The organism is Idiomarina aquatica, from assembly GCF_003987185.1.
GTDB lineage: Bacteria > Pseudomonadota > Gammaproteobacteria > Enterobacterales > Alteromonadaceae > Idiomarina > Idiomarina aquatica.
Map to the genome: position 1 here is coordinate 173,015 of NZ_PIPS01000004.1, position 115,343 is coordinate 288,357.

At 50.5% G+C, this 115,343-nt stretch carries 101 protein-coding genes and 1 pseudogene (2 of these 102 running past the window's edge); 46 read left to right on the top strand and 56 right to left on the bottom strand.

The window, feature by feature from the left end; genetic code table 11:
* On the top strand, nucleotides 1-634 hold the 3' portion of the coding sequence (pyrE, locus tag CWE23_RS11890) for an orotate phosphoribosyltransferase (protein WP_105307487.1). 8 nt of this gene lie to the left of the window's left edge; the window shows 634 of its 642 coding nt (coding positions 9-642); its start codon lies beyond the left edge, outside the window; its stop codon occupies nucleotides 632-634.
* A 200-nt stretch (nucleotides 635-834) separates the two neighbouring features.
* Here pyrE and CWE23_RS11895 read toward each other — a convergent pair whose 3' ends face one another.
* Nucleotides 835-2,514, bottom strand: coding sequence for a cyanophycinase (locus tag CWE23_RS11895; protein ID WP_105307488.1), 1,680 nt, complete (start codon nucleotides 2,512-2,514; stop codon nucleotides 835-837).
* A gap of 409 nt (nucleotides 2,515-2,923) precedes the next feature.
* On the opposite strand from CWE23_RS11895, the gene CWE23_RS11900 reads away from it, so the two are divergent.
* The 4 genes from CWE23_RS11900 to CWE23_RS11915 are packed head-to-tail and all read left to right on the top strand — an operon-like array spanning nucleotide 2,924 to nucleotide 9,560.
* Entirely contained in the window at nucleotides 2,924-5,521 is a 2,598-nt protein-coding gene (locus CWE23_RS11900; RefSeq protein ID WP_126820366.1) for a TonB-dependent receptor plug domain-containing protein, read from the top strand.
* 11 nt (nucleotides 5,522-5,532) lie between these two features.
* Nucleotides 5,533-6,978 (top strand): putative basic amino acid antiporter YfcC, encoded by a 1,446-nt coding sequence (yfcC, locus tag CWE23_RS11905; RefSeq protein ID WP_126820367.1) that lies wholly within the window; start codon nucleotides 5,533-5,535, stop codon nucleotides 6,976-6,978.
* Between the two features lie 3 nt (nucleotides 6,979-6,981).
* Nucleotides 6,982-8,154 carry a beta-aspartyl-peptidase gene (gene iadA / locus CWE23_RS11910; protein WP_126820368.1) on the top strand — a complete coding sequence of 391 codons (1,173 nt, stop codon included), beginning with the start codon at nucleotides 6,982-6,984 and terminating at the stop codon, nucleotides 8,152-8,154.
* A gap of 50 nt (nucleotides 8,155-8,204) precedes the next feature.
* Nucleotides 8,205-9,560 carry a substrate-binding periplasmic protein gene (locus CWE23_RS11915; protein ID WP_126820369.1) on the top strand — a complete coding sequence of 452 codons (1,356 nt, stop codon included), beginning with the start codon at nucleotides 8,205-8,207 and terminating at the stop codon, nucleotides 9,558-9,560.
* Here CWE23_RS11915 and trmL read toward each other — a convergent pair.
* Nucleotides 9,492-9,956 carry a tRNA (uridine(34)/cytosine(34)/5-carboxymethylaminomethyluridine(34)-2'-O)-methyltransferase TrmL gene (trmL, locus tag CWE23_RS11920; RefSeq protein WP_105307493.1) on the bottom strand — a complete coding sequence of 155 codons (465 nt, stop codon included), beginning with the start codon at nucleotides 9,954-9,956 and terminating at the stop codon, nucleotides 9,492-9,494. The genes CWE23_RS11915 and trmL overlap by 69 nt on opposite strands.
* Before the next feature lie 78 nt (nucleotides 9,957-10,034).
* Between trmL and fieF the strand changes: the two genes are divergently transcribed.
* Complete coding sequence (gene fieF / locus CWE23_RS11925) at nucleotides 10,035-10,949, top strand: cation efflux pump FieF (protein ID WP_126820370.1); 915 nt, start codon at nucleotides 10,035-10,037, stop codon at nucleotides 10,947-10,949.
* Here fieF and CWE23_RS11930 read toward each other — a convergent pair.
* From CWE23_RS11930 to glnA, 6 genes are all read right to left on the bottom strand, one after another.
* Nucleotides 10,939-11,913: an alpha/beta fold hydrolase gene (locus CWE23_RS11930; protein ID WP_241970634.1), complete on the bottom strand. Its 975-nt coding sequence runs from the start codon at nucleotides 11,911-11,913 to the stop codon at nucleotides 10,939-10,941. The genes fieF and CWE23_RS11930 overlap by 11 nt on opposite strands.
* 28 nt (nucleotides 11,914-11,941) lie before the next feature.
* Nucleotides 11,942-13,297, bottom strand: a complete 1,356-nt coding sequence (locus CWE23_RS11935; protein ID WP_126820372.1) for a sensor histidine kinase — start codon at nucleotides 13,295-13,297, stop codon at nucleotides 11,942-11,944.
* Nucleotides 13,294-13,971 carry a response regulator transcription factor gene (locus CWE23_RS11940; RefSeq protein ID WP_105307497.1) on the bottom strand — a complete coding sequence of 226 codons (678 nt, stop codon included), beginning with the start codon at nucleotides 13,969-13,971 and terminating at the stop codon, nucleotides 13,294-13,296. The genes CWE23_RS11935 and CWE23_RS11940 overlap by 4 nt, the downstream gene beginning before the upstream one ends.
* A gap of 79 nt (nucleotides 13,972-14,050) precedes the next feature.
* Nucleotides 14,051-15,463, bottom strand: a complete 1,413-nt coding sequence (gene ntrC / locus CWE23_RS11945; protein WP_126820373.1) for a nitrogen regulation protein NR(I) — start codon at nucleotides 15,461-15,463, stop codon at nucleotides 14,051-14,053.
* Nucleotides 15,447-16,529: a nitrogen regulation protein NR(II) gene (glnL, locus tag CWE23_RS11950; protein ID WP_126820374.1), complete on the bottom strand. Its 1,083-nt coding sequence runs from the start codon at nucleotides 16,527-16,529 to the stop codon at nucleotides 15,447-15,449. Before glnL ends, ntrC begins: the two co-directional genes overlap by 17 nt.
* Before the next feature lie 82 nt (nucleotides 16,530-16,611).
* Nucleotides 16,612-18,021, bottom strand: a complete 1,410-nt coding sequence (gene glnA, locus CWE23_RS11955; RefSeq protein WP_105307500.1) for a glutamate--ammonia ligase — start codon at nucleotides 18,019-18,021, stop codon at nucleotides 16,612-16,614.
* Nucleotides 18,022-18,402: 381 nt separating this feature from the next.
* Between glnA and typA the strand changes: the two genes are divergently transcribed.
* On the top strand, nucleotides 18,403-20,241 hold the full coding sequence (gene typA / locus CWE23_RS11960) for a translational GTPase TypA (RefSeq protein ID WP_105307501.1): 1,839 nt from the start codon (nucleotides 18,403-18,405) through the stop codon (nucleotides 20,239-20,241).
* A gap of 51 nt (nucleotides 20,242-20,292) precedes the next feature.
* Here the strand turns inward: typA and trhA are convergent, their stop codons facing one another.
* Both trhA and CWE23_RS11970 read right to left on the bottom strand, forming a co-directional pair.
* Nucleotides 20,293-20,958 (bottom strand): PAQR family membrane homeostasis protein TrhA, encoded by a 666-nt coding sequence (trhA, locus tag CWE23_RS11965; protein ID WP_105307502.1) that lies wholly within the window; start codon nucleotides 20,956-20,958, stop codon nucleotides 20,293-20,295.
* Nucleotides 20,955-21,236 carry a DUF3081 domain-containing protein gene (locus CWE23_RS11970; RefSeq protein ID WP_105307503.1) on the bottom strand — a complete coding sequence of 94 codons (282 nt, stop codon included), beginning with the start codon at nucleotides 21,234-21,236 and terminating at the stop codon, nucleotides 20,955-20,957. The genes trhA and CWE23_RS11970 overlap by 4 nt, the downstream gene beginning before the upstream one ends.
* A gap of 195 nt (nucleotides 21,237-21,431) precedes the next feature.
* Here CWE23_RS11970 and CWE23_RS11975 point away from each other — a divergent pair, with 195 nt between their 5' ends.
* Complete coding sequence (locus CWE23_RS11975; RefSeq protein WP_105307504.1) at nucleotides 21,432-22,055, top strand: TetR family transcriptional regulator; 624 nt, start codon at nucleotides 21,432-21,434, stop codon at nucleotides 22,053-22,055.
* Between the two features lie 2 nt (nucleotides 22,056-22,057).
* On the opposite strand, the gene CWE23_RS11980 is transcribed toward CWE23_RS11975, so the two are convergent.
* From CWE23_RS11980 to CWE23_RS12000, 5 genes are read right to left on the bottom strand one after another with little or no spacing between them, the layout of a single operon-like run.
* Nucleotides 22,058-22,570, bottom strand: coding sequence for an NADPH-dependent FMN reductase (locus CWE23_RS11980; RefSeq protein WP_126820375.1), 513 nt, complete (start codon nucleotides 22,568-22,570; stop codon nucleotides 22,058-22,060).
* Nucleotides 22,571-22,617: 47 nt separating this feature from the next.
* The gene (locus CWE23_RS11985; RefSeq protein WP_105307505.1) at nucleotides 22,618-23,259 is read right to left on the bottom strand and encodes a DUF2959 domain-containing protein; all 642 of its coding nucleotides are present in this window, start codon (nucleotides 23,257-23,259) and stop codon (nucleotides 22,618-22,620) included.
* A complete protein-coding gene (locus CWE23_RS11990; protein WP_105307506.1) occupies nucleotides 23,256-23,498 on the bottom strand; it encodes a YqaE/Pmp3 family membrane protein in 243 nt (80 codons plus the stop codon). Before CWE23_RS11990 ends, CWE23_RS11985 begins: the two co-directional genes overlap by 4 nt.
* 18 nt (nucleotides 23,499-23,516) lie before the next feature.
* A complete protein-coding gene (locus CWE23_RS11995; RefSeq protein ID WP_126820376.1) occupies nucleotides 23,517-24,515 on the bottom strand; it encodes a carbohydrate porin in 999 nt (332 codons plus the stop codon).
* On the bottom strand, nucleotides 24,493-25,209 hold the full coding sequence (locus CWE23_RS12000) for an SDR family NAD(P)-dependent oxidoreductase (protein WP_105307508.1): 717 nt from the start codon (nucleotides 25,207-25,209) through the stop codon (nucleotides 24,493-24,495). Before CWE23_RS12000 ends, CWE23_RS11995 begins: the two co-directional genes overlap by 23 nt.
* 85 nt (nucleotides 25,210-25,294) lie before the next feature.
* Between CWE23_RS12000 and CWE23_RS12005 the strand changes: the two genes are divergently transcribed.
* The 3 genes from CWE23_RS12005 to CWE23_RS12015 all read left to right on the top strand — a co-directional run bounded on the left by CWE23_RS12005 (nucleotide 25,295) and on the right by CWE23_RS12015 (nucleotide 27,559).
* Entirely contained in the window at nucleotides 25,295-26,149 is an 855-nt protein-coding gene (locus CWE23_RS12005; protein ID WP_105307509.1) for a virulence factor BrkB family protein, read from the top strand.
* 64 nt (nucleotides 26,150-26,213) lie between these two features.
* The gene (gene dtd, locus CWE23_RS12010) at nucleotides 26,214-26,654 is read left to right on the top strand and encodes a D-aminoacyl-tRNA deacylase (protein WP_126820377.1); all 441 of its coding nucleotides are present in this window, start codon (nucleotides 26,214-26,216) and stop codon (nucleotides 26,652-26,654) included.
* Entirely contained in the window at nucleotides 26,654-27,559 is a 906-nt protein-coding gene (locus tag CWE23_RS12015) for a bifunctional GNAT family N-acetyltransferase/hotdog fold thioesterase (RefSeq protein ID WP_105307511.1), read from the top strand. Before dtd ends, CWE23_RS12015 begins: the two co-directional genes overlap by 1 nt.
* A gap of 9 nt (nucleotides 27,560-27,568) precedes the next feature.
* Here the strand turns inward: CWE23_RS12015 and hutH are convergent, their stop codons facing one another.
* Genes hutH through hutC form a run of 3 tightly spaced genes read right to left on the bottom strand, consistent with a single transcriptional unit; the run spans nucleotide 27,569 to nucleotide 31,498 of the window.
* The gene (gene hutH / locus CWE23_RS12020; RefSeq protein ID WP_126820378.1) at nucleotides 27,569-29,098 is read right to left on the bottom strand and encodes a histidine ammonia-lyase; all 1,530 of its coding nucleotides are present in this window, start codon (nucleotides 29,096-29,098) and stop codon (nucleotides 27,569-27,571) included.
* Between the two features lie 9 nt (nucleotides 29,099-29,107).
* Nucleotides 29,108-30,784 (bottom strand): urocanate hydratase, encoded by a 1,677-nt coding sequence (gene hutU, locus CWE23_RS12025; RefSeq protein ID WP_126820379.1) that lies wholly within the window; start codon nucleotides 30,782-30,784, stop codon nucleotides 29,108-29,110.
* 9 nt (nucleotides 30,785-30,793) lie between these two features.
* Nucleotides 30,794-31,498 (bottom strand): histidine utilization repressor, encoded by a 705-nt coding sequence (gene hutC, locus CWE23_RS12030; protein ID WP_126820380.1) that lies wholly within the window; start codon nucleotides 31,496-31,498, stop codon nucleotides 30,794-30,796.
* 115 nt (nucleotides 31,499-31,613) lie between these two features.
* On the opposite strand from hutC, the gene hutI reads away from it, so the two are divergent.
* Nucleotides 31,614-32,834: an imidazolonepropionase gene (gene hutI, locus CWE23_RS12035; RefSeq protein ID WP_126820381.1), complete on the top strand. Its 1,221-nt coding sequence runs from the start codon at nucleotides 31,614-31,616 to the stop codon at nucleotides 32,832-32,834.
* On the opposite strand, the gene CWE23_RS12040 is transcribed toward hutI, so the two are convergent.
* Nucleotides 32,797-33,843: a formimidoylglutamase gene (locus CWE23_RS12040; RefSeq protein ID WP_105307516.1), complete on the bottom strand. Its 1,047-nt coding sequence runs from the start codon at nucleotides 33,841-33,843 to the stop codon at nucleotides 32,797-32,799. The two genes, hutI and CWE23_RS12040, sit on opposite strands and share 38 nt — an antisense overlap.
* On the bottom strand, nucleotides 33,843-34,328 hold the full coding sequence (rraA, locus tag CWE23_RS12045) for a ribonuclease E activity regulator RraA (RefSeq protein ID WP_105307517.1): 486 nt from the start codon (nucleotides 34,326-34,328) through the stop codon (nucleotides 33,843-33,845). The genes CWE23_RS12040 and rraA overlap by 1 nt, the downstream gene beginning before the upstream one ends.
* Nucleotides 34,329-34,510: 182 nt before the next feature.
* Here rraA and CWE23_RS12050 point away from each other — a divergent pair, with 182 nt between their 5' ends.
* A complete protein-coding gene (locus CWE23_RS12050; RefSeq protein WP_126820382.1) occupies nucleotides 34,511-36,583 on the top strand; it encodes a putative bifunctional diguanylate cyclase/phosphodiesterase in 2,073 nt (690 codons plus the stop codon).
* Here the strand turns inward: CWE23_RS12050 and hslU are convergent.
* The 5 genes from hslU to priA form a co-directional block, all read right to left on the bottom strand.
* Nucleotides 36,580-37,929 (bottom strand): ATP-dependent protease ATPase subunit HslU, encoded by a 1,350-nt coding sequence (gene hslU / locus CWE23_RS12055; protein WP_105307519.1) that lies wholly within the window; start codon nucleotides 37,927-37,929, stop codon nucleotides 36,580-36,582. The genes CWE23_RS12050 and hslU overlap by 4 nt on opposite strands.
* A gap of 19 nt (nucleotides 37,930-37,948) precedes the next feature.
* A complete protein-coding gene (gene hslV / locus CWE23_RS12060; RefSeq protein WP_105307520.1) occupies nucleotides 37,949-38,494 on the bottom strand; it encodes an ATP-dependent protease subunit HslV in 546 nt (181 codons plus the stop codon).
* Nucleotides 38,495-38,583: 89 nt separating this feature from the next.
* Entirely contained in the window at nucleotides 38,584-39,147 is a 564-nt protein-coding gene (locus tag CWE23_RS12065) for an SPOR domain-containing protein (RefSeq protein ID WP_105307521.1), read from the bottom strand.
* A gap of 3 nt (nucleotides 39,148-39,150) precedes the next feature.
* Nucleotides 39,151-40,893, bottom strand: coding sequence for an arginine--tRNA ligase (gene argS, locus CWE23_RS12070; protein ID WP_126820383.1), 1,743 nt, complete (start codon nucleotides 40,891-40,893; stop codon nucleotides 39,151-39,153).
* A gap of 71 nt (nucleotides 40,894-40,964) precedes the next feature.
* Complete coding sequence (gene priA / locus CWE23_RS12075) at nucleotides 40,965-43,163, bottom strand: primosomal protein N' (protein WP_126820384.1); 2,199 nt, start codon at nucleotides 43,161-43,163, stop codon at nucleotides 40,965-40,967.
* Between the two features lie 169 nt (nucleotides 43,164-43,332).
* Between priA and rpmE the strand changes: the two genes are divergently transcribed.
* Nucleotides 43,333-43,545 carry a 50S ribosomal protein L31 gene (gene rpmE / locus CWE23_RS12080; RefSeq protein ID WP_105307524.1) on the top strand — a complete coding sequence of 71 codons (213 nt, stop codon included), beginning with the start codon at nucleotides 43,333-43,335 and terminating at the stop codon, nucleotides 43,543-43,545.
* 276 nt (nucleotides 43,546-43,821) lie between these two features.
* Nucleotides 43,822-45,072 carry a malic enzyme-like NAD(P)-binding protein gene (locus tag CWE23_RS12085; RefSeq protein WP_105307525.1) on the top strand — a complete coding sequence of 417 codons (1,251 nt, stop codon included), beginning with the start codon at nucleotides 43,822-43,824 and terminating at the stop codon, nucleotides 45,070-45,072.
* Here CWE23_RS12085 and metJ read toward each other — a convergent pair.
* Nucleotides 45,063-45,389 (bottom strand): met regulon transcriptional regulator MetJ, encoded by a 327-nt coding sequence (metJ, locus tag CWE23_RS12090; protein WP_105307526.1) that lies wholly within the window; start codon nucleotides 45,387-45,389, stop codon nucleotides 45,063-45,065. The genes CWE23_RS12085 and metJ overlap by 10 nt on opposite strands.
* 173 nt (nucleotides 45,390-45,562) lie before the next feature.
* On the opposite strand from metJ, the gene CWE23_RS12095 reads away from it, so the two are divergent.
* Nucleotides 45,563-48,004: a bifunctional aspartate kinase/homoserine dehydrogenase II gene (locus tag CWE23_RS12095; RefSeq protein ID WP_126820385.1), complete on the top strand. Its 2,442-nt coding sequence runs from the start codon at nucleotides 45,563-45,565 to the stop codon at nucleotides 48,002-48,004.
* Here CWE23_RS12095 and CWE23_RS12100 read toward each other — a convergent pair.
* Nucleotides 48,001-50,472: a penicillin-binding protein 1A gene (locus CWE23_RS12100; RefSeq protein ID WP_126820386.1), complete on the bottom strand. Its 2,472-nt coding sequence runs from the start codon at nucleotides 50,470-50,472 to the stop codon at nucleotides 48,001-48,003. The two genes, CWE23_RS12095 and CWE23_RS12100, sit on opposite strands and share 4 nt — an antisense overlap.
* Before the next feature lie 131 nt (nucleotides 50,473-50,603).
* Between CWE23_RS12100 and CWE23_RS12105 the strand changes: the two genes are divergently transcribed.
* The 12 genes and pseudogenes from CWE23_RS12105 (at nucleotide 50,604) to CWE23_RS12160 (ending at nucleotide 60,961) form a co-directional block, all read left to right on the top strand.
* Nucleotides 50,604-51,389, top strand: a complete 786-nt coding sequence (locus tag CWE23_RS12105; RefSeq protein WP_126820387.1) for a hypothetical protein — start codon at nucleotides 50,604-50,606, stop codon at nucleotides 51,387-51,389.
* Nucleotides 51,377-51,886 (top strand): hypothetical protein, encoded by a 510-nt coding sequence (locus CWE23_RS12110; RefSeq protein WP_126820388.1) that lies wholly within the window; start codon nucleotides 51,377-51,379, stop codon nucleotides 51,884-51,886. The genes CWE23_RS12105 and CWE23_RS12110 overlap by 13 nt, the downstream gene beginning before the upstream one ends.
* A complete protein-coding gene (locus CWE23_RS12115; RefSeq protein ID WP_126820389.1) occupies nucleotides 51,883-52,698 on the top strand; it encodes a hypothetical protein in 816 nt (271 codons plus the stop codon). The genes CWE23_RS12110 and CWE23_RS12115 overlap by 4 nt, the downstream gene beginning before the upstream one ends.
* Nucleotides 52,698-53,987 carry a type IV pilus secretin PilQ gene (gene pilQ, locus CWE23_RS12120; RefSeq protein WP_126820390.1) on the top strand — a complete coding sequence of 430 codons (1,290 nt, stop codon included), beginning with the start codon at nucleotides 52,698-52,700 and terminating at the stop codon, nucleotides 53,985-53,987. Before CWE23_RS12115 ends, pilQ begins: the two co-directional genes overlap by 1 nt.
* A 120-nt stretch (nucleotides 53,988-54,107) precedes the next feature.
* Complete coding sequence (aroK, locus tag CWE23_RS12125; protein ID WP_105307533.1) at nucleotides 54,108-54,638, top strand: shikimate kinase AroK; 531 nt, start codon at nucleotides 54,108-54,110, stop codon at nucleotides 54,636-54,638.
* Between the two features lie 21 nt (nucleotides 54,639-54,659).
* Nucleotides 54,660-55,730: a 3-dehydroquinate synthase gene (aroB, locus tag CWE23_RS12130; protein WP_105307534.1), complete on the top strand. Its 1,071-nt coding sequence runs from the start codon at nucleotides 54,660-54,662 to the stop codon at nucleotides 55,728-55,730.
* A 25-nt stretch (nucleotides 55,731-55,755) separates the two neighbouring features.
* Nucleotides 55,756-57,222, top strand: coding sequence for an SPOR domain-containing protein (locus CWE23_RS12135; protein ID WP_126820391.1), 1,467 nt, complete (start codon nucleotides 55,756-55,758; stop codon nucleotides 57,220-57,222).
* A 57-nt stretch (nucleotides 57,223-57,279) separates the two neighbouring features.
* Nucleotides 57,280-58,158, top strand: coding sequence for a Dam family site-specific DNA-(adenine-N6)-methyltransferase (locus CWE23_RS12140; protein ID WP_126820392.1), 879 nt, complete (start codon nucleotides 57,280-57,282; stop codon nucleotides 58,156-58,158).
* Nucleotides 58,155-58,595: a GNAT family N-acetyltransferase gene (locus CWE23_RS12145; RefSeq protein WP_126820393.1), complete on the top strand. Its 441-nt coding sequence runs from the start codon at nucleotides 58,155-58,157 to the stop codon at nucleotides 58,593-58,595. The genes CWE23_RS12140 and CWE23_RS12145 overlap by 4 nt, the downstream gene beginning before the upstream one ends.
* A pseudogene (locus tag CWE23_RS12150) lies at nucleotides 58,574-59,266 on the top strand (class I SAM-dependent methyltransferase); the annotation flags it as partial. The gene CWE23_RS12145 and the pseudogene CWE23_RS12150, both read left to right, overlap by 22 nt.
* Complete coding sequence (locus tag CWE23_RS12155; protein ID WP_126820395.1) at nucleotides 59,263-59,745, top strand: peroxiredoxin; 483 nt, start codon at nucleotides 59,263-59,265, stop codon at nucleotides 59,743-59,745. The pseudogene CWE23_RS12150 and the gene CWE23_RS12155, both read left to right, overlap by 4 nt.
* Nucleotides 59,746-59,764: 19 nt before the next feature.
* Complete coding sequence (locus CWE23_RS12160) at nucleotides 59,765-60,961, top strand: BaiN/RdsA family NAD(P)/FAD-dependent oxidoreductase (protein ID WP_126820396.1); 1,197 nt, start codon at nucleotides 59,765-59,767, stop codon at nucleotides 60,959-60,961.
* A 3-nt stretch (nucleotides 60,962-60,964) separates the two neighbouring features.
* Here CWE23_RS12160 and CWE23_RS12165 read toward each other — a convergent pair whose 3' ends face one another.
* Nucleotides 60,965-63,682: an EAL domain-containing protein gene (locus CWE23_RS12165; protein ID WP_126820397.1), complete on the bottom strand. Its 2,718-nt coding sequence runs from the start codon at nucleotides 63,680-63,682 to the stop codon at nucleotides 60,965-60,967.
* A 188-nt stretch (nucleotides 63,683-63,870) separates the two neighbouring features.
* On the opposite strand from CWE23_RS12165, the gene CWE23_RS12170 reads away from it, so the two are divergent.
* Nucleotides 63,871-64,908 (top strand): phospholipase A, encoded by a 1,038-nt coding sequence (locus CWE23_RS12170; protein WP_105307542.1) that lies wholly within the window; start codon nucleotides 63,871-63,873, stop codon nucleotides 64,906-64,908.
* Between the two features lies 1 nt (nucleotide 64,909).
* Here the strand turns inward: CWE23_RS12170 and CWE23_RS12175 are convergent, their stop codons facing one another.
* A complete protein-coding gene (locus CWE23_RS12175) occupies nucleotides 64,910-65,461 on the bottom strand; it encodes a DUF1415 domain-containing protein (RefSeq protein ID WP_126820398.1) in 552 nt (183 codons plus the stop codon).
* Between the two features lie 15 nt (nucleotides 65,462-65,476).
* On the opposite strand from CWE23_RS12175, the gene CWE23_RS12180 reads away from it, so the two are divergent.
* Complete coding sequence (locus CWE23_RS12180) at nucleotides 65,477-65,935, top strand: methyltransferase family protein (RefSeq protein ID WP_126820399.1); 459 nt, start codon at nucleotides 65,477-65,479, stop codon at nucleotides 65,933-65,935.
* A 2-nt stretch (nucleotides 65,936-65,937) separates the two neighbouring features.
* On the opposite strand, the gene yjjG is transcribed toward CWE23_RS12180, so the two are convergent.
* Genes yjjG through CWE23_RS12205 form a run of 5 tightly spaced genes read right to left on the bottom strand, consistent with a single transcriptional unit; the run spans nucleotide 65,938 to nucleotide 68,971 of the window.
* Nucleotides 65,938-66,621: a pyrimidine 5'-nucleotidase gene (gene yjjG / locus CWE23_RS12185; protein WP_105307545.1), complete on the bottom strand. Its 684-nt coding sequence runs from the start codon at nucleotides 66,619-66,621 to the stop codon at nucleotides 65,938-65,940.
* Nucleotides 66,622-66,635: 14 nt separating this feature from the next.
* Nucleotides 66,636-67,076 carry a nucleoside deaminase gene (locus CWE23_RS12190; RefSeq protein ID WP_105307546.1) on the bottom strand — a complete coding sequence of 147 codons (441 nt, stop codon included), beginning with the start codon at nucleotides 67,074-67,076 and terminating at the stop codon, nucleotides 66,636-66,638.
* A complete protein-coding gene (locus CWE23_RS12195; protein WP_126820400.1) occupies nucleotides 67,069-67,587 on the bottom strand; it encodes a DUF2937 family protein in 519 nt (172 codons plus the stop codon). Before CWE23_RS12195 ends, CWE23_RS12190 begins: the two co-directional genes overlap by 8 nt.
* A gap of 6 nt (nucleotides 67,588-67,593) precedes the next feature.
* Complete coding sequence (locus tag CWE23_RS12200) at nucleotides 67,594-68,172, bottom strand: uracil-DNA glycosylase family protein (RefSeq protein ID WP_105307833.1); 579 nt, start codon at nucleotides 68,170-68,172, stop codon at nucleotides 67,594-67,596.
* A gap of 16 nt (nucleotides 68,173-68,188) precedes the next feature.
* Nucleotides 68,189-68,971: a ferredoxin--NADP reductase gene (locus CWE23_RS12205; RefSeq protein ID WP_105307548.1), complete on the bottom strand. Its 783-nt coding sequence runs from the start codon at nucleotides 68,969-68,971 to the stop codon at nucleotides 68,189-68,191.
* Nucleotides 68,972-69,080: 109 nt separating this feature from the next.
* On the opposite strand from CWE23_RS12205, the gene CWE23_RS12210 reads away from it, so the two are divergent.
* Together CWE23_RS12210 and CWE23_RS12215 are read left to right on the top strand one after the other, a co-directional pair.
* Nucleotides 69,081-70,136: a PepSY-associated TM helix domain-containing protein gene (locus tag CWE23_RS12210; protein ID WP_126820401.1), complete on the top strand. Its 1,056-nt coding sequence runs from the start codon at nucleotides 69,081-69,083 to the stop codon at nucleotides 70,134-70,136.
* A 2-nt stretch (nucleotides 70,137-70,138) separates the two neighbouring features.
* On the top strand, nucleotides 70,139-70,969 hold the full coding sequence (locus CWE23_RS12215; protein WP_126820402.1) for a DUF4198 domain-containing protein: 831 nt from the start codon (nucleotides 70,139-70,141) through the stop codon (nucleotides 70,967-70,969).
* A gap of 12 nt (nucleotides 70,970-70,981) precedes the next feature.
* Here CWE23_RS12215 and CWE23_RS12220 read toward each other — a convergent pair whose 3' ends face one another.
* Nucleotides 70,982-71,980, bottom strand: coding sequence for a Vgb family protein (locus CWE23_RS12220; protein WP_126820403.1), 999 nt, complete (start codon nucleotides 71,978-71,980; stop codon nucleotides 70,982-70,984).
* 112 nt (nucleotides 71,981-72,092) lie between these two features.
* Between CWE23_RS12220 and CWE23_RS12225 the strand changes: the two genes are divergently transcribed.
* A complete protein-coding gene (locus CWE23_RS12225; protein ID WP_105307552.1) occupies nucleotides 72,093-73,868 on the top strand; it encodes an SLC13 family permease in 1,776 nt (591 codons plus the stop codon).
* Here the strand turns inward: CWE23_RS12225 and CWE23_RS12230 are convergent.
* From CWE23_RS12230 to CWE23_RS12260, 7 genes are all read right to left on the bottom strand, one after another.
* Entirely contained in the window at nucleotides 73,862-74,998 is a 1,137-nt protein-coding gene (locus CWE23_RS12230; RefSeq protein ID WP_126820404.1) for a GNAT family N-acetyltransferase, read from the bottom strand. The two genes, CWE23_RS12225 and CWE23_RS12230, sit on opposite strands and share 7 nt — an antisense overlap.
* A 12-nt stretch (nucleotides 74,999-75,010) precedes the next feature.
* The gene (locus CWE23_RS12235; RefSeq protein WP_126820405.1) at nucleotides 75,011-75,841 is read right to left on the bottom strand and encodes a putative RNA methyltransferase; all 831 of its coding nucleotides are present in this window, start codon (nucleotides 75,839-75,841) and stop codon (nucleotides 75,011-75,013) included.
* Between the two features lie 127 nt (nucleotides 75,842-75,968).
* On the bottom strand, nucleotides 75,969-76,178 hold the full coding sequence (locus tag CWE23_RS12240) for a cold-shock protein (protein ID WP_105307555.1): 210 nt from the start codon (nucleotides 76,176-76,178) through the stop codon (nucleotides 75,969-75,971).
* 232 nt (nucleotides 76,179-76,410) lie between these two features.
* Nucleotides 76,411-77,310: a citrulline utilization hydrolase CtlX gene (ctlX, locus tag CWE23_RS12245; protein ID WP_241970635.1), complete on the bottom strand. Its 900-nt coding sequence runs from the start codon at nucleotides 77,308-77,310 to the stop codon at nucleotides 76,411-76,413.
* Between the two features lie 98 nt (nucleotides 77,311-77,408).
* The gene (locus CWE23_RS12250) at nucleotides 77,409-77,882 is read right to left on the bottom strand and encodes a nucleoside deaminase (protein ID WP_105307556.1); all 474 of its coding nucleotides are present in this window, start codon (nucleotides 77,880-77,882) and stop codon (nucleotides 77,409-77,411) included.
* 15 nt (nucleotides 77,883-77,897) lie between these two features.
* Entirely contained in the window at nucleotides 77,898-78,605 is a 708-nt protein-coding gene (locus tag CWE23_RS12255) for a ZIP family metal transporter (RefSeq protein ID WP_126820406.1), read from the bottom strand.
* A gap of 5 nt (nucleotides 78,606-78,610) precedes the next feature.
* Nucleotides 78,611-79,882 (bottom strand): anti-phage deoxyguanosine triphosphatase, encoded by a 1,272-nt coding sequence (locus tag CWE23_RS12260; RefSeq protein WP_241970636.1) that lies wholly within the window; start codon nucleotides 79,880-79,882, stop codon nucleotides 78,611-78,613.
* 175 nt (nucleotides 79,883-80,057) lie between these two features.
* Between CWE23_RS12260 and CWE23_RS13910 the strand changes: the two genes are divergently transcribed.
* Nucleotides 80,058-80,471, top strand: a complete 414-nt coding sequence (locus CWE23_RS13910; protein WP_241970637.1) for a hypothetical protein — start codon at nucleotides 80,058-80,060, stop codon at nucleotides 80,469-80,471.
* Between the two features lie 34 nt (nucleotides 80,472-80,505).
* Nucleotides 80,506-80,697, top strand: a complete 192-nt coding sequence (locus CWE23_RS13915) for a hypothetical protein (protein WP_241970638.1) — start codon at nucleotides 80,506-80,508, stop codon at nucleotides 80,695-80,697.
* A gap of 26 nt (nucleotides 80,698-80,723) precedes the next feature.
* Here CWE23_RS13915 and CWE23_RS12270 read toward each other — a convergent pair whose 3' ends face one another.
* The 6 genes from CWE23_RS12270 to CWE23_RS12295 all read right to left on the bottom strand — a co-directional run bounded on the left by CWE23_RS12270 (nucleotide 80,724) and on the right by CWE23_RS12295 (nucleotide 95,041).
* Entirely contained in the window at nucleotides 80,724-81,860 is a 1,137-nt protein-coding gene (locus CWE23_RS12270; protein WP_126820407.1) for an alpha/beta hydrolase, read from the bottom strand.
* An 86-nt stretch (nucleotides 81,861-81,946) separates the two neighbouring features.
* The gene (locus tag CWE23_RS12275) at nucleotides 81,947-85,105 is read right to left on the bottom strand and encodes a DUF3427 domain-containing protein (RefSeq protein ID WP_126820408.1); all 3,159 of its coding nucleotides are present in this window, start codon (nucleotides 85,103-85,105) and stop codon (nucleotides 81,947-81,949) included.
* Nucleotides 85,098-87,002 carry an exodeoxyribonuclease V subunit alpha gene (recD, locus tag CWE23_RS12280; protein WP_126820409.1) on the bottom strand — a complete coding sequence of 635 codons (1,905 nt, stop codon included), beginning with the start codon at nucleotides 87,000-87,002 and terminating at the stop codon, nucleotides 85,098-85,100. The genes CWE23_RS12275 and recD overlap by 8 nt, the downstream gene beginning before the upstream one ends.
* Nucleotides 86,995-90,666 (bottom strand): exodeoxyribonuclease V subunit beta, encoded by a 3,672-nt coding sequence (gene recB / locus CWE23_RS12285; RefSeq protein ID WP_126820410.1) that lies wholly within the window; start codon nucleotides 90,664-90,666, stop codon nucleotides 86,995-86,997. The genes recD and recB overlap by 8 nt, the downstream gene beginning before the upstream one ends.
* Nucleotides 90,666-94,118, bottom strand: a complete 3,453-nt coding sequence (gene recC, locus CWE23_RS12290) for an exodeoxyribonuclease V subunit gamma (RefSeq protein WP_126820411.1) — start codon at nucleotides 94,116-94,118, stop codon at nucleotides 90,666-90,668. The genes recB and recC overlap by 1 nt, the downstream gene beginning before the upstream one ends.
* 71 nt (nucleotides 94,119-94,189) lie before the next feature.
* A complete protein-coding gene (locus CWE23_RS12295; RefSeq protein WP_241970639.1) occupies nucleotides 94,190-95,041 on the bottom strand; it encodes a glycosyltransferase in 852 nt (283 codons plus the stop codon).
* A gap of 147 nt (nucleotides 95,042-95,188) precedes the next feature.
* On the opposite strand from CWE23_RS12295, the gene CWE23_RS12300 reads away from it, so the two are divergent.
* Nucleotides 95,189-96,055 carry a hypothetical protein gene (locus CWE23_RS12300; protein WP_126820413.1) on the top strand — a complete coding sequence of 289 codons (867 nt, stop codon included), beginning with the start codon at nucleotides 95,189-95,191 and terminating at the stop codon, nucleotides 96,053-96,055.
* Between the two features lie 73 nt (nucleotides 96,056-96,128).
* Entirely contained in the window at nucleotides 96,129-97,235 is a 1,107-nt protein-coding gene (locus CWE23_RS12305) for a sensor domain-containing diguanylate cyclase (RefSeq protein ID WP_126820414.1), read from the top strand.
* Here CWE23_RS12305 and CWE23_RS12310 read toward each other — a convergent pair.
* A complete protein-coding gene (locus tag CWE23_RS12310) occupies nucleotides 97,232-97,981 on the bottom strand; it encodes a hypothetical protein (protein ID WP_126820415.1) in 750 nt (249 codons plus the stop codon). The genes CWE23_RS12305 and CWE23_RS12310 overlap by 4 nt on opposite strands.
* A 126-nt stretch (nucleotides 97,982-98,107) precedes the next feature.
* Here CWE23_RS12310 and CWE23_RS12315 point away from each other — a divergent pair, with 126 nt between their 5' ends.
* Nucleotides 98,108-99,274 carry a sensor histidine kinase gene (locus CWE23_RS12315; RefSeq protein WP_126820416.1) on the top strand — a complete coding sequence of 389 codons (1,167 nt, stop codon included), beginning with the start codon at nucleotides 98,108-98,110 and terminating at the stop codon, nucleotides 99,272-99,274.
* A complete protein-coding gene (locus CWE23_RS12320; protein ID WP_105307568.1) occupies nucleotides 99,267-99,908 on the top strand; it encodes a response regulator transcription factor in 642 nt (213 codons plus the stop codon). The genes CWE23_RS12315 and CWE23_RS12320 overlap by 8 nt, the downstream gene beginning before the upstream one ends.
* Here CWE23_RS12320 and CWE23_RS12325 read toward each other — a convergent pair.
* On the bottom strand, nucleotides 99,894-101,750 hold the full coding sequence (locus tag CWE23_RS12325; protein ID WP_126820417.1) for a DUF885 domain-containing protein: 1,857 nt from the start codon (nucleotides 101,748-101,750) through the stop codon (nucleotides 99,894-99,896). The two genes, CWE23_RS12320 and CWE23_RS12325, sit on opposite strands and share 15 nt — an antisense overlap.
* A 113-nt stretch (nucleotides 101,751-101,863) precedes the next feature.
* On the opposite strand from CWE23_RS12325, the gene CWE23_RS13920 reads away from it, so the two are divergent.
* Together CWE23_RS13920 and CWE23_RS12335 are read left to right on the top strand one after the other, a co-directional pair.
* On the top strand, nucleotides 101,864-102,115 hold the full coding sequence (locus CWE23_RS13920; RefSeq protein ID WP_105307570.1) for a hypothetical protein: 252 nt from the start codon (nucleotides 101,864-101,866) through the stop codon (nucleotides 102,113-102,115).
* Nucleotides 102,116-102,124: 9 nt separating this feature from the next.
* A complete protein-coding gene (locus tag CWE23_RS12335; RefSeq protein WP_126820418.1) occupies nucleotides 102,125-103,231 on the top strand; it encodes a threonine aldolase family protein in 1,107 nt (368 codons plus the stop codon).
* On the opposite strand, the gene CWE23_RS12340 is transcribed toward CWE23_RS12335, so the two are convergent.
* Complete coding sequence (locus tag CWE23_RS12340) at nucleotides 103,225-103,629, bottom strand: DUF6746 family protein (protein WP_105307572.1); 405 nt, start codon at nucleotides 103,627-103,629, stop codon at nucleotides 103,225-103,227. The genes CWE23_RS12335 and CWE23_RS12340 overlap by 7 nt on opposite strands.
* Nucleotides 103,630-103,759: 130 nt before the next feature.
* Between CWE23_RS12340 and CWE23_RS12345 the strand changes: the two genes are divergently transcribed.
* Together CWE23_RS12345 and CWE23_RS12350 are read left to right on the top strand one after the other, a co-directional pair.
* Nucleotides 103,760-104,836 carry a transporter substrate-binding domain-containing protein gene (locus CWE23_RS12345; RefSeq protein WP_126820419.1) on the top strand — a complete coding sequence of 359 codons (1,077 nt, stop codon included), beginning with the start codon at nucleotides 103,760-103,762 and terminating at the stop codon, nucleotides 104,834-104,836.
* 5 nt (nucleotides 104,837-104,841) lie between these two features.
* The gene (locus tag CWE23_RS12350) at nucleotides 104,842-106,674 is read left to right on the top strand and encodes an ABC transporter ATP-binding protein (RefSeq protein WP_105307574.1); all 1,833 of its coding nucleotides are present in this window, start codon (nucleotides 104,842-104,844) and stop codon (nucleotides 106,672-106,674) included.
* 4 nt (nucleotides 106,675-106,678) lie between these two features.
* Here the strand turns inward: CWE23_RS12350 and CWE23_RS12355 are convergent, their stop codons facing one another.
* Both CWE23_RS12355 and CWE23_RS12360 read right to left on the bottom strand, forming a co-directional pair.
* Nucleotides 106,679-107,491 (bottom strand): mechanosensitive ion channel family protein, encoded by an 813-nt coding sequence (locus CWE23_RS12355; RefSeq protein WP_105307575.1) that lies wholly within the window; start codon nucleotides 107,489-107,491, stop codon nucleotides 106,679-106,681.
* Nucleotides 107,492-107,499: 8 nt separating this feature from the next.
* Nucleotides 107,500-108,531, bottom strand: a complete 1,032-nt coding sequence (locus tag CWE23_RS12360) for a hypothetical protein (protein WP_126820420.1) — start codon at nucleotides 108,529-108,531, stop codon at nucleotides 107,500-107,502.
* A 205-nt stretch (nucleotides 108,532-108,736) separates the two neighbouring features.
* On the opposite strand from CWE23_RS12360, the gene CWE23_RS12365 reads away from it, so the two are divergent.
* Nucleotides 108,737-109,204 (top strand): Hsp20 family protein, encoded by a 468-nt coding sequence (locus tag CWE23_RS12365; protein ID WP_126820421.1) that lies wholly within the window; start codon nucleotides 108,737-108,739, stop codon nucleotides 109,202-109,204.
* 72 nt (nucleotides 109,205-109,276) lie between these two features.
* Here the strand turns inward: CWE23_RS12365 and CWE23_RS12370 are convergent, their stop codons facing one another.
* The 3 genes from CWE23_RS12370 to recQ are packed head-to-tail and all read right to left on the bottom strand — an operon-like array spanning nucleotide 109,277 to nucleotide 114,247.
* Nucleotides 109,277-112,120: an EAL domain-containing protein gene (locus CWE23_RS12370; RefSeq protein WP_126820422.1), complete on the bottom strand. Its 2,844-nt coding sequence runs from the start codon at nucleotides 112,118-112,120 to the stop codon at nucleotides 109,277-109,279.
* Nucleotides 112,120-112,386 (bottom strand): DUF3630 family protein, encoded by a 267-nt coding sequence (locus tag CWE23_RS12375; RefSeq protein WP_126820423.1) that lies wholly within the window; start codon nucleotides 112,384-112,386, stop codon nucleotides 112,120-112,122. The genes CWE23_RS12370 and CWE23_RS12375 overlap by 1 nt, the downstream gene beginning before the upstream one ends.
* Nucleotides 112,379-114,247 (bottom strand): DNA helicase RecQ, encoded by a 1,869-nt coding sequence (recQ, locus tag CWE23_RS12380; protein WP_105307580.1) that lies wholly within the window; start codon nucleotides 114,245-114,247, stop codon nucleotides 112,379-112,381. The genes CWE23_RS12375 and recQ overlap by 8 nt, the downstream gene beginning before the upstream one ends.
* An 84-nt stretch (nucleotides 114,248-114,331) precedes the next feature.
* On the opposite strand from recQ, the gene CWE23_RS12385 reads away from it, so the two are divergent.
* Together CWE23_RS12385 and rarD are read left to right on the top strand one after the other, a co-directional pair.
* Nucleotides 114,332-114,787: a thioesterase family protein gene (locus tag CWE23_RS12385; RefSeq protein WP_198678843.1), complete on the top strand. Its 456-nt coding sequence runs from the start codon at nucleotides 114,332-114,334 to the stop codon at nucleotides 114,785-114,787.
* A gap of 4 nt (nucleotides 114,788-114,791) precedes the next feature.
* A protein-coding gene (gene rarD / locus CWE23_RS12390; protein WP_105307582.1) for an EamA family transporter RarD crosses the window boundary here: on the top strand, nucleotides 114,792-115,343 show its 5' portion. Its footprint extends 369 nt past the window's final position; the window shows 552 of its 921 coding nt (coding positions 1-552); its start codon is at nucleotides 114,792-114,794; its stop codon lies beyond the right edge, outside the window.

Below are 115,343 nucleotides of genomic sequence, written 5' to 3' on the forward strand. Positions count from 1 at the left end.
CTATCAAAAACAGTTTATTGAGTTTGCCATCGAGCGAGGCGTGCTAAAATTTGGTGAGTTCACGTTAAAATCAGGTCGCACCAGCCCGTACTTTTTTAATGCGGGTTTATTTAACAAAGGTTCGGACCTTGCCAAGCTGGGACGCTTCTACGCGGCCGCACTGATGGATGCAAATGTCGACTTTGATGTGCTCTTTGGCCCAGCCTACAAGGGCATTCCCATTGCTACGGCAACCGCTGTAGCATTATACGACCATCATCAGAAGGACACGCCGTACTGTTTTAACCGTAAAGAAAAGAAAGACCACGGCGAAGGCGGTAACCTGGTCGGCGCTGAACTGACCGGCAAGGTCATGCTGGTGGACGACGTCATTACCGCCGGCACGGCCATTCGTGAATCCATGGAAATTGTCGAAGCCAATGGCGCCAGCCTGGCCGGTGTGCTGATTGCACTGGATCGTCAGGAAAAGGGCAAAGGCGAATTGTCCGCCATTCAGGAAGTGGAACGCGACTTTGGTGCGACCATTATCTCTATCGTTGGCCTTAATGACATCATCGAATTCTTGAAAGACGATCCGGAGTTCAACGAGCACTTACCAAAAGTACAAGCCTACCGCGAGCAATACGGCGTGTAGGTTGCGCCTTTGGCGCAACACAAAAGCGGACGGGGGAGGATTGCTGGGCATCTTAACCCCTTTTTCAAAAGACGCCCGCAAGTACGTCCCTGTAGGGCTTGACTGGCGCCATCCCTGGCGCCAGACACTTTTGAAAAAGGGGGTTTTCGATGCCTTAACGCAATCCACCCCCGCCCACTTTTCAGCGCGATTAACGCAGGTTATAGCTGCTCTTCTGGTTGGTAAGCAATACCAATTTTGCCGTTAATGATTTGACATTCACCACCTGCGCTGGCCGTACGGCTGCTGTCATCGATGCGTGCAACCAGACGGTAGTCGTTATTTAATAACGTCATTTCTTTACGATCGCCACACAATACTCGCATCGAATCGATTAAGCCGCGATCACTCAAGAAGTTGGTGGTTGGCTCGGTTTTAACGATGTTGCTGCCTTTCGAAAACTCTGCCGTTTGCAGGCCAAACGGGTTCATCATACCGGACGCTCCAGCGACCAAATAATGAAACGTTGCCGCGACGGCGTTTGCTGCACCTTGCGCATGTTCGACGAAGAACACCCCACGTTCACCGATGATATCGAAATCGCCTTTTTCCAGATTTACCAGCATGGCGGTATTCTCATCAATACCGATGGATAGTGGCGTGGTGCTGTCAGCAGCTAATCGAATTAAACGGCCCTGCCGGCCACGCTCTGAGAAGTGTGTATCCAGGCTGGCAAAATGAAACAGTGCCAGGCCACCAAACGGGTGATAAGTCAGCGTATCAGGGCCGGTATTAGCCGGGCAGGTGTTATCCAGGTCACAGCCGAACGGCGGTGGATTGGTGGCGACGCTGCCATCTTTAATTGCCGATGCTGTGGTACCGTTGGAAATCATTGGTTTTGCGGTTAACACCGCAGTACCTGCGCTGGTTCCGCCGACCACCAGCTTCTTCTGCTGGACTCTGGCGACGATCATACGCAGTAGATCTGATGGGCTGTTATCGTCCTTGACGAACGTATTACGTGTCAGGTTCTGGTCACCGCCATTAAAAAATATCGCGTCGGCATTGGCGAGCATTTCATACTCTGCTTCCGCGGACTTACAAAATTCTACCTGTTGCTGGTAATCGTCACGATGGACCCGATCCCGATCGTACGCACCGAGCACTTCTTCCTGAACCTCGTTGAGTTCGTCACAACGGCCTTCTGCGCGCGCTTCAACCACCGCTGAATCCAACGGCAACCAGCGTGCATCGGCGCCAAGCTGGGTAAATAAGCTGTGATAGAAATCGATGGCTTCATATGGGTCACGAGAGGCTGAGGTTGAAAAGTAAACGACCGGCTGCTTACCTTCTGCGACATTTTGAGCGGCAATGTCCATGAAGCGGCGGTACAGTGATGCAGCCTCTTGGTTCAATGATTCGTCGACATTGACCACTTCCGGGAAGTCACTCGACATCGGTACTTCCAGCAGATCAATGATCTTCGCATACTCGGCGTCAGACAGCAGGTTGTACGTTGGCAGTGTCGCCCGGCGGGTAAACTCGCGTTCGAAAACACGCTCGGAGATGATGTCTTCATTCACCCGTTCGTGAATCAACTCCAAGGCATCGACGACTTTCTTCCGGGTTTCCTCACGGTAAGCGCTCCAGACTCGGTCAGAGGTGGCCTCAAGACGAAATTTCTCGGATAGATTCAAATAACGGTCAGTGCGCATTTTTTCGCTATCAATCCAGTCAACCTCATCACAGTTGTTGGAATTAAAGCTTGAGCACAACGTCAGTGCACCACCTGCCATGAATAAATGGCGATAGTTGTCGTCATTTTCCTGAGCTACCGCGCTCGACATTCCGGCTGCCGTTAATGCAGCGAACGCAAGACTTTGAGTAACGCGCTTGAACATAAATTCAGACCTCTGTTGATACATCACCGCATACGTAGAGCGACACTACTATGCTATTTAGTAAAATTGACAGCCTTTCACGCTAATGCTATCCCTATAAAACAGTCAATGCTGACTGCGATAATAAGAACATTATAACGACTATGCTGAAAAAAGCTTATCAACTATCCAGCTATCACTACGATAGCTTCTACTTGTCAGAATGGTTTGACGAATAGGCCACGGTAACCGCCCGGTTACTGCGGCGAGCGTGTGTCGAATCACCTCTTCCGCTTTGGCTATCTAGCCAACTCATCGTTATTCATGAGCCGCCGTCTGTCCGATTTGTGACAGGACTCGTGACATAAAATTCCCTGCCGTTGAGCAGGTTTCTCTAAAAATAATTAAAAAACCACAAAGGAGATTTATTATGTCCAAGTGGAGTCTGATCGTACCCGTAGCGGGTCTGTGCCTATCCCCGATCGCGGCTGCTATGCAGCAAGCGCAGGACGCACAACAAACCGAACAACAACAAGACGTTGAAACTATCCAGGTCACCGGTTCACGCCTAAAAGGGGTGGACATGGAAGGTGCTAATCCAGTTCAAGTATTTAGCCAGGAAGATATTGTCGATCGTGGTCACCTTACCATCGGTTCGTTTCTGCGCGATTTACCTCAGGCGGCAACAGCCGGCACGTTTACCACCAACGGCAACGTCGGTGGTGCTGATGGTGCGCCGGCGGGTTCAGCCGGGGTTAGTTTACGAGGTTTAGGAAGCAGTTCGACATTGGTGCTGGTTAACGGTCGCCGTGTTAACGTCAGCTCGTTTGCCAATGGCTCCGATTCGTTTGTCAATGTGAACAACATCCCTATGGCGGCGATTGAACGGGTGGATGTACTCACCGACGGCGCGTCCAGTGTCTACGGTTCTGATGCCATCGCGGGTGTCATTAACTTTATTCTACGCGATGACTACGAAGGCCACGAACTCTCGCTGATGTACGGTGATGACACCGCCAGTTCCGATGCCAGCCGTGTCAATGCCACTTATGTCGGTGGTTTCTCCACCAAGAATTCAAACACCACGGTCATTCTTGATGTGGTCAAACAAAATGCTCTATTTAACTCAGACCGCCCCATCGATGTTACTTATGAGTCAAATACCTTTGTTGAAATCGACGGCACCGAATACGCCGAACCGTACTGCAACGACGGTACCGCGGTAGCCGGCGAGCGTTGTGATTATGACTACGTCATACAGCGTGCGATCCAACCGGATTATGACAACATGGGGGCTACGCTCAGTCACATTTATCGTATCGACGACACCACTGAGTTTTTTGCTGAAGCGATGTACCAACAGAATGAAGGGCACGCCTACGATTCGGGTGCGGCCTTTTCGGTTACCGTTCCTGCTGACTCACCGATGATTCCCGATTGGGCTAAGCAAATCGATCAGCAGGACGGCAGCGAAGACCCTATCTATGTTGATTCCCGTTTTCCGGATCGCCGAACACAGAGTTACACCGATGAATCAATCCGGGTATTGGCCGGCCTGCGTGGTGAATTCGATTACTGGCAATGGGAAACCGCGTTAGCCTACGGCAAGACCGAAAATGAAATTCTGCATACCGGTGGCTTTTATTCAGTAGCCGCGGTCGATGCGGCAACGGCGGCTGGCGAGTTTAATCCATTCAACTTGGGGCGTGACAACAGCGAGGCTGTGCTGGCATCGCTACGCACATTAGCGCCGCGTCGTGGTGAATCGGAGCTTACCTCTTTTGATTTTAACCTCAGTGGCGATCTGTTCCAATTACCCGCCGGCTACGTTAAATCCGTCTTTGGGGGCGAATATCGTACCGAAGAAATTTGGGATAATCCCGCTGATATTGCCGCCAACAACGGTGTGTTTGCGTTAGGTGCGAGTCAGGCCGCTGCCGATCGTGACCAGTATGCTGTTTACGGTGAGTTTCATGTGCCGTTAACCGATACCATTGATACCATTTGGGCGTTGCGCTATGACCATTATTCCGACTTTGGCGGCGACACCAATCCAAAAGTATCGATTCGCTGGCGTGCAACCGATGATCTTGTCCTGCGTGCTTCGGCAAGTACGGGTTTCCGCGCGCCATCGCTTAACCAGTTGGGTGCCGGAACGTCATTATCCGCGGCCTATGTTGACTGTGAAGCAGGTTCTCCGTATGCCAGCTTATGTGGTGACAATGGCGCAGCGTTGGGCGAATTAGAGCTGGATCAGGAAACCATCGGTAACCCTAATCTCAAAGCCGAAAACTCAACCGCCTATAATACCGGTGTGTCATGGAACATTACTGAAAACTGGCAAGTTACCGCCGATTACTGGCGTTACGACCATGAAGATATTGTCGATATCGATGCCAATACAACGTTGGACGCCTGTGTTGCCGGTAACGCGCCTGTGGTCAACACCATTGCTGAATTAAACGGTGAGTTTGGCTGTGTGGTCGATGGTGACGGTGATATTTTTTATATGCGCACCGGCTACTTTAATGTTGGTGAGCAAACCACCGATGGCCTCGACATCAACACCAATTACGATCTCGACACAGACGCTTATGGCCAATTCAAATTGTTTGCAACGGCCACAAAGACCTTCAGTTATGAGCGTAAGGCCACCGAGGATGCCGAACCCGAAGACTTGCTCGGTCGTTTGAGCGGGGCTGCCGAAATTGCCCGTCCTGATTTTGTTGCCGACTTCGGTGTGCAGTGGTATCAAGGCGCAATTGATGCCAGCCTGATCGGCCATTATGTCAGCAGTATGGGCGACGGTGACTTCCAGTGGGGCGGCAACACTGAGGTCGATTCCTGGCTAACCTGGAATGCCAGCTTTGGTTATCAAATTATGGACAACCACAAACTGTTGTTAACGGTCAGTAACCTGTTGGACGAGGAGCCTCCTTATGCCTCATCGCCAACCAATGGCTATGCGTCGTCAATTCATGACTGGATGGGACGTGAAGTCGGTTTACGTTACACCGTTAACTTCTAACGGCAAACGCGATGACAAATCATAACCAAAAGATGGCCATGCCCGATGCGTTGGTCATCTTATTCTTCGTTTCATTGTTCGCAGCACTAACCGCCTGGTTAGTGCCTGCGGGCGCTTTTACGGTACAAACCGTTGAGCAAGACAGTGCCAATGGCACAACCTCAAGAACCGTTATCGAACCCGGAAGTTTTCAATACGCCGACGAAGCATCCAGTGCACCACCGCTATTTGCCGAAGGTGGTGACATGGGCCTGGCTAATGTTGCCTTCGAAGGGTTGGTGTCCGGCACCAAATGGGGTTCTGCCATTGGCGTTATTGCCTTCATTCTTATCGTTGGTGGCTCCTTCGGTATCATTTTAAAAACACAGGCCATTGAGAATGGCGTATTGCGTCTGATTCAAAAAACGCAGGCCTTTGACCGCGCGTTTTTAGTCGCCATGTTTCTCTTATTTTCACTGGGTGGCGCCATTTTTGGTATGGGAGAAGAAGCCATCGCATTTTGTCTGGTGCTGTATCCGGTGATGCGGTCGTTGGGCTATAACGCCGCCACGACGGTACTCATCACCTATGTTGCCACACAAATTGGCTTTGCTACGTCATGGATGAACCCGTTCAGCGTCGCCATCGCTCAGGGCATCGCCGAAGTACCGCTGTTGTCCGGTGCTGCATACCGCGGTTTATTGTGGTTCTGCTTTACCTTGCTGGGATTGGTTTTTACGCTGCGGTACAGCGAACGAACCAAGTCACAGGCGGCGAGAGGCCAGGCGGAAACCATCAACGCACGCTTTAGCGCCACCGACGGCAGTATTTTATTGGTGTTCTTGGTTGGCTTAATTTGGGTTATCTGGGGCGTAACCACCCGTGCCTATTACATTCCCGAAATTGCCGCACAATTCTTTGTTATTGGGATTATTGCCGGTCTCGTAGCCATAGTCGGTAAACGCTTGACAGCCAATGGTGTCGCTGACGCGTTTAATCAGGGCGCTAAAGACTTGTTGCCGGCGGCTCTAATCGTAGGCTTTGCCAAAGGGCTGGTTCTGCTGCTTGGCGGCGACGACCCGGCTACGCCATCAACACTAAATACCATTTTGCACCATACCAGTAACGCCATCGGTGATTTTTCAGCCGCCAGCAGTGCGGTGTTGATGTTGGTCTTCCAGTCGGTATTTAATTTCTTTATTGCATCCGGTTCGGGTCAGGCGGCACTTACCATGCCGCTGATGGCACCGTTATCGGACCTCGTCGGTGTCAGTCGTCAAATCGCCGTACTGGCCTTTCAACTTGGTGATGGGCTGACTAATATTGTGATTCCAACGTCTGCTTCATTAATTGGCTGTCTCGGCGCCGTCAAATTAGGCTGGGGTGACTGGCTGAAAGTGATTTGGCGCTTCCAGCTTTTGCTCATGTTAATGTCTGTCGCCGCCATCGTTATCGCTGTACTGATAGGATTTAAGTAGTTTATGTTAACACTGATTAAAAACGCCCGTGTTTTTTCACCCGCCGATCAGGGCCTAAACGATGTTTTGATGGCCAACGGTAGTATTGCCGCTATCGCACCTGAGCTGACCTTAACCGGTTCCGGCGTTGACGTCGAAACGATAGATGCAGAAGCACGCTGGCTGGTGCCGGGCTTTGTTGACCCGCTCGCTCACTTTAACGGTGGCGGTGGCGAGGGTGGTTTTCACACTCGCACGCCGGTTATGCCAATTACCGACGCCATTGAGGCAGGTATCGCAACCATGGTATCCGGGCTTGGCACCGACGCGTCGACCCGCACCTTAGAAGATATGCTGGCGAACGCCCATGGTTTGTCCAACCTGGGCTTAACCACCTATTGCTATACCGGCAGCTACCAGTATCCTGTCGTGACCGTGACCGGCAGCATTCGCAATGACCTTATCCTGATCGATAAGATGATAGGCATTGGTGAACTGGCGATCGCTGACAAGCGCGGCTCACAGCTTACTGCTGCCGAACTCGCCCGGGTCGCCAGTGAAGCAAAAGTTGGTGGTTTGCTGAGCGGGAAAGCCGGCGTTACCTTTTTGCATGTCGGCGACGAACAAAGCCAACTCTCTCTTATCGAGCAGGTAACGCAGGACTTCGACGTTGACGTTAATCAGTTCTATCCAACTCACATTAATCGCCACACCGGGCTTGTGCAGCAGGGAGCTCACCTTGCCAAGCAAGGTATGATGCTCGACCTTACCTGCTCGACGACACCCGAGCTTGTCGCTGAAGGGGAGATCCCGGCCGCTAAATGCGTCGCGAAACTGCTTGATCTTGGTGTCGCTGTCTCACAGATCAGCATCAGTACCGACGCCAATGCCAGCCTGCCGGACTTTGACGCCCATGGACAATTACGAGGGTTAAAGGTTGGTCGCGCCGTCAGTCTGCTAGAAACCGTACAGGAATGTCTGCGTGACGGCATTCCACCGGCAACGGTTTTTGCTGTGGCGGCCAGCAATGCGGCTAAGCGGCTTAAGTTAGACCACAAGGGAACCATTGAAATCGGTGCTGATGCCGACCTCAACTTGCTGTGCCCGGACAGCTTCACACTCACCGATGTCTGGTACCGGGGTCGTAGGATGATGAATAATGGCGAAATTTTGCAACGTGGATATTTTCAGCCGTAAACTGGTATACTGACTCGGTCTTATTCTGTCATCCAAAGACCCGTTGTTGTATGAAATTTATTGTTTTACTTGCATTGTTGAGCACCCTGCTATCGGTGTTCTCTGCCGGAGCTCAACAATCACTGACTTTTCGCGAGCCTACTCCCGGGCCGATGGTGAATTATGTCACTGCGGTACTGGAAGAGGCATACGCCGATTTAGGGGTAGAGCTTAACTATCAGCCTCTGCCTCGTTTGCGTGCGGAACAACTCGCAGAAAGCGGTGAAATTGCGGGTGAACTTGGCCGCCTGGCCAACTTAGAAGAACAACTGCCGTCGTTAAACCGGGTACCCTTTCGCTTGTACGAATTTTCCATTGTGCTTGTGGCGAAGCGCAGCGAGTGTGGCCTGTGCACAATAAAAGCGATTGATAGCGTCGCCCACGTAAGCGGTATGCGAGCTGCCGAAAAAGTACTGGAGGATGCCGACTTTGACCGGCCGGTATTTCAACAAACGAAATTCGAGCAGGTCGCGAAACTGCTCAATTCAGGGCGCATCGATGCCGCGTTAATCGCCGATTTTCAATTACGCAACCTAACCTTGGAAAATCCCGGCGACTATGTGATTTACCGTTTACGAGATGAAGCCGGGTACCATTACCTGCATGACAGCTATAAACACTTGATTGAGCCGCTCTATCAGCGCCTCAGCGCAATGAAAGCATCTGGTCGATTGGCGGCGTTGAAAAAACAGTATCAATTGGAGCTACCTGATCAACTGCGCCCGATCGATATGCCAACGCAATTCGTCGCCGCCAGTTCCATTCAGCCGGGCCTGACCAATGCCGACGGCAGCGGCAGTTTATGGGAATTGATAAGCCAACTGCTGGCCAATGCCGTAGACGAGCTTGAAACCTCAGCCAGTAATTGGCCTCGCGCACGCAATTTGTTAGTGGAGCAACGCGCGCACCTGCTGGTTGGTGTACAGAAGCATCAGTTCGAGGCTGATTTCATCTATTCTGAGCTGCCCATCGCCATGGACGACGCTTTATACCTGTTCACAACGGATGACACGGTCGAGCAAGAACTGCTCAGCGGCAACCAGGACCATACCGTTTGTTATTCGGGCAGTGACGTACAGCGCACATTTTTGCCCAAGCACGTGTCCTATTATAAAGCCAATGCGCCATTGGACTGCTTTGCTATGCTGGACTTAAATCGTGTCGATGGTGTTATCGACTATAAACACAACTTGCCTGACTGGACTGAAAAGCCATATCGGCGCGAGCGTCTGAGAGATCCCGTACCGCTGTACCTGGCATTTAATAACAATGAAATCGGGCAATTGCTAAAGGCGCACTTAGATCGCGCCCTCAAATCCCAACTGCCGCCAGGCCTCGTAGGCGAAAATCGCAACACAATTCGATAAGTTCAGGCTACGGCTGTTACCCGCCATAGGTAAGCGTAACCATTGTTGTTGATCAAAGGTCTGCAACACCTCCATCGGTAACCCGCGTGTTTCCGGTCCAAACAATAACACGTCGCCGGCTTGGTACTGCACGTCGGTGTAACGTGTCGAACCACGTGTTGTGCAAGCAAAGATGCGGCCATGTTCAACGTTTTCTAAAAACGCCGACCAATTCTTATGAATACTGACATTGGCCAGATCTCGATAATCGAGGCCGGCTCGACGTACTTTTTTTTCATCGAGTTCAAACCCCAGCGGCTCAATCAAATGCAGTTTCATATTGGTATTAGCTGCCAGCCGAATGGCGTTACCGGTATTCGGCGGAATTTCGGGTTCAAATAGGACTAAATGCAACATGATAATTTTATTAACAGCCTAAAGAGCGCTAGAATATCAAAATAACGCCCGCCGTACTCGCAACTTTTTGGCTGTAACGTGAAACCAGAAAAAAACTATCAAAACCAGTATTCTTTTTGGGTCAAGCTGGCCAGTACCGCGTCGGTTCTGGTTGCTTTTACGCTTATCGTCATGAAGCTACTGGCGTGGTTACAAACCGAGTCGGCCAGCATGCTGGCATCCATGACCGACTCGATTCTTGACAGTGGTGCATCCGTTTTCAGTTTTTTTGCCATTCGCTATGCCCTCCAGCCTGCGGATGAAGAGCATCGCTTTGGTCACGGCAAGGCCGAATCGTTGGCGGCACTGGCGCAGAGCGCGTTCATCTCCGGTTCAAGCATGCTGTTGATTTTTCACAGTGTCGAACAGCTCATTCAGGGTCCGCAATTGCCATCGATTGATCTCGGTATTTGGGTATCCGTTGTCGCGATTGCGTTGACGTTAGCGCTTATTACCATCCAACGAATGGCAATAAAGCACACCGATTCACAGGCGGTTAAAGCGGATCACCTGCACTATCAGTCGGATATCCTGCTTAATGTCGCGGTGATTGTCGCGCTGTTGCTGAGCGGGTGGGGACTACTCTGGGCGGACAGCGTATTCGCTATCGGTATCGCCATCTATTTAATCATCGGCGCAATCCGCATTGGCTCGGAGGCTTTCAACTCACTGATGGACAGGGAATTGCCAGAGTCCACACAGCGTCAGATCGTCGACATCGTCACTGCCGTCGACGGGGTACTTGGCATTCACGGATTACGAACACGCGAGGCGGGTCCAACCCGTTTTATTCAGTTACATATTGAACTCGACAACCGCCTGTCCCTGCTTAAAGCCCATGCCATTTCTGATGTGGTCGAGGCAGAACTGATGAAGCACTTCCCTTATGCCGATATTATCGTGCATATGGATCCGGAGATTGTTGCCCAGGTCGAAGGCTCTACTAACCCGTAATGGTGAGTAACTTGTCGACCACGGGCTGACGGTAGGCATCCGCTTCCATCAACAGCTCATGCCGAGCGCCCGTAATGACGATTTTTTCCACCCGCGCATTCTGCTCGGCAAAACGATTTTGCCCTGCGGCTGAAACAACGGTATCGGCCCCCGCCTGAAACAAGGTAACCGCGCAGCCGGTATCCATCGCACTCGCGGTCGTTTGCTCACAAGCCATCAAAGCCTGATGCAACCAGTTAAAGGTTGGTCCGCCAAGTTGTACCGTGGGCTGTTGTTCATACACTTCACGAAAAACGCGATAGCGATTACGGCTATGGGTCAAATCATTTTTTTCGAAACTGAGCGGGGCATAATCGCCCATACCAAAAAAGTACCAGGGTCTGTTAGGCATCAACGTGCTGTTCAACCAACTTCCCGCTGCCGCGATGGCTTTAGCAACCGCAACCGGAACCCCTGCGGTGTTGATGGAAAACATCGGCGAACTCAAAATCAGTTCATCAAATTGACCGGGATGGTCCTTTAAATAGAGGGTCGCAATGGCGCCGCCCATAGAGTGCGCCAATAGCCAGCGTTTTTGACTGCGCGGGAATACCGCGCTGAGCTGCGCTTCAAACTCTCCAAAGTCGTCAACGAAGTCGCGGAACCGGTGCACATGTCCCTGCTGTGGGTTAGCGCTCAAGCGCTGCGATTCGCCTTGTCCGCGGTGGTCGAGAACCGCGCAGGAAATGCCCGCCTGAGCCAGCTCCCAAACCAGTTCCTGATATTTCACGGTCGCTTCAATACGGCCTGGACTGATAACAATCAGCGGCGCCTGCTCACTGACTTTATAAAAACACCAGTGTAACTCGGTGTTATCAAAGCTGTTCAATGAGCGGTGCTCGACCCGCTGCCAGAAAGGCTTTACGGTATCCCGATAAAACGTTAGCCAGTCAGAATTGCCGTCATTTGGGCGGTTAATGATCACAAGTTGTCTCAGGTTTGTTACGAAAGCATCAATAGTGCGGCAATAGTAACACAACCTCAAGACCGCCTTCATCGCGATTGAAGGCAGACAATTCGCCGCCTAACACGGTCGCCGCTCGTTGACTCAGGGCAAGACCCAGGCCGACACCGGATTTGTGGGTACGGGAGGGATCCCCTCGATAAAAGGGCTCAAACAGTTTTTCTAACAACTCCGGAGCAACTCCCTGACCGTGATCCCGAATAGCAATACGATGCTGGTTACCGACGCTTCGATAGTCCAGCTCAACCGGACCTTCTGTATAGTGCAACGCATTGCGCACCAGGTTCTCCAGAATCATGCGTAATAACTCAGGATCGGTTTGCAATATCGGCCAGTCGCCATCGTGCTGTTGCAGCCGCTGACCCAGCTCCGCGTTGGCATAATGAATGTCATCAACCAGCTGCGTAACCAACTCGCCGACATGAACGTCCTCACGGTTTAAATTCACCAGACCATTTTCCAGCTTAGACAAGGACAGAATGCGCTCGATGATGGAGTTGAGGCGCTCAGTGTCCCGCCGCAATTGCTGCATGTGCCGATCATCAGCCGCGGCATCGGTTAAATCCAGCGCCACTTGCATGCGCGCCATGGGCGAGCGCAGCTCATGGGATACATCGCTCAGTAATCGCCGTTGAGCATCGCGGGAAGTGGCCAGATCTTTGGCTGTTTGTGCGAGCGAGCGTGCTAACTCACCAATCTCATCACGTCGCTGAGGTAGCTTCGCTAAATGGGGTTCCGCACTGCCCTCGGCAATTTCACGAGTCGCCGCACTCAGCCGCCGAATCGGTCGAATGAGCCAAATACCCAGTAAAATCGCTATCACTAAACTGCCGCTCAGAATGGTCCAGGCGCGGGCGCGGGTGAGTTCACGTTCGGCTTTGGCTTGATCTTGCCACTCTTGGGCTTGTAGCGGTCTGGTTATCAATACCTTATTACCACCCAACTCAAACGGCCCAATTAACAGCCGGTCATCCAGCGGCATTTGCATGGTTTTGTCGTAGTTCAAAAAGCGTAACAGGGTTTGGCTGTAACGCTCCCCTAAAAAGTCATCCAGCATCAGTTTTTGCTGGCCACTCTCCAACACTCTGGCTGCCACACGATAATCCCCGGCCAGTAGCCGTCCTGGCTGCAAGCTTAAAAAGGTCGCGGGGTCTTCTAATAAGGGTTGCAGTGTGCGGCGAATGGGTTCCGCTACGGGTTTAGGCTCCGGCGCTGCACGATTCCAGACAGCAAGAAAATAACCGCTACTGGCGGTAAAAAAGAGGAGCGCCCAAAATAACAGTAAAAGCCGCCAAGTGAGCGAGTGATACCAGCGGCTTTTCGGCCGTTTACGGGCTTCATTCATACTTGTGTCGTAAGGCGGTAACCGCGACCACGTACCGTTTGAATGCGCTCAGGTTTGCTTGGTAATTTCTTACGAATATTACTGATGTGCACATCAAGGCTACGGTCAAAAGGTCCCATTTTTCTTCCCAGTGCAGCGACTGACAGCTGATCTTTGCTGACCATTTGCCCTGCTTGTTGCATTAAGCAACGTAAAATATCAAATTCTGTGGGGGTAATCACCAACGACTGACCATCACAGCTGACTTCAGCTTTTGCCGGGTCCAGTTCAAAGCCACCGGCAACCAGCTTTTCAGCCTGCATCGTGGTGTTTGCGGTACGGCGCAATAACGCCCGCACACGAGCGATCAATTCCCGCGGATTGAACGGTTTAGGTAAATAATCATCGGCCCCCAACTCCAGCCCCATGACTCGATCGTCGTCATCGCCACGAGCTGTCAGCATCAGTACAGCCGTATCGCGGTGCTGCTGACGCAGGCGTTGTAACAATTGCATACCATCGATGCCCGGCAACATCACATCCAATAGAATCAACTCATAATCGCCATTTAACGCAGCATCAAGACCCTTTACGCCATCATCGACGACACTGAGCTCGACTGATTCGCGTTTGAATAGCTCCGTCAGCATCGCTGACATTTCGTGATCGTCATCAATCAGTAGTACAGAGTGCATGGTTAGCCTTTTGGTTTAGAAAACATCGCTCTTATCTTCTACAAAGCTCGGCGTTAGAGCGATGCCTTTTACAAAAGATTTACGTTAATAATAGCTTCATTTTGCGGGTTAGGGTATTTCGTCCCCAGCCCAGCCAGCGCGCCGCCTTTTGCTTATGTCCATCAAATTTTTGCAAGGCAAAAACCAACGCTTGACGCTCCAGCTCTTCGCTCATTTGATTTAACACATCGTGCTGGGTTGTCCGACGTTTGAGCTCCCTTTCAATACTGTCTGACCAACCATCTGAAGTGTTGACCACCGATTCGGGCTGGGGTTCCGAAACCACCTTAGCCGGCACCAAAATATCTTCCGGTAGCTCACTGCGTTGCACCGTCTGCCCCGGAGCCATGACCGTTAACCAGCGACAAACGTTTTCCAGTTGCCTGACGTTGCCCGGCCATTGGTAATCCATCAACGCCTGCATCGCATCCGCACTCAACACCTTAGCGCTGATATCGAGCTCCTGTGCCACGCTTTTTAAAAAATACTGAGTCAGTTGACGAATGTCGTCACCACGTTCTCTTAGCGCCGGTAATTTCAGTTGAATCACATTTAAGCGATGATAAAGATCTTCACGAAATTCGCCCCGTTGCACCGCCAACTTTAAGTCTTTATGCGTGGCCGCGATAACCCTCACGTCGACACTGACTGGCTGGTGCGCACCAACCGGATAGAACTGTCCTTCAGCCAACACCCTGAGCAGTCGGGTTTGCACGGTCAACGGCATATCACCGATTTCATCCAAAAATAAGGTGCCATGGTTGGCTTGCTCAAAACGCCCGGCGCGACGCTTATCCGCTCCGGTAAAAGCCCCTTTTTCATGCCCAAACAGCTCCGATTCAATCAATTCGTTTGGAATCGCCGCCATGTTCAGTGCGACAAAGGGTTGCTTTGCCCGCGGGCTGTGCTGATGCAGCGCTCTGGCCACTAGCTCTTTGCCCGTTCCGGTTTCGCCGGTAATGAGTACACTGACACTGGATTTCGATAACCGCCCGATAACCCGGAACACATCCTGCATCACTGCCGAATCACCAATCAGTTGGGTCTCGGCAGTGGTTCCCGTATCGGCAATCGGCGTTGCGCGGGCATGTTGCAGTGCCTTCCGCGCCATCGCTAAAGCTTCATCAAGATCGAACGGTTTGGCCAAATACTCAAAAGCCCCACCTTGAAAAACGCTGACCGCGGTGTCTAAATCGGAGTGAGCCGTCATAATGACGATAGGTAGCTCAGGTAACTGTTTTTGCAAGCGACGCAATACCTCCAGCCCATCATCTCCGGGCATACGGATGTCGCTTAACAACACATCCGGTTGCTCCGTTTCCAGTGCCTGATACAACTCGCCCGCCTGTTCAAAGCAACGTACCTGAAACTCTGTTTCAGCAAAGGTTCGCTCCAATACCCAACGGATTGAAGCGTCATCATCCAACACCCAAAGCTTAGCGGTTTGTGCCATCGCCATGCTCCTCTAATTCTCGATAGGGCAAATAGATTTGAAACCGTGTCGCGCCGGCGTTGGATTCAAACTCGATTTTACCGCCATGCTGGTGCACTAGACTGTGTGCCAGCGACAATCCCAGACCGGTGCCGCCGGTACGACCGCTCACCATCGGGTAAAAAATTTGTGCTTGCAGTGACTCGGGGATACCGGGGCCATTGTCACTGATAGTAACCACCGCGCATTGCCGGTAACGCTGACCAAATAGGGTTAACTGATGCTCCACGCGGGTTTTTAAATGAATCTCGCCGTCACCATTCATCGCCTGCGCGGCGTTTTGGGCAATGTTCAGAAATACCTGCTCGAGGGAATCCGAGATGCCACGCAACATCGGCAGCGAAGGGTCATAGTCACGCCGTAACTTAAGTGTCTCGTCGTATTCGTAGGACAGTGTTTGCGCAACACGCTCAAGCAGCTCATGCAAATTGACCGGCTGAGGTTGTTCCAGTCGCGCCGGCCCTAACAATCGGTCAATGAGGCTCCGCAAGCGATCCGATTGGGCAATAATTAAATCGGTGTATTCGATAAGATCCGGTGCCGTCAGTTGTCTTGCCAACAGCTGTGCAGCGCCACGCAGCCCACCAAGGGGGTTTTTTATTTCATGCGCCATGCCACGCAACAGACTCTGAGTTGCAAAAAGTTGCTGACGTTGCGAATTTTCCCGTAAAATTTGCCGTTGCAGGTCAACTTGCCGCAGCTCTAACAGCAACTGAAGCTGCTCCGCCCCCGTCAATGCGATACATTGCACACTGACTTCTACCGTTACTTTCTGACCGGAGTGCAGCACGAATTCTGCTTCCGAGTTGACCACCGTTTGCTGATCAGTCAGGCAATCGTCGAGCTGTTCCATCGCTAATGTTGTCGACACATAACTACTGGCAAATGGTTCATTCACCAGCCGTCGGGCACTGTGATCAAGCAAAGACTCAGCCGCCGCATTGACGTACTGAATGTTCAATGAGTCATCCAACACGACCACCGCGGTCATTAGCGCATCCAGGATCTCGTGACTCTGTGGCGACATAAGCTGTCCTCAACTCAGTACTGCACCAAAATAGTGCATATTGATCGCTAAAAAAGGGAGGGCGAACCCTCCCCCAACGCCTTTAGCAGCTGTAGTACATATCGAATTCAACCGGGTGGGTTGTCTTCTTAAGTGTTTCAACTTCGTTGTACTTCAGGCCAATATAAGCATCGATCATGTCATCATCCATGACACCGCCTTGTTTCAGGAAGTCACGGTCTTTATCCAGCGCTTCCAGTGCCATTTCCAACGAGTGACAAACGGTAGGAATATCACGTGCTTCTTCCGGCGGTAAGTTGTACAAGTCTTTGTCCATCGCATCGCCCGGGTGGATCTTGTTACGAATACCATCAAGGCCGGCCATTAACAGAGCGGTAAAGCATAGGTATGGGTTGGCACTTGGATCCGGGAAACGGACTTCAATGCGGCGTGCTTTTGCACTTGAAACCAATGGAATACGAATCGACGCAGAGCGGTTACGCGCTGAGTAGGCCAGCATCACCGGTGCTTCAAAACCCGGAACCAAACGCTTGTACGAGTTCGTCGATGGGTTTGAGAACGCATTGATGGCACGGGCGTGCTTGATGATACCACCGATGTAATACAACGCGGTTTCACTCAGACCGGCATACTGGTCACCGGCAAACAGGTTTTCACCGTCTTTTTGCAACGACATATGAACGTGCATGCCTGAACCGTTATCACCGACTAACGGCTTCGGCATAAAGGTCGCTGTCATGCCGTATGAGTGCGCGACGTTGTGCACAACGTACTTGTAAACCTGCAATTCGTCGGCTTTCTTGGTCAGTGAATTATACTGCGTCGCTACTTCATTTTGACCAGCGGTTGCCACTTCGTGGTGGTGTGCTTCAACCACCAGACCCATGTCTTCCATGACCAGACTCATGGTGCCACGGATATCGTGTGCCGAATCAACCGGAGGAACCGGGAAGTAACCGCCTTTGACGCCTGGACGGTGTGCCAGGTTACCTTCCGAATATTCACGGCCTGAGTTCCACTTCGCTTCTTCAGCATCAATTTTGTAGAACGAACCACTCATGTCGGTGTGGAAACGTACATCATTAAACAAGAAGAACTCAGGTTCCGGACCGAAGAACGCATTGTCAGCAAAGCCTGATGCTTGCAAGAACTCTTCCGCGCGTTTTGCGATGGAGCGTGGGTCGCGGCTGTAACCCTGCATGGTTTCTGGTTCAAGGATGTCGCAACGTACATTCAGCGTCATTTCATCAGTGAACGGATCAAGTACCATAGAGTCGGCGTCTGGCATCAACACCATGTCAGACTCATTAATGCCTTTCCAGCCGGCAATTGATGAACCATCGAACATCTTGCCTTCTTCGAAGAAATCATCGTCGATTTGCGACACCGGAATCGTTACGTGCTGTTCTTTACCTTTGGTATCGGTAAAACGCAGGTCGACGAACTTGACGTCATGCTCTTTTATGGCGTCGAAAATCTTGCTTGCTGACATGTTTTCCTCCAGCGGAATCAATGAATAAAAACAGAATAACTGTAGTTTGTATCTATACGTTTGACAGTATTGATCACTTTTGGCGTGATGTCTGTCATGATCTTTTCTAGCTTTTCCAGTTAGAGCAAGTTGCGTACCAAAAATTCATTTTCTTTAATATCAAACACTTACTATTAACCGGAATACCGCAACCGACTTTAATTGCACCATTATGAAACATAATAAACCAATTTGGTGCAAACCAGCTAATTTCTATTATGAATCTTTTGCGTAAAAAACGAACAAGGCCTTTTTAATTGCCAAGCAAACAGGTAGAATACGGCGCTCTTTTTTATCAACCCTCTGTCGGAGGGTTTACTCCGACAAACACAGGCTTTCTTAATGACAACTCAGGCATTTGATATCAATAAACTTCGCAACATTGCGATTATTGCGCACGTTGACCACGGTAAAACAACACTGGTCGACAAACTACTTCAACAATCAGGCACGTTAGAAAGTCGTGGTGAGCTCGAAGAGCGCATCATGGACTCCAACGACCTGGAAAAAGAACGCGGCATTACCATCCTGGCAAAAAACACCGCGATCAACTGGCAGGACTACCGAATTAACATTCTGGACACGCCAGGACACGCGGACTTCGGTGGTGAAGTAGAACGTGTATTATCAATGGCTGACTCTGTCCTTCTGTTGGTCGACGCGGTCGATGGTCCTATGCCGCAAACCCGCTTTGTAACGCAAAAAGCGTTCGAGCACGGCTTGAATCCGATTGTTGTTATCAACAAAATTGACCGTCCGGGCGCTCGTCCTGACTGGGTTATGGATCAGGTTTTCGATTTGTTTGACAACCTCGGCGCTACCGATGAGCAGTTGGACTTCCCGGTTGTTTACGCATCAGCATTAAACGGTTGGGCGACGCGGGAAGAAGAAACCGTCGGCACCGACATGACGCCGCTGTTCGAAACCATTGTTAACCAAGTGAGCCACCCTGACGCTGACCCAGACGGTGATTTGCAAATGCAGATCTCTCAGCTTGACTACTCAAGCTACGTTGGTGTTATTGGCATCGGTCGTGTGACACGCGGCAGCGTTAAAGTTAACCAGCAAGTCACCATTGTTGGTGCCGATGGTGAGAAACGTAACGGTAAAATCGGTCAGGTATTTAGCTACCTTGGCCTGGATCGTTTTGAAACCACATCGGCTCACGCGGGTGACATCTGCGCCATTACCGGTTTGGGTGAATTAAAAATCTCCGATACCGTTTGTGCGTTAGGTAAACCAGAAGCATTGAAGCCGCTGACCGTTGACGAGCCAACAGTGACCATGACCTTCCAGGTCAACACCTCACCGTTTGCCGGCAAAGAAGGTAAATTTGTGACCTCTCGTCAGATCCTTGAGCGTCTGCAGCAGGAGCTGGTCCACAACGTTGCGTTGCGCGTTGAAGAAACGGATAACCCGGATAAATTCCGCGTTTCTGGCCGTGGCGAATTGCACTTGGGTGTTTTGATCGAAAACATGCGTCGTGAAGGCTTTGAGCTGGCGGTATCGCGTCCGGAAGTTATCATCAAGCACGAAGATGGCCAAAAGATGGAACCGTACGAGTCACTGACCGTCGACATCGAAGAACAGCACCAAGGTGCGGTGATGGAAAAACTTGGCTTGCGTAAAGCCGAGATGACCAACATGACTCCGGACGGTAAAGGTCGTGTACGTATCGACTTTGAAGTACCAAGCCGCGGCTTGATCGGCTTCCAGACCGAGTTCATGACACTGACTTCAGGCACCGGTTTGATGTACCACACGTTTGATCATTATGGTCCGCACAAAGGTGGCACTATCGGCCAACGTGTAAACGGTGTTCTTATCTCGAACGCTCAGGGTAAAGCGTTGACCTACGCCTTGTTCAACCTGCAGGAGCGCGGCAAGCTGTTCGCTTCTCACGGTGACGAAGTGTATGAAGGCCAAATCATCGGTATTCATAACCGTTCGAACGATTTAACCGTTAACTGTTTGAAAGGTAAACAGCTGACGAACGTTCGTGCTTCAGGAACGGATGACGCTCAGGTATTGAGCCCACCCATTCGTTACACGCTGGAGCAGGCCCTGGAATTCATCAACGACGATGAATTGGTTGAAGTGACACCAGCTTCTATCCGTATCCGTAAGCGTGCATTAACTGAAAATGAACGTAAGCGTCTGAGCCGAGAGCCAAAGAGCTAAGCCTCTGAACGACCATAATTGATTGATTGCCCGCCTCGTGCGGGCAATTTTTTATCCGCTCAGTGTCAGCAGGTCCGGCTGCGGTAATACGTAGTAAAAAATTGAGAAAAAGTGCAGCACACTGCCACCCAGCACAAACAAATGCCAGATGGCATGATGATAAGGTAGCGACTTCCAAACGTAGAAAACCACACCGAAGGTATAAGCCAATCCTCCCGCAAGCAGTAACAGCAGTCCCGCAGGAGCAACATTATCCAGCATCGGTTTGATGGCGACCAGTGCCATCCAGCCAAGACCAAGGTATAGCGTCAACGAGAGCCACTTAGGCGCCGTCTTAACAAACAACTCTATGGCCACCCCAATCAGGGCGATGCTCCAAATAACCGCCAGCAGGCTCCAGCCCCAGGCTCCGCGCAAATTAATCAGTAGGAACGGCGTATAGGTTCCGGCAATCAATAAGAAAATGGCTGCGTGATCCAGTTGTTGAAAATACCCTTTCAACTTCGGCCACGGGAACGCATGGTATAACGTCGAGGCCGTGTACAAAATGATCAGGCTGACACCGTAAATGCTAGCTGCAACGATATGCCAGGTATCACCATAGGCCCCTGCCCAGGTCAACATGACCACCAATGCAGCAATGCTGAGCACCGCACCTACTCCGTGCGTCAGGGCGTGTGCGACTTCCTCCCAGGCGGTATAACGTTTTTTACTCATCCTCGCTCCAGGCCGGGGGTTTCATAACCCTCTGAAATATTTTTCAAGGCGCGAATAAACTTGTCCAATTGGTCGCCTTTTTCATAATCCAGATGATACTTATTATGGAATTCTAGCCGTAATTTAACGCCATGCCCTTCCAAAAACACCGTGTAGCCATCGTGATCCGTAAAAGCAGTAATGCCGTCAAGAACATGTTTACCTTGCTTGGCCTCTCCGTGTTCGTGAATTTTCTCGTACGCATCGAGAATGAGTCGAAAATCAATTTCGTTTTTCATAAACACCTCCAGTGATTTAGACAACTGCTGTTATCATTACGTATTATCGGCACAGCTAGACTATCACGACAAGGCTTTTTGCTACTAATTTAACCACTTGCATCAATAGACAGCTTACGTGCGCTGGTGCATGATTAATCAATTTGCGGTATACTTAAGCATAGTCAATGCAAAGAAGCTGAGAAGGGCGCTACTGTGGTTAGACGTACGAAAGAAGATGCCATGGAGACGCGGGCGAAACTGCTGGATGCAGCCGAGTATCTGTTTGGTAAAAACGGGGTTTCCCGTACTTCTATGGCGCAAGTTGCGGAACAGGCGGGGGTCACCCGCGGTGCGATTTATCATCATTTCAGTAATAAACAGGATCTGATTGAGTCGCTGATGGATCGTGTCCGGTTACCGATCGATGAAATGCGCGAGCAAATCGCCGAGCTGGATAACTACGATGCACTGGAAGAAGTGCGCCAGCGCACCATTGAATTTCTTACCCGTATAAAAACCAATGACCGTGTCCAGGCGCTGGCCAGTATCCTGCTGCACAAATGCGAATACATCGACGAAGTGAATCCCATTAAGTTGCGCCATGTCAGCGGCAGAAACGAGTGCATTGGTGACTTCGAACAGTTGTTCCACAAAGCACAGCGCGATGGCCAGTTAAAAAACGGTATTGATTCACGTATGGCCGTTATTGGGCTTTTTTCAATGGTGGATGGATTAATTTATAACTGGCTACTGGACAGTGATTATTTTGATCTGGTCGATTACGGTGAGAAGGCCATCACCATTTACCTTGATGGCCTTAATCAATCAAGCAACTGATATTAGTCGCCCTGCAGCAAAAAGTTTTTCAGAAAGGTTTCATCCATTTGCGCAATGCTGGCATCGCTGGCTTTCGGGCATAATGCAAAATTCGGGGCTGTCCAGGCCTGCACATTGCCGAGAATATCGCGCAAATGCATGAGTCCGCGGATACCGCCTAAACCTCCCGGCGATGCCGCCCCCAGTAGCACCTTTTTATTTTGCCACGGTTGGTTTTCCAGCCGTGATACCCAGTCAATGGCGTTTTTTACCAGCGGCGATACCGAAGAGTTGTACTCTGGGCTGATTAACACCACTTTTGACGCTGCGTGAATGTCTTTCGCCAACGCCTGCATGGATGCAGGTACCCCCTCTGCGTCTTCAAAATCACCGTGATAAATCGGCGCATCCAACGCATCAGCGTCTAACAGCTTATAACGGATACCAAATTTGTCAGCCACTTCGGCAATTCGATGTTTTAACTTGCCATTCAATGAGGCTTTGCGGCGACTTCCGCCAAGTACTAAAATCGACATGAACATTTCCTTATTGATGAGTCATCGTTCTACTTACTACGTAACAATCAACCGCCTGAGTTCATTGCCTCAATAAACTTGTCCGATTCCGCTATGGCAAGTTCCATCTCGTCAATCAAGTCACGAATATCGACCTGCAGATTATCAAATTCTCCGCGAATCGCAGTAATCGCCCGCGCGTTCAGATTATGTTTCAGATACAGCACATTATCCTGGAGTTTCGCCAGTACTGGATCCATCTTACTTGCGGCTCGCTCCATGGAGCGAATCAAGTCGGCATAACGGCGCTCAGTCTCTCGCAATTGGCGTTCGCTTTGACGACGCATTGAATCGTTAGAATACTGTTCGAGCTCGTCACTCCATTCGTCAAACAGATCCTGAGCAACGTCATCCACTTCAGCGATACGTTCTCGAACTCGTTCTGCTGCTGCTTTACTCGACTCGTAATCATCGCTCAACGCATTATACTGCTGCTCCAGTTCTCCACCGTCGATTTTGAGCATTGCATCAAGCCGTTCCAGCGCTGATCGAAATTCTTCCTGCGCTTCACCTTGCGAATCTTTCGCGTCATCAACGCGATCAACCAAAATGTCACGTTTTTCGATGCCGAATTTCTCCATCGTCGAGTAGTATGCCGTTTGACATCCTGTCAACAGCATCACTCCGAACAACAGCGTCAGCCATTTCATTTTCGGTCTCCCCGTACCGCACGGACTAACCGTTCATCACGTTTATCCTGACGATAACCGTGCACAACAATGATGGCGTGGATAATGGCCAATATGTAAACCAGGCCAAACGCGCCAAAGGTGACAATAGCCAGGATAACGCCAACGGCAGCCAGGATCAGGTTAAAAATAAACTGAAAAATTTTACCGGTGAACAGCACCGCCAGTGGTGGTAGTAATACAGCCAGGATATAAAGCATAATGCGCTCCTTAATTGGTTACCAAGTTAGAACCATTCGCATGGTGACTGCAACATCATCATCGGGATAGTCTGAACCAGTAACGACAACGTCATGGTCTGAGGTTATCCACTGCACATCAGGTTGCAGCGCAATACTATCTGTGACCTGCCAGCGGGCATATAATTCCCATACTTGCTCGGTAACATCGCGTTGCGTTTTTGCTGCGGTTGTTGCAAGCCCAAACGACAGGTCGTTTGTTGTGCTGTTAACTACAATACCCATACCAAGGTGGCGTTGGAAGTCTGCATAACGATTATTATCACCCCACTGCAGAAAACCGTGCCAATCCCAGGCTTCCATGCGCACCAGTCGTGTTTCCCCCACACCATACCAATGGCCATCGGATAGGCCGGCAACGATACGACTCCCGGCATTAGGCTGCCATTCGAATTCGGCATTGAGGTGTTGTTGGTCACCAAAGCTTAACTCTCGGGTCAAATAAGCCGCCTTGATGCTCGCGTTTGCCGACAGCTTCGAATCAATCACCAACCCTGTCGCTGCTTCGGGATACGAAATAAAATGCGTCAGTGTTGGGCTGTACCCCATCGATGAGTTCAAAAAATTTCCGGCAACATTAACTCCGGCAAATTCACTGTTTTCATCAAAGGCTCCGACCAGCACGCGAGTGTCGTCATTGCGGTAAGTCAAATTGAACGCCGTTAGCGCCAGCGGATCCGAACTCTCAATATTGGAAAAGCCTTGTCGATCTCCGATAACCGCCGACGGATGATTGGTTGTCGCTAAAAACGCGCCACCGTTTAAAGTTAGGCGCTCGTTTAGTGTGTGACTGAGGTCAAATTGATACAATCCGTTCCAGTCGAACGCGTCATCGTCATCGGTATTAAGGTAGTGCCCATCAACGGTCAGCGAGTGGCTGAGGTCGATATCGTCTGCAACCGCGTTGGACATCGCCAGTCCATGCAAGCCGATTAATAAGGTAAGTTGGCGATGCTTAGTAAGGTAATTTTTTTCCATCCCAGTGAAACAGTCCTCCTGACATACTTGGCTCTAAGCCATTAATAACATCCACAATTCGCTTTGCAGATAATTGGGGCTCATAGAGTTTATCCTCAGCAACACGCTTTTGAAATGGTTTTGATAACTTCGTGTCTGTTGTGCCCGGATGCACAGCCGCTAACACCAATTTTTTGTGGCTTCGTTTAAGTTCGATGGCCGCCGTTTTCAATAACATGTTGAGTGCTGCTTTCGAGGCACGGTAACTGTACCAGCCGCCGAGGTAGTTCTCTTCGATGCTGCCCACCTTGGCAGACAGTTGTACAAAAAACGCGTTTGTTTTTTTATCGAACAACGGCTGGCAATGTTTGAGTACCAACATCGGAATGACCGCATTCACATGGAACAGTTTTTCCAGGTTGCTACTGTGCAACTCACTCAATTGTTTTTCCGGGAAGGTTTCGTCATCATGCAGCATCCCGATGGTTGAAACGACCCCTTCGAGGGTGGCGCCACTGTTCTTAAAATCCTCGGCCCAACGCGACAGGGTTTCGTCGTCATAACAACCCAACTGGGTGTAACGCACACCCGGCAGGCGATTATCGAGTGGTTGCCGGCTCACTGCGACAATCTGTTGCTGCGGGTACACTTCCTGTAAACGTTGCGTCAACGCCTGACCTAAACCTCCTGCCGCACCAAACACCACCATTGCCATAATAAGAAAACTCCAACATGATAAGATAACAACCATTACGGAGTGGACATGATTTTAGCTCAGCCTCAGACACTAAGGATTGACGATGAACTGGCATGACTCGTTGCACCACAGCGCGCGTTTTTTTAAGTACTTCGGTAAGCGCTGCGCAGCCGATAAAATCAATGTGACCGCCGGCCATCTGACCTACGTTAGTCTGCTATCACTGGTACCGCTGATCGTGGTGATGTTCACGATATTCTCAGCCTTTCCGGTTTTTGAGGAACTGCAACGTAATATCGAAGACGCATTGATTGCCAATTTATTACCCACCTCCGGCGAACAGTTGAAGGAATACATTAACGAGTTCGTGGCAAACGCCTCGAAAATGACCGCGGTGGGTATCGCCTTTTTATTCGTCGTCGCTGTTATGCTGATTTCCGCCATAGATAGCACGCTCAATACGATTTGGCGCGATACCAGTAAACGCCGGCTGATGGTTTCATTAGCCATCTACTGGATGATCCTGACGCTTGGTCCGGTGCTGATTGGTTCGGGACTTGCCGCAACCTCTTACCTGATTTCCTTAACTCAGTTTGCCGAGGAGTATGTTTCCGGTGTTCGGAGTTTTGCGCTTTGGTTTGTTCCGGTGATTACCAGTTTCTTCGCGTTCGTATTGTTGTATCAGCTGGTACCCAATCGTCCTGTGAGATTTCGCTATGCCGCATTTGGCGCACTTATCGCCGCCGTGCTGTTCGAGCTGAGTAAACAAGTATTCTCGTTGTACATCACGCACTTTCCCACCTATCAGGCGATCTACGGGGCACTCGCTACGGTTCCTATTCTCTTAGTCTGGATATATTTATCCTGGAATATTGTCCTAGTAGGTGCCGAGCTTACGGTCAGCCTTGAGGAATATCAGTTCCTGAATCGCCGCAAAGGAAAACCTGACAGCGATTGATCTGTCCGTCAGTTTATACAACTATAGATAGCTTGCGATGATAAGACGGTAAAATCACAACATTATGATTGGCTTAATACAGCGTGTTACCCATGCACAAGTCGACGTTGATCGGCAAACCATTGGCCGTATTGACGGCGGCTTATTGATCTTACTGGGCGTCGAGCATCACGACGATGAGGCCAAAGCCCACAAACTTGCGGAGCGCATTGCGAACTACCGTGTGTTTGCCGATGACGACGGCAAAATGAACAACAGCTTGCTCGATCAGCAACTGTCCGCCTTAGTGGTGTCACAATTCACGCTTGCGGCGGATACCCGCAAGGGCAGACGACCGTCCTTTTCGTCAGCGGCGACCCCGACTCAGGCGGAAGCGTTGTATGAGGAGTTCTGCCAGGCACTTGCCAAGCACGGTGTACCGGTAGAAACCGGGAAATTCGCGGCGGATATGCAAGTTTCGTTGGTTAACGATGGTCCCGTAACCTTTCAGTTGAGGGTGGATTAATGTACAAAGTGATTACACCGACCACGCCGGAAGAGCTGGATAAATACTACGATTTGCGCTGGCGTGTACTGCGCGAACCGTTCCAACGCCCCAAAGGATCCGAACAAGACGAATACGATCAGGTCGGCCAACACCGTATGGTCATCAACCAAGCGGGTGACGCCGTTGCCGTAGGGCGGGTGCACTTTAACAGTGCGGAAGAAGCACAAATCCGCTTCATGGCGGTTGCGCCGGAGTATCGCGGCGAAGGCCATGGTGTCGCAATTATTTACGCGCTGGAATTGGCGGCTCGCAACGACGGTGCCAAACATGTGGTGATAAACTCTCGCGATAATACCATTGGTTTTTATAAAAAATGTGGCTATCAGGTGGCCGAAGAAGCCGATACGGTAAATAATCCGATGGCCGAACATCAGTTACGGAAATCATTTAGTGAACAAAACCGTATCATCTATCGGCCAGAATGGTGTGCTGAACTCCAGCAAACATGGCAAAACGACATACCCATATCCGACGCCATGGGGATAAGGATCCATCAGTATACCGGCCGTATGTTCGAAACCCGGGCAACCCTATCCCGTAATATTAATGTCCATGGCACCATGTTCGCAGGCAGTATTTATTCCCTTGGCACACTGACCTGCTGGGGATTATTGCACTTGCAGTTACTGGAACGAGAGCTCGACGGCGCTGTGGTACTGGGCGATGGTAATATCCACTATCATAAGCCGGTTACTCAAGAGCCTCGTGCCATTGCCAGACTGAGTGATGTCACCGGCGATTTTTCGGCATTAAAAGAGGGCAAGAACGCCCGCTTAACCATGAAGTCGCAAATCCTCGATGATGACCGGCCAGTCGCGGAGTTTACCGGCCGGTTTGTGGTACTGGCTAAGCGCGAGCACTAAGCTCGCGTGTTAATCCAAGGGCGTAAAGTCGGCTAGCGTCATACCGAGCGCGCCGTCTTTAATTAAGCCACTGGCGGCTTTGATATCCGGTGCAAAATAACGGTCTTGGTCGTAATACGCCACTCGCTCGCGCAAACACTGATAAGCGGCCTCGATTTTCGCAGAGGCCTTAAGCGGGCGACGGAAATCCAATCCCTGTGCTGCTTCCAGCCACTCGATAGCAACAATATCAGCGATATTGTCAGCGATATCACTTAACCGGCGTGCCGCAAACGTTGCCATGGACACATGGTCTTCCTGGTTGGCGGACGTCGGAATACTGTCCACCGAAGCCGGGTGGGCTAAGCTTTTGTTTTCTGACGCAAGCGCCGCCGCGGTAACCTGAGCCATCATGAAACCCGAGTTAACGCCACCGTCGTTAACCAGGAAGGCCGGTAAATTGCTTAAGTGCTTATCAATAAGCAGTGCCCCACGACGTTCTGATATCGCACCGATTTCACTGGCAGCAATGGCAATAACGTCCGCCGCCATTGCAACCGGTTCAGCGTGGAAATTACCGCCGGACAAGATATCCTGCTGTTCACTAAACACCAGTGGGTTATCGGTCACACCGTTAGCTTCCCGTTCTAATATCGTCGCTGCGTGCTGCAAGTTGTCATAAACCGCGCCCATCACCTGCGGCTGACACCGTAAGGAATAGGGATCCTGAACCTTTTCGCAGTGTTCGTGATCTTTTGCAATTTCTGAGGTATCGGTCAGAATATCGCGGAATGCCGCAGCAACCTGTTGCTGACCGTGCTGGCCACGGATCTCATGAATCCGCGCATCAAAAGGTGAACGAGATCCCATCGCCGCCTCAACGGACATCGCCCCAATGATCAGCGCACTGTGGAATACCCGCTCAACTTTAAATAAGCCGGCCAAGGCCAATGCTGTGGATGCCTGAGTACCATTCAGTAACGCCAGTCCTTCCTTGGGTGCCAGCTCAAACGGTTCCAACCCGGCCAGCTTAAGACCCTCGGTAGCCGGTATAATCTTACCGTTAACCCGCACTTCTCCTTCACCCAACAGCGGCAACACCATATGAGCTAAGGGTGCCAAGTCACCGGAAGCACCCACGGATCCCTTACTTGGAACACACGGATAAACCTCGTGGTTGAGCAGGGCAATCAGCGCATTAATCACTTTTAGCCGAATACCGGAGAAACCGCGCGACAGTGAATTAATTTTCAGTAATAACATCAACCGCACGACGTCATCCGCCAATAATTCACCGGTACCTACCGAATGCGACAAAACGATACGACGTTGCAAATCGGTCAAGCGTTCTGGCGGAATACGAGTATTGGCCAATAAACCAAAGCCGGTATTGATGCCATACACGGTTTCACCCCGTTGCAACACGTTTTGCACGGTTTGCGCTGACTCATTAATCGCACTGACGGCGGCTTCGCTTAAATCCAGCTGCTGCGGCTGGAAGTACCATTGGCGAATCGCGTTTAAACTTAATTGTCCCGGATTCAACGGAAAACGACTCATAACCACTCCTTATTCGTTTTCAAGCATGGGCAAATCAAGCCCTTGTTCTTTAGCACACCGTTTCGCGATGTCGTAACCTGCGTCAGCGTGACGCATCACACCGGTACCGGGATCGTTCCATAACACGCGCCCAATACGTTTTTCCGCGGCCTCCGAACCATCAGCAACAATAACCACACCGGCATGTTGTGAGTAGCCCATGCCTACACCACCACCGTGATGCAAGCTCACCCATGTCGCGCCGCCGGCGGTATTGAGTAATGCATTTAACAGTGGCCAGTCGGATACCGCATCCGAGCCATCTAACATACTTTCGGTTTCGCGGTTAGGACTGGCAACCGAACCTGAATCTAAGTGATCTCGACCAATAACAATGGGAGCCTTCAATTCTCCGCTTTTCACCATGTCGTTAAAAGCCTTGGCAATCCGGGCGCGGTCTTTCAGACCGATCCAGCAGATCCGCGCTGGCAGACCCTGGAAAGAAATACGCTCTTTCGCCATATCCAACCAATTGTGCAGATGCGCATTATCAGGGATAAGCTCTTTCACTTTCTGATCGGTCTTATAAATGTCTTCAGGATCACCGGATAACGCCACCCAACGGAATGGTCCGATGCCTTCACAGAATAACGGCCGAATATAGGCTGGGACGAAGCCAGGAAAATCAAACGCGTTCTCAACACCGACATCTTTCGCCATCTGTCGAATGTTATTGCCGTAATCGAGCACCGCTGCCCCTTGTTGCTGGAAAAACAGCATCGCTTTCACCTGTACGGCCATCGATGCTTTTGCGGCCGCAACCGTTCCACTGGCATCGGCTTCTTGCTGTTGCTGGTACTGCTCGAGCGTCCAGCCTTGTGGCAGGTAGCCGTGTAATGGGTCATGTGCCGAGGTCTGATCGGTCACCACATCAGGGATAATCGTGCGCTGTTGCAGTTCACGGTAAACATCCGCAGCATTACCGAGTAAACCGACAGAGACCGCTTCACCACGAGCCTTAGCGTCGTTAATCAACTGCAATGCTTCATCCAGTTGTGTCGCTTTATGATCGACGTAACCGGTGCGCAAACGAAAGTCGATACGGCTTTCATCACATTCAACCGCGAGCATACAGAAACCTGCCATGGTAGCGGCCAAAGGCTGCGCGCCTCCCATACCACCCAGTCCTCCGGTGAGAATCCATTTACCCTTAGCGTCACCATCGAAATGCTGCCGTGCGACGGCGCCAAAAGTTTCATACGTGCCCTGCACAATGCCCTGCGAACCGATGTAAATCCATGAACCCGCGGTCATTTGCCCGTACATCATCAAGCCCTTTTTATCGAGCTCATTAAAGTGATCCCAGGTTGCCCATTCGGGAACCAGATTCGAGTTAGCAATAAGCACTCGCGGCGCATCTTCGTGGGTCGGAAACACACCCACCGGTTTACCCGATTGAATGAGCAGCGACTGATCCGGCTTTAAGCGTTCCAGCGTTTCAATAATTTTGTCGTAACACGCCCAATTGCGCGCTGCCCGTCCGATACCACCGTACACCACCAGTGCCTGTGGGTGTTCAGCGACTTCTTGGTCCAAGTTGTTCATGAGCATGCGCTTCGCTGCTTCTATCTGCCAGTTCGCGGTGGTTAATTCACTACCGCGGTCAGCCCGAATGACTCGGGAAGTGTCCATACGTTGTTGACTCATGAGATGCTCCTAAGATGCAGAAAAATTCAGATGACCACCCAGTTTAAACCGCGACCCGGGATGCGTAAGAATGGCGTAACTGACGACACCACCCGAGCTCCAGGTACGGCGAATGATGCGCAAGCAAGGTTCGTGACGATCAATGCTGAGCAGGTGACAAACGGATGAAATTGGCAGGATGGCCTCGATTTGATGGCTGGCTTCCGTCAATGGCGTTACCACACACAAATACTCATGCGGCGTTACCTTGGTGAAATCCTGCTTAAGGTAATCGGGCACCAGGTTCGGGTTAACGTATCGTTCCTCTAATTGTACCGGTATATCATTCTCGTAATGCACAATGGTCGAGTGCAGCACTTCGTCCCCGGGGGTCAATGACAGCGCTTCAGCAACCTGACTGGAGGCATCCTGAGTACGCATATGATGAACCTTGGCGCGATAATCATGCCCACGGCTGCGTATTTCGTCGGCAATGTTCCGTATCGCCATAAACGACGTTTGCGACTTAATGGGCGCAACAAAGGTTCCCGCTCCCTGGGTTCTTATGACCAGCCCTTCGTCAGCCAATTCTTGCAGCGCTCGGCGCGCCGTCATACGGCTAACCGAAAACTGCTCAGCCAGCGCGTTTTCGGAACTGACCGGATGGTTTTCCGGCCACTCACCAGACTCGATCTTTTGGTAAATGTGCTGTTTGATGATAGAGAATTTTGCCACGTTGAACCCAACCTAATGTTGTGATTTGTTCAGAGTTTAGATCATTCCAATTGTCTATACAAGAGAGCCGGTGACTGCTATGCTAATAACAAAGCTTCAAACGGGGTGATAACCTATGCAACGTATTGAAAACATTAAGTTAGCCACGTTATGTGACGAACAAAACGATTATGGTTTGATCGCTGATGCAGTGGTTATTATCGATAACGAATCCATTTATTGGGCGGGCAATGCGCTTGAGGCACCAGCCACTCCAAGCGCCGACATTATTGATGGTGCCGGGCAACTACTGACACCGGCACTGATTGACTGTCACACTCATCTGGTGTGGGCCGGCTCTCGGGCCAACGAGTTTGCCGAACGGCTACACGGCAAAAGCTACGCTGAAATCGCGGAGCAAGGCGGTGGCATCGCCAGCACGGTGCGAGCAACACGCCAGGCCAGTTTTACAGAGTTGTTGCAACTCGCTGAAAAGCGCGCTCGGACATTGATGGCGCAGGGTGTCGGTACCATCGAAATTAAATCCGGTTACGGACTCGATCTCACCAACGAGCGTAAACAGTTGCAGGTTGCCCGAGAATTAGGCCGCCGCCTTCCGCTCACCATAAAAACCACCTTATTGGCGGCGCACGCGCTCCCGCCGGAGTACCAAAATGATGCCGATGGTTACATCGACCACATCGTAACTACGATTTTACCGAGCCTTGTCGACGAAGGCTTAGTGGATGCCGTCGATGCCTTTTGTGAAAAGATTGGCTTTAGCGTTGCGCAAACGGAGCGTGTCTTCGAGGCAGCAAGACAGCATGGTTTGCCGGTTAAACTTCATGCTGAACAGATCACTAACCAACACGGCGCTGAACTGGCCGCTCGTTACCAAGCATTGTCCGCCGATCATCTGGAACAATTGGACGAGGATGGCGTCAAAGCCATGGCAGAGAGCGGCACCGTCGCGGTGCTATTGCCCGGCGCATTTTACTTCCTCCGCGATGAACAGGTACCACCCATCGATTTGTTGCGGCAATACCGTGTGCCGATCGCCGTAGCCACTGATGCAAACCCAGGCTCATCGCCTATTCATAATTTGCAGCTGATGTTACAGATGGGAGCCACGCTGTTCCGCTTAACGGCGGAGGAGTGTTTACGAGGTGTGACGGTTAACGCCGCGCGGGCGCTGGGAATTGAGCACGAATATGGGCATATTAAAGCCGGTATGAAAGCGCATTTAGCCCTCTGGGACGTCAACGACCCGGCTGAGCTGACCTACCAGTTTGGGGTCAACCCGCTGACTACATTATGGCTTAACGGCGTCGTTCACGACCATGCAAATACGCGGTAGTCAGTTCACACAGAACTTGACCGGCTTGTTTTAAACCTTCCTCAAAACCGGCGCTGCAAAGTGCCGGTGCGGCTTCAGCTAAGTGCACATAGCGCGCATCCGGAAGTTCTGCCAGGCGCTTTACAAACTGAAACCCCTGCGCCAGCGACAAACCACTGTAGTTAATGGCACTGGCCGGCACGGCTGTCAGCACATCCACATCCACTTCGATGCCCAGCGGCCGTTGCCATGAATCGGCTTTGGCCACCACTTCATCCATCACTTCATGAAAAGGCCGTTCAAATAACCGGTGCATCGAATGATAACGCATCCCGGCATCACTCAACTGACGTAAACTGCTGGCCGAATTCTTACCCGGATGCAAACCGACGACATGATAAAACTCGAGCGCACCGTCCATGTAAGCATAACTAAAGCCATTACCGCTGTGACGCCCTTCGGTTGCACGAAAATCCGCGTGGGGATCCAAATTAACGGCCGCAACAGTATGGCCACTCACTTGGTGAAGTGAACGTAACAATGGATAAGCATTATTGTGACCACCGCCGATGACGATGACTTCAAAACCTTGAGCAAATAACGGCTCAACGACACTCGCCACACGCGCATCAACCATCGCACATAAACGTCGTAGTTCTGCCAAGTCATGTTTGTCCGACGCGTCTAATGCGTCACTCTGGCGCATCAAGTCGTGGCAGTCGACTGCACCCACCAACAGCAACTCATGAGTCGACAGCAGTCCTGTTTTTTGCAGGTTGAGAAAACTGTGTAAAAACGCCTGCCATCCCCCTTCAGCACCCGGCCGACCCAGGTTAGCTTTTACCCCGATACTTTCAGGAATACCGACGATGGCAACCCGCTGACCATTGTCCCAGGCGTCCTTTAAGCTTTGTTCGTAAGAACCCTCGGCGGACAGGCAATGAATAGCCTGTCCAATTTTCGTCTCATGCTCGCGAACCTTAACCCAGTGATTAGACTCAACAAGCTGTAAATAAGACAGTTCAGACATTATTCAATATCAAGCGCTTCAGGTGACAAAATGACGCCCGTGCTATCCACGTAAATATGGTCTTCCGGCAGGAAGGTGACGCCCCCAAAGTTAACCGGTACGTCAACCTCACCCGTTCCTTCACTGGGCGCCGCGACAGGAATTGAGGCAACCCCTAAAATGCCAATATCCAGTTCCTCAAGTGCATCAACGTCGCGCACGGAGCCATAGCAAATAATACCTTCCCAATCGTTATCCATGGCTTGCTCGGCAATGGCGAGGTCAATCAGCGCCCGGCGTACCGAGCCGCCGCCGTCGACAAGCAGCACTTTACCGCCACCGTCTTGATTTAACGTTTCCTCAATTAAGCCTTTGTCTTCATAACTTTTAATAATAACCAGCTGGCCGCCAAACGAAGTACGGCCACCATAGTTTTCGAACATCGGTTCGACCACATCGACCATATCGGGGTAGAGGTCACATAATTCAGACGTATTGTATTCCATGGCTTTTATCCAGGCTGTAGGGGAAGTTATGGCTTTGAGTATAACGGCAATTCACGTTTTCAAAAACCCAAATCAAGAATTGGCGTCAAATAACGAAACATGACGATAATATACACTTGAATTTTAGCCGTAAGGCACATTACTCTAGGGTAAATAAGAATAATAATTATAAAAAATAGCTCATGCCAATACTCGACGTGATCACTAGTTTGGCGATTGAAACCATCACGCACTCAGTCCAGACACTACTGTTAATCGGATTTGCGGCTTTACTGCGGTTTTATTTCGCATCATACGGTTATCCCCATTTACATTACTGGTCTCTGGCCTGTCTGTCTTATGGTGCGAGTGAGCTAACTCGGGTCGTCACCGGTGCCATGGCTATTACTCAGCCTTTGCAGATCAACGAGTTGGCCGCCTTTACCAACAGCCTTGCATTGACACTCCAGTATCTGGCTATTGTTTATATCGGGATTGGTACCTACAGCGCCGTCGGCAAACAATTACCGCGGCGTTCACTGCGTTATTTGGGCTACTCGCTGGCGTTGATGGGCGGGTTGATCTCATTGATGCTTTTAGAGCCAAGTGTTTCACTGCACACCAGCCAAAGTGACAGCGGTGTGATGCGGTTTCTGGTGCCGGGAACGCTGTTTGTCGCCATCGGCCTGCCCATGTGGTTTAACGTAAAAGAGGGCATTGGCCCACGGCTGATCGCCTTTGGTTTCTTATTTGTTGCGGCAAAAAACTTTGTTGTTGTTGGCGCCAACATAACCATGACGTCACCAGCACTGGACTGGGTGTTAAGCGTACAAGCCGTATTTACCGTTATTTTCCTCGCCATCGTCATGCTTGGAATCATTATTTGGCTACTGGAATCCGAACGCAGTAACTCCATTCATGCCATCCAACGCGCCGAATACCTGCACACGCATGATGCGTTAACCGGTGTTTCTAACCGCTCACAACTGGTGTCAAAAATACCGCTGTTGATTGATTTTTGTCGCACCAACGGCCGCCAGCTAACCGTTTGCCTGATTGGCATTTCACGCTTTAAGTCGGTTAATGAAAGTTTTGGCATCAAAGGCGGTGATTTGGTGTTAAAAGAAGTCGCAAGACGGCTGCAACACTTCGACAAAACACCATTATCGGTCGCCCGCATCAGCGGTGATGTCTTCGCGGTGGTCTTTGATCACCTCAAAAGCCGCCAACTGATCAACGACCTTGGCGGTGAACTCCAGAACACATTATCGGCACCCATTGCTATTGGTGAGAAAAACCTGAGCATCAGTGTGGGTGTGGGAATCTCTCGCTATCCTCAACACGGCACCAATGCCGAGGTATTGCTTAACAAAGCAACCATCGCGCTGACCGAGTCCAAGCGTCAACATCAGGCGAGTGTGGTGTTTTACGAACGCGGTATGGATGATGAGTTTACCCAGTTGATGGATATGGAGCCGGTACTGCGAAGAGCGTTTCAGGACGATGAGTTTTTGCTCTACCTGCAACCCCAATTCGACTTTGATCATCAGCAATTGTGCGGCTTTGAAGCGCTGATCCGCTGGCAGCACCCCGAGCGGGGTTTGCTCGCTCCAGCCGAGTTCCTGCCGTATATTGAGCAGCTGGGTTTATCGGAAACGCTGGATACCTGGGTACTGGACAAGGCCGCTAACATTCTTACCCGATGGACAGCAGAGTTTAATCATTGCTGGCCGATTGCGGTTAATTTGTCGGCACAGCAATTCCAGCATTTTCAGTTGATTGAACAATTGCAGTCGTTGGTTCAGAAACACAACATAACACCAGCATCGCTGGAACTGGAGATTACTGAAACGGTGGCCATGTCCGATCTGCATAATGGCATGAGTGTGATTAACAAGTTACGTAACCTTGGCTTCAACGTAGCCATCGACGACTTTGGCACAGGCCACTCGTCACTCGCTTACCTGCGCTCGTTACCCATCAGTAAAATTAAAATCGATCGTAGCTTTGTTCGCGAATTGCAGATAAACCGAACCGATGCGACCATTTTAAAAGCGATGATCCGGCTCGCCCATGGTCTGGGCAAACGTGTCATTGCAGAAGGCATCGAAACCGAAGACCAGCAGACCATTTTACAGCAATTAGGCTGCGACATGATGCAAGGCTATTTTTATGCGCCACCAATGCGGGTTGAGCTGGCGGAGCAGTTAATTGAGGCCGAATTGAATGAAGGGAGAAAGCCGCTACCAGGTTCCCTGGCAGCGGCTACCCATTAAAGAATAAAGCGACTTAAATCTTCATCTTTAGACAGTTCGCCGATGTGCTTATCAACATAGGCCGCGTCAACGTTGATGGTATCACCACTGTGATCGGTGGCATTGAAGGATACCTCTTCCATTAAACGCTCCAGCACCGTATGTAACCGACGGGCGCCAATGTTCTCGGTCGTTTCATTAACGTGAAACGCAATTTCTGCAACACGCTGTATACCGTCCTCGGTAAACTCTACCGTCACGCCTTCGGTCTTTAACAAGGCTTTGTACTGAGTCGTCAGCGAGGCATTCGGCTCCGTCAAAATACGCACAAAATCGTGGCTTGTCAGCGCATCCAGCTCAACCCGAATTGGCAGTCGACCCTGCAATTCTGGGATCAAGTCCGATGGCTTACTCATCTGGAACGCTCCGGATGCAATAAACAAGATATGATCGGTACGGATCATGCCATGTTTGGTATTAACGGTCGTACCTTCCACGAGTGGCAGCAGGTCACGCTGTACACCCTCGCGAGAAACGTCCGGGCCAGAGGTGTCACCGCGTTTACAGATCTTGTCAATCTCATCCAAAAACACAATGCCATTTTGTTCAACCGAATGAATCGCAGCTTCTTTTACCTCATCCGGATTCAATAGTTTGGCTGCTTCTTCATCAACCAATTGCTTAAACGCGTCTTTGATTTTCATCTTGCGTTTTTTGGTCTTGTCGCTGCCAATGTTTTGAAACATATTTTGTAGCTGCGAGGTCATTTCCTCCATTCCCGGAGGAGCCATGATTTCAACGCCCATTTGTGGCATTGCCAGATCAATTTCTATCTCTTTGTCGTCAAGCTGACCTTCACGCAGTTTTTTACGAAATACCTGGCGTGATTTACGTTCTTCATCGGACGGCGCTTCTTCCTGCTGGGCTCCCCAGCCGGAATTGGTTGAACGCGCCGGAGGCAATAGCACATCCAAAATGCGATCTTCGGCGGCTTCCTCCGCGCGATAACGCACTTTCTGCTTCATCTCTTCACGCTTTTGTTTCACCGCAACGTCGGTTAAGTCTTTAATGATCGACTCGATTTCTTTACCAACATAGCCGACTTCTGTGAATTTGGTCGCTTCTACTTTGATGAACGGGGCGTTTGCCAACTTTGCCAAACGTCGAGCGATTTCGGTTTTACCAACACCGGTTGGTCCAATCATCAGAATGTTTTTCGGTGTTACTTCCTGACGCAAATCGTCGTCCAGCTGCATTCGCCGCCAACGGTTACGTAGCGCAACCGCAACCGCCTTTTTCGCATTTTCCTGGCCAATAATATGGCGATTTAATTCGTCTACGATCTCTCTGGGGGTCATATCGGACATCTGTTGGTATCCCCTTCCGTTATTTGTCTTTGTTGGCAACAATCGACTGCTGCTCTTCGATGGTCTGCGTGCCATTGGTGTAAACGCAAATGTCACCCGCAATGGTCAATGATTTTTCGACGATGCTACGTGCGTCCAGTTCGGTATTTTCTAACAAGGCGCGAGCGGCTGATTGCGCAAACGGGCCACCTGAGCCAATCGCAATCAGATCGTTTTCCGGCTGCACGACATCACCGTTGCCGGTGATGATCAGCGACGTTTCTTTGTCAGCGACTGCAAGTAATGCCTCCAGTCGCCGTAACGCACGATCGGTACGCCAGTCTTTCGCCAATTCGACCGCGGCCCGCATCAAGTTGCCCTGATGTTGTTCCAGCTTAGACTCAAAGCGCTCAAATAAGGTGAAGGCATCGGCGGTACCACCGGCAAAGCCAGCCAGCACTTGATCGTGATACAAGCGGCGGACTTTACGGGCATTGGATTTCATTACGGTATTACCGAGAGACACTTGGCCATCGCCTCCGATGACCACTTTATCGCCGCGGCGAACAGATACTATCGTCGTCAAAACGTCATCCTCTTTGTTGTCTTGTGAAGTCGCTAAGCGACGTCAATGACAAGTAGGTGAGGGTCTATGACGCAGATTTCAAGGTGTGATTAATCTAAATTCCAGTTCCAGATAGCACAGCCGTAGATTTGGGCGCGTTGCAATTTATGCCGATCACGCTCGGCGTCTCGCTTGGTCTGATAGGGGCCTAAAATGACACGATACCAGAGTCCGTTGCTACCGGTAGTCGCCCGCACTTGGCTTTCCAGGCCGACCATAGCAATTTGTGCACGCAGCCGCTCAGCGTCGGCTTGCTGACGAAATGAGCCACATTGCATTAACTTCGGTGGACCCAGCTCACGTTCCGGCACATCCACTTCGACTTCTTTGCTTTCCAGCTCTTCGATGTACTGCCAGCGTTCCTGGGGTTTCTCCGGCAATAAGTCCTTCGGCGGAGGCTGCACCACGGGCGTTTGTGCTGAGCCGTTAGAGCTACCGTTGATCGATACCAAACCGTAAGTGAACGCGGCGATGAGCGCGATAGCAATGACGATGACGAGCCACGGTACCTGCCGTGACTCAGTCTGTCGACGTGTAGCGCCACGCGCTGCCGGTTTCTTCTTCGACGCGTTGCGTTTAGGCTGCTTTTTCGGCTTACGGTTGGCGTAGTCCACTGCTTACATTTTCTCCAGCGTCGGAATACCGAGTAACTGCAGACCTTGCTGTAACGTATTAGCGGTTAGACGCGCCAGTTTTAAGCGACTATTGCGCAGCTGCGCATCATCCTGGTTCAGGATCGGGCAGGCCTCATAGAAGCTTGAGAAGCGCCCGGCCAAATCAAACAAATAGCCACAAAGGAAATGCGGCATCGCTTTATCATAAACCTGATGAACAACCTCATTAAAACGCACCAGTTGATTTGCCAGAGCCAATTCACGCTCATCTTCCAGAACAAATGGCACCGACTCATCAAAACCCTGCTCGCCGAGACGCGAAAAGATGCTATTAACGCGGGTAAACGCGTACAGGAGATATGGGGCAGTATTGCCTTCAAACGTAAGCATCAGATCCCAGTCAAAAATGTAATCACTGGTACGGTTTTTCGAAAGATCAGCGTATTTCACCGAGCTGATACCCACCACTTTCGCTATTTCTTGCTGCTGTTGCTCGGTGAGATCCGACGACTTCTGTTGCAACAATTCAAGCGCACGGCGTTCAGCTTCATCCAGCAGATCCGCCAGCTTAGTAACGCCGCCGTCGCGGCTCTTGTATGGCTTGCCGTCTTTGCCCATAACGGTGCCAAAACCAAAGTGTTGCGTGCGAATATCGCCTTCAATGAATCCAGCTTTGCGCGCCAACGTAAAAATTTGCTCAAAATGCAACGACTGGCGTGCATCGACAAAATACATCAGGTAATCACCGCCCAGCTCTTTCTGACGATACTGAATGGCGGCCAGGTCGGTAGTAGCGTATAGGTAGCCACCGCCTTTCTTCTGCACGATAATCGGCAGCGGTTCGCCTTCCTTACCTTTAAACTCATCTAAAAAGACACATTGAGCGCCCTGGTCTTCAACCAGCAAACCGCGCGCTTTCAAGTGTTCAATCACGCCGGGCAAACGATCATTGTACGCACTCTCCGCCATGACATCGTTGCGCGTCAACTTAACCCCGAGTCGGTCGTAAACTTCCTGACAGTGGCTGAGCGATACTTCAATAAACTGGTTCCACAGGCGTAAACAATAGTCGTCACCGGACTGCAGTTTTACCACCAGCTCACGGGCACGATTGGCAAAGGTTTCACTGTCATCAAAACGTTGTTTTGCGGCTTTATAAAACGTTTCCAGGTTACTGAGTTCATATTCGGCTTCCTGGTTATCCAGCGCTTCCATGTACGCCAGCAACATACCGAATTGGGTACCCCAATCACCAACGTGATTCTGACGAATGACTTTATGCCCTAAAAACTCACTGACCCGTGATACGGCATCACCAATGATCGCCGAACGCAAATGACCCACATGCATTTCTTTAGCCAGGTTCGGTGATGAATAATCGATAACGATGGTGCGTTTATCGGAGGTTTCGTCAACGGCGAGGCGATCGCTGTCGAACATCGCCTGCAATTGTTGTTTCAGCTGATCCTGAGCGATCGTAAAGTTAATGAAACCCGGTCCGGCAATATCCGTTTTTGCGATAAGGGTGTTTTGCGGCAAGGCTGCAATGATCTGCTCAGCCAGTTGCCGCGGGTTTGACTTAGCCGGCTTGGCTAAGGTCAACGCCAGGTTAGTGGCAAAATCACCATGTGACTTGTCTCGTGGTCGGTCGAGCTGAATGTTCACCGAATGATCTGCGGGTAACACGCCATCGGCTTTGATTTTGCCAATAGCATCAGCAAGTAACTGTTCCAGTTGTTCTTTCATCGACTCGACTACCTGTACGTTAGATAAAAATAATGAATGCAAGACCCGCTAGTTTACTCGTTTTGTGGGTCTTATGTGAAGTCCTGAGGGTCAACATCCAGCGACCAACGCACTTTTCGCCAACTGGGTAGTTCATTAACAATTGGCAGAATGTGCTCAAGCAATTGATAACGCAATTTGCGACTGTTGCAATGTAACAGCAGTTGATAGCGATAGCGACCCGCTTTACGTTCCATCAAGGCCGGCATTGGTCCCAGCAATTGCGCGCCGGCAACCACCGGCACCTGCTGCGCCAATTCGTTGAGAGCGAACTGTACCGCTTGGCGATCGGTGGCTTCAGCTCGGAACAGTCCCATGTGACCAAACGGCGGTAACAAGCCACTCTGACGCTCTGCCAATGCGGTCAACGCGAAGTCCTGATAGCCGTTGTTCAGCAAATCCTGGATCAGGTCATGTTCAGGGTGGTGGGTTTGCAACACCACTTTACCGGCTTTGCGGGCTCTGCCAGCTCGCCCCGCAACCTGTGTAAACAATTGCGCCAACCGCTCTGCGGCACGAAAGTCGGCACTGTATAAGGCGCCGTCAACGTCCAACAAAGCGACCAGGGTCACATTCGGAAAGTGATGTCCTTTGGCCAGCATCTGTGTGCCAACCAGTATTTGATAACGACTTGCGGCTGCCGCTTCCAGTTGCCGGTCCAGTTCTCCTTTGCGGCGGGTAGAGTCCCGATCAATCCGTAACACGCCATAATCCGGGAATAGTTCTTTTAAACGGTTCTCGAGTTGCTCCGTTCCCACCCCGTGGGTCATCAAATGCAACGAGCCACAGTCACCACACTGTTTTGCAATGGCGCGCTGGGAACCACAATGGTGGCAGTGCAGTTGATGCAGGCTCTTATGCACAGTGTAGTACGCATCACAACGTTGACACTGTGCTATCCAACCGCACTCGTGACACATCAGCGCCGGCGCATAGCCTCGACGATTGAGGAACAACAGCACTTGGTTACCTTTCGCCAGCTCTGTTGCCATTTGCTCTCGCAGCGGCTGCGAAACTCCGGCTTCCAGCTTTTGTCCTTTAAGATCCAGCAACTGATGCTTAACTTGTTCAGCGCCGCCGGCCCGTTGCTCCAGCTTAAGCCAGTTAAAGCGTTGATTAACCGCATTATTGAGTGTTTCCAGAGACGGCGTCGCCGTGCCCATAACAATTGGAATGTTCAGCAACTGCGCGCGCTTGATGGCAACATCGCGGGCATGGTAACGAAAGCCATCCTGTTGTTTGAACGAGAGGTCATGTTCTTCGTCAATAATAATCAGCCCCAACTGCTTGCAGGGCGTGAAAACCGCCGACCGGGTTCCGATAATAATCGCTGCCTGGCCAGATCGGCTGTCAAGCCAAGCTTGTAAGCGCTCACTATCATTCAATCCGGAATGAAGCATGACAATAGGAACATCAAAGCGCTGTTGAAAGCGCTTTAGGGTTTGTGGCGTCAAACCAATTTCAGGAACCAACACCAACACCTGCTGTCCTCGTTGCAGAACCGGTGTAATGGCCTGCAAGTACACCTCGGTTTTACCGCTGCCGGTGATGCCCTGCAGCAGCATCGCTGCATGTCCTTGTTGCTGGTTAATGGTGGTTACCGCTACCGCCTGTTGCGAGTTAAGCGTGAGCGGCTCGTTATCCTGTACTAACCGCCAGGGTTCGGTTGATATCCGCGGCTGCCGCTGTTGCGCTTCAATCCAGCCTTTCTCGACCACGGCATTAATCACCGTGCTACTGATATTGGCGGCCGTTATCACTGAACGGGGTTGTGCCTCGATGGCCAGCAACTCCAGCAGTTGTTGTTGTTTCGGTGCACGCTTTAACTGCTCCGGCGCAATTTCCCTGCCCGCCTCAGTCAGTTGCCAATACTCCGTCGCCGGATACTCAGCAGCTGCGCCTTTACGCAGCAACACCGGTAACGTATTTGCGGCTACATCACCCAGGCTATGATGATAGTAGTCGGCGCTCCACTGGATCAGCTGCCAAATGTCATCGCTCCAGACCCGCCGCTCATCAATGACCGAGTCAATGTCCTTAACCACAAAATCCGGCTGCTCGTCGGTTTCGCCAATCGCAATGCCAACCAGGTGTCGATTGCCAAAAGGCACGCGCACGCGCACGCCTGGCTCCGGTAATGAACCAGTGTAACGATAACTAAAGCATTGCCGCATCGGAACCGGTAACGCAACTTGGATCAGCCGCTGAGGGCTATTGTTTTCGCTGGGCATGAGGCTATTTTGAGATGCTCTTAGCAAGAATACAAGCAACGATATTTTACTTGATCAAGTGCCCATGATCACATAGAATGCCGCGCTCCTAACGATTGTTGTTTTTTTGCGCATGGTGTCCGGCAACCAATGACCGGATAGCGATGCGGCCCATAATTGAGGTAATCCCATGAAAAAAGGTATTCATCCTAAGTACGAGGCCATCACGGTCACTTGCTCGTGCGGTAACAAGTTCGAAACTCGTTCTACCCGTACTGAAGATTTATTGGTCGACGTTTGTTCAGAGTGTCACCCATTCTACACTGGTAAGCAGCGTGTAATGGACACCGGCGGTCGCGTTGACAAATTTAAGAAGCGTTTCGGTACTCTGGGTAAGAAGTAATTCGCAACAGCGAATACATGCCCCCGGCAAGATAAGAAAACTACTGAAAACAACGCTTTGTTGTCAGTTTCTAGAAAAAGGCGCTATAAAGCGCCTTTTTTGTTTCCCTATCAGCTCACAGCCCCATTTGTTAAAGAAAAGTTAACTGGTGCGTTTTTATACACACCATAAATTAACTTCGCCATTCAGGCTCTCACCAGCAGGTAAGATTTGTTATTAGGCATTAAGTCGTTATGCTATAGAGTCATTGCTAACTTGCTATAGGGCGCTTTCTCTATGTCTGACTTTCGCCAACAAGCGTTGGATTACCACCAGTATCCTACCCCGGGTAAAATCTCAGTCGAGCTGACCAAGCCGGCTAATTCCAGCAAAGACCTGTCTCTGGCTTACAGTCCCGGTGTTGCAGAACCCGTGCGCGCCATCGCTGAAGATCCCGATAACGCCTATAAATACACGGCTAAGGGCAATTTAGTCGGTGTTATCAGTAACGGTACCGCCATTCTTGGTCTTGGTAATCTCGGTCCACTGGCATCGAAGCCGGTTATGGAGGGTAAAGCCTTATTATTTAAACGCTTTGCCGGGTTGGATGCGATTGATATTGAGGTCAGTCACCGTACGACACAGGATTTTATTAATACGGTTGCAAATATCGCGGATACCTTTGGCGGCATTAATTTAGAAGACATTAAAGCGCCGGAATGCTTTGAAATAGAGCAAGCACTGATCGAAAAATGCAATGTACCCATTTTCCATGACGACCAACACGGTACCGCCATTGTAACCGCCGCCGGTATGCTCAACGCACTGGAAATTCAGGGCAAAGAGCTGCGCAGTGCGCGTATAGTGTGCATGGGGGCAGGCGCGGCTGCTATCGCCTGTATGGAACTTTTGATCAAGTGTGGTGCTCAACGCGAGCACATCTATATGCTGGATTCGAAAGGTGTCATTCATACCCGCCGTGACGATCTCAACGAGTACAAAGCCTTGTTTGCTAACAACACCGACAAGCGCACACTCGAAGAAGTCATCGAAGGCGCCGATTTATTCCTCGGTGTGTCCGGACCGGATTTACTGTCACCGGATGCACTAAAATTGATGGCCGACAAGCCAGTGGTCTTCGCTTGTTCTAATCCGGATCCCGAAATTAAGCCAGCGTTGGCCAAAAAAGCCCGTAATGATGTCATTATCGGCACCGGTCGTTCCGACTACCCCAACCAAGTCAACAACGTGTTATGTTTTCCGTTCATGTTCCGTGGCGCGCTGGACGTAAGAGCGACAGCGATAACGGATGAAATGAAAATTGCGGCGGTCGAAGCCATTCGGCAGTTAGCCAAGGAAGAAGTGCCCGCTGCCGTGCTGGAGGCTTCGGGTGATAACGCACTGAGTTTTGGCGCTGACTACATTATTCCAAAACCGATGGATCCGCGCTTGTGTCAGCGAGTTGCCCGTGCCGTTGCCGTGGCCGCTGTAGAGTCGGGCGTGGCGAAAATTCCGTTACCGAAAAATTACATGCTGGATCAAGGTTGATCCAGCTCCTCATCCGTGGGGATAGGCAAGCCGCGGGCTTCCAATTCCTCACGCACCGCTTTCGGAATCTTATGCGGGTTTGATTTCTCCAAGTCTTCATCGGTGGGTAGCGGCTGACCGGTAAAGGCGTGTAAAAACGCTTCACACAGCAGTTCGCTGTTTGTAGCATGGCGCAGGTTATTGACTTGACGTCTTGTGCGCTCATCGGTCAGTACCTTAAGCACTCGGGTCGGAATCGACACAGTCACTTTTTTTACTTGCTGACTTTTTCGACCATGCTCTGCGTACGGGTAAATGTACTCACCGTTCCACTTCATTGTTGTATCTCGCTTTATGAAAAACCCTTATAAGATATAATGAATTGTACTCATCACGATAGCCACGTCAAATTTTATCCATCTAGATGGCCAAAAGTTGCTGACATTTGCTTCGCAATATTTTAGCCTTAGCGTTAATGACGATTTGCAAATAGGTATAAAGGAAGCGATAGATGGCGATTGAAGGGCTAACTGAGGAACAGATTCAAGCTGCAGCGGAAAGCGTGCAGGTCCATAAGTTTGGCGGCAGTAGCTTGGCTGATGCCTTTTGTTACCGTCGCGTGGCCCGTATCGTTACCGAGTACGCGGGAGCCAGCGACGTGGTCGTGGTTTCTGCCGCCGGAGATACCACCAACCGCATTCTCGCCATCCTTAGGGCCAGTCAACAAGCCGGTGATACTGCCACAATACTGCTCGATCAATTGGAAAGTTTTCAGCAGGGCTTAATCAGCGAACTGTTAAGCGGTGAGCTGGAACAACAACTGTTGGCCTTATCGAAAGAAGATTTTGCACGCTTCCGTCGTTTCGTTGCCGGTGAGGAAACCATCACCGGCGATGCCGAGCTGCTCTCCTACGGCGAGTTGTGGTCAGCACGGCTGCTGGCAGCGTTACTGCGTAAACAGGGAACCCGTGCCGAGCACATTGATGCACGCGACTTCCTGCGTGCCGAGGACGCACCGGAGCCTATCATTCAGGAACCTGAGTCGCGCGCCGAGCTATTGCGCCGCGTTGCCCCCTTCCCGGGCACGCGGTTTATCGTTACCGGCTTTATTGCCCGTGGCTTGAATAACGAAAGTCTAACCCTCGGACGCAATGGCAGTGACTATTCCGCCACTCTGGTTGGGAGTCTGCTGAACGTAAAGCAGGTGACCATCTGGAAGGATGTAGCCGGCGTCTACTCCGCTGATCCCCGCAAAATTGAGCGGGTCGTCAGCTTACCATCATTAGATTGGGCCGAAGCCGAAGAGCTGGCTCGATTGGGCAGTCCTGTTCTGCACCCGCGTACGTTTCAACCGGTCAACCGCGAACGCATGGTGATTTCAGTACGCTCCAGTTTAAAAGTCGAAAACCAACAAACCCGAATCGGTCAGTTCGAGCATACCGAACCACGCGGCAAAGTCTTTACGTCGCTCTCCGAGGTGGTGTTGTTTAAAGTTGAACTGAATGACAAAGCGCTGGTTGATAAGCTTAACGAGCTCGATTTAGAACCCTTGTTCGCCTGGACAGAACCCGAAAACCACCAACAGTACCTGGTGTTCCACCAAAATCATTTAGAGTACATCAGCCGCTGGCTAGAGCAGATTGACGTTGGTAACACAGTCACGCAAATACGCGGTTACTCGATGGTTGCCTTGGTGGGTAATCGTATTCAGGAGACGGATCAATACACCACGTTCAAACTGCAACTGGGTGAGCAGAAAGTTCGCCGCTTTGGTCTCGGTGAAAACGGTAACTCAGCCATTGCGATCCTTGAACAGCAGTTAGACAGCCGCTTATTAAACCGTCTACACAGTCAGCTGTTTAACTACCGTCGCAGCCTCGGCGTGCTTGTGCTTGGTCGCGGAAATATTGGTACTGCCTGGCTGGAGTTGTTCAAACAGCAACGTGACCGCATCAACCAAATGATGGACGTTCGTGTTATCGGTATCGCAAATTCTAAGCGCCTGTGGCTTGACTACAGCGGTGTTGAACTGAGTGACTGGACAAGCAATTTTGACCGCTTGGCACGACCCTATGTTTTGACCGAGCTGCTGCGCGAACTGCCCAACGCTCCGTACGATGAGTTGGTTATTCTCGACCTCACCGACGCCAAGCCGGTAGCACAGCTCTACCCAAGCTTGTTTGCCAACGGTCTGCACATCATCAGCGCCAATAAGCGGGCTGGCTCCGCGGAAGAGTCACTGTATCGTGAGATTCGCACCATCCAGCATGAGTACAAACGTGAATGGCTTTATAACACCACCGTTGGGGCGGGATTGCCGCTGAATTACGCGATTAACGATTTACGCGGGCAGGGCGATGAAATTCGCAGTATCTCAGGTATTTTCTCCGGTACGATGTCGTGGCTATTTGAGAACTTTAACGCCGAAACCAAGTTCAGTGACCTCGTTGCTGAGGCCAAACAGCGGGGCTATAGCGAACCCGATCCCCGCGAAGATCTGTCCTGTCAGGATCTTGTCCGGAAGTTGCTGATCCTGGCGCGCGAAATTGGCCTCAATCTTGACTGGGAAGACATCAATGTCAACAGCCTGGTACCGGAGCATTTACAGAACATTTCGGCTGAACAATTCATGCAACGGCTGAATGAGCTCGATGAGCCAATGGATGCGATGCTGCAGGAGGCGGCTAAAGACGGCAAGGTACCGAGACTATTAGCCAGTTTCTCAGTCACAGACGAAAAGCGCGTAAAAGCACAAATCGGTATCGAGTACATACCGGAGGGCGACATGCTGGCGAACTTGATCCCCGGCGAGAACATCTTCGTGATCTATACCGACTGGTACTCTGAAATGCCGCTGGTCATCAGCGGACCCGGCGCTGGTAAGCACGTTACCGCAGGCGGCGTGCAGTCTGACCTGAATCAGCTGCTCGCGCGGCTCAGCGCGGCGACTTAAAACAAGTCGTCGCCGCTGTCCTCAAAAATATTGCCGTTACCGCTGTCGCGATCGACGTAGTCAGTCGGTTCGGTACCACTGATAAAATATTCAAACCGGGTCGTATGATCGGTCCGGTGTGATAATTTACCGGTCCCCAAGTCAATACGGACGTTAACAACACCCGGGGGTATCATCAGGTTGTCTGATGGATACTCAGAGACCGCTTTTTCCATGAACAGAATCCAACCCGGCAGCGCCGTTTTCGCACCCGCTTCACCACCGGAGATGGATTGCTGAGCGCTGTCCAGCAGCGGGTGCATCGACGTACTGCCCAACTGTCGGGAAACATCGTCAAAACCCACCCAGGTTGTCGTCACCAGTCCACTGGTAAAGCCTGAGAACCAGGTATCTCGAACATCGTTGGTGGTACCGGTTTTACCGGCAATTGCCCGCCCAACTTCACTGACAATGGGTTTCGAACGTTGAATGCGCCACGAGGTACCGTTCCAGCCGGTATCATGAGCCCAACTACCACCGCCCCAGATGGCCGAGTTCATGGCTTGAGCGACGAGAAACGCATTTTGTTCAGAAATAATTTGTGGCGCTGGATTATCGCAATCAAAACACGCCAGTTTAGGCTCCGCCTGGTAAATGACTTCGCCATTGCCATCTTCAATGCGCTCAATCACGTAAGGCTCAACTAAGAAGCCGCCATTGGCAAACGCCGCATAAGCCCGCGCCACCTGCATCGGTGTCATCGACAACGAGCCAAGTGAAATCGACTCATTCTCCGGCACTTGCGTTCGATCAAGCCCAAACTTGGCAATATGATCGGCCGTTTCTTTAACGCCGACTTCCCGTATCAACCGCACTGAAACGACGTTTTTTGATTTCGCCAGCGCTTTGCGCAGTCGAATCGGACCTTCATACACATCGGGTGAGTTCTTCGGTCGCCAGGCAATACCGGAGCCCGGGTTCCATTGGTTGATGGGCGCATCATTAACCAGGGTCGCCAACGTCAATCCTTTTTCAAACGCGGCAGAATAAATCAGCGGTTTGATGTTTGAACCGACCTGCCGCTCGGCCTGCAGTGCGCGATTGTATTGGCTTAACTGGAAGCTATAACCACCCACCACGGCCGCAATGGCGCCATCATCCGGACGCAATGAAGCAATCGCAGAACTTGGCTCAGGGATTTGCGCCAAGCGCCAATGACCATTATCGTCGCGTGCTTCAGCGACTTGCCGCAACCAAATTACATGGCCTGGTTGCATGATATCCGCAGTGGTTTCCGGCGGCGGCCCCTGACGCTCCTCGTTGACGTACGCGCGTGCCCAGTGCATCGATTCCCATGGCAGCTCGAGAATACCGTGATCTTTCACCGCCACCGTTGCCGATTGTTCAGCAATGGATAACACCACTGCCGGGGTCACGGCACCAATAGATTTCAGTCGTTGCAAATACTCAGCGACCTCGGCCTCGCTCAAGGCAGGCTCACCTTCTTCTTCCGACCAAAGCACACTGACAGGACCTCGGTAGCCGTGCCGCTCATCGTAGGCATGCAGGTTGTCCCACACAGCCTGCCGGGCAGCCAGTTGAACATGACTTTTTACCGTGGTGTAAACGTTAAAGCCGGCATTGTAGGCACGCTCTTCACCGTAGCGGTCAACCATTTCCTGACGCACCATTTCTGCCAAATACGGCGCATCAACGGTTACCTCGGCACCATGCCTGCGCGCAGTAACTTCAGCGTTTGCCGCTTGTTCAAATTCCGCTCGAGTAATTTTCTTCTCGTCGAGCATGCGCAGCAGCACCACTCGCCGACGCTCTTTTGATGCCTGCGGATGGCTAATGGGGTTCAAATTTGAAGGAGCCTTGGGTAACCCTGCGATAGTTGCAATCTGGGCTAGTGTCAGTTGATCCAAGGACTTGCCGTAATACACCTGAGCCGCCGCTCCGACACCATGGGCCCGATGGCCAAAAGCAATTTTATTCAGGTACAGCTCAAGAATTTCATCTTTGTCCAGCAACTGTTCAATGTGTAAGGCGATGAAGGTTTCTTTAATCTTGCGCATCCAGGCGCGGTCAAACGATAAAAAGAAGTTACGCGCCAACTGCATGGTAATGGTACTGGCGCCCTCTTTAATTTCACCGGTTGTCAGCAATACCCAGAAGGCGCGCATGACACCGATAGGGTCAACCCCAAAATGCTGATAAAAACGACTGTCTTCTGTCGCCAGAAAAGCGTCTATCATCTGCTGCGGAACATCTTCTAGATCCACCGGAATACGGCGTTTCTCGCCAAACTGAGAAATTAACTGACCATCCTTGGTGAATACTTGCATCGGCGTCTGTAGCTCGACATCCCGCAACGTCGCTACACTCGGCAACTCAGGTTTCACGTACAAATACAGCGCACCTATCGCGCCCACACCCAGTACAGCGAAGATGACCAATATCAAAATTAGGCGTTTAAAAAACTTCAATCGTTAACTCCATTTAGGACGACGGTTGTCGTTGATTTCGCACAGCGTTTCACGACCTCTCATTATGGCTGATTTTTGTTCGGAACACTACGCTTTGAAACTCTTTTCGTAACTTTTACAGAGTTCCTTTTATGGCACATTACGTGGCTCCGTTCGCCGCCGTTGATATCATCGATAAACAGCTGGTTGTGTTGCAGTTGGCTTCAGCACAGGGTCGCCTATGGGTCCATCAATGGCACCAACAACCTGCGACCCAGGCCTGCTCGCAAAAACTTCACTGTCGCGCCCTGATGACCGTCATGGATCATCGGGCGGTTCATTATCAACAGCTGAGTGAGCACCAGCAGTTGCACCAGGTTCGGGAGTCAGTGCATGCCTCGCTGGGACTGGAACACACCCAGCTTGATACCCTAACCTTAGATTATCAGCATACACCGCTTGGCACACAGGTCGTCAGCGGACACTGCTCTCAGGTACGTAAAAAACAACAACAATTTGAAGTACTGAAGTGTCCGGTTAGTATCGTCGAACCCGCCTTTCAAGCGGTTATCCGAGCCACAAACTTTCTGCTCGCGGAGCACTACAGTCCTACCCAAAGTCATGTTCTGTCGCCGGAGTGGCAAATTCTGCAACTGGCGGAGCCATTGTCGACGCTTATCCGCTGTCATTACGGCAGCATCTCGGCATTGAGTTTTCATAGCGAATCCGATCTTACATCGATTATCGGTTCGCCGCTGCCAACATTTTACTTCGGTAACCGCAACATCTCGAACCGTCATCAATTTGGCAGCCAGCCGATGTTGCAAACGCTCGCCTTACCAAGCTATCTGCAGGAAAACATGTCGACTGCATTGGGCGATCAGTTATTGCCACTCTTTGGTTGCGCACTGAGGGGGTTTATTAAGTGGCATCATTAAACCTGGTTGACTGGCGCAACCCGAGTATCGCCGGGCAACTCCGTCGTTACCGACGTTTATTCGTCAGTATCGGATTGCTTGCTATCCTGGTAGCAGGAGCTTACTACCAGTACGCCCAAGCACAACTGCATGAGATGAAAGCCATCGCGGCCACTCAAGCGACAACCCTCAGGGAGCTTGCCAACGTCGAACAGGCTTATCAAACCCTGACCCGACACCAACAATTACAGGAAACCGAGCGTAACACACACCTACAGCATGGCCGGGCGATGCATCATTTCGTCCGGTTAGTGCAACTGAACGAAAACGGTATTCGAATCGAACGCATCCATTGGCTGCCCGGCGAAATTAAAGTAACTGGCCACTATGACCAAGTGGCTGTCGTTAAGCAGCTGCAACAACAGTTACTTGGCATTCATCCGGGGTTTCAGGCAGACATTCAGTTTCCCCGCCCCCAACAGTTCTCAATTTGGCTTACAGCAGTAACTGGCACATGAGCTTGAAAACCTGCATTATCCGTTACTTCCCGCACATCGTTATCACGCTGATGCTGGTGCTCGTTGCCATCATCACTTGGGTCGTTACTCATGGTGAGGTGACTCGCTTAACGACTCGTATTGCTGAGCAAGAAGCCCAGTTACAACGTTTTCATCACTATCAGCAGGTGCTCTCCGAACAACAGCCGCCGGTTGAACGGAAACTCCGCTTCGACTGGCAAATTGCCGCATGGGCAAATCAGTTGTCTCTGCAACTTACTTTACAGCCGTTAAGTCACGACCGCACCACTCTAACCGTCACTGCTAACGGCCGACCGCTGGCACTGCAACAACTGCTGAGTCTGATAATGGAATACAGTATCGACGGTCGCTGGCAGCAACCCTGGCAGCTACAGCGTCTGAGCTGGAAAGTTGCTGCCGCAGGTTCCGCGCAAGTCAGTTGGCAAGTCACTGCCAATATGGCTGCAACCGTCGACGCCAACTCCTCACTAAACGCACCGGAGGTGAGCCAGGTTGATTCTGTGAACGGTATTTGCAGCGACTCGTCGCCCAGCTTATCTGAACACCACCCGTCATTGAATCAGTTACAACTACTGGCGATCATTCAATCCAGTGCGGTTCAGCAGAACAGTCTGGTTTATTGGCGTACTGCCGACGGTGACCGCATAGCGACCAAAATCCATGATTGGTTTAGCGAACCGCTCGCGCAGATTACCGACATTCAGGCCGATCATGTGCAACTCACCCACTGGACACAGGTTGAGGATTGCTGGCTAACACGTAAACACTATCAACGCCTGCAGGAGCATTAATGACGTTTCGATTTATCCCTACTGCTGTAATTACCCTATTGTTAGTCGTTGCTAGCGTAACGGCAAAGGCCAGCTCGGTTGCCACCGACACTTGGGCGCGGTTACTCACTGAGGAACAACGTCAAACTACCGTCAACATTCACCTGAACAACGCCAGTGTCCAGGACGTGTTCCAAATTCTCGCAGACCAGCTTGATCTCAACCTGATCATTGATGATGGCATTGAGGGTCAAAGCAATCTGAAGTTGAATGAGGTTAACTGGGTCGATGCCGTTAACAGTTTGGCGAAAAGCCACAATGTTTTTCTGCATTTGACCAATAATGTGCTCTGGGTAACTCGACAACCACAAGATGCAACCGCGCAAAGTGGCCTGGCCATCGAACTGATCCCAGTGAACTTTGCGCGCGCAGCGGAGTTGGCCGAGTTACTGAACACTAACCACCAAGGACTTCTGTCAGAGCACGGTTCGTTATCCGTGGATGAACGCACCAACACCCTGCTCATTAACGATACCGCTAATCACGTTAACCGTGTCCGCTCGTTAATCGCTAAGTTAGATAAGCCGGTCAAACAAGTCATGATTGAAGCCCGCATGGTTAGCCTAAAAACCAATATTGCGCAGGAATTTGGCGTGCGCTGGGGTGCCTCAAGCACTGGCCTGACAAATCCTGAAACGGAGCCGTCAATGTTCATTAAAGGCATGCGCTTAGAACTGCCGACAACGCAGCCAGCCGCAACCGTTGGGCTTAATGTGGCTCGCTTGAGTGACGACTTGCTGTTGGATCTCGAACTGACTGCTCTGGAGCAGGAGAACAAAGGCAACATCATTGCCAGCCCAAAAATCTTTACGGCCAATCAGCAGCCAGCCTACATCGAACAAGGCACTGAGATTCCCTATGTCGAGAGTGCAGCCAGCGGGGCAACGGCAGTACAGTTTAAAAAGGCGGTCATGGGGTTACGGGTGACACCTCAGATAACCCCCAATGATCACGTTTTACTCGACTTAACCATTACCCAAAATACACGCGGCGATACCGTCAGCACACCAACCGGCCCGGCGGTTGCTATAGACACTCAGGAAATGGGAACCCAAGTGTTAGTCAAAAACGGCGAGACCATCGTGTTAGGTGGAATTTTTCAAACCTTAGAGTTGAACGACGACCGTGGTGTCCCTATTTTATCGTCACTGCCGGTCGTTGGGCATTTGTTCAAGCACCAACAACAGCAACGCCAAAAGCGCGAACTTGTTATCTTCGTCACGCCCACGATTTTAACGGGTTCCGAATAGAGTTGCTAAAACGGTGTTGAATTGCGATAATCGCGCTTCTTTTCGTTGGGTTGGGGGACGTCTCTAGACACTCCGGATTCGTGAGTTACAGCTAATTTAAACAGTGATGTAAGCAGGAATATGGCTGAGAAACGTAATATTTTTCTTGTCGGCCCTATGGGTGCCGGCAAAAGTACTATTGGTCGTCAAATTGCCAGACAACTCCATTTAGACTTCTACGATTCTGACACAGAAATTGAGCGCCGGACGGGTGCAGACATCAGCTGGGTATTTGAGCTGGAAGGCGAAGAAGGCTTTCGTGCCAGAGAAGAAAAAGTCATTGAAGACCTCACCGAACACATGGGTATCGTGCTGGCGACCGGTGGCGGTTCAATCATGAGCAAAGAAAGTCGCAACCGCTTATCTGCTCGTGGTGTGGTTGTGTATCTGGAAACGACCATCGACAAACAACTGGCTCGGACACAACGCGACAAGCGCCGTCCTCTGATTGCCGAGGCCGATGACCCGCGCAAAGTGCTGGAAGAGCTCGCTGAAGTCCGTAACCCTCTGTACGAGGAAATTGCCGACATAACCGTTCGCACCGACGAGCAGAGTGCGAAAGTGGTGGTCAATGAAATTATCGAAAAACTCGGTGTTAATGGGTTAGGCTAAATTAATACAAGGAGCTGCGCGATGGCACAAGTAACCGTTGAACTGGACGAGCGCAGCTACCCTATTCATATCGGAGCAGGCTTCCTAACACTGCTCAAGCAAAAATTAACAGGCCTCAGACACCAGGTCTTGATCATTACCAATCCTACCGTAGCTTCGTTTTATTTAGCGCCTGTGCTGGAACAACTTGCCGACCATCAGGTCGAGGTGTTCGAAATGCCCGATGGCGAACAATACAAAAGCCTCGCGGTTTACACCGAAGTCATGGATCGTTTGATAGCTCGCGGTTTTAACCGTGATTGCGCTATTTTAGCGCTTGGTGGCGGAGTCGTCGGTGATTTGGCCGGTTTCGTTGCCGCTACTTTCCAACGCGGCGTTGATTTCTTCCAGGTTCCGACCACGCTGTTGGCGCAAGTTGACTCTTCTGTCGGCGGCAAAACAGCGGTAAACCACCCTCGGGGAAAAAATCTTATTGGCGCCTTTTATCAACCACAGGCCGTTCTGATTGATACAGAATGCCTACAAACGTTGACGGAAAGAGACTACCTCAGCGGGCTTGCCGAAGTGGTCAAGTACGGCATCATCTATGACGCTGCATTCTTTCAATGGCTAGAAGACCATGCCACCGAACTGAAACAGCGAAACACCCATGCCTTGATTCATGCGATTGAACGTTCGTGTGACATTAAAGCGAAAGTGGTCGCAGCTGATGAACGCGAGGCCGGCATTCGCGCGTTGCTGAATTTGGGTCACACCTTTGGCCATGCAATTGAAGCAGCGACAAACTACGGTGAGTGGACGCATGGCGAGGGTGTTGCAGCTGGCACTGTTATTGCATCTAAATTAGCGGAAGTGACACAGCGACTGTCTGCGTCAGATTTCCGTCGAATTTATGCGTTACTCGATGCGTTAGGGTTGCCCGTTAAGGGGCCGCAAATGCCCTGGTCACAATGGCTTGACTACATGCAACGGGATAAAAAAGTCAAAGACGGAAAACTGCACTTTATCTTACCAACCGGCATTGGCTCGGCCGAAGTGGTAAAAGATATTGATTCAAAGACGGTAGCGGCTGTGATCACTGAATGTTGCTAAAAACGCATCAAACAGGAACACAGTTATGCACGCAATGGCTCAACAACACATCGTCGCAGCGCCGGTAAAAGTAAAAAACAGTCAACAACAAATCATCGATCAACTGCATCAGCAGTGTCAGCAAAATGACGCGCTCATTATGTTGCACGGTGGTGACGGCTACGGCAAAACCACCATTGCAGAGTTGTTTCTGGAACAAGCATCTGACTATGCAGAGTGCGCCTTTGTCACCGCTAACGAGCGTTCGACCGTCGACCGATTGCGGGCGCAAATACTGAACCAACTCTTTGGTACCATCAGTTTAAGCGACGAAACACTGAGTCGTCAGATTCAGCGCCAGCAACCACTACGTCACGCCGTTATCGTGATTGATAATGGCCAGCAACTGCCCGATTCATTCCTGGCGGAGTGCGTCGCGACCGTCAGTCAGTTGTCCGCCATCGGCCAGCGCGTCAGCATCATCATTGCGGCTGACAGCCGTTGGGCTTACCAGCAAAAACCCGCCCCTCATCTGCGTTTGCAGGGGCCGGTGATGTTGGAAATTCAGCCTCTCAGTAAAGACGAACAGGTACGTCTTGTGCAAGCACTGCTGCCGGACCGCCTAAAACGTCTTTGGAGCCTTGACCGAATTCAACAGTTCCTTAGCACCATCAACGGCTATCCTGGAGAAATTCAACAGCGGTTACAACTGGCATTGGCGACTCAAGCTCAACGCTACAAAGACGCCCCCGCGGAGCCACAAGAGCATGATGATTCTATCTCCGAAGATGACGTTACGCTGAGCGACAACGCACCGACCGGCGGCCGTTCCATTAAATTACGCTACATCATCGCTTGCGCACTGGCGTTAAGCGTGGTTATGGGCGCCTATTTAAACCGTCAACCATTGCTTGACTGGTGGCAGGCACAAACCGCTTCAGAGCCGGAGCCACAGCAGCCCGTCGCGCAACAAACGGCGGCAGAACCTCAACCCGAAGCAGAACGGCCAGAGTTACCTAAGTTTGAACCCTTAACCCAGCAGACGCTGGAGTTAATGCCGGCTGATTTGGCCATATCCTATCGCGATGCACTGAGTGATCTTAACCGTGTTGCTGCGGCAGAGAACGATCCGCGCGAATTAGACGTGGCATTGATTAAGCAACAGCCGGTTGCTCAACCCAACGAGGCTGAAGCTCCGGTCGCAACCCCGAAACTACCCTATCAGACGGATGACATTGCCGCTCGCGATCCACAACGTTTCGGCCTCCAAATTGCCGTGATCAGCACCGAAGCGCTGCTGGGAGAATTTCGTAGCGACTACCAGCTCGCCGAGATCACCGAGGTTTATCAGCGTAACGACGGCCGCTTCGTAATCAGTTACGGCAATTTTGACTCGTTGCAACAGGCTCGCGCAGGTGTTGCCCAGTTACCTGAAGCTGTTCAACAGATGGAGCCCTGGGCTAAGTCTTTTGCCGCCATGCAGGCAGAAATCAACCAGCCAGAACAAGAGTAATTTTCATCATCCGGCCTTTCGGGTACACTAGCGGTAAGATCCACCAAAGGTCGGTCAATGAAGAAGAACAGGGCTTTTTTAAAATGGGCGGGCGGCAAGTATTCGCTGATAGAACCCATTAAAAACCAATTACCGCACGGAAAAAAGCTCATCGAACCCTTCGTCGGTGCCGGCTCAGTGTTTTTGAACACTGACTACGACAGCTATCTGCTCAATGATATCAATGCAGATTTGATCACGCTGTATCAGTTTGTGAAACGACGCCCGAAAACCTTTATCGAGGATGCGCGCAAACTGTTCGTTAGCCGTAATAACGAGAGTGATGCGTACTATTCGCTGCGGGCGCAATTTAATGCCAGCACCGACCCCTATGTGCGTTCATTATTGTTCCTTTACATGAATCGACATGGCTACAACGGTTTGTGTCGCTATAACAGCAAAGGCATTTTTAATGTGCCGTTCGGTGATTACCGCAAGCCTTACTTTCCAGAAGCTGAACTTGAGTTTTTTGCCGAAAAGGCCAAGCGCGCTAAATTTATCTGCTGTTCATTCGAACACGTTTTCCGACGCGCCCGACGGGGTGATGTGATATATTGCGATCCACCCTATGCGCCACTTGTACAAGCATCAAACTTTACCAGTTATGCCACCGGAGGCTTCGGTTTAGATGATCAGAGTGAGCTTGCCAGGCATGCGCTTCGGGCAGCTTGTAAAAGGCAAATACCTGTACTAATAAGTAACCACGACACGCCATTAACCCGGGCTCTTTATCAACCCGCTTCCATTAGTGAACTGTCGGTATCACGCAGTATTAGCCAAAAAGCCGACGGCAGAAAACCGGTGAAAGAGCTGTTGGCATTATACCCCTCGACCTTAACGGCAAAACGGGGGCAGGTTATTCCTTTATCCAGAAAAATTAAGAAAGTGGGCACATGAATTGGTTTTTACGTAAATTTGACGAGCTATCCCTCAATCAGCTTTACCAGATATTGCAACTGCGCCAAGAGGTCTTTGTTGTCGAACAGACTTGTCCTTACCTTGATGCGGATGGCGCAGACAGTCATGCGGAGCATTTATTCGCCCGTAACGAAGCCGGCGAGATGGTTGCCTATGCGCGTATCTTTCAGGCCTCCGAGCAACAGTCTTATGCCCGTATTGGCCGTGTACTTACCGCCCAGTCTGTGCGGCGTTCTGGGCTTGGCCGCGAGCTGATGACTCGCGCGATCGACTACCTAGAGCAACGAGCTCCCGGCACGCCCATTCGGATCGGTGCCCAGACTTACTTGCTGACGTTTTACCAAAGCTTTGGTTTTAAAGCCATCAGCGAAGAATACCTGGAAGACGACATTCCGCACATCGATATGGAACGTTAATGAGCAGCGAGTTCGAACTACGACAAACCGACGACGGACTCGCTTTAGTGTGGTTAACCGAGCCGAAACTGCAGCCATTACGGATCGATTTCCATCAAGGTAAAAGTGCTTATCGAGCGCTGCATACGTCACTAAAGTCAGAAGCCATCGCCAAAGCGCTGGGTGTTACCGGCAAGCGTAAGCCTTCTGTTATCGATGCCACGGCCGGACTTGCCCGTGATGCCATGGTTCTGGCCGGATTTGGCTGTCAGGTGCAGTTAATTGAACGCCACCCCAGTGTACGCGCTTTGCTCGCCGACGGTTTGCTCCGTGCCCAACAGCAAACCGACAGTATCGCCGAAGCCGCGCGCCGCATGACCCTGTTGGCAGCCACTCACATTAACCAGGTTGAGGGCGGCATCGCCGATGTGGTGTACCTTGATCCGATGTACCCCAAAACCGGCAAACGTAAAGCGCAGGTTAAAAAAGACATGCAAATGTTTCAGCAGCTGGTGGGTAGCGATGAAGATGCCGATGAACTCTTGCAACCTGCACTGGACGTCGCGCGATACCGGGTGGTGGTTAAGCGTCCGGCGTCCGCTCCTTTCTTAGCCGGTATTGAACCAAACCAGCAGTTATCGAGTAAAAAGCATCGCTTCGATATTTATATAAACCAAGGATTTGAGTCATGATTAAAGAGAACGATCAACTTCCGACAGGCGCACTGACCAGTAAAGGCGATCTGGGCATTCAACACTATGACCCGCGCGAAATTTTTGCCAAAGGGCGTCATATTATTTTTGCCGTACCCGGCGCATTTACTCCGACCTGTTCGGAGAAGCACTTGCCTGGCTACGTTGAACTAGCTGATGCCTTTAAAAATAAAGGGGTACAGAGCATTAATTGCATTTCAGTTAATGATGCTTTTGTGATGAAAGCCTGGGGCGACGCACTGGGGATCGGAGATAAAGTTCGGTTATTATCGGACGGTAATGGCGCCTACAGCGAAGCCTTAGGGTTGGCTAATGATACCGGTGCCTTTGGCGGTATTCGCTCAAAACGCTACGCCATGGTGGTTGAAGACGGTATTGTCGAGCACCTGTTCGTAGAAGACGAAAAACAGTTTGAAGTCAGTAAAGCCGAATACGTACTGGATAAACTAACCGCATAATAAAAGGTACCGTCCCGGCATGACACAGCCTTCTCCACAGCAATATGATACCTTGATCATCGGTGCCGGCGCAGCGGGTCTTCACTGCGCCGCCAACGCGGCTCGTCGTGGCAAGCGAGTACTGGTCATCGACCATGCCAAGCAAGCCGGAAAAAAAATTCTTATCTCAGGTGGAGGGCGCTGTAACTTTACCAACCTCTATGCCAGCCCGGAGAACTATCTGTCGAGTAACCCCCATTTTTGTAAATCGGCACTTAGCCGTTACACCCAGTGGGATTTTATAGCGCTCGTCGACAAACATCAGATCTCATATCATGAGAAAACACTGGGGCAGTTGTTTTGCGACGACAGTGCCAAAGATATTGTCAAAATGCTACTGGCAGAATGCGACCAGTACGGTGCAAGAGTGCAGCTAAGAACTGAGGTTCTTGCTGTTGAGCATAATGGTCAGTACCTGCTTAAAACCAGTGCCGGTCACTACCAGGCTGAGCAGTTAGTGGTCGCCTGTGGCGGTTTATCCATGCCAAAACTGGGTGCAACACCACTTGGTTATCAGATCGCCGAGCAATTTGGGCATTCCATCATACCAGTCCGTGCCGGATTGGTTCCTTTCACCTTACAGGATGACCAAAAGCAACGTTTCGGCGAAGTCTCGGGCATCTCGGTGCCGGTTACTGCCGCCGCAAACGACGGCTATTTTCGCGAAGCACTCTTGTTTACTCACCGCGGTGTCAGTGGCCCCGCCGTTTTGCAAATCTCCTCCTACTGGCAACCGGGCGACGCCGTAACGGTCAACTTGCTGCCTGATATGGATGCGTTTGAATGGCTTAAAAATCAGCAAAGTGAGCAGCCCAAAGTCCAGTTGAGCACACTATTACAAAGCGTTTTTCCTAAGCGCTTAGTCAACGCACTGGGCGGCGAATTTGACTGGCCACTGAATCAGCGCTTGGCCGACATCAGCCATGCTCGCTTCGAAACCATCGCTGACAATCTCAATAGTTGGTCATTAAAACCCAATGGTACTGAGGGCTATCGCACGGCTGAAGTAACCCTTGGTGGTGTCAACGTTGATGAGATCAGTTCAAAAACCATGGAAAGTAAGTGCCAGCCGGGGCTCTACTTTATCGGCGAAGTCGTCGACGTCACAGGCTGGCTGGGCGGGTATAATTTTCAATGGGCTTGGGCGAGTGCCTATGCTGCCGCTGAGGCTTTGTAAGGATTAACTGTGCCAGCCGTCCGGGCACTTCCAAGTATTGAGCCATTGCGGTAACTCAGCGGCTGGCATGGGTCGAGCGATACCGTAACCCTGGCCAACATAACAGCCCAGTTCAATCAGAACCCGTCCCTGTTCCGGGGTTTCAACACCTTCCGCAATCACATCGAATCCGAAGGCTCTGGCGAGCCCGATAATGCCTTTAACGATGGCCATGTCAGCATCATCTCGCTGCATGTCACGGACAAAGCTTTGGTCAATCTTTAGCACCTGAGCAGGCAGTCGTTTTAGATAATCCAGCGCAGCGTAGCCGGTGCCAAAGTCATCCAGCGACACGCTCACTCCCAGTGCTTTACAACGCTCAATCACTTTTGCCGCTTCATCAATCTTACCAATGGCGGCACTTTCGAGGATTTCAATTTCAAACGCACTGGCTGCAACTTTCGGGTAACGGTTTAGCTGGCGTTGAAGCGACTCGACGAAGCCCTCTGCAAGCAATTGCTGAGCACTGACGTTAACACTAACCGGTAGCTCAATACCCTGCTGCTGCCAGGCTTCAATCTGACTCAATGCCTGATTAATCACATAATCACCCACTTCAATCGAGAACGGATGATTTTCGATGTGCGGAAGGAAGTCACCCGGTGGCACCAGACTGCCATCTGCCCGCTGCCAGCGCAGTAACGCTTCGGCACCGACGATCCGGCACGTTCTCATGTCCACCTTCGGCTGATAGTAAAGCACCAACTGCTGTCGATGCATCGCACCTTTTAGATCTTTAATGAGTTGGGTCAGTTGGGTCTGCTCCCGCTCTCGCTCAGCGTCAAACCAATTGACCTGATCCCGGCCTTTGCGCTTGGATAAATGCAACGCTTGCGTAGCATGACGAATCAACGTATCCGCATCGTGGTTATCTTCTGGGTATTGGGTAGCGCCCAGACTGACGGTAATAACAACATCACGGTCATCAATGGACATTGGTTGTGATGCGCGCCGACGAATACGGTCCAGTAGATCCGCGATGTTACGCTGGTTTTTTTCGCCCTCAATGATGAAGATAAACTCATCGCCGCTGACGCGCCCCAACGTATCACCATCACGTAGCATAGCCCGCAATCGCTTGGCCATACATTCAATGGTTTTATCGCCAATTACATGGCCAAAGCGCGAATTAATGCGTTTAAAGTTATCGATATCCAGTGATGCGACAACAACTTTTTCGGTTCCCCGGGATGCCAGGCTCAGGGCATGTTCAAGACGGTCGCGCACCAACATCACATTGGGCAACCCGGTCAGTGCATCATGATAGGCCTGATGCTCCAATTCCCGCTGATGCGCGACCGCCCGTTCGGTGATATCTGATGACATCGAAATAAAATTCTGAATTTGCCCATGGTTATCGCGAATGGCGCTGATAGACGACAGTTCGGCATACAATTCACCGTCCTTGCGTCGGTTCCACAGTTCCCCTTGCCAGACACCGTGCCGGATAATGCTGTTCCACATGGCTTTATAAAACGCTTTGTCCTGTCGGCCGGACTGCAGAAAACGCGGGTTTCTGCCAAGCACTTCCTCTTTGCTGTAGCCCGTCATGCGGGTAAATGCCGGGTTAACGTCAACGATATTACCCTCGGCGTCACTGACGGTTATGCGGTCGTGGCTGTGCATAAATACTTTATCCAGCAGTAACATCCGCCGTTTCACAAAACGCACGATAAGCCATGCAAAAAATAGGCTACTGAACAACGCCAACGGCGATATGATCAGGTACCGCCACAATTCATTGTGTGCACTCGCGTAAGCATCACCAGCCTGCTGCTGAATCGAGGCAATGATACGGTTTTCCACTTGCTGCACTTGTTCAATCAGCTTTGTCTGCTGCACAAACCAATTGTCTAATTCCGTCTCGCTTAACAGCCTTGCCGGTTGGTCACTCTCAACCAGCTCTGCTCTTAAATCAGTCGATGTGGCGACGAGGTTTATCTTATCGGCGTATTGTGTCTGGTTTTGTAAACCAACCAACAAGCTGTGTTGTCGGCCCGTCAAATAAATCAAGTCTCGTAGTTGGTGATGTTCAATGCTTCCGTCACTCAACGCGGTGCCGATAAGCACTCGTTCCTGACCCAACAGCTCCCGCAGACGGTTGAGGATAAAATACGCATTAAGCTGGCGAGCAAAGCTCGATACATTGGTATCACGGGATAAGCGACTGATTTGCGCATTAAACTGGTCAACCGGGGCGGAAAAGTAGCCAACAATCTGTCCGGCAGTGACTGAGCGGTTATCCACCCGCTCGCGGATGTCATCCAGTCGCGCTAAACTCCGCAGAATTTCGACCAGATTCTTATAAATAGCGCTCTGTTGATCATCCACCGGCGTTTCAGCTAGAGCCTGCTGTAACTGCTGCAGTTGCTGAGAGCTTGCTTGCCGGCTGGTCGACAAGCGTTGCTGAAATTTGGGATCGCCGCTTTTGAGTGACAACACGCTGTAACCGCGCTCCTGCTGCAGGTTACCGACCAACTGACCTGCTTCGGTCACCAGTTTCAGGTCTGTGGTTAAACGACTTAACTGCGCCACCGATTGGCGTAGCTCTAAAATATTGAAAACAGAAATCCAGACAATAACGATAACGGGGAATAACAGCGCGACGCCAAAACGCGCATACAGCGGTAGCCGGTCGAAGAAGTTTACGCTTGATTTGATAGCTTGCTTGATAAACTGCAACGTATTAAACCCGCCCCTCTATTGTAATGAACGGCTCACACCGTACCGACGAAAAGATCCTGAATTATAGCATAAAAATTCTGTAAATCTTACGTAAACTGATCGATATCAGACTAAGATAAAGTAATAACTGTTATGCACCGCCCGAACTCTCAGGGTTTGATTTCGCCGTTAAGGAAAAAACAACTATGCCGTTATCGAAGACAGCATCGCTGGCAACGCTATTGTCAGCGTTCGCATCCTTGCCTCTGCATGCGCAGGACATCAGCAGCCAGCAAAAGTGCCTGATCGATCGCTTACAAAGCGCCAGTGATGAAGTCACCGTTGCTGAAATAAAGGCCTGGTGCAGTGAATCACTGAAGCAACAGCAGCCGGCAGAGGACGTGGTCGAGGTTGACGCCGTTGCAGAACAACCTGGCGCATTAACGCAGCGCATTCGCAGTGAACAGGTCACCGAGTTCGATCCTTACGTACTAACGCCACATCGACGTAACTATATCTTACCGGTGCTGACCACCAATAACATTAACCGTCTTCAATACGCAGAAGTTGATGGCTATGAGAGCAACCTGGAAGAGTACGAGGCGAAATTCCAACTCAGTTTTAAAGTCCCTTTCAACAAGGAAAGTCTCTTGTTCGAAAAGGATAAACTGTTTTTTGGCTTCACCGTGCAGTCTTGGTGGCAGGTTTATTCCGACAATATTTCCAAGCCCTTCCGGGAAACCAATTACATGCCGGAAATTTTTTATGCGACACCAACTGGCTGGCACCCTTTTGGCACCAATACCGCCGTTGTGTTAGGAGCAGAGCATCTGTCTAACGGCCGGAGCCAGCCGCTGTCACGGAGCTGGAACCGAATTTATGCGCAGTTTGTTGTCGAAAAGGGTGACTGGGTATTTTCGTTAAAGCCGTGGATTAGAGTGCAAGAAGATCCCAAAGAAGACCCTCTGGATTCTAAGGGCGATGACAACCCCAACATTGAAGATTACGTCGGTAACTACGAGTTTGCCAGTGCCTATAATGACGGTGACTTTGAGTACATTTTACGACTGCGGCACGCTATTGACACCGGCCGTGGCTCTGCTGAGCTTAGCTGGACCTTCCCGTTATGGGGTAAGTTTACCGGCTACACCAGTGTCTTCACTGGCTACGGCGAGAGCTTAATTGACTACAACCACAAGCAAACTCGTTTCGGACTCGGCATTGCGCTGAATAATGTGCTGTAATTCAACCTCCTGAATTACGAATGTCTGCCAGTATGCGCTCAAAAAAGTCCGCGCCTTTACGCCGTGCAAACTCGATGTTCCGCAGCGGAATTTGTTCAGGGTCGGGGGTTTGTTTAAGCACTTCCTCCATTGAGGCTTCACGGAGTAAATGCAGCGTAGGATAGGGCGCACGGTTGGTGTAATTAGCCGGATCGTCCTGTTGCTCACCCTCAAAACAATAATCGGGATGGAAGTGTGCTAATTGGTACACGCCATCATAACCGCTCATTGACATGAGTTGTTCGGCAACGGTGATTACGTCGAGAAAGTCAGCAAACGACGATAGCCCGGGTATGATCAGTAGGGTTGTTTCAACGGCCGGCTGTTCATCAAGAATACGGCACTCGCTAACCACCCGCTCCAGATGCGCCTCAACGTCGTTGCCATTGTCCACCACATAACGAATAGAACGACGCTCCAGTTCGCGTCGCGCGAAAGGGCAAATGGTGTATTTTACGATCAGCCGTTGCACCCACGCTTGGGTTTGGCTGATAATCAGTTCATCGCTCGACACAAAAGCTCCTAAATAATGAAAGCGCTCGAACTTAAAGTACCACCGGTGGTACTCGTCATTCTTATCGCCGGTATCATGTTGCTACTATCGCCCTTGTTCCCACAGGTCCATTTTCAGCCGTTACCCAACTGGATCATCGCCATCATAGCGGCCCTCGGGGTCATCATCCCATTGATCGGGGTAATCAGTTTCAAACGCGCTGCCACCACACCGGATCCTCGGGATCCAACAAAAACCAATAGTCTGGTCACTACCGGTATCTACCGCTATACCCGCAACCCCATGTATCTTGGGTTTGCCCTACTGTTACTGGCGTGGGGTCTGTACCTGGCCAACATGGCAACATTGTTTGGCTTGCCCGCCTATATGTTTTACATGAACCAGTTTCAGATTAAGCCAGAGGAGCGCGCCCTCGCTGAAAAGTTTGGCCGCGACTACACCCAGTATCGCCAAAAGACAAAGCGCTGGTTGTGATATCAGCGCTCGTTTAATAACGATGTCAGCTGGTCTAAGTGAGTAATGGTATGGTGTGGCCGAATATCCTCGGGTAACTGGCTGTTGTCACGGTTAAACCAACAAGTATGCCAGCCCGCATTGAGGCCGCCCAAAATGTCTGAATGCGGGTTATCGCCAACCATTAAAATACGCTCAGGCGCTGGCTGCTCGCTCATATGGTTTTTGTGGGTATAGTGAAAGATTTCAGGATCCGGCTTAGCGACTCCGAGCTGCTCGGAAACCACCAGGAAATCAAAATACTTAGCGGTCTTCGTCTTTTCTAACCGCTCCTGCTGAAGCTCAACAAAACCATTTGTGATTATCCCCATTTTCGCTTTGCCGTGCAGTGACTCAAGCAGCCGCTCAGTGCCTTCAATGGTTTCACAAATAGTCGCCATACAGCTCATAAACTCTGTGTTAATGGCTTCTGACGGTTTGCCAAGCTTTTGTTCCCACGGCACAAAGCGCCGTTGCTTGATGTCTTTTGCGGTTAATTCTCCGCGTTGAAATCCTTGCCAAAGAGGCTGGTTTACCTGCTTAAATTCGGTAAAGGTCGCATCGTCAAACGGCAGTTCATAGCGGCCGAATAACGCTTCAAGCCCCTGCCGTGCATCGAACGTAAAGAGGGTTTCATCAGCATCAAAAACAACCCAATCGTAAGGCATTACCACTCCTCAGATTATTCGCAGCCGATATCCTCATGCCAAAGCTGAGGCGACTGCTGTATAAATTTTTCCATCAACGCAATACAGGGTTCTGCCTGCAACACGTTAACTTCAACGCCACGGGATTTTAACAGTTCCTCTTCACCCATAAAGGTTTTGTTTTCACCGATGACAACCTTAGGTATGCCATACAACAAAATCGCCCCTGTGCACATAGCGCAGGGCGAAAGCGTCGTATACAGCACGCTGTTTTTATAAACAGCGGCTGGCTGACGCCCGGCATTTTCCAGCGCATCCATCTCGCCGTGTAATGTTGCACTGCCTTTCTGCACTCGCTGGTTATGACCACGACCAATGATTTCACCGTCATGCACAATCACCGAACCAATCGGTATTCCGCCGGTTTCCATGCCCTTTTTGGCCTCTGCCAGCGCAGCTTCCATAAACTTATCCATGCTGTTCTCCTCGTGGTTTGCGGTTAACTGGCCACAATAGCAACCTCAGTAACAGTTCGCCGACACAAGCCAGTAGAAAACCAATGATTAATGCCGTAATTATGGCATCCGGTGTTAAGCGAATCGCGTAATCATAGCTTTGCCTGACTTCCTGCCGAATCGATCCAACCGGACTTAAAAAGGTCTGTTGATAGGCCGCCAAACTGCCACTTTGAAAGTTCTGATGAGCAATTTGCAGTTGCTGATAACGCTGATAAATATTGTCGATGCTGTCACCACCGTCTTTAAATACGTGGTCGTCCGATGCCTTGTAATACACAATCAGCTTTTCCAGGTCACCGTCAAAGTATTTATCCGCTTCCTGCTGAAACTGTGCCAGATTCTGTTGTATCTCAAGATAATGAGATTGCAACGCTTTGCCATACTGATCGACAAAATGAGGGACCTGCACACCGGCCAGGACGCCTAACACGAACAGTATTAAGCGGCCATAAGAATAGATAATTCGCATGATGGGTTACCTCAGCTGTGCAATACGCCGTTTTAGTTCAGGCACAACTTCAGCCTCGAACCAGGGATTCTTTCGCAACCACAGATTATTACGCGGGCTGGGGTGTGGCAATGGCAATACGCCCTGCTGTAAGGTGTTTTGCCAGTTTTTTACACGCTCAGTCAGTGTTTGTCGGCCCTGCGCTGCTAGATGCCATTGTTGCGCATATTGGCCAATGGCCAGTATCAATTGAATATTAGGAAGCTCTGTCAGAATAGTGGCCCGCCAAGTGTCGGCGCATTCTTTTCGCGGTGGTAGGTCACCCGACTTACCGGTACCCGGATAACAAAACCCCATGGGGACGATGGCCAACTGGCGGGGATCATAAAAACTGTCCTTATCGATACCCATCCAGTCCCTCAACCGATCCCCGCTCGGGTCGTCAAAAGGTTTTCCGGACGCGTGTACTCGGCGTCCGGGCGCTTGCCCTGCAACCAAAATGCGCGCGTCTGGATGAAACTGCACAACCGGCCGCGCACCCAATGGCAAATGCTTTTCGCAGAGCTGGCAAGCACGTATGTCCGTTAACAGTTGGTGCCAGCTGATGGTGCTCTCCGTACGATTACTTTTCGATAAAAGCCTGTTCAATCACGTAGTCACCCTGCTTCCGGGAAGTCGCTTTGGTGAATCCACGCCGATCTAATATGGCCATGATATCTTCAAGCATAGCGTTGTTTCCGCAAAGCATAAAGCGATCAGACTCCGGGTTGATGGCTGGCAGACCGAGCTGTTGCGTCAGGGTATCGGTTTCCAGTAGTTGTGTAATACGTTGTTGATGCGCCTCATCGCGGAACGGCTCGCGTGTTACGGTAGGGTAGTAAAGCAGTTTCTCTTTAACCCAGTCACCAAAAAATTCGTTGTTCGGTAACTCCTCACATATTTCTTTTTGGTAGGCCAGTTCCGACACGTAACGGACACCATGAACCAGCACGATCTTATCAAATCGCTCATACATGTCCGGATCTTTTATCACGCTCATAAAAGGCGCCAGCCCCGTGCCGGTAGCCAGTAAATAGAGGTTTTTTCCAGGCAACAAATGACCGGGCACCAGCGTCCCTGTCGGCCGGGTCGACAGCACCACCTCATCACCCACCTGAATGTGTTGCAGGCGTGACGTTAACGCACCATCCGGCACTTTAATGCTAAAAAATTCCAGTTCATCCTCGTAATTGGCGCTGGCAATACTATAGGCACGCAATAACGGTTTGTCCTCAAGTTGCAGCCCCATCATCACGAATTGCCCATTCTCGAAGGTAAACGTCGGTTTTCGGGTAGTTTTAAAACTGAACAAGGTGTCATTCCAGTGACGTACTTGAGTGACGGTTTCGGAAATAATACTTCTCATAGCACCTTCTCTTAACGGTTACTTAAAAATCCATCCACAAACTCTAAATTGTAAATGCGAATTGTTTTCATATAGAGTAACACTAAGTTGTTTTGTTCCCAAATTAAACATGCGCGCGAAGACAATAAAAGACTGGCACTGGATAAGCTCGGCGGTCTGCCTCATCGGCATCCTGCTGTTTTCAATTACTGGTATTACGCTCAACCACGCGGGCTGGATCGAATCCAGCCCAACGGTGGAAAGCTTTGACAGCGTGCTGCCGCCGGCTGAGTTAGCACAGCTTTCCAACGCATCAGGCGATGATAACCTACCGCCGGCATTTCATCGTTGGTTTGAATCAATCACGGGCGCCGCCATCAGTAACAATGCACAAATCGAGTGGAACGATTACGAACTCTACGTTGGCATGCCGAAGCCAGGTGGTGATGCTTGGTTTAGCGTTGATCTCGACAACGGGGCTGTCTACGGCGAACGTACCGACCGCGGCTGGATTGCTTATTTTAATGATCTCCACAAAGCCCGTAACACCGGCGCTATCTGGAGCCTGTTTATCGATCTCTTTGCACTTGCGAGCATTATTTTTACGGTTACGGGGTTATTACTATTGAGTAAATACAGCAAGGGCCGAAAATCCACCTGGCCACTGGTCCTGGCCGGCTTCTTGATTCCGTTATTTGCCATCATCGGTTCGGCTCACGCCAAAGCAGTTAAGCAAGCGGAGCTGACCGTTGAAATACCGCGACTAGAGGTTGCCGAATATCACCCTCCCTACCTCGCCGTTTGGCTGGCCGATAAGCGACACCAGCGGGTCGTTGATGTTGCGGTTTGGTACGATCTCAAACTGGCTGACCAAGAAGGCGAGAAATGGCTGAAAGATTTGCGCCAATGGTGGCGCCGCAGTGGCCGTATGGCTGATATGCCGATTGACGGTGTTTCCGGAGCTACTCGTCGCCCCGGCATCCAGCGCATTGATCTGTCAGCGCTTACACGCTCATTTAAACAACTCGGCGACGGTACTTACTACCTCTACATCGAAGCCGCCAGGGAAGTTGGCGGGAGAGAACTGATTCGCATCCCGCTCCAGCTTCCGCTTACCGAACCCCTTAAGTTTTCTGATTCCGGCGAGCATGAGCTTGGCCGTATTACCCTGACTTTGGAGCCTTGAACATGAAACTATCATCTGTGCTAACCACCAGCCTGGCGGTATTGACTTTATTCGCCAGCACCAGCAGCACGGCTCATCGTGTTTGGATTAAACCCAGCGCCACCGTGGTATCCGGTGACTCAGAATGGGTCACCTTTGATGCCGCCATTGCCAACGGCATTTTTTACCCAGATCATTACCCGCTTGGCCTCGACCGCGTAAACGCTATGGGTCCTGATGGTAATGAACTGAGTTTACAGAACGACCATAAAGGTAAGTACCGCTCGGTGTTCGATCTGGAACTCCAGCAGCAAGGCACCTACACCGTATACTCCGCCAGCTCGGGGCTGACCGCACGCTGGGTCGACGAGCAGGGTGAGAAAAAATTCTGGCCACCTCGTGGCGTGCAAAAAACCGACCAGGACTTCGATAAGGAAGTGCCAAAAAATGCCAGAGAGCTACAAGTCAGTGAACGCTCACGTCGTGTTGAGACTTTTGTGACGGTAGGGGCACCGACTTACGATACCCTGGGCGCGACCGGCAAAGGACTGGAGCTGGAACCGGTAACCCACCCTAACGACTTATACACCGGCGAGAACATCACCTTTAGATTCACCATTGACGGTGAAGCGGCAGCAAACGCAACGCTGGTTTTGGTCAAAGACGGCGAACGCTATCGTGACCAAACCAACGCGCTTCAACTGACCACCGATAAAAAAGGTGAAGTTAGCTTCAGTGTGAGCGAAGCCGGCATGTATTGGCTTGAAGCCGAGTACCAGGACAATAACGGCGAAGCACCGGCAACGCAGCGCCAGGGTTCTTACGTCGCCGTACTCGAAATTTTACCGTTGTAATCGGCGCCTGGTTTAAGGGGTTAACCTAACGACCCCTACCGTATCAACATCCGTGCCAAACCAGATGGCGTCGCTGGCTTCATCGTAATACATATGGCGAATGGTGCCACCGCCACTGGGGATAGGCATGGGCTCGGAGAACGTTTTGCTGTCGGTATCAAAACCCACCAACCGGTTTGGTTGCATACCCGTTTCCACAAACCACACGTCATCACGTTTGTCGATTGCCATCCCGTAAGGTCGTGAATTGATTTCTCCGGGCGCTCGCCAGTCGTTATTTTCGCCGGTTTGTGGATCGTACGACCCAACGTAGCCCTGATTATAATCAACGTACCAAATCACACCATCACTGCTCATACCCAGGCGACGAGGACGGTTGTCTTCACGATCAAGTTCGATTTCTTTAAGCTGACCTTTGTCGATGGTTGCCAACTTGTTGGTACCGAATAATGTTGCCCAGGGTTTGTCATTCTCGACAATGAGGCCATAGGGACGGGCACTGTCGGTGGGCACATCCCACAGCATAATTTGCTCACTTTCTGTGTCGAGAAAGCCGAGCTGATTACCGTTTTGTACCGTAAAATAAATATCACCATCGCTGGTGAAGTCCATGGTGTGACTGTCTTTGGTACCGGCTCCCGGCAACTCGAAACGTTTTACCTCACCGTTTTCCGGATTCACCAGGCCGATGTGCTCATCAAGGTTGCCGGCATACCAAGCTCCGCGATCGTCAACGATAACCGTATGTGGGTGTGCTCCCTCGGGGATTTCATAGCGTTTAAACTCACCGGACTCTGGATTCAATGTCGCTACATAATTGCCTGACTGACCGACAAACCAGACCGTCCCCTCGTGCAGCCAAGGATCCCGCGGACGGGAATCCTCCCACGGCACTTTCCATTCTTGTATCTCGGCCGTTGCCAAACCACGGTGATCGTCCGCTAGCGCTGGCACACTCATTAACAGCGCCAGACTCGCCGTCGATAATGCAGAACAGGTAAGCTGTTTCATTCGTTCGCTCCTCTTGTGAACGTTTCTATTAGGTATAGTTAAACTCTGGTGCTAGTACAACGTAAAACAACTGTGTAATCTGACGATTAAACATCATTAGGAACAAAACCAGATGCTGGATCAGTGGCTCATCGGCGGTATTTTGATCGCTATGTTAATTTTATTGGTGCTGGATAAGTGGCGTTACGATCTGGTCGCTATGATGGCGCTATTAACGGCTGCTGTGCTCGGTCTGGTTCCCACCAGTGAGGTATTCAGTGGCTTTGGTAACGCGGCCGTTATTACCGTGGCCGCCGTCTTAATCATCAGTCAGGCGTTGTGGCGCTCCGGCGTCGTCGACGCGCTTGCCGGCTGGATGAAAAACATCGGTTCAAATGGGTTTCTGCAACTGGTGGCATTAACCTCTGTCACAACGGTCTGCTCGGCCTTCATCAGCAACACCGGTACCATGGCCATCATGATCCCGGTTGCCCTGCAACTTGCCCAAAACAGTGGTAACAATCCGTCTAAATTGCTGATGCCGATGGCTTTTGGCTCGCTGCTCGGCGGTGCTATTACCATGGTTGGTACACCGCCCAACATTATTATTTCGGACATCCGCCGCGACACCGTTGGTGATGCCTTCGGTATTTTTGATTTTACCCCGGTAGGGCTCGGCATTGCAGTAGCCGGCTTGCTGTTCATGTGGCTGCTCAGTCAATGGCTGGTGCCGGCGAAATCCGGACGCAGTAAGTCGCAATCCTTATACGATGTCAGTAGTTATTTGACCGAGCTTTACGTACCCGAAAAATCGAGTTTTATCGGCGAAACGTTATTCGAGCTGGAAAACCGCAGCGAAGACGATTTCGTGATTGTAGCACTGCAACGCGGCGAACAACGCTGGTCAGCCCCCGCCCGTTATTTACGGCTTAAAGCCGACGACGTACTGATTGTAGAAGCAAACGCTGAAACCATTCAGCAAGTCATTGATGGCACCGGCCTTGAGCTTAACGCCGACGAGGAAATCGATGACCGCTTTTTAAAATCCGATGACATCACGGTGCTCGAAGGGATTGTCGGCCACGATTCACGCCTTATTGGCCGCTCTGCCGGCGACATCCGCCTGCGGAGCCGGTACGGCATTAACGTACTGGGTGTCGCCCGGCAGGGACAAAAGCTCGGCACGGTATTAGCCAACATCCGCTTTAAACCCGGTGATGTCCTGTTGCTGCAGGGCGATGCAGAAACATTGAACGACGTATTCCAACGATTTGGCTGCTTTCCGCTGGCACAACGGAGCCTGCGTATCGGCTCTAGCAAAAAACTACTGCTGCCGCTGGGTATTTTTGTCAGCACCATCGTAGCTGCAGCCCTGGGGTTATTATCCGTTCCGGTTGCCTTTTCGCTTGCCGCCGGGTTAATGGTACTGACCAATATCCTGCCCTTGCGCGAGCTTTATGACAGCATCGATTGGCCCATCATCGTGTTGTTGGGCGCAACCATACCTCTGGGGAGCGCTTTAGAGCGCAGTGGTGCCGCGGACACCATCGCCAATGCGGTATTGGTTCTCAGTGATGGTTCGCCTGAATTTATTGCCGTCGGCTTACTGCTGTTAGTCACTCTGATCCTCTCAAATATCGTCAATAATGCCGCTGCCGCGGTGCTGATGGCACCGATTGGGATCAGTATGGCCAACAGCTTTGGTGCTAGCATCGACCCCTTCCTGATGGCCGTTGCAATAGGCGCGGCAGTGCCGTTTTTAACACCGATAGGGCATCAGTCTAATATTCTCGTCATGGGGCCGGGCGGTTACAGTTTCAGCGACTACTGGAAACTCGGTCTGCCGTTGTCACTGTTAGTGTGCGCGGTTGCACTGGTGTTAATCATGTGGGTATGGCCTCTTTACTGATCCGGCTGTTTATAAGGCGTATAACCGTGTAATGTGTGTAAATGCTCACGCAAAGCACGGCGCTCTTGCAGACAGTAATCGGCAATCGCGTCGTTTAACGGCGATTCCGCGAAGCGATAAAAGCCCTCACGCAGCACCGGTTCGAAGCCTCGATGCAATTTATGCTCCCCCTGTGCGCCGGCATCAAAGTAGCGCAGACCCTGTTTGATGCAATAATCGATGCCCTGATAATAACAGGCTTCAAAATGCAGAAACTCCAGTTCCTGTCGGCAGCCCCAGTAACGGCCGTAAAGGGTATCAGAACCTTTAAAACACAATGACGCGGCGACCAGAATGCCATCTTGATACGCCGCAAACACAACGATGTATGGTGTCAATTGCTCGCCCCAAAGCCGCAATGTAGTGGGCGTCAGGTAACCTCCGTGACCCGACCGTTTTAGGTAGGTGCGTTGGTAAAACACACTCAACTGTTGCCAAAATTCCGCATCCAGTTCCTCACCGTGCAATGTACGCAGTTCTATATTCTGCTCAGTGACCTGGCGGCGCTCTTTACGGATCGATTTCCGTTTGCGCGACACCAGCGTTGCCAGAAAGTCATCGAAACAGCGGTAACTTCGATTCTGCCACAAAAACTGAATATCAAACCGTTGCCACCAGCCCTGTGCTTCCAGCACGGCACTGAAATCCGACTCAACGTATAAACATTGTATGTTGCTGACATCGTGCGCTTTGGCTAACGCCGCTTCGATACGCATCAGCACCTCGCCAGTATTGATGCCCTTGGCAACTGCCAATCGCGGCCCCTGACACGGCGTAAACGGAATCGCATTGATGAGCTTGGGATAGTAGCGTAAGCCGTAACGCTCAAACGCTTCAGCAAACGCCCAGTCAAACAGATACTCACCGTAAGAATGGGTCTTTTTAAACCAGGGCATTATTGCGATCAGCCGATTCGAGTCATCATAGACCACGGCGTATTGCGGCAACCAGCCTCGCTGTTGACCAATACTTCCGCCCTGTTCCAGCGCCAGAAAAAATCCATAGCGCATAAACGGATAACAACGACCGACCAAATTATCCCAGTCGCTCTGAGCAATTGCAGTAACACTGGATAGCAGAGTAACGCGCATCGCAAGGCGGCCTCAGTTGGCGGTAAATATTCTGACCCAGATATCGGCCGTCAGCGACAACTTATCAAGTTGACCGGCGCGTTCACGACCTTCTTTACTACTACGGTAGAGGTGCGGGGTCATGATCAACAAATCCTGGATACTGTCGTTATCCGTCAATTCTACGGTGAATGTCAGCCGTTGCTCCGAGCTAAGTGCCCACTCAGCAGAACTAACGGGCAAATCGTCTGCCTTAGTCTTAACTTCTGGATAAATGATCCGCTTTAACTCGATGAGATGGTGCGGTGCAGGATCCACCATCAATAGACGCCCCCCGGGCTTCAACACCCGCTTAAACTCCGCACTGACCGGAAACCCAAATACGCACAACAGGGTATCGACGCTATGATCAGCCAATGGAATCGAATTATTTGACGCCACCAGCCAGCTAATACGCTTGTCCTGCTTTGCCGCTGCCTGCACGGCCCACTTGGAAATATCCAGTGCCGCAACCGTTACATCCGTCGACACCTGCTCAGCACCATCAATAATATGGCGTAAGTAATACCCTTCGCCACAGCCAGCATCCAGCAAGCTCTGCTCGCCAGTTTCTAGCACGGCATCTGCTATCACCTGCGCCAGCGGTTGATAAGTCCCCCGCGCCAGAAAACGCTGGCGCGCCTGCACCATCGCTTTGCTGTCTCCGGGGTCTTTCGACCGTTTGTTCTGTACCGGCAGTAAATTAACGTAGCCCTGCTTTGCCACATCGAAACTGTGACCGTCGGGACAGCGCCAACTGCGTTCATGTAAGCTCAGCGCGGTACCGTCGAGCGGACAGATAAGGGTTGTCAGAGCTTGCGTCACGTTGTGCTCCTGGTATCAATGTATCATACCATTCTAAAGAGTTTTATGATGAATTTCAGACACAAAAAAAGCAGCCCGTGGGCTGCTCTTCATAATTTTTGCTTACTTAAAAGCTAGTCCAGACGCATTACAGCGCTTGGATGTTCTCAGCTTGAGGACCTTTAGGACCCTGGGTTACTGAGAAAGAAACGCGTTGGCCTTCGGTCAGCGTTTTAAAACCATCGCTAACGATAGCGCTAAAGTGAGCAAATACGTCTGCGCCACCTTGCTGCTCGATGAAACCAAAACCTTTTGCTTCGTTAAACCACTTAACAACACCGTTTACTGAATTAGACATAATCATATCCTGAAAATTTTAAAATATATAAGTACCGGACCGAGACAATCTCGACGCCGATGATCGTGCGGGGTAAAAAATGTGAAACTTAAAACTACAGGACGAGACGATTACTTCTAATAATGCAACGTAGAGGAGTGTTTAACTAACTGTTTCTTATCCAACGCCGCCCACTTTACGCGCTTTAAATATAAAGTCAAATAATATTATCAATTAATTTTATAAAAGTGGTTTATGCTGGCTTGAACACCTGTGCCAGCATGCAGCGAATGGAGCCACCGCCTAATTCTATGGTGGGGACTGGCATTGGCACCAACTTAACCCACTGCGCTAAATGGATTTTTTGTTCATTGGTCAGCGCTTCGACAGCCGTGGTTGATAATGCTAACAACTTGCCGTTTTTGGCATCTAATTCCAACGTATTACCAGCAAACTGCGCGATCTGTGTTTCACTCAGCTCAATCAACGCTTTACCGCTGTGCTGAATCGCAGTAATAACGCGTTGCCGTGCTTTTTCCTCAATCATATCAAGTGCTACCATGACAAATTCGGTACCCACCGCCATGATAACATTGGTGTGGTAAACCGGCGTGCCGGCGCTGTTACTTGCATCAAAAACCACGGGCTGGTAACCCAGACGTTCGCACAGCGAATTCAACGCTGCTTCGTGCATTCGTTTAGAACGCGCCGCATAAGCCAATTTAGCCTGATGGTCGAAGACAATCGCCCCCGTTCCCTCTAAAAACTGTTCTTTTTGCTCTAAACCGGAGAGATCTAGCGTAGTTGAGTACTTATAGCGGCTTTGCAGAAACTCAATGATGTCGGCGCGGCGCTCTTTACGGCGGTTATTACTAAACATCGGATACAGCACCAATTCACCAGACGCATGAGTACTAAACCAATTATTAGGGAATACCGAATCCGGTGTGTAAGTAGTTTCATCCTCAAACAGATGAACCGTGATGCCTTGCTCCCGCAGCGTATTGGCCACATCAGTCACTTCGTCATAGGCTTTTTGCGCCACATCATTTGCCTGCGACACCGACTGAAAGGTGTTATCAGCTAATGTTTCCGGGTTCGACCTAAAGTGGTGCGGACGCACCATAACAACGGTATCGGACGACTGCTTCATAAGATTTTCGGGCTAATAAATTTGCGCGCAGTTATAGCAATTTGATGACTCGCCCGCAACGGGCAAAGTTCAGTGAACGAACCAAGATCGGCTTACCGCTAACTTTTCTCGGCTGCTACATAAGCTTTGTGCAGTTGATACATTCGGGGCAGTAAGTTATCGACTGGGCCCTCGACTTCAACTTCCGGTGCGATATCCTTAATCGGAAGCTGACTCACACGAGACTCTCCTAAACCAAATTCCTTATGCCACTGGGTCAGCTGTTCAGTCGAATGAATATAAATTACTTTACCTAGCTCAGCCCAACCATGGGCAGCAGAGCACATAGGGCAGTGCTCACCAGAAGTATACATGATGGTATTTCGGCGCTGCTCTCGTGTCAGATTTTTAGCCGCCCAACGCGCCAGCTCAATCTCGGGATGGTAGGTTCTATCCACACTATTCACACGATTCCGGTCTTCTTTTAACACGTTACCGTTTTCATCGACCAACACCGAACCAAACGGCGCATCACCTGCTTTAAGTGCCTCTTCCGCCAGCGCAACGCAACGTAGAAGATGTGGATTAATCATCGCTTTACCTCCTGCTTATCCCAATAACTGCTTACTCAGCATCCCCACAATAAAGCCTAAAACGGCTCCTAGCGAAGGTGTCCAATGACGCCGCATCCGCGCTTGTGGTGCTATATCCTGAAATACCAAATAGAGAATACCGCCCGCAGCAAAACTCATGATGGTTGCGGTAACCTCCGGCGCGTCGCGTAACCAAATATAGCCAAGCAAAGCAGCCAACGGACCAAATAATGACACACCGAATAAACCAACCAACGCTGTTTTTGCTTTTAACTGAGCAAAGCGTAACTCGCGATAGGCGTTGAAGCCCTCCGGCAAGTTCTGAGCTGCAATAAACACCGCCAGCAAAATGGCAGTATTGGGACTTGCAGCGAATAGTGCTCCCAACGATATCGCCTCGGGTAAAAAGTCCAGCAACATTGCCATAAATTGGGCGACATGCCCTCCATGTTTAGCAAGATACGCATCAACAATCGCAAAACTCACCCCGCCTAATGCGAACATCAATGCGAGCTGCCACTCGTTTAGCTCTTTCATGCCCTCCGGCACCAACGCAAACGCCACAGCGGCCATCAAAATACCGCCACCAAAGGCAGTAATACCATGTACGAGTTCGCGCTTACCGGTAGTATTCGCAGAACCTTCAATATGAGCAATTACACCGCCAAGTAACGCCATCAAACCAGCGCCCCAAGCCAAAAGCAGCATCCAATAAATGGTCATTGCCGTTATGCTCCAGTACCAAATAATTGGTTGAATTGCTTACGAGCGTAGTGGTCTGTCATGCCCGATATGTAGTCACAGATAACGCGTTTTGGATTCGTTGCTTGCTGGTACTTTTGCAATGTTGATGGTTGCAGTAACTGCTCGGGCGCATCACTCAATGCTTCAAACAGCGCCATAATGATGCGTTGGCCTTTAAACTCCATAGCTTTTACATCAGCACTGCGAATCACATGCTTGAAAACAAACCGCTTCAATAACTCGAGCGTATGTTCAACGTCGGCAGGCAACGTTGCCTGTAAATCCAGTTGTGGGTGCTCAAACTGTTGCTGTCGTTCGACAACTATCTGCGGCACTAAATAGCCAATGAGCTTACTAATGGCATGTTTGCGATCGCGGCTGTCCGGCGAGAACAGTTTGTCGTTATAAAACTTCCCATCGGTTATCAGGGGACTGTCTTCATGCGCTTGTTGCAATACATCTTCGCGCCATTGTCGCTCGGTAACTAATCCCAGCGCCAACGCGTCTTCTAAATCATGCACACCGTAAGAAATATCGTCTGCCAGCTCCATGATCGACGTGTCGAAAGCTTTAAACTGTGCGCGCCGCTTGCCGGATTGATCATCAATTGCCCGAAATGTGTCGCGATCCTGAGGCGAAAACTCGGATAAAATCCAGTTTATGACGTCTTCTTCGTCATCATGAATCGACTTAGGCGGTTTAAACGCCGGCAACGGGGCATCATGGCCTAACTCGGTCGACTGCACCTCGCTGTGCATCACCGGATACTTGAGCACACCCAACAGCGTGCGCCGGGTCACATCCAGCCCATGCTTATCCGAGTACTCGCCCAACTTACTTAAAATGCGCAGCGTCTGCCCATTACCCTCAAAACCACCATAACCAAACATGTGATAGTTCAGTGCCACCTCGCCGCCATGCCCAAACGGCGGATGCCCTAAGTCGTGCGCCAAACATGTCGCTTCAATTTGGAAAAATGAGGGTATCTGCTGCGAAACGGTCAAGTTATTTGCGTACTTTTGCTTTAAATGCTCACAAATTCCAGAACCGATTTGCGCCACTTCCATCGAGTGCGTTAACCGCGTGCGATAAAAATCGTTATCGCCGACACCCAGTACCTGAGTTTTCGACTGCAGCCGGCGAAACGCCGATGAATGGATGATCCGGGCACGGTCACGCTGTGCATCACTGTCGGGTGTGGCGGCATTAAACGGTGTGGTCTTTCCTGAACGGCGTTGGTGCATCGTTTTATTCATAGTGGCACTAGATTGAAAATAACTACCCCACAGCAAAACAAATTTTCAGCCGTTTGCCCAGTGAAAGTTCAAATGAACTGGCACATCCCTTGCTGGGTTAACTCATAGTAATCCAATACCCAATAATCTCGGCAAGTCATTGCCGTTTTTGCCGCTAAAACACTAGGAGGAGAATATGAACGTCAGCACATTACTGAACACAGCAACGAACCAAACCAGTTCATCACAACAGACCCGTCAGGCCGAGCAGCCGCCAGCACCGGAGGCGAGAAAAGCGAAACTTGGCAATGATGACACCTTTATCGATAAAGCCTACCGCAGTTTGGTACTTAACCGCATGGGTGTGGACACCGAACAACTTGAAGCAATAGAGCAGAAAATCGAAGAGCTGGAGAGTAAGCCTAACCTGACAAAAGACGAAAAAGACAAGCTTGAAAGCCTGATTAAAGCCCGTGATCAATTGTTTGAGGAAGCCATGCGCCGTCAAACTGAGGAAGGTAATTCAAGTCAGTCCTCCGTTAACAGCAACAGCAGTCCCACGGAAATTGCCAATAAATACAACCCTCGGGCTATCTCCCTGATGATATGAGTTTGTTGGCAAAAGACCTCCACGAAGCAGCCGCATGAGCTTTCAGTTCGTGAAAACGCACCTCTATAAAACTCATGCTCCTGAATCACAACAAGTCGATCCCAGCGAGCCAATGGACTTTGTAAACGTTTGGGAAGAACGGGTAAAAGCTAACGAATACTTTAACGTGCCCGCCGATCAAAAAGCCCGACACCAGGGGATATTGGACGTACTGCGGCGGGTTTAATCAATAGACTTTCGATTGAAGTGTTATCAATTACAACCGTTCAAATCAGCATTTTGTGCTTCGATTTCACTGAGGTATTTTGACTGATGTTGACGAGCCAGCTTTAACGCCTTATTCGATGCCTGAAACGCACTTTCCGTGTCATCATTCATTGAATACACTGTAGCCAGACTGTCCCAAAGGATTTCTGACTGACCGAACACCTCGACGCCTTTCTCAAGGATCTCGGTGCCCCATTCCAACTTACCTTCATAGGCCGCTTTCAAACCATAAACATTGTACTGATGCACCGACATGGGGAATTTGTAACCCATCGTCTTTTGATAATTGCCATAGTAAGCCTGTAACTGTTCCAGCGACTTAATTTCGATATTCGGCACAGCGTTGTAGCCGCGAAAAATTGATTTAAGCCCTTCAACGTTAGCAATCAATGGTGTGCTGTCGTGGGTTTCCTCAGGAAACTGCTGAGACTCCCAGTCAAAAACGCTTTCGGATTTTTCCGCTAGCACATTCATTAAACGCTGATAACCATCAGCCATTTCATTAGGCTCATTCGCCATGCTGACAAACCAGCGCACCGGCGACTTTTCTGCTTGTTGTTCTGCCGTCTTTATATCGTTGATAAGCGCAAAATCATCCCACCATAAACTTGGGCTCACCGATATTGACGCATTGATAAAACCCGCATGATGAGTCGCCAGGTAACTGGTATAAAGTCCCGACAGCGAATGCCCGGTAAGCAGCGTATAAGGCGAAATTCGATACTGCTCTTTTAGCTTAGGCAACAGTTCGTCTTTCAAGAACCGCGTGTAAAGCTCAGCACCACCAGAGCGCCCCTCATAGCCTTCTAGTTCGGTATGAGTAAAGTGTTTTATGCGGCTTTTGGCACTCACCCCAACCACAATCATTTCCGGCACAATCGAAAACGTGCTTAAGAAATTAACGTTACCCGCAATGTGCTCGAATTGCGTCGAGCCGTCCATGACCAGCATTACCGGATACTCAAAGCTGTCGGAGTGGTGATAGCTTTCTGGGAGTACAACACGTGCCGTGACGGTTTCGTTAATGAGTTTGGAGTCAATCCGTAAGGTTTCTGCGGCTTGAGCTGAAGCGCAGAATAAAAAGACACATAAGAAGCTGAAGGCTTTCAGATAAATAGTCATTAGATCAGTGGGTTACGAAGTATTGTGTAAATTTTAGCACCATTTTAAAGACTAAAGCTAACCCTCTGGTCTTCTTTCACTCAACCTTATCGCAAAATATTAAACGATTGATAAAGCCTAGTAGGCAATTTGTTCTCGAGTTTCCAAGTCACATTCATAGGCCTTTCACCATGGCTGCTAATAAAAGTCACTGGCCCGCAGGCTTTATAAGCTGATTGCTTGTTTTCTCTAACAAAAAGCTGGAACTGCCAACCATTGGTGTTGCTCTCGATATAGCGACGCCCGGTAGGCGTATTTGGAGAAGCCGTATTCTGTGACTGCCAATGGAACTTCTCTCGACTGATCGCGTAGTCATTGTAGGCAACACCTTCGTGTACTGCGTCAGCTTTATCCAGCGTCACGAACAACAACTCAAGCTTTTTATCTTGAAAACGGAGTACGCCCTCTCGAAATACTCGACGTTCCTGCTCATTCAAAAAGCCAACTGCAGTCAAAATTTCACGTATTTGATAAGACGCATGAAGTTTCAAAGGTGTATCTTCGAGCCCAGGCAAAGGCTCAAAAACATAGTTTGTTTTAGCATCTAATAAACGCGTAAGTTCATTGAGTTCAGTGAGAGCTTCAGGTTCCTGCTTCAAGGCTTCAATAAACTCAACACCGCTACCCACGCGCTCGTTCTGGTGATCAATTTGATAAGCCAACATTTGCGCGTATTGCTTATCGATACTCGTCCAAGCGTCACTTAAATCGCCACTTGTCGCTTTTTGAATGAGTTGCAGATAATCAGAATCATCAATATGCAGTAGGCTCGTAAAGCGTTTGCTTAGGTAGGTTTCCTGCTCCGTCGCATCGCCAGCAATCAACTGAGCTGCACGCTTTAAATTGGTCCAGCCGGTTTTATTACCATTTCCACGGTAAACATCCGTCAGTTCCAGCTGCTGTTCACTGATAAACTCTGATAACGAGACGTTATTGTTACCTTTTATTCGAGCGAAGTGGTTCAACTCATTGCGCAGTTGATCCCAACGCTGATTGATCGCCTGACGCAGGCTTCCCAATATCGATTCACGCGCTTCCTTTTGAAGCTGCAAGTAGCAACCACTTGGTAACTTGCCAAAACCATTATTCACACCGTCGTAAACTTCTTTACGGGTTAATCCTGTTATTGCACTGTACAGCACATCAAAACGAAAGCCCGCTCGATGTTGGCCGATAAAATCGAGTACTAAACAACTTTCCTTTTCTGGGTGGAGGCGAAGCCCTCGACCAATTTGTTGCTGAAACAGCGTGACGCTTTGCGTTGGTCTTAATAGCAACAGTGTGTCGACAAAAGGCAAATCAACACCTTCGTTGTATAGATCGACCGTAACTAGCACGTTAATTTCTTTATTCGCTAATTTTCTCGGCAGAGACACCCGTTCCTCACGTGAGCTTTCCCCATAAATCAATGCCGCTGGAATATTCGCTTCGTTAAACTTTTTGGCCATAAAACGCGCGTGATCAACGTCGACACAGAAAGCCAGCGCGCGAGATTCTTTTATATTGTTAACGACTTCATCCCAAGCCCTCACCACGTTACGTGCACGAGCATCATTCGCAGAGAGGATGTCGTGAAGGTCGCTACGGCCATCGCCATTTTTCCAGTTAACGTTCCGGTAATCCTGGCCGTCGTCACACGCATAGTATTCAAATGGTGCAAGTAGCTGCTGATCAAGCGCATTCCATAAACGCATTTGTACCGATGGCGAACCATCGGGACGAGCATCAAAATAGGCTAAAATATTTTTATTATCTGCTCGTTCAGGTGTAGCCGTCAGACCCAACAAATATTTAGGCTTTGCGCGTGAAACAACCTCATCAAAACTTTGCGCCGCTATGTGGTGGCATTCATCAACCACTACAACGTGCCAGTGATTTTCAGGGTAACGCTCTAACAGCTTTTGCGAACGAACACTCTGCACCGTCGCAAACACATGATCATATTGCTTAGGTTCGTGACGCCCTGTCAGCAAGTCGCCAAAGTTTGCGTCTTTTAGAATTTGTCGATATGTAGTCAGCGACTGGCTTAAAATTTCCTCGCGGTGGGCGATAAAAAGTAGTCGCGGCTGTCCTTTTTCCCGCTCACAAATACGTCGGTAGTCAAAGGCGGCCATAACGGTTTTCCCAGTGCCCGTTGCCGCTACCAGTAGGTTTTTAAAGCGCCCGTGGGCACGCTCATTATCTAGCTGTTCAAGAATGTCCGCCTGGAACGGTTTGGGTGTGATATCGAAGAAGGTTGTAGTGACATGCTCAGGTAAAGCTCTCCCACCAGACTCCCGGCTTAACGCATCTCTCAATGCCGCGACATGTTGACTGTCGTTCGGATCATACGGTTGGAACTCACCGTCTTCCCACAACGTTTCAAAATGTGCTTTGGCACGTTCATACAAGTTTTGTTGCCCGTGTTCGGTAAACTTAACCGTCCACTCCAAGCCTCCCATTAAAGCTGCACCCGATAAATTCGCACTACCAACATAAGCACTGCCGAACCCGGTTTTTCGCTCAAACATCCAAGCTTTCGCATGCAGTCGCGTTCGGCGCCCATCTAATGATACGCGCACCTCACAATTCGGGAGTCGGGCTAACATATCCAACGCATTTTTCTCTGTTGCGCCAATGTAAGTTGTCGTCAGCACTCGAATGGATGTTTTACTATGGCCATCAGCATCGGCTGCGGTAATTTGCTTTAGTATGTCGTAAATTTTCCGAACACCAGAAACCGTGATAAAACTCACTAAAATATCGACGTGATCACAGCTAGAGAGCTCTGAGATTAATTCGTTGAGTAACGCTGGTGAGTCTTTGCCCGCAGTAAATAGCCACGGCTGCGATAAGCCAATTTGAGGCAAGTCGGGCTGCTCGCCTTGGCGATAAATCGAGCGTAACACCTTTGGTGGTGCAGCGATTTCGTCGATAAGTGCTTCTGCAGTATTCTCTTTTAGCTGCTGCCGCGCGTACTTGAGTAGATTATTCAATAAGTCGACTTGAGCCAAAAGCTTATCGTTATCTGAAAGCCTTTCACCCTCACCGACGGCTGCTAGTAACTGAGATAACTGATCGGTTAAGGCGTCCACTAATCGTTCATGACTACGTTCAACATTTAGGTTTTCTAGATCAGCAACGAGATTTTCATCCTGAGTTGAAAGCTCTTGTTTAACTGCTGAGGTTTGCAGCAAATCATAGAGGCCTCGGTGCAAGTCAGACACGCTTGCCTCCCTGACTGAATAGGTTATTCCCCACCAAACTCAACCGTTCTTTTGCCCGGGTGATACCGGTGTACAGGAGCTCTTTGCTCATCACCGGTGTGTCGTGGTCGGGCAACACCATCACGGTGTGTTTGAACTCGGAGCCCTGCGATTTATGCACGGTCATGGCGTAAACGGTTTCGATATGGGTTAAGCGGCTGGGGAGCACCCAGCGAATGCCGCTTTTACCGGTCTGCGTGTTGTCGCTGTCGTCGGGGAAGGCAACCCGCAAATGTCCGTGTTCCGGGTCGGCAAAAGCGATTCCGATATCGCCGTTGTTTAGTTTTAATCCGTAGTCGTTCTTGGTCACCATTACCGGGCGCCCGTCGTACCAACTGTTGGCGTTCACACCCAGTATTTCACCAACCTTCTGGTTTACTGCTTTCATTCCCCACGGCCCTTCACGCAGCGCTGTGAGTATCTGGAACTGGGTATTGGCGTCCAGCGTGGCTTTTACATAGTCGTCAAAGCTGTCGAAATCGTCACGCCGCAGTCGCGGTATTCCGTCTCGTACTAATTGTTTAAATTCCGGTGCATCAAGGCTGTCTATGTCGAGCACCCGAACCGGGTAATCAGACTCGGCTCGACCCGCCTTCGCCAGCTCTTCAGTAATTTGTTCCTGTTGCTGATAGTTTATGGCGTTTGCCAAATCGGCAATCGGCCCAAAGAAACGCCGGCTTTCACGCAACATCACGACATGCTGTAAACGTTGCGGACCGTCCGCATCGATAAACTCCCGAGGCAATGACGGACTCTGCGCCACCCGCTCCAGCCAACTGACAGTAGAGGGATGGTAATGACCCTGATCCGCTCCGGCACACAGATTACCCAGCACCGCACCGGCTTCTACCGACGCAAGCTGATCTTTATCTCCGATTAACACTAATCGTGCGTGCTTTGGCGTAGCCTTAAGCAGCGCCACCATCATTTCGATGTCCATCATCGAGGCTTCATCAACAATGACCACGTCGGTGCGCAGTGGATTGCGCTCGTTATGCTTAAACTGGCGCGAGTTGGGCATTACTCCGAGGAGTCGGTGCAGTGTCTTGCCGTTTGGCGTAATCGCGTCAAACGCTGCCGTTAAACTGGCCAGCGCGGAGGTGTCTTTGAGGCTTTTCAGTTCGGCTTCGATCGACTCTCGCAAACGAGCGGCCGCTTTACCGGTCGGCGCGGCCAGTGAAATCCGCAGTGGTGGCAGCCCCAGTTTTAAGGTTTGATGTTGCAGAGCGGTCAGCAAACGCACAACAGTATAGGTTTTACCAGTACCTGGCCCGCCGGTCAGAACGCTAAACCGGTGTTTAACGGTATTAGCACAGGCCAGCCGTTGCCAATTAATTTTATCGTCGGCGGAGGACGCAAACAGCAGCGCCAGTGTCTGTTGCAACAATTCTTCGTTGACCACCGGCTCATCGTCCATGCGCTGCTTCAAATCTGCCTCGATAAAGCGCTCATAAAGATAGTAACGGCGCAGATAAAGCTGATCATTTATCAGCACCAAAGGCTGCTGACCTTCTCCTGTCGTATCGACGCAGAGTGTCGACTCAAGCACACTGGGTTCGGCCTTTGGCCAGCACTGCTCTAACAGCTCTGCGGGTGTGACGCAGTCGCCGGCGGTGTTGTTAACCGGCGGCAAGGCGAGCGTATGATTGGGGTTTTCAGCCAGGGCGTTCAAGTGCAACACGGTATGGCCGCGCCCGACCTGATGGGATGCAAATAAGGAGGCTAAGAGCACTGCCGGATTTTGCTCTCCGGCTTGCTGCAACAGCTCGACCAAAGCGACATCAATCGACCGGATCCAGTTGGCATCGCGCCATTGCTGTAGCGCATCTTCCAGCGTCGGTACCAATGTATCAGTCATGACTCACCTCCTGGCCGGCAAACAACTCATCTAAGGCTTCAATTAATGCCCGCGCGGGGCGGTCAAAGAAGGCACCGGCAGTGGCTGCGCGATGCCCCCGCAAAAACAGATATACGGCACCGCCGACATGGGTGTCGTAATCGTATTCCTCACCGATACGGGCTTTTAGTAGCCGGTGCAACGCCAGTGTGTAAATGACGTACTGAAGATCGTAACGGCTGCTGAGTATTTTCTCGCGCATCGCTTCCAGGCTATAGGCATTATCGTCTTCACCCAGCCAGTTCGATTTGTAGTCGGCAACGTAATAGCGTCCGTTATGCTCAAATACCAGATCAATAAAGCCTTTTAGCATGCCGTTGATGCGGTTGTTATCCAGCGCCGGTCGGTTAAAGCCGGGCTGAATAAACTGGCTAACCAACTTGTCCAGTTGCAACGTGCTCACACTGTCGGCGCCGAACCAGAATTCCGGTTCCGCTTTATAAGTACGCAATTGTTGCAGACTCACTGTATGAGCGTCACCATCAATGGCAAAGGGCTGCTGTAAATAGGCGGCAAGCCACGCGTCAAGGCTGTCGGTATGCGCCCGCCAATATTCAGTAACACAAAAACGATCGATCAGGGCACGACGCGCCGTTGCATCGGTCGCAACGTGATCAAAGCCGAGCTTGGCAGACTCCTCCAACAGGTTGTGCAAGAAGGTTCCCGGCCCCGCACCTTTCGGCAGATGATGAATACTGTCGGCGCTCGGCTGACTGACGCTGGCTGGCGTCTCGCGTTCTTCCTCTTCACGCTCATCACGTTGGTTCATTTCGTCCGGAGTTTGCGGCGCCGGTATAGGGCCTGCTGCTGAACTACTGTGAGACAGGGCGCTATAACTCGCCACCCACCAATGCTCCATTCGGCGCCCCGGCGGCATCTGCCGCGCACTCAATTCCGCCATGCCCTCCTGGCTGACCATTACCTGTACTTTGGGTTCATCTTCAGTCAGGTGCGTTACCGCCGTGTGTGGGCTTTGCTGCCAGTGCTGGTTAACGACCTGATACAATGGCTCGCTGATCGGGGCGCCGCCATTGAGCAAGTAGAACAACGGATTAACGTTGTGGTCTTTGGTTTTCTCCAGCGCAATAAACGTGGCGTACTGCGCGCGGGTAACGGCAACATAGATTTTGCGAATGTCCTCCGCCAGAATTTCATCACTCAACCGCTGTTTACCGTCGCCTTCAGCAGTCCACAGCGTCTGCAGTTCACCGTTTTCATCGTGATAACTGGCCGGCGTTTTTATCCGGTGACTGTCCGGCTTGGTGTAGGCAACAAATGGCATAAACACCAACGGATATTGAAGACCTTTCGACTTATGGATGGTGACAATTTTTATTAACGCATCGTCACTTTCCAGCCGGAGTTGCTGCTCATCGGCCTGCGTGCGGCTGTTGGCTTGGTAGCCATGACGTTCATTGATCTGCTCGGCAAAATAATTGACGAGCGCCGGCATACCATCCAGCAGCAGGCTTTGCTGTTGCAACAATTCCGCAATATGAAGAACATCCGCCAACTGCCTTTCACCATTAATGCGGTCGGCCAGCAACCGTGCAGGAATGTGAAAATCGTGCAACAAGCGGTGCAACATGGCCAACAGCCCCTGACGCTGCCACTGCTCATGGTAACTCAGAAATTGTTCAACACGTTGCTCCCATTCCTGCTCATCACTGTGGATAAAGTTCAACTCACTAAAGGATAAATCCACAAGCTGCGAAGCTAATGCGCTACGAATACGGTCTGGATTACGCGGTTCGGCACAGGCGCTGACCAGATAAAACAAGTCTTTAGCCACTCGCTGAGCAAACACGGATTCCCGATCTGACAAATATACACTTTTCAGGCCGCGCTCATGCAGCGCTCTTTTTATCGTATTGGCTTCATTAAAATTATTCACCAATACCGCGATATCGCCGGCCTTAACGCGTTCAACCAAGGCATCATCGGCGTCGTAATAGCCGGCCTGCGGATCATTAAGCAATTGCGCTATCATGTTGGCATGATGATTTGCCGCGGCATTAAAGAGCGTGTCTTTGTTACGCTTTTCCTCATTCGACACCGACCAGAGTAATGCCGGCGCGGTTTTTAACTGCGACGACAGCAAACAGTGTTTAAAGGTTCTTTTCAGACCATTAGCGGCCACGGAGTAAAACGGTAACTCGTTGTCTTGCTCGGTTTTGAATAAAAACGCGCCGCGGGGTTGCTGCTCAGCTTTTTCAAACAACGCATTAACACTGTCCACCATGGCCTGTGATGACCGAAAGTTTTTCGCCAGATTATAATGGCGGCCGGCTGTATCACGACGTGCTTTAAGGTAAGTAAAAATATCCGCGTTACGAAAACTGTAAATGGCCTGTTTCGGGTCTCCGATGAGGAAAATACCCGTTTCAGGATAGGGCTCCGCCAACCGATAGATGCGGTTAAATATCTCATACTGGACCGGGTCGGTGTCCTGGAACTCATCCACCATGGCCACGGGGTACTGCGCCCGAATGGCACTGGCAAGCGCCTCACCGCTTGGCCCTTTCAGAGCATCCCGCAAGCGCGTCAGCATGTCATCATGGCCCATTTCAGCCCGTTGTCGTTGCAACTCTGCAAAGCGTTCGTTAACCCAGTTAGCCGCGTGTTGTTTAACGGCAGCCAACTCCTGTTGTTGCTGTGCTTTACTTGCGTTAATTTGCTCAATAAATTGCGACAACCGTTGCCACTGCGGCTGCATACCGCCGAGTTTCTTCTCGGCAAAACTTGTCAGCTCCGCCGTCGAGATGTTTTTGCGGTTGGCGTCGGTAAACAGCTTGTCGTCGATATCATCGCCTCGACACCAGTCGAGAAACTTCTGAAATTGTCCAAGTTTGGTTTTTGTACCACTCACCTGAGCCGTTTTATCAACCAATTCAGCGAAGATCGGCTCAAACTCCTGTTTAATCGCAGCAATCCGTTGTCTATGCCCTTGTTCCGATTGATTCAATAACGACACCACATCGGCACTCGCCTGAACTGACCCCCCTTTGCCAGCACTCCGACTAAGCGCCAGCAACGCTTCCGGTGTATTGAAGGTCGCCAACAAGCGTTGCCCGCTGTCGGCATCGGCCGGGTAAATAAAACGCCGGAAGTAATCTTCCGCCGCCTGCAGTCGCAATGCCTCATCATCGGTTTCAACGCTCTGGCTGAACAAACTACCGCTGGCGAACGCATGCTCTTTTAGCATCGACTGACACCAGCCGTGAATGGTTTTGACCGCGGCTTCATCCATCGATTGACTGGCTAAATCCAGCAACCGAGCCAGATGCTTAAGATTATGACCCTGAGCAACACAGTCGTCGCGCAAACTGATGAGAAAGGGATCGTCTTTTATACTGTCCGGGTCGCGGAAATAGCTTGCAGCCTCAGCCAGACGTTCACGTATGCGATCACTCAGTTCTTCTGTTGCCGCTTTGGTGAATGTCATCACTAAGATGTTTTTCGGCATCAGTTCCCGCGCAAAGGCGGTTTCTTCGCTACCATGGCCAATCACCAGCCGCACAAACAGCGCAGCGATCGTGTAGGTTTTTCCGGTTCCGGCACTGGCTTCAATCAGACGACTGCTGTACAACGGAAAATCCATCGGATTCGACAGTAAATGGCTCATCAGCTGCCCTCCTTGACCAACGTAAGCCGAATGGGCTCATAAAGTTCATCCATAAAACGACGAAACATCGGTGAGTCTTTTAGTTGTTGGTAACTTTTCGCTACTCGAGAACAGTAATCGCTAGCGGTGATCAGCGCAGCGTCGTTATAGTTGCCTTCTTCGTAGAGTTTGCCTGCGGCCTGGTGAGCTTTATCTTCGTTATTATCGAAGCTTTCACGAGCATTCAGCCAGCAAAATGCCAACTGCCAATGCATGGGATGTGGCTCGCTGATGGCATCACTCATCAACGTGAGTAACTGTTGTAACTGCTGCTCGGCCTGAGCCCTGTCCAGCGCCCCGACGGTCATCTGGCAGCCTCCTTTAGAGATCAACAATAAACGGGTAGGTTGCTGCATGTTTAGTAATAGGTAGCCGGGGTAATAAGTAACCGCATGCTTCCAACCATTCGGGGTTACTCCTTTACCATTATTCGAAACAATACTGCTGCTCGACGTTGCCACCCAAACACGATCGCCCTGGCCATTATGATGTACACCATTCACGGTATCATCGATGGTCAGGCCTGCCGCCTGGTACCGAACTTCAATCGGTTGCTCATTAACGTGCGGGTAGTCGGCGACCACCTGTTGATAAACGGTCAGGATATCCGTCGCCTGCGTCAACAAATCAGCGGCATTAAGATGGGCAACAGCAGCGACACCCAGTTGTCCTTCGCGTTGCATTTTGTGTATTTCATTATTCAGTGCCGCCTCGACACCCGCTTCATCAACGATCAATGCCGATTTACCGGCCTCCAACAACCGTGACGTTAACGCCCAGTTGGCCAAACCGTCGAGATTAAAGGCTTCGCTGTCCAGCAGGCTTTCTTGCTGGATATGAAAATACGTATCAAGCATCCAGTTAAAGTAGAGCTGCGGCGGCTCTTTGATAAAACGCCCGATATCCGTCAGTGATAACTCTCGTTCGGTGCGCTCACGCAGCCTTAGTTGCCCGGTTGTGGCGACTTGGCCCCGGTGTGCACTCACCCACTCGGAGGCATAGCTGAACAGCGACGCTTCTGAATCCGCATCCACTGCCGAGAAATAGGCGGGGTTAAACGCTTGTAGTTTGTGCACGGTCGTTAGCTGTTCGATAGGGATGCGCCAGCCCTGCGCCAAATGATCGCGTAACTGCGCTACCAGCACCGAAGGCGTGCGTTCGCTGTTATCTTTTACGCTGAACCCCACCCAACTGACATAAAAACTTTGCCGAGCGGATAACAAAGCTTCCAAAAACAGATAACGGTCGTCGTCTCTGCGGGAACGGTCTCCCGGACGATAGCGATCAGTCATCAAGTCAAAGTCGACACGTGACGTCGAACGTGGGTATTCACTTTCGTTCATGCCCAGTACACAGACGTACTTAAAAGGAATCGCCCGCATCGGCATGAGGGTAGCGAAATTAACCGCACCGGCTAAAAACCGCTGATTTAGGTTTTGCTGATCGACCCGAGCCAACCACGCATCTTTAAAAATCGTCAGCTCAATTTCGGTCGTATTTTCAGCTTCTGTGATGATGTCATTTAATTCGAACAGCTCCCGTTGTAGGCGGGCAAGCAACAATCGGTCAGCGTCTTCGTCAGCGGCAAAAAAGTGCTGAAGCAACCATTCGCTCTGTTCAACCCACTGCTGCACCGTTTGTTTCTGGGTGGCTCGCCGCCACCAGTCTTCCAGTGTGCGAATAACATCAGCCAAACGTCCTGCTAACTCAGCGGACAAACCCGCTACTTCGCTGTAGGGTTCGATCTGCATCCATGGATCAGCGCTAGCGGAATCACCAAGGACATAACCACTGATCATGCGTTTCAATGCAAACCACCAGCTGTTGGTGTGCGCATCCGTTGGCATAAAGAATGGTGCCCGCTGCTCCGCACTCAAGCCCCAGCGAGCGCCGGCATCCTGCACCCACCGTTTTAGCAACGGCAGGTCACTGTCATCGATACCGAAGCGCTGTTGCACCGCAGGTACCGCCAAAAGATCAAACAAGTCTGTTTGCGAAAACCGCAGTTGATCGGCTTGCAGCAGCAACTCGAGCGCAATCATCAGTGGCCGTTGATGACGCTCTCCCTGATCAGCAATGGTGTACGGAATTGCGCGCGGGTCACGCTCGCCCTGTTGACGGTGATAACGGCCAAACACCGCGTCAATATAGGGTGCGTAGGTATTGACGTCGGGCAACATTACCATGATATCGCGCGGTTTTAGGTCGGGGTCGCGGGCAAATGCGTCCAGTAACTGATCGTGCAGCACTTCCAGTTCACGCTGCGGACTATGACAGACATGAAACTGTATTGACCGATCCGAACGGGCCGGTCGTGGCCACTGTTGCTGAGTTTCATGCAACGGCCGCAAATTAAGAATATCGTCCTGTAACTGGCCCAATAGATGATGGCTATCATGAGCCTCAAACAGCTCCAGCTTGACGTTATTAAATTGTTCCTGTTTTTCCAGAGTTTCGTCATATAAATCCAGCAACCGGATATAATCGCGACCCTGTTTACCCCAGGATGCCAGTAGCGGTTGGGCCAACTGATGTAACTCATCATCGTTAATATCATCTGCTAACGCATCTTTCTGCTTCAGTCGGCTGGCAGCCTTAACTGCCTCCCGCAGCGCCTCTTTGCCATCAACAATGTCTGCCCAGTGGAATTGAGAGGGGTTGTGTACACATAATAAAATCTGTGTGTAGCCTTTCAGCGCGTCCAGCACTTCTAACACTTGCTGCGGCAACGATGAGATACCAAAAACAATGATACGCGGTGGTAACGCGGGCGGGCGGGTTGGCAACGATTTTGCGGTCTCGACAAAACGCCGATGCAGTTCGGCTCGGTTATTCCAGTAATCTTCAATACCGATGTCGTTGCTCAGCGCTCGCCACAACTCAGGTTGCCACTGTTGCTCCGTCGGTACCTGTTGTTCATGATCTAAATAATCTTTACCAGAAACCCATTGATCCAGCCAGTCGGCTCGATACACCGCATATTGGTCAAATAAATCAGCCAGTCGCTCACTTAACTGATACAGCTTTCGCCCGTCCTCATCGTTCTCTAGATAATGGGCTAACGGCGCAAAGCTGGCATGTTGCTCGACCAGCGACGGTAACAGACGCAGAATGCGCCAGGTCAGCCGGTCTTTATCAAACGGCGAGGTTTTGGGAATGTCATCACCCAGTACTGCGCGATACGCTTGCCATTGAAACCGCGCGGGCAGGGTAACGTCGACCATTGCGGCGATGCCACTGGCATTGGCCAAATTAATTTTCAGCCACTGGGCAATACCGTTGCTTTGCACCAACACCGTTTCTTGTTCGAGTGGCGCCAACGGGTAGTTCTGAGTGAACTTCACGGCAACTTCGGTCAGATCCTCCAACCGGTGACCATGTGCCACGATAAAACCAGGGGTCAAATTATTCACGCCGTCCACTCCTTGTTACCTCAACCTAACATCCATGTTACCTGAGTTTGCGACATTTTATGCCGCATTGGCTAGCGCGCCAACAATTTATCTTTTACTTTTCGGTTCGCCTCCCGCAATTTTGAGAACGGCGAGCGTTTATGGTAGCGACCTTTTTCAACATGACGGATGATGCCAACACCTTCAACCTCGATAGGCTGGCCGTGAGTCCCCAACAACCAACGAAAGGTTCGATCTTCATACGTTTTTACCCAGCGTTCTTTAGGTTGTTGGTAACACCGTATTTGATCGCAATAGCCATATTTTCGAGCTACGTCACCACGAACAATCTGCACAGGGCCTGTCGCTTTTTCAAACTGGTGGGATTTTACACAATCGCGCTCCATACAGTCGGAGGCGCTAAAACGTTCGGCACACAAGAGTTCATCGTTTTTATCCAATAGCGACGTTCGTAGCACGGTTTCCGGAAAGACCAGGATATTGTCCTGGCCAGTTAGCTCCTCAACCAGGGACGGAAACGTATCTTTGCCAAACAACAAGTCACAATCAGTAAACCAAATCCAGTCTGCAACTGTTGATTTAGCCGCCTTATTGCGACCAATCGCGCGACGCATTAGGTCCGGAGCATCTAAAGGGATAAAGTTCCAATCAATGTTTTTTAGTCGGTTTTTTTCCGTACTTCTGAGTAACTTCGTCGTTTTTGCATCTTCGGGAGCATAGAACACCGTATAAATGACCCGTACATCCGCAGGTTCATTTTCAATCAACGACTGTATTTGGTACTGCAGGAGATGAGCGTAGTTCCAGCAGTGGCTTACGATTTCGATGGTCTCTGGCGTTCCTGCTGGTTGCTCCAGATTTACCTCACGGGGAGCGTCAAACAGCCAGTTGGCGGGCATTAAGCCTGAGGCAGCGAAACGCATTAAGAACTCTTGAACCGCAAGTGTTTTTCGTTGAAGTACCATCGACCAACCTCTAATTCTGAAACTTCAGTCTGTGTTAGGCTACGAGCATAACGTATTCAACCCATCAAATGAACGCTTGTAAATTAACCAACGGGAACAACGAACGTGTCATTACTGCAATATTTACGCTACCGCGGGCTGAGAAAACTGAAGTCTTTAGAGGCGAAACCGTTGAAAAAACGTGCCCAGGAGGTTGTTGCCCGACAATGGCTACAAGGTCAGAACCCTTTGCACGAGAATCCGTTAACTACCCCGGTGATGGTTAACCTGACCTCATTCCCAAAACGCTACAAACATCTGCACCTTACATTGAAGTCACTGCTGTTGCAGGATATCGCCCCGTTTCAGCTTAATTTGTGGTTGTTCCGGGACGACATTGATGCACTACCAGATAATGTCAAAGCGTTAACACCGTACGGACTCTCTATTTATCCGGTCGATGAGGATATTCGTTCGTACAAGAAGCTCATACCGGCACTGCAACAATTCCCCGACGCTTACCATGTTACCGCCGATGATGATATTTACTATCGACCTGACTGGCTGTGCCAACTCTTATTGTCGGCTACCACAGACCGTATTCTTTGTTGGCGCGCGCACCGCATCACGCGCTACAAAGATGGTCAGCCGAAAGCATACCGGCGTTGGGAGCCAAAGACCGAGCACCGTGGCCCGTCCAATGATTTATTCTTTACCAGTGGCGGCGGTGTTTTATTTCCACCGGGAGCTCTTGATGAGCGCGTTACCGACATTCAACTGGCTCAGCAGCTGGCTCCTTACGCCGATGATCTTTGGTGGTATATGATGGCGCGACTCAAAGCCACGCCGATTGAACGGGTGGGCAACAATCCTGCACTCGTCAACTGGCCGGACAGTCGCGAAGGTTCACTCTGGCAATTTAATAAAAGTGAAACAGCCGGCAATGACGTTCAACTGCACAATCTTATCGATTATTTTTCATTTAAGGTGTAAAAAAATTGTATCTCTATACGCGTAGCTTCTTGTATGGTTAAATATTAACCATACAAAAAAATAAGTTACGCTCGTGTGCACACATAATAATCACAGATCATTTGATCAGTTGCTGTCACAACTTTCTACTCGCTTAATTAATAGTGAGTCGGCTGAGACACAAGACTGCATCGCTGAGGCCATTGCGGCATTCGGCAGTTATGTTGATGCCGATCGCTGTTATGTTTTCGAGTTTTCAGACACTATGACCAGCATGAGCAATACCCATGAATGGGTTCGTGATGGCTTGTCTGCGCATATCGATGATCTGCAAGGAATTACCGAAGAGGAACTGCCGTATTTCTTCAATTTAATGAAGAACACGTTTCGCTTTATCGTCCACGATGTCCGTACACTCCCCGAAGCAGCCCGCAATGAAAAGCTTGAGTTTGAGCGTGAAGATATCTGCTCGGTAGTTTGTATTGGCTTAGTGGCGAACCAAAAATTACTGGGTTTTGTCGGCTGCGACATGGTTCATAAACGCTATCACTGGACCGACGACGATGTTCGCCACCTCAGCCTTGTCGCCGACATGATCGCAAATTCGCTTGAACGACAACGCACCTATCAGCAGTTGATTGACACGCAGCGCCAATTAAAAGAAGCCAACAGTAAACTACAGGCTCTTGCCACACGGGATGGCCTAACCGGGATTCCCAACCGTCGGGCGCTCGACGAAAAACTGCTCGAAGAAGTGCGGCGAGCCAAACGGCAGGGTACTGGCCTAGCCATTCTGCTGATCGATATTGATCACTTTAAAGCGTTCAATGACACTTATGGCCACCTGAAGGGGGACGAAGCGTTAAAGCAAGTTGCAACTTGCCTGGACGCCGTTATGCAACGTAGCACCGACTTTGTTGCCCGCTATGGCGGCGAGGAGTTTGCGGTACTGATTTCTACAGACTCAGCCTGGCAGGCACTGCGCAAAGCCAATGAATTACTGGATGCGATTGAGCAACTGTCCATCGAACATAAAAACTCACCAACAGAACCCTACTTGACCGTCAGCATTGGCGGCTACTTTGAATTACCTCAACCCGATGCTGAAGTCGCCAGCACCATATCCAGGCTTATCGATAATGCGGATCAAGGCCTTTATCAGGCGAAAGCCGACGGTCGTAATTGCATTCGTTTTCGCTAGGGCACGGTCTTTTTGACGCCAGATTGCACGGTATATTTCCGTGTCCAGACGTGAATGGCAATTCCGCCTAAGAGGCCCGGTGCAATCCAAAAAATAAGTTGCCACTGACCCAGCTCCGATAAGACATGACGGGCACCAAATGCGAAGAACGCCGTATAGACCGCGATGCCGGAACCACACATTGAACTTAGATGTTCAATTAACCAACGGTTAGCTGCAACTCTTTTTGAGTAGGCATAATGAAGTACCTGAATGGCACTGATGATGCCAAAAATAGAGAATACGTAACCTAAAATCTGGTTCACAGTACCATTGATGGCCTGTGCCAATAACACCAGGGATGCAATAAATAAGGCCACTGGCGCGATGATATGATGAGCCTGGCGGGCTAACGATCTATCACGCTTTGTTTTAAGCGCCAGCATCGCCTGATTAACGGCGGTGTAAGTCAGTAACGACAACACCAATAGTAGTGTCCAGAAACCGTATATATTTCGTGTTAACTGTGCTGGATTTGTACTTTCTGCGTACCATCCCGCCTTAAAATACTCAGGCGCAATCAGCACCATAACCGACATCAGGATTGCGGACGCCGCGACGGTATACATTGTTATTGTGTAGGCTTGGCCGAAGCGGCGATGATTTAATCCCCCTTTCCGGGTAGTGATCGGTATCCAAAACAACATCATTGCGATGACACCCGCCAAAATATGTAAGTACAGTAAACTGGTATGAATTGTCAGCATAACATGCCTCCTTAATGAGCTCTCATCATGCTAAGCCTTTAGGAGCCCTTCGACAGGTGCCAAAAGTCACTTTATTGATCGTGACTTTTGGCCTATTGCTGAGATATCAGATGGTGGCATACTGCAATGATGAATATGTCGTTATTGCATAAACTGGTCGATAACAACTACAGCGTTGATCGTTGGGTTGCTCTGTTGACGTGGGCGCTGTTAACTGCCGCTTGCCTGTACTTTTTGGCTCAGCGTCCGGGCTCTCCTTTCCTTAGTCTGCACTGGCTACTTACAGCATCATGCTTCGTGGTATTTTACCTGGGCTTTCACGTAGCAACCCGTGATGAACCGTTGCCGGGTGAACCAACAACGCGAATCGTGCTGGTGGCGATACAATTTGTTTTGGTTGTCGTTTTGTATTTTCTCGTCCCCTATAACTTTGTTGCCATTCTAATGGTGTTGTGGGCCGCGCAGTTGCCCTATTTTATGCCGCTGAATAAAGCGATTACTGCGTCACCGGTGATTGCGTTACCGCACTTTTTGGTTTACCAGATTTACTGGCAGGATGATTTAGCCTGGCTATCCGCGTTGCTATTCTGGACCTTCATTATCTTTTCAATGACGATGATGGGTACACAGTTGAAAGAAGCTCGTGCAAAAGAGAACGAACAACGTATAAACCGAGAACTAAGAGCGACTCAGGCGCTATTGGCAGAAGCCACTAAACAAACCGAACGTACCCGAATTGCTCGCAATATTCACGACTTGCTGGGTCACCATTTAACCGCGCTCACGATTAACCTGCAGGTTGCCGAACACAAATCCTCAGGTGAAGCCCGAGCATTGATTGCGAAAAGCCGAAGTATCGCGCAATTACTATTAGCGGACGTCCGCGAGGCCGTCTCGACGATACGCGAATCCGATTCGATGGATATCGCTGCGGCACTGGAAGCGCTGGATGTTGATATTGCAGGCAAAACCGTCACCATAAACTATCCAAGTCCGCTCAACATACAACACGTCGAAACAGCAGAAGCCATTCTCGCCTTGGTGCAAGAGTCACTCACCAACTTTATGCGCCATTCAACCGGCAACCACTACCAGGCTAACGTGACGCAAACGGATGACTGGATTAAGGTTAACATCTCTGATAACGGCAAAATGACCAAGCCAATCAATGAGGGCAACGGCATTCGCGGCTTGCGTGAAAGAGTCGCTCTTGCCGGAGGCGATATCGCATTCACTGAGTCGCCAACCTTTACTATCTCCGCACAATTCAGGCGTATGACAGACAATGATTAAGGTACTGCTGGTTGACGATCAAACCCTGGTAAGACAAGGGCTAAAAAGTTTGCTGGATTTAAGCGAGGAGGTCGTGGTTGTCGGCGAAGCGGAGAATGGACAGACCGCTCTGGAGGCTGTTGAAACATGCCAGCCCGACGTTGTGTTGATGGACATTCGAATGCCGGAAATGGATGGCATTGCCGCCGTCACAGAACTTACCAGGCAACACCCTAAACGGCCGGCGTTGATGCTCACTACCTTTGACGACCACGCCTCAGTGATGGCAGCAATTCAGGCTGGTGCAAAGGGATATTTGCTGAAAGACGTGTCGTTAGAAACCTTAGTGGAAGCGATCCAAACCTTGCATCGCGGCGAGTCCTGGATTCAGCCCATTGTAACCGAACGTATCATCAAAGGACTGCAGTCTGTCCGGCCTCATACGCCGGTTGCTGAATTAACCGAACCATTGACGGACAAAGAACTGGCCGTTCTCAGGCTGATAGCGGCAGGACTCAGCAACCAAGAAATTGCTGAGTCCCTGTTTAAATCCACCGGCACCGTAAAAAATCAAGTGTCGTCGCTCATGGCCAAGCTCGGCGTGCGTGATCGCACCCGAGCTGTGCTAAAGGCAATTGAGTTAGGCTTGCTGTGACGCAATCCACTGGTCAACTCGACGCTCGAGGATATGCAACGGCAAAGCTCCGCCGCCGAGCACGGTATCGTGGAAACCACGAATATCGAATTTCTCACCCAATTGTTGCTTGGCTTTCTCACGCAATTCCAGAATCTTAATCATACCGATTTTATAGGCAGTCGCCTGACCCGGCATCACCAGGTAGCGACGGACTTCTGAGCGCACCGCTCCTTCTGCTATCGGCGTGTATTTTTCAAAATACTTAACCGCATCCTCCTCGGTCCAACCTTTTGCATGCATGCCGGTATCAACCACCAGCCGCACGGCGCGCCAAATTTCGGTAATTAAGCGACCAAAGTCTGAATAAGGGTTTTGATAAGCGCCCATTTCTTTCGCCAGTTGCTCAGCATAAAGCCCCCAGCCTTCGCTATAGACGGTAAAGCCGGCCTGGGTGCGAAACTCTGGTACAGACTGCAGTTCTTGGGCAATTGAGATCTGCATATGGTGGCCAGGATTACCCTCGTGATAAGCAATGGCCTCCATCTCATTTTTTGGCATTGCTGTCATATCGGATAAGTGGGCGTAGTAAATGCCCGGACGTGAACCATCTGGCGTACCCGGATAATAATGCTGTGCGGCGCCGTCCTGTTCACGGAAGGGTTCTACCCGTTTCACCACCAAATCGGCTTTCGGTAAGATGCCAAAGTAGTCGGGTAAGCGCTCATTGATGAAGTCAAGGTACTTCTTAGAGTCCTCGATATACATCTCGGCGCCTTCATCATTGTTTGGATAAAAGAACTGTTCATCCGTGCGGATAAACGTAAAGAACGCCTGTAAGTCGCCCTCAAAGCCCACTTGATCCTTTATTTTCAGCATTTCATTGTTCAGGCGCTCTACTTCTTGCAGACCCAACTGATGAATCTCATCGGCCGTCATATCCGTGGTGGTGTAGTTTTTTAACATTGCGTTGTAAAACTCAATGCCACCGTCAAAACGATGCACACCGGTCGCAATTTCCGGGGTATTTTCGATGTCACTCTGATAAAACGCGATGATTTGTTCGTAAACCGGCATAACCTGTTTGTACAAAACGTCAGCCGCTTGAGTGCGCAACGCATCAGCGGTCTGCTGGTCGATTGTTTGTTGCTCTAACAACGCGTCTATTTTTTTGTTCACATCCGCCATAAACGCAGAGTCCTCGCCTTCCGTGAAAGGGGCTCCGGTAATGACTTTTTCAGATTCTTCAATGATCAGCTCATAGGCAAAGCGTGGTGCGCGAATGCCCTCAGAGACTTGCTGCTCGGCGCGCGCTAATAGCTGCTCAAGTGCACGTGCTGACTCACCTAAGCGGCTGATATACGCATCCATGTCCTCTTTGTTTTCAACACGGTGAAAATTAAGCAAAAACTGCGGCATAAAGGTATGTGCCCCACGCATTTGATCGAACACGTAATCGTATTTGCGAAAATCGGCGTTACGTTTTGCTTGTTCGTACTGGTACACCCAAACATCGTATGAGGTCTTTGCCTCATCCGTCAGTTGCTCGTACTCAAATTCAGCCTGTAATTCATCGACGGTTTGCTTCATCCATTGCTGCTGTTGTTGCTCCGCCTCGATACTCAAGTCATCAATTTCACCGTAGCGATCTTTTCGCCCCAGGAAAGTCATTTGCATTGGGCTTTGTTGCAGCTGCTCTTCATATTTTTGCTCAAACCAGGCATTTAAACGCTCTGTCTCGGACTGTTGAGCCTGCTCTGCCGTCTGCTCGGTATTGGCGGTCGTTTGTGACTGCGGCTCTGCTGGCTGACCACACCCAGCAAGCAACCCCGCCAGTGCTAAAGCAACAAGTGAGTATTTCATAGCGAACCTTCCATTTTGATCGTTAGGGCGATAATGAAGAAAAACTATAGCGCGCTTGATACACTGTATGGAATAGTTTTTAACCAATAAGTTGTAAGAGGACTTTTCGAGTTATGGCAAAGCCGAACAAAAAAGGTCCAAAGCGCACCGTACAAATCTCATGCCTACAGTGCAAAACTCCGATCTTTAAATATCGGAAAGGCGGCAAGGGCGCATTAGTGAAATGTTTTATGGAGCGTATTGTGGAGGACCATACCACCACACCCTGTCATTGTCCCGGGTGTGGTCAGGAGTTCGCCAGAGAGACGATGATTCGAGGCACACCGGCCTACAAAATCATTGGCGGAAAAGTGCATATGAAATAAGGAAAATGGATGATCGACGCCGACATTAAACTGCGCTACCAACGAGCCTGTGAACAGGCAGGCCCCTCAATCCTGCGGCATCCGCAATTAACCATGGCGGAGCAATTACGACAGCTCGCCGACAGTATCGAGCCGCAAGAACAACGTGATGTCTATGGTAAAGGTTCGCTGATCGAGCAGTTTGAGCAGGAGGTCGCCCGTCGACTTGGTAAGGAGGCTGCGATCTTCCTGCCCACCGGCACCCTGGCACAGCCACTAGCGCTAAAACTGCACAGTCTCGAGCGAGCACGTCAACGGGTCGCCATGCACCCGACATCGCACTTATTGTTACATGAACACATGGGTATCGAGGCTCTCTGGCAACTTGACAGCTGCACCGTCGGAGTCAGCGATCAGCCAATTGATATCAGTGATTTGCAGAGCCTGAACGGCGATAGTCTCGCCGCCGTCGTACTGGAGCTGCCTATGCGAGAGATTGGCGGCCAGTTGCCAACCTGGCAGTCGCTGATTCAACAACACCAGTGGGCAAAACAACACGGAGTGCGCTTACATTTGGATGGTGCGCGCCTATGGCAGGCTCCGGCGCATTACCAAAAGTCGTTAGCGGAAATTGCCGCACTCTTTGATTCCGTTTATGTCAGTTTCTACAAAGATCTGGGCGGTATCAGTGGTGCGGTGCTCGCGGCTGACCGCGATTTTATTGAACAAGCCCGTATCTGGGCGCGCCGCGCCGGTGGCAATCCTATTTCACTGTATCCGGAAATCGTGGCCGCACGACAGGGCCTGAAGGATAACCTACCGGTGATGAAAGACGCGGTTCATTATGCGGTAGGTTTAGGCACGCAATTACAAAAAATGGACGGTGTTACGGTAACGCCAAACCCGCCACAAGCTGCGATGTTTCATCTGCACTTTCCGTTGTCACCGAATTGTCTGGCAGACAAAATAGCCGATTATATCCAGGTCCATGGCGTGATGATTTTGCCCTTGCCAAGGGCAGGAGATGAGCACCACAGCGTCTGTGAAATCTCGATAGGGAGAAATGCCCTGTCGCAACCGCAGGACTTTTGGTTGCGACATATCAGGGCGTTTATCCAATCACTTAATGATCAGTGATTGTCATGATGCTTGTGATGTTCACCCAGCAAGTGGTTTAAGGTGTTTAAATAATCTTTACCAAAACCTTTAACACGCGGTTTGTTCATTTGCTCTGAGCCCAAATGTACTTCTTCCAGTGAATTTGCCGCGACATCCAATTCTTTGCTTAAACGGGCAAGTGCAACTTCCAGCGTGTACGTCAGTTCATGCACTTTCGCCATATCCTGAGCGCTTAAATCACCGTTCACGATCTCTTGCAGCTTGGCATTGTATTCCACCAGATTCATGATGGCTTGCTGCAGATTTTCAGCTGGTTCAGGCTTGAAATGTTGATACTTCTGCTCGTCATCATCGGCAATTGCCGAGGTTGAAAGCGACATCACCACAATAAATAATCCAGCCAGTAAACGTTTCATTGTAACCTCTCTATTGTTAATAACAATTCTCATTCTCTATTCAATCGCTTGTCAGGTCAACGTTTTCGAGCGAAACCTGATACGATAGTTTTGATCAAACTCAAGTTACTGTTACATCAGGGAGTACGCAATGCTCTATCGCCTGGTTCTTTGGCTTTCGCTAACCCTTATTATGTTATCTCACCCGCCCGCTCATGCGCAGGACGAAGCGCAAGCGCAAACGTTAAAAGTTGCCGTTCGCATGAATGCGCCTTTTGTGATGCAACGCGAGGGCGAGTATCAGGGGCTGGCCATGCAATTGTGGGAAGACATCGCACGACAGCTCGATAGACCCTATGAATTGCACCCAATGCCCCTGGAGCAGCTGTTAAGTGAAGTGGAACAAGGACATTACGATATCGGCATTGGTGCATTAACCATCACCGCGGCTCGTGAGTCCCGTCTGGACTTCTCTCAGCCATTTCATAATGGCGGACTTGCCATAGCGGTGCCGGCCAATAATACAGCGACATGGTGGGCGGTGACTAAACGCTTTGTTTCATTTGAATTTTTAAAGGTCGTTCTAATCCTTGGTGCCGTGCTGTTTATCGCCGGCGCTTTAGTCTGGTTGTTTGAGCGCCGTGAAAACCGTGACGAGTTTTCCGATAAGCCCCTTGCCGGCCTGGGTGCCGGATTCTGGTGGGCTGCAGTTACTATGACAACGGTTGGCTATGGCGATAAATCACCGCGCTCGCTCGGCGGACGCATCATAAGCCTGATCTGGATGTTCACTTGCGTGATTATTATTTCGAGCTTCACCGCGTCTATCGCATCATCACTTACGGTATCTCAGTTTCAATCCAAAGTCAGCGGTTTGGGTGACTTACCCAGCGCCAGAGTTGCCACGTTGTCCAACTCCGCTACAGCTCAATGGTTAAGCCAAAAGAACATTGGCTTCCAAGGTTTTGACGACCTTACCAAGGCGCTTGAGAAACTTAATGCTGGGGAACTCGATGCGGTTATCTACGATGAGCCGATTTTGCGTTATTCTATGCGCAGCCAGGCGCTCAACAATATTCGTTTACTGCCTGATCGAGTGCTGCCTCAGGACTATGGTTTTGTTCTGCCACAAGGCAGCCATTTTCGCGAACCTGTCAATCGGGAGCTATTACGGGTTGTCCAGACGGAAGCTTGGCGCGACTCCCTTGACCAGTATTTAGGAAATTAACACTCATGTTTTCTTGGTTTGAGCGACGTCTTAATCCATTCCCGGCAGAGGAACCCACTCAACCGCCGCAGGGATTTTTCGCTTTTTGCTGGCACTTTACCCGCGGAGCAACACCTTACATCGTTGCCACGGCGCTACTAATGGCGGCAATTGCCATCGCCGAAGTTTGGCTGTTCGGTTTTCTCGGTCAGATCGTCGACTGGCTGGCACAGCAAGATCGGGAAACCTTTATTGACGATCAGTTCTGGCCGCTACTGGGCATGAGTGTGTTGGTGTTAGTCGGGTTACCCTTACTGGTCTGGTTCCATTCGTTACTGACACACCAAACGCTGCTGGGTAACTTCCCTATGCGAATCCGCTGGCTGGGTCATCGCTACTTGATGAAACAGTCGATGTCCTATTATCAGGACGAATTTGCCGGTCGCGTAGCCACAAAACTCATGCAAACGGCTCTCGCCGTTCGGCAGTGCATCATGACCTTTATTGAAATTGTAAACTACGTGGTCGTGTACTTTTTAGGGATGTTCTTTATCATCGGCAGCGCCGACTGGCGTATGATGTTGCCGCTGGCATCATGGCTGGTCCTGTACGCCCTGCTGTTGCGTTACTTTGTCCCGCGGCTGGGCAAAGTTTCAGCGTTGCAAGCTGACGCCCGTTCCATCATGACCGGACGCATCGTTGACTCCTACACCAATATTCAAACGGTTAAACTGTTCTCACATTCGCAACGAGAAGCGGCATTTGCCAAACAAGGCATGGATAAATTCCTTGATACCGTGCACGCACAAATGCGACTGGTCACCAAACTGTATGGTTTTCTCTACTTCATTAACTGTGCGCTGCTGTTCAGTTCTGCAGCAACCGCCATTTGGCTATGGCGCGGCGATATGGTCAGCCTCGGTGCTGTTGCTGTAGTGATTGGCCTGGTACTGCGGTTATTTGGTATGTCGCAAATGGTGATGTGGCAAATGTCGACGCTGTTTGAGAGCATCGGAACGGTGCAAGACGGCATCGGCTCGCTATCGGTACCACAACGCATTGTCGACAAGCCGAATGCGCCACAATTGACCGTCAGCAATGGCGATATTCAGTTTGACCAGGTGCGCTTTCATTATGGTAAAGGCTCCGGTGTTATGGAGAATTTTAACCTGCATATTAAACCGGGTGAGAAAGTCGGCATTGTTGGCCGTTCAGGCGCCGGTAAATCGACCCTGGTTAATCTGCTGTTGCGCTTTTACGACGTTGAAGGCGGCGCAATACGCATTGACGGACAAAACATCAGTGAGGTTCAACAAGATTCTCTGCGCGCACAAATCGGCATGGTGACGCAGGACACCTCATTACTGCACAGGTCGGTGCGGGATAACATTCTTTATGGCCGTCCCGATGCCAGCGCTGACGATGTACAACATGCCATCGAGCGAGCTCACTGCGCCAGTTTCATCGCTGACTTGTCGGACAGTAAAGGCCGCACGGGACTGGATGCCCATGTCGGCGAACGTGGTGTCAAGTTATCTGGTGGTCAGCGCCAGCGTATTGCCATCGCCCGGGTGATGTTAAAAGATGCACCGATTCTTATCCTCGACGAAGCGACCTCGGCACTGGATTCCGAGGTGGAAAACGCGATTCAGGATAATCTTTATCAATTAATGCAGGGTAAAACCGTTATCGCCATTGCCCACCGCCTGTCGACTATTGCCGCAATGGACCGGTTGGTAGTGATGGACAACGGTGAAGTCATTGAGCAGGGTAGCCACGAGCAATTACTGGCTCAGGATGGCCTCTACGCGAAACTCTGGCGTCATCAGTCCGGTGGCTTTCTGGCGGAGCACCTTTAGCGAGTTAACATTCTCGCGCGGTCTCTACGCGCGAGAATTTCACCTCCAGTTCGAGCAGTCGCTTTTTACCGCGAGCGGTCAAATCCGTCACAAACAGGAACTGTTGCCGAGGATCTATCGGATAAGCTTTTAAGCGATACCGAGTCCCCCAGGGTTCCTCGTTTACCGTCACGACTATCGGTTTTGACAGTTGCAGATAAGGACTGGTTAAGGCAATGTCTTCCAGCGCGTCACGAATCATAAAGGCATCAAACTCAGGCTGAATAAAAAATTCAGCCACGCACATTAAACTCGGCCCGCCATTGTTGGCGTTGTGAATCAGATTATCCCAGAGCTTTAAGTGTGGTACCCATATGACGGTATCATCATTGGTCACCAACTCCACGGTGCGCATACCGATGTGCTTAACTTCACCATAAACCCCATCAACGGACACCCAGTCACCCGGGCGATAGGGCATTTCATGCACTGCGACCACGCCGGCAATTAAACTGCTGACATAATCTTTTAACGCAAAACCGATGGCCAGGCCGGCGGCGCCCAGAGTCGCAACCATATTTTGTAGAGTCGGCTCGATGATGCGGGGAATGATCAGTACCAGCGCCAGCACCAACACCAAAATACGAACCATGGGCACCAGTGCCAGTGTATACAGGCGCTGCTTGCCATGCAGATGGTTAGCGAGCCACGGCAGCAAACGCTGAGACAACCAAACCACAAACCAGGCCGCGAGCAAAATCGCCGCGATTTCAATTAACGCTGCCGTATTAAGTTCTTTGAACAGACCGGCAACTTCGTTCACAGATTCGTTTTCCATGTTGGCCTCTAAAAGTGATCCAGCCACAGTCCTCTGGCACTCAATGCCTGACGTACAACGGGGTAACCGGTCGGCGTAACGTACCACTGTGATTCGGTTTTACGAATCAAACCACAGTAGTTGAGACTTTGCAGTTCAATATCCAAATGCGTCGGCGATACAATCGGCAACACCTGATGCAGTTGATACGACGCAAGCCCGCGATGCAGGAGCAGCATGTGCAGGATAAAGGCGGTACTGTCCGTTGTTTCTGCCGGCATTGACGGCAACTCAAACGGTGATTGCTGTTGCTGCAGCTGCCGTCGGTAGCGGCTCCCCGAAAACGCACAGGCGATTCCGAGGTTACCCCGCGATAACGAAGCCAGGTGCTTGAGATGTTCAACGTCTCGGTTAAGACCCAGTGTCTGCAGCGCCTCGGCATCAAAGGCTTGCAGCGTCAACGTTTTTGGCTGTGATACGGGCCATAATTTACGCAGAAAACTCCAGGCCCAACTGTCACAAACCACCAGTCCTTTACCAATATCACCGCTCAGAGCCTGAGCAAAAAACGCCCGTACCCAGCGCAACCCTTTTGACTGCCGCAAATAGCAATGTGCCAACTCCGGCACAAACCAAGGAGCCGCATGATTACCCTGAGGTAATTCAACGTTTAGCGTATCGAGGCAAAGCTCATCTCGCTTTGGCGTTTGTAAATCGACGATATTGTTGGCGTTAGCCCATGTTTTTGCGATTTCATTAACGGGTGAATGGGGTGGGCTGATCAACCAGCGTACGGATTGATCCTCATCATCGTCACGCCATTCCTGCAACATATGATCAAGCTGTTGTAGCCCTTCATTGATACTAAACTTCAGCACATCCACGCTTTGCTCGGGCTGTTCCGTTTCATTGTCCTTGCCCGACTGGGCACGCAACGAATGCCACCAACGTTTTATGGTAATCACCGTTGGTGTTGTCGGGCAGCGATAATCACTGCTGGCAACCCATTGCCAAACAGAATCCTGCTGCTGTAATTGTTGTGGTTCTGGCGACTCTGACATCCGGGCATTCCCTGCGGTAACGCGATAAATTCATAGTAAACACTGTACCGTAAAAACAAAAATTTTATTTTTTCTCTTGAAAATTATTGGCTCTGTTCACACATAAGGTAGTGAAGCCGGCGTCTCTCAGAGAGTCGGCTGACAACCGACACAGACGTGTCATTTTGTTAAACCATTAAAGTTATTGCTTCTAAGGAGAATGACTATGGCAACTATCGATTTAAGCCCTCTTTATCGCAGCAGTGTTGGTTTTGACCGCATGGCTTCTTTGCTTGATGCAGCATTGCGTTCTGACACCAGCGCAAGTGGTTATCCTCCCTACAACATCGAGTTAATCGCTGAAAATCAATACGCGATCACGCTGGCTGTTGCAGGTTTTGAAGAGGATGATCTTGAGATTGAAGTCGAAAATGGCGTACTTCGCGTTTCCGGCAGCAAACCGGAAGAAAAAGAAAAACGCGAATTCTTGCACCGTGGTATTGCCAACCGAGCCTTCGAACGTAAGTTCAGCTTGGCTGAGCACATCGAAGTAACCGGTGCAGCGCTGAAAAATGGTTTGTTGACCATTGGCTTAGTTAAGAACATTCCTGAATCGATGAAACCGAAACGCATCAGCATCGGTAACTCGACCAAGGAATTACTTGAAGTTCGCTCGAGCAAAAGCGATAGCTAAGCTGTTAAAACGACTTCCCTGGATACATTAACAGCGATTAAGAGAGGCGGGTAAACCGCCTCTTTTTTATGGCTATGGTGTATTTTCAGCCGGTTGCCACTGTGTTGGCCGCCCGCACACATACCCTTGTAAATAGTCTACCTCTGCATCGATCAATGCCGTTCGCGTTTCCTCATTTTCGACACCAACCGCACTGACTTCAACGCCCGCGGCTTTCGCCAACCGGATACAGGATAAAACCAGCTCTGCCTCGACCGCATCGAGGAGCATATTTTGCACCCAGAAACGATTGATTTTTATCTGCGTCAACGGCATTTGTCTGAGTAAACGGAACGAATTGAAACCGGTTCCAAACTGGTCGATTACGGTAACACAGCCCAACTGTTGCAGTTGTTTAAACAGCTCATAAGCACGCTCAAAGTTTTCCGCGACAACCGGTTCAGCGAGTTCAAACGCCAATTGCTCGGGTCGCATATTCGACTGTTCAATTTTTTGCTCTAGAAAATGAATCAGCTCACTGTCCTCAAGGCTTTGAATCGATAAATTAATGTGACAACGCCAGGTTCGGGTTGCAATAAAGGGGTTATCATTAAAATAATCCAGAACGTGTCGCACCAGCCAGCGGTCCGCTTTACCCATAATGCCGGCATTTAACGCTGCGCTCAGGAACTGTTGCGGTGCCAGTGCTTCATCTGGATCTGTTTGCCCAGATTCGGGCAACCGCAACAAGATTTCATAGCAATGCTTGTCACGATTCTGATCGGCACTGACCATCACTTGTTGATACAAAACCCAATCTTCGTTGACCAAGGCGTCTCGTAATCGCTGTTCCCAGTTCTGTTCTTCGCGTCGCAACAGGCGTTGCTGATCGTCCGCCGTTGCGCTGTGTACCTTGAAATCGCCCAACTGTTGCGCAAGCTTTAACGCGCCCTCTGCCCGCCGTAACAGGCTTACTCCATTAAGGGTCGCTGCGGTCGCGCAAGCAATGCCCGCATGAGCGGTAAACTGAAACACACGGTCTTGAGTTGAAAAACGAAATTCCCGGCAAACCTGAATCAGCTGATACGCAAGCGCAAAACCGGCTTGCTCGGTGTCGCTGATCATAATGCCGAGACGTTGCTCAGCCACCCTGGCAATACGCGCTCTTTGCGGCAATTTCTCCCGCAGATTCAATACCATTTGCAATAAGGCCTGGTCGCGGACGGCCGGCTCGGTTTGATCATGGATTACCTGCAAACCATTAATATGCAGCAGTATCACCACACAGTCCTTTTGCTGATCGACCTGTCGTTGCAACACACGATGAAATTCTCGCTGATTGAGCAGCCCGGTCAACGGGTCGTGCTTTGCCAGGAAATTCAGGTGCATTTCCGCTTCAACCTGCTCGGTCACTTCCAAAATACGGCCGCGCCCGTCAGCGAAAATCTCTATCTGCAACCAAATTGTTTTGCCGTCAATCCGTTCTACCGATTGCAGGTGTTGCCAACTCTCTCGCCGTTGTGGTTCATTCCAGGTCGTGCACTGGCTGTTAAACAAGGCACCCGCCGTTGGCCAATGACGGCGCAGGAAATCGGCATTGTTTAAACCTAAAATGGCTAAAAAGCGTTTGCTAACCCGCCGCCAATGATGATCCGCATCAAGCTCAAACCAGCCCTCATTACTGCGGTTGATAAACCGCCAGTAAGCGTCCCGATAATAGTCCTTCATACGGCGTAAGCTGCCAATTCTGCGATCCAGACGCACCAGCGCTTTATCCAATTGTGCCAGTATCAGCGCCAACATATTTGCGGTCAGTAGGCTATACAACACAATGCCCGAGAGACCCTGCCATAAGGTATTAACACGCGGAAGAATGAGTAGCCAGGCAATGACCGATAGCGGCAATAACAGCAGTACAAACCACTTTACGATACGGTCATGGTCACTGTTAACCACGCGCCAGCCAACCAATGCCGTGATCGCGACGAGGATACTGATTTGCAATGACAGCCAAGTGCTCGACTGCAGCTCAGGCCACCAAGGCTGAGCAATACTAACCAACAGCTCAAGCACCATAAGCCCATTAAAAAAGCGGTTCCAGTTAACGCTTTTCAGCCAACTTCGTACGCACTCCCTCAGCACCCACGTCAGTGCCAACAATAACCACTGTTTAGAGTATGGGAGTAACACGCCGGCAATGGCCGGACTAAACGGTGAGAAATAAGTGATCCAAATACCACTGTGCAGTAGCATGACCAGAATAAACGCGGTGGCAACAAGACCGGTACTTATCTGCAGTTTGCGCTGAGTGCCGCGCGCCAGGCTAAAAGCAGCTACCGCAAGCAACAACAGCACGCCGGCATTCACGCCCAGCGCCGTTTGTTTTTGCTGTAAGTGCAGTTGTAATGGCTGCGGTGCCCAAAGTGACAAGGTGTTTATTTGTTTTGGCCACTGTTTCATGCTCATGACCAACCACATCGTCTGATTGGCCGGAACATCAACCGGCAACATGATCTGTTGCGAAATATGTGGACGGTTTACCAAAGGGTCATCGAACTCAACCCGTTCGGAGTCCAGTACCTGAAATTCAGCGTTCAACAGATAGACACTGGCTTCATCGATGTAACTGTCGCCGAAGTCAATGATATAACGTTGTGATGAGCGGCTTCGGTTGAATACTTTTACCGCAGCCCAGATGAGTGGTTTATCGCTTCCAATTTGATGCGAGCGCAATTGTTCGAACGACTCCCATCGCTCGGGGCTATCCAAACCGATTCGGGATAATGAAAAGTTGTCGTGAGTGACTCGGAATGCCAATTGCTGATTGAGCTTTACCCGTTCTGTTTGTGCCGAAACCGTCAGTACTTGGCGAGTTTCAGTTGCCACACTCTCGACAGAAACAAGCAACACCAATAACGCCAGAAGCCTAAATAACATCAAATATAGTCCTCTGCTTGCAACGCCGTCATCACCCCTTTGTCGACACCCTCAAGTGGCTGCAGCCAAGCGGCTTCGCACAGGTGCGAGTAAAACAACAGCCAGTGACGGTTACGGATCGACAACCGCCAGCAATACTGATCGGCTGCCAGCTCAGACTCGCGAATGGTCGCGTCCAGCGCAGCTGCGACGTCAGACGCCCAACTGTCGATGTCCGTTTCTGCTGTCGGACGATGCTTTAATATCAACGTGTCTAAATCAGCCATTGAATAACTGTCGTTCACTCGCTCCGTTTAAAAAATGATTAATTGCGTCAATAAATTCTGCGCCGTAACGCTCTAATTTAACCTGGCCTACCCCCGAAATTGCCAACATATCGGCATCGGAGGTCGGATAGTCGATACACATTTCAACCAAACTGGCATCACTGAAAACAACGAACGGTGGCACGCCATCGCGATCGGCAATGTCTTTTCGTAGTTTCCGCAGGCGCCGGAATAATACCTTATTATAGTCACCGCGATCAGTGATACTGTTTCGCGTCGCAGTCAGGTTAATACGTGGTTTCGCCAGTTCTAGTGTCACTTCTCCGCGCAAAACCGATCGCGCGGCTTCGGTCAGTTGCAAGGCCGCAAAGCGGCGAATGTCCTGCACAATCAGGCCACGATGTATTAACTGCCGTAAAATTGAGAACCAGTACTCATGGCTCTGTTCCTGGCCAATGCCATAAGTACTCAGTTGATCATGTTTTAATTCCAGCACGCGCTGGTTTTTAGACCCTCGCAATACCTCAACAATATGAGCAATACCAAACTGTTGCCCCACTCTGTAGACACAACTCAGCGCTTTTTGCGCATCTTCCAGAGCGTCAAACCGTTGTGGCGGGTCCAGACACAAGTCACAGTTACCACACTCTTTGTCGGTAAACTCATTAAAGTAGTTCAATAGCACCAACCGTCGGCAGGTTTGTGCTTCCGCCATCGCTTGCATGGCGGCAAATTTTTGTTTTTCCACGAGCCGGCGGTGTTCGTTGTCCTGCTCTTCTATCATCCGTTGAATCCACTGCGCATCCCTCGGATCAAACAGCATCAGTGCTTCAGCCGGTAAGCCATCACGGCCGGCTCGCCCCGTTTCCTGATAGTAAGACTCGATACTACGGGGGATATCAAAATGCACGACAAAACGAATATTAGGCTTATTGATGCCCATACCGAAAGCAATGGTTGCCACAACAACATCAATGTCGTCACGTAAAAACTGCCGCAGCGTCGACTCCTTTAACGCATGCTCTAGTTTGGCATGGTAGGGTGCGGCCTTTATGCCGGCTTGTTGCAAACTCTCGGAGATTTCTTCAGTTTTCTTACGTGAGCCGCAATAAATAATGCCGGCTGAGCCCTTTTGTTTTTTCACATAGTCTTTAATTTGCTTTAACGGCTTAAACTTTTCCTGTACCACGTATCGAATGTTAGGCCGGTCAAAAGAGCTACGGTGACAATAGGGTTGCTGCAGTTGCAACCGTTCCATGATGTCATGTTGAGTCGCTGCATCAGCGGTAGCGGTTAACGCCATAAAAGGAACATTCGGCAAATACTGACGCAGTTGCCCAAGCTGACCGTATTCCGGACGGAAGTCATGCCCCCACTGACTAATACAATGTGCTTCGTCAATGGCAATAAAACCCGGCTGGTATTCCTGCAGTCGTTGGATAAAGCTTGGTTGTAGTGCCCGCTCAGGACTGACATAGAGTACTTTTATTTGTTGCCGCTGGAGCTGTTGCAAAGTCGCCAATGCCGTCTCCGAAGACAACCCCGAGTGCAGGGTAGCCGCTGATATCCCCATCGCCTGCAATGCTTCCACTTGATCCTGCATGAGCGACAACAACGGCGAAATCACGACAGTAAGCCCCTCATGACACAGCGCTGGCAATTGATAGCAAAGCGATTTGCCGCCGCCGGTCGGCATCAGTACCAAGGTATCTCGCCCCTGCAGCGCATTCAGCATCACATCCAGTTGGCCATCACGAAAACTGGTATAACCGAATACACGCTGGAGCTGCTGCTTAAGTTTCGCGATCAGATCTTGATTGTGCTGCGATTGGTCACTAACTTCGGCATTTTTGGCTAACATGGGCACCTTGAGCAAGCTTCTGTTGACTTGATTAACATCATCGCTCTATTGTAAGCGTCCTAGCCCCTGATCACCATGATAAAAATGGATATACAACGATTGCTGACGAAAGTTTCCGAGTTTATGAACGACCAAGTTCCGTTTCAACGCATGCTCGGCTTTGAAATCACTGAGTTTACCCCAGAGCGGGGCGAAGTCCGGTTTCGCTGGCGTGACGAACTGATGGGTAATGTACCACAGCGGATACTACACGGCGGTGTAACCTCCACCGCACTGGATACAGCGGGGGGACTCGTTGCGATTGCCGGGATGCTGGCACGATTGGATAATCCGACCGAAGAATATCTCATGGAGCGACTGTCACGCTGTGGTACCATAGATTTGCGTGTTGATTATTTACGACCGGGCCGGGGCGAGGAATTTATTGCCAGCGCCACCATCATTCGATCCGGCAATAAAGTTGCCGTAGCGCGAATGGAACTGCATAACCAGGATGGCACACACATCGCGTTTGGCACCGGTACATACCTAGTAGGATAAAGCAATGACCGATGAAGCGGTGCGGGCTAAGCAGGGCGTAATCTTTGCGCTGGCTGCGTACACATTTTGGGGCGTAGCTCCTGTCTACTTTAAACTCGTTAAACAAGTCCCGGCGTTTGAAATACTGGCGCACCGTATTATCTGGGCGTTTGTTCTGGTGCTCATTCTCATCATTGCGATGCGCCGGATGGACCGGATCTTACCGATTGTACGCAGCCCCAAACTGATTCTTAGACTTGCACTGGCCACCGTATTACTTGGCGGCAACTGGTTTCTATTTATTTGGGCCATCAATACGGATCACCTGCTCGATGCCAGTTTAGGTTATTACATTAATCCATTACTCAATGTCGCCATCGGCATGGCCTTTTTTGGCGAAAAAATGCGTCGTCTGCAATTGGTGGCTATTGCTATGGCCGTTCTCGGCGTAGCGATTCAGATCATAACCTTCGGCGCTGTACCTTGGGTAGCTCTGGCACTGGCCTCGAGTTTTGCCATTTACGGTGCCATTCGCAAACGACTGCCGGTCGATTCAATCAGCGGGCTGTGGTTGGAA

Coding starts and splice junctions, on each gene's coding strand:
- CWE23_RS11895 (WP_105307488.1), bottom strand. CDS start 2,514: ATGTTCAAGCGCGTTACTCAAAGTCTTGCGTTCGCTGCATTAACGGCA.
- CWE23_RS11900 (WP_126820366.1), top strand. CDS start 2,924: ATGTCCAAGTGGAGTCTGATCGTACCCGTAGCGGGTCTGTGCCTATCC.
- yfcC (WP_126820367.1), top strand. CDS start 5,533: ATGACAAATCATAACCAAAAGATGGCCATGCCCGATGCGTTGGTCATC.
- iadA (WP_126820368.1), top strand. CDS start 6,982: ATGTTAACACTGATTAAAAACGCCCGTGTTTTTTCACCCGCCGATCAG.
- CWE23_RS11915 (WP_126820369.1), top strand. CDS start 8,205: ATGAAATTTATTGTTTTACTTGCATTGTTGAGCACCCTGCTATCGGTG.
- trmL (WP_105307493.1), bottom strand. CDS start 9,956: ATGTTGCATTTAGTCCTATTTGAACCCGAAATTCCGCCGAATACCGGT.
- CWE23_RS11935 (WP_126820372.1), bottom strand. CDS start 13,297: ATGAATGAAGCCCGTAAACGGCCGAAAAGCCGCTGGTATCACTCGCTC.
- CWE23_RS11940 (WP_105307497.1), bottom strand. CDS start 13,971: ATGCACTCTGTACTACTGATTGATGACGATCACGAAATGTCAGCGATG.
- ntrC (WP_126820373.1), bottom strand. CDS start 15,463: ATGGCACAAACCGCTAAGCTTTGGGTGTTGGATGATGACGCTTCAATC.
- glnL (WP_126820374.1), bottom strand. CDS start 16,529: ATGTCGCCACAGAGTCACGAGATCCTGGATGCGCTAATGACCGCGGTG.
- glnA (WP_105307500.1), bottom strand. CDS start 18,021: ATGTCAGCAAGCAAGATTTTCGACGCCATAAAAGAGCATGACGTCAAG.
- typA (WP_105307501.1), top strand. CDS start 18,403: ATGACAACTCAGGCATTTGATATCAATAAACTTCGCAACATTGCGATT.
- trhA (WP_105307502.1), bottom strand. CDS start 20,958: ATGAGTAAAAAACGTTATACCGCCTGGGAGGAAGTCGCACACGCCCTG.
- CWE23_RS11970 (WP_105307503.1), bottom strand. CDS start 21,236: ATGAAAAACGAAATTGATTTTCGACTCATTCTCGATGCGTACGAGAAA.
- CWE23_RS11980 (WP_126820375.1), bottom strand. CDS start 22,570: ATGTCGATTTTAGTACTTGGCGGAAGTCGCCGCAAAGCCTCATTGAAT.
- CWE23_RS11985 (WP_105307505.1), bottom strand. CDS start 23,259: ATGAAATGGCTGACGCTGTTGTTCGGAGTGATGCTGTTGACAGGATGT.
- CWE23_RS11990 (WP_105307506.1), bottom strand. CDS start 23,498: ATGCTTTATATCCTGGCTGTATTACTACCACCACTGGCGGTGCTGTTC.
- CWE23_RS11995 (WP_126820376.1), bottom strand. CDS start 24,515: ATGGAAAAAAATTACCTTACTAAGCATCGCCAACTTACCTTATTAATC.
- CWE23_RS12000 (WP_105307508.1), bottom strand. CDS start 25,209: ATGGCAATGGTGGTGTTTGGTGCGGCAGGAGGTTTAGGTCAGGCGTTG.
- CWE23_RS12005 (WP_105307509.1), top strand. CDS start 25,295: ATGAACTGGCATGACTCGTTGCACCACAGCGCGCGTTTTTTTAAGTAC.
- dtd (WP_126820377.1), top strand. CDS start 26,214: ATGATTGGCTTAATACAGCGTGTTACCCATGCACAAGTCGACGTTGAT.
- CWE23_RS12015 (WP_105307511.1), top strand. CDS start 26,654: ATGTACAAAGTGATTACACCGACCACGCCGGAAGAGCTGGATAAATAC.
- hutH (WP_126820378.1), bottom strand. CDS start 29,098: ATGAGTCGTTTTCCGTTGAATCCGGGACAATTAAGTTTAAACGCGATT.
- hutU (WP_126820379.1), bottom strand. CDS start 30,784: ATGAGTCAACAACGTATGGACACTTCCCGAGTCATTCGGGCTGACCGC.
- hutI (WP_126820381.1), top strand. CDS start 31,614: ATGCAACGTATTGAAAACATTAAGTTAGCCACGTTATGTGACGAACAA.
- CWE23_RS12040 (WP_105307516.1), bottom strand. CDS start 33,843: ATGTCTGAACTGTCTTATTTACAGCTTGTTGAGTCTAATCACTGGGTT.
- rraA (WP_105307517.1), bottom strand. CDS start 34,328: ATGGAATACAATACGTCTGAATTATGTGACCTCTACCCCGATATGGTC.
- CWE23_RS12050 (WP_126820382.1), top strand. CDS start 34,511: ATGCCAATACTCGACGTGATCACTAGTTTGGCGATTGAAACCATCACG.
- hslU (WP_105307519.1), bottom strand. CDS start 37,929: ATGTCCGATATGACCCCCAGAGAGATCGTAGACGAATTAAATCGCCAT.
- argS (WP_126820383.1), bottom strand. CDS start 40,893: ATGAAAGAACAACTGGAACAGTTACTTGCTGATGCTATTGGCAAAATC.
- priA (WP_126820384.1), bottom strand. CDS start 43,163: ATGCCCAGCGAAAACAATAGCCCTCAGCGGCTGATCCAAGTTGCGTTA.
- rpmE (WP_105307524.1), top strand. CDS start 43,333: ATGAAAAAAGGTATTCATCCTAAGTACGAGGCCATCACGGTCACTTGC.
- CWE23_RS12085 (WP_105307525.1), top strand. CDS start 43,822: ATGTCTGACTTTCGCCAACAAGCGTTGGATTACCACCAGTATCCTACC.
- metJ (WP_105307526.1), bottom strand. CDS start 45,389: ATGAAGTGGAACGGTGAGTACATTTACCCGTACGCAGAGCATGGTCGA.
- CWE23_RS12095 (WP_126820385.1), top strand. CDS start 45,563: ATGGCGATTGAAGGGCTAACTGAGGAACAGATTCAAGCTGCAGCGGAA.
- CWE23_RS12105 (WP_126820387.1), top strand. CDS start 50,604: ATGGCACATTACGTGGCTCCGTTCGCCGCCGTTGATATCATCGATAAA.
- CWE23_RS12115 (WP_126820389.1), top strand. CDS start 51,883: ATGAGCTTGAAAACCTGCATTATCCGTTACTTCCCGCACATCGTTATC.
- pilQ (WP_126820390.1), top strand. CDS start 52,698: ATGACGTTTCGATTTATCCCTACTGCTGTAATTACCCTATTGTTAGTC.
- aroK (WP_105307533.1), top strand. CDS start 54,108: ATGGCTGAGAAACGTAATATTTTTCTTGTCGGCCCTATGGGTGCCGGC.
- aroB (WP_105307534.1), top strand. CDS start 54,660: ATGGCACAAGTAACCGTTGAACTGGACGAGCGCAGCTACCCTATTCAT.
- CWE23_RS12135 (WP_126820391.1), top strand. CDS start 55,756: ATGCACGCAATGGCTCAACAACACATCGTCGCAGCGCCGGTAAAAGTA.
- CWE23_RS12140 (WP_126820392.1), top strand. CDS start 57,280: ATGAAGAAGAACAGGGCTTTTTTAAAATGGGCGGGCGGCAAGTATTCG.
- CWE23_RS12145 (WP_126820393.1), top strand. CDS start 58,155: ATGAATTGGTTTTTACGTAAATTTGACGAGCTATCCCTCAATCAGCTT.
- CWE23_RS12155 (WP_126820395.1), top strand. CDS start 59,263: ATGATTAAAGAGAACGATCAACTTCCGACAGGCGCACTGACCAGTAAA.
- CWE23_RS12160 (WP_126820396.1), top strand. CDS start 59,765: ATGACACAGCCTTCTCCACAGCAATATGATACCTTGATCATCGGTGCC.
- CWE23_RS12170 (WP_105307542.1), top strand. CDS start 63,871: ATGCCGTTATCGAAGACAGCATCGCTGGCAACGCTATTGTCAGCGTTC.
- CWE23_RS12180 (WP_126820399.1), top strand. CDS start 65,477: ATGAAAGCGCTCGAACTTAAAGTACCACCGGTGGTACTCGTCATTCTT.
- yjjG (WP_105307545.1), bottom strand. CDS start 66,621: ATGCCTTACGATTGGGTTGTTTTTGATGCTGATGAAACCCTCTTTACG.
- CWE23_RS12190 (WP_105307546.1), bottom strand. CDS start 67,076: ATGGATAAGTTTATGGAAGCTGCGCTGGCAGAGGCCAAAAAGGGCATG.
- CWE23_RS12195 (WP_126820400.1), bottom strand. CDS start 67,587: ATGCGAATTATCTATTCTTATGGCCGCTTAATACTGTTCGTGTTAGGC.
- CWE23_RS12205 (WP_105307548.1), bottom strand. CDS start 68,971: ATGAGAAGTATTATTTCCGAAACCGTCACTCAAGTACGTCACTGGAAT.
- CWE23_RS12210 (WP_126820401.1), top strand. CDS start 69,081: ATGCGCGCGAAGACAATAAAAGACTGGCACTGGATAAGCTCGGCGGTC.
- CWE23_RS12215 (WP_126820402.1), top strand. CDS start 70,139: ATGAAACTATCATCTGTGCTAACCACCAGCCTGGCGGTATTGACTTTA.
- CWE23_RS12220 (WP_126820403.1), bottom strand. CDS start 71,980: ATGAAACAGCTTACCTGTTCTGCATTATCGACGGCGAGTCTGGCGCTG.
- CWE23_RS12225 (WP_105307552.1), top strand. CDS start 72,093: ATGCTGGATCAGTGGCTCATCGGCGGTATTTTGATCGCTATGTTAATT.
- CWE23_RS12230 (WP_126820404.1), bottom strand. CDS start 74,998: ATGCGCGTTACTCTGCTATCCAGTGTTACTGCAATTGCTCAGAGCGAC.
- CWE23_RS12240 (WP_105307555.1), bottom strand. CDS start 76,178: ATGTCTAATTCAGTAAACGGTGTTGTTAAGTGGTTTAACGAAGCAAAA.
- ctlX (WP_241970635.1), bottom strand. CDS start 77,310: ATGAAGCAGTCGTCCGATACCGTTGTTATGGTGCGTCCGCACCACTTT.
- CWE23_RS12250 (WP_105307556.1), bottom strand. CDS start 77,882: ATGATTAATCCACATCTTCTACGTTGCGTTGCGCTGGCGGAAGAGGCA.
- CWE23_RS12255 (WP_126820406.1), bottom strand. CDS start 78,605: ATGACCATTTATTGGATGCTGCTTTTGGCTTGGGGCGCTGGTTTGATG.
- CWE23_RS12260 (WP_241970636.1), bottom strand. CDS start 79,882: ATGAATAAAACGATGCACCAACGCCGTTCAGGAAAGACCACACCGTTT.
- CWE23_RS13910 (WP_241970637.1), top strand. CDS start 80,058: ATGAACGTCAGCACATTACTGAACACAGCAACGAACCAAACCAGTTCA.
- CWE23_RS13915 (WP_241970638.1), top strand. CDS start 80,506: ATGAGCTTTCAGTTCGTGAAAACGCACCTCTATAAAACTCATGCTCCT.
- CWE23_RS12270 (WP_126820407.1), bottom strand. CDS start 81,860: ATGACTATTTATCTGAAAGCCTTCAGCTTCTTATGTGTCTTTTTATTC.
- recD (WP_126820409.1), bottom strand. CDS start 87,002: ATGACTGATACATTGGTACCGACGCTGGAAGATGCGCTACAGCAATGG.
- recB (WP_126820410.1), bottom strand. CDS start 90,666: ATGAGCCATTTACTGTCGAATCCGATGGATTTTCCGTTGTACAGCAGT.
- CWE23_RS12295 (WP_241970639.1), bottom strand. CDS start 95,041: ATGCGTTTCGCTGCCTCAGGCTTAATGCCCGCCAACTGGCTGTTTGAC.
- CWE23_RS12310 (WP_126820415.1), bottom strand. CDS start 97,981: ATGCTGACAATTCATACCAGTTTACTGTACTTACATATTTTGGCGGGT.
- CWE23_RS12315 (WP_126820416.1), top strand. CDS start 98,108: ATGATGAATATGTCGTTATTGCATAAACTGGTCGATAACAACTACAGC.
- CWE23_RS12320 (WP_105307568.1), top strand. CDS start 99,267: ATGATTAAGGTACTGCTGGTTGACGATCAAACCCTGGTAAGACAAGGG.
- CWE23_RS12325 (WP_126820417.1), bottom strand. CDS start 101,750: ATGAAATACTCACTTGTTGCTTTAGCACTGGCGGGGTTGCTTGCTGGG.
- CWE23_RS13920 (WP_105307570.1), top strand. CDS start 101,864: ATGGCAAAGCCGAACAAAAAAGGTCCAAAGCGCACCGTACAAATCTCA.
- CWE23_RS12335 (WP_126820418.1), top strand. CDS start 102,125: ATGATCGACGCCGACATTAAACTGCGCTACCAACGAGCCTGTGAACAG.
- CWE23_RS12340 (WP_105307572.1), bottom strand. CDS start 103,629: ATGAAACGTTTACTGGCTGGATTATTTATTGTGGTGATGTCGCTTTCA.
- CWE23_RS12345 (WP_126820419.1), top strand. CDS start 103,760: ATGCTCTATCGCCTGGTTCTTTGGCTTTCGCTAACCCTTATTATGTTA.
- CWE23_RS12350 (WP_105307574.1), top strand. CDS start 104,842: ATGTTTTCTTGGTTTGAGCGACGTCTTAATCCATTCCCGGCAGAGGAA.
- CWE23_RS12355 (WP_105307575.1), bottom strand. CDS start 107,491: ATGGAAAACGAATCTGTGAACGAAGTTGCCGGTCTGTTCAAAGAACTT.
- CWE23_RS12360 (WP_126820420.1), bottom strand. CDS start 108,531: ATGTCAGAGTCGCCAGAACCACAACAATTACAGCAGCAGGATTCTGTT.
- CWE23_RS12365 (WP_126820421.1), top strand. CDS start 108,737: ATGGCAACTATCGATTTAAGCCCTCTTTATCGCAGCAGTGTTGGTTTT.
- CWE23_RS12370 (WP_126820422.1), bottom strand. CDS start 112,120: ATGTTATTTAGGCTTCTGGCGTTATTGGTGTTGCTTGTTTCTGTCGAG.
- CWE23_RS12375 (WP_126820423.1), bottom strand. CDS start 112,386: ATGGCTGATTTAGACACGTTGATATTAAAGCATCGTCCGACAGCAGAA.
- recQ (WP_105307580.1), bottom strand. CDS start 114,247: ATGTTAGCCAAAAATGCCGAAGTTAGTGACCAATCGCAGCACAATCAA.
- CWE23_RS12385 (WP_198678843.1), top strand. CDS start 114,332: ATGGATATACAACGATTGCTGACGAAAGTTTCCGAGTTTATGAACGAC.